Below are 115343 nucleotides of genomic sequence, written 5' to 3'. Positions count from 1 at the left end.
ACAAGGTACCTTGGCCCTCTATAGGATAGATTGGACTGCAGCCACTGCAATTCATGTAGGACCCCCCTTGCCAATTTAGATTCCATGTCCATTAATGTTCACTTGTATATACCCAAAGTTTGTAAATATTATATCATGGGTCTTAAAATTAATCTCTACTGTTTTGATGACTTCCTGTATGACGGTTCTTGGAACAAATATATTCAAATTTGCAGAAAAAAAGACCGACAGTCTGATGACTGTCGGTCTCCCTCAACTTATTAAACTTTAAGAAGCGGGAATCACGATTTTCTGTCCAACTTTCAGGTTATGCACATTTGAGATTTGGTTAGCTGTCGCAAGCTTGCGCCAGTCTACACCATATTTCAAACCTATGCGGTACAAGTTATCGCCTTTTTTCACCACATATACCACTTTGCCGCCCGCTGGTTTCTCAGGCTGTGGCTTGGTCGTTGGTTTGGTTGGAGTAGTCGGCTCCGTAGGTTTAGTTGGCTTTGTAGGCGTAGGAGCAGGCTCCGTACCTGGTTTCGGAGTTGTTGTTGCTTCTCCAGTTAATTTCATGCCGTATTCAGCAAAACCATCATCATTTGTACCAATGAAAGACATCGCCGGGTTTGCTTCAACCAGATCTTTTGCATCCGGGGAAGAAGCAAACACAACTTCAAGATCGTTCAGCGCTGCTGCGGTTAACCCAGCAGATGGCTTAATTGGTGCCAGGGACCAGTTGCCGTCCGCTGCCGGATTAATCGTTTTATTCTCACGGATGTAGTCGATGATCACTTGACGGTTCTCATCCGGTGCAGCCAGAACGATACGTTTACCGTCCGGGTTAGCCAGCTTGGACGAAGAAGCACGGTAGTTATTCGTCGCTACGATGAATTTTTGCGCTGGGTCAATCGGTTTACCGTTAAAACTCAGATCCTTGATCCGGCTTGCCGATGCATTTACAACGGTTGCTTTGCCGTCATACTTGGCTGGTTGTGTCACATCAATCTGATACGTTACACCATCGATAACATCGAAGTTGTACGTTGGGAAGTCATTGTTGATCAGTTGTTGTTGTCCACCTTTAGCCGGGTCGATCTGGTTGAACTGACCTGCAGACCATTCCAGCCATTCTTTCAGTTCTGCGCCGTTAACCATTACAGCATGTACCGTATTTGGATACACGTACAGGTCAGCAACGTTTTTGATGGCAATGGTGCCTTTAGGAATATTCGTGTAATACGAAGCGCCTGAACGTCCACCGGCTTTGAACGGTGCACCTGCGGACAATACAGGGATTTTCTCATATTCCGTACCTTGCATATGTTTTTCGACATACCATTTCTGTGCATTCGTTACGATCTGAATGGATGGATCATCCTGAACCAGAGCGAAGAAGCTGTTGATGGGTGCAGTCGTTTCGCCCACCGGACCACGAACATACTCCAATGTACCTTCATGCTCTTCATGAACCGCATCAATGATGTCCTGATCAGCCTCTACCAGTGGTTTTTTGTTGGCTGTGTCATAGATTGGGCGTGCTTCCGTTTTGGAATCGACCACTTTCCATTTGCCATCCACTTGTTCTAGATCCAGATCAATAATCCCCAGGTGATCCCCCCAGAATCCTGGCTCTACAGCAGGAACGCCGTTAATGGTGCCCTTCTCCAGGTCTACCCCTTTTTTGCCGGAAAAATCAGCACTTGGGAACACTTTGTGGGCATGTCCAAACAGAATAGCATTAATGCCTTCAACTTGGCTCAGATACAGAACGGAGTTCTCCATCAGATCCGTTTGAGGAATTTCCTCAAATCCGGAGTGAGGAATAGCTACAATAATGTCGGCACCTTTGGCTTTCATTTCAGGAATGAATTTTTTCGCAGTAGCAATAATGTCTTTGGCGATGACCTTACCTTCAAGATTAGCGCTGTCCCATTGCATGATTTGTGGCGGTACAAATCCGATCACACCTACTTTGATCGTATGTTCTTTGCCAGTCTCATCCGTTACTTTTTTATCCAAAATCTCATACGGTGTGAAATAGTTCTTGTCATTTGTCTCATCATCATCACCATCGTCTACATAAACATTGGCATTAATGTAAGGGAAGTTTGCTCCCTCCAGCGTCATGTCCAGGAAGTCCAGACCATAGTTGAACTCATGGTTACCGATGTTACCTGCATCATAATCGAGCAGATTCATCGCTTTATATACAGGGTGAGTCTCACCCTTTTTCAATGGATCAATTTTGGCAGTGTAGTCTCCCAGCGGATTCCCCTGAATTAGATCCCCGTTATCAAACAGCAGGCTGTTCTTCGCTTCGTCACGGGCTTTCTTAATCAATGTTGCTGTTTTAGCGAGTCCATATTGGTCTGTCTCTTTGTCGGAATAATAATCATAGTTAACCAGATTGGTATGAATGTCTGTGGTCTCCATGATCCGCAGTTTAACTTTGGCAGCATCCGCAGCCGACACAGGTACCGGAAATACCGCAAGCACGTTTAATGCAACCAAAGCGGCAGTCAGGCTTGATAATACTTTTTTTCTCATTTTCAAAATAACCCCTCCCGGTTATGTACATTGAATCATGCATTAATGGGCAAACGAAGAGCGCAGAAAAAAGATAGATTTCATGGGTTGTGCGTACTGAAGCTCTGATGACATGCATCGGAATTTCAGGTAAGTTTATCTCACATGAACATCTATTTATGTCTGTGCTTGTCGTTTACATTCCAAATCATAACGCAATGTTCAGTCATTGAAAAGCATTATTTTTTACATTACCCGCACATACCTAGGCGAGTTTACATTATCATGCGTGAATTCGACATTTTTTTCAACATTTTAGTAGGTATTTAGTGCTTATTATCTTTAAAATACGTATATTACATGTGCCTTACATGTATATCCAATTCAGCGTTATTCATCCATACCAAAAACCGTGAAACCTTAATGGCTTTCACGGTTGGATTAAACTCTGCGCGTATTTTCGCATAAGGACGCTACTTTGCAGAGGTTATGTTCATATTCGGATTATTGTTCCCACACATGATGTTCATGATCTTTCCCTGTATATTCGATACGAGCCGGGGTGATGTCCAGAATGACATAGTTCGGATCATTAGGTCCATCGAACCACGCCTTCAGTTCATCGTTCCACACTTGCTCACGCAATCCTTCGTTCTTCGTCACTTCACAGGTTCCTTCGATCTCAACTACTTCCTTGGAACCACCAGCTTCATAACCAAGTAGCAGGCTAACATTCGGATTATTCTCCAGTTCCTCTACTTTGTGTGTACGGCGGTTCGTTGCCAGATGAATGTTCAGTCCATCGTTGAAAAGCGCCATATAGCGGGATTTCGGTTTACCATTCTCCACAGTGGAGAAGCTGCAAAAAGGGTTGTTTTCCAATGCTTTTACAATGTTTTGTTCCAATTCAGTCTGGTTCATGGGAAGTGCTCCTTTCGGTTTGGGGGGATGTTGGAAGAACTCTTGTAGGCGGCCGTTGCGGGTACGGATCGTTCTTTGGATCGCTGTTATCCCCGGATTTTTTTGATTCCCTTTTCTCAAAGGGAAAATCCGGTGATAAAGGCGAACGCTTTGCTTCCTCAGAATCGATTCCGTCCCCTCCACTACGTCTACCGTTCTTCCAATTAAGGGTGAATAATAAAAAGTACAAGAGAAGTGTAGTTGTTACTACCTCTTTGTGTTTAATGACAGCTCATTATTCTCGTATTACTATAGACAGCTTAATGCAAATGCTTTTGTAATAAGCCTGTACTTATAGTGTACCCACCTCACCTATGGTGAATCCATGAACCGATACGCTAACGTGACAAAATTGGAAAAGTTCTTTATAAAAATGTTTACATAAAAGGGTTAGCACGATATTTCTTCATGGCTAATTTAATTCAGATCTCCAAGATAGATTGAAGAAGAGCCTGATTTAAGAAGCAATTCGCCAATTGTTTTTGGATATAAACGAATGTTGGACAGCTCTTCAAGTGCAATCCATTCCACGGCGACTTGGTGGTCATCTGGATTGGAGCCTTCAAAAACGGTTGCCTCCGGATCGATCAGGCTGCACGCAAAATAAAATTCAACCTGATGGATATCTGCATCCCACTCGGCGAATTCATGATTTTTACCGATATATTCCCGGATATGTAACAGCTCTCCCACGTTCACGGCCTGACCAATCTCCTCCAGACATTCGCGCGCGACCGCATCCTTGAGTTCTTCACCTTTCTCCTGTCCTCCACCTGGGAACACATAAGCGGTACCATATTGGTCTTCCAGCCGGATGACCAGCAATTGTCCATCCTGCACAATGACAGCCTTTGCCGAGTTGCGTATGGGTTTCATTCTGTTCATTCACTCCTTGTCATTCCAAAATTTCAAAGTTCAATCCGAACAACCTGATACTACTGTTGTTCTGCTGAACATGGTTATCATCCCGTGGTATGCGAAGATAATTTAATGCCTTCCGATTCCAGCACACGACGAATCTCTTGAGCAAATGCGAGAGCGTTCGAACCGTCACCGTGGATACAGACAGTCTCTGCCTTAATGGGAACCAACGTACCATCCGTGGATACAACGACTTCGTCTTTCACCATCCGAAGCACTTGAGCAATCGCTTGTCCCGATTCTTCAATGAGGGCTCCAGCTTGGCTGCGAGGAGTTAACTTTCCGTCCGTCCCATAGGTTCGATCCGCAAACACTTCGCTCACACTACGCAGACCGATGCGATCCGCGGCATGAATCAACTCACTGCCCGCCAGACCATACAAATACAGATCAGGCTGCACTTGATAGATCGCCTCGGTGATGGCTTCAGCAAGCTTCGCATCTTCTGCGGCCATATTGTATAAGGCACCATGTGGTTTTACGTGATGCATTCGCCCTCCGCTTGCCCGGACAAAGGCATCCAGCGCACCAATCTGATACACCACCATGTCATATGCTTCCCGTGGCGTAATGTCCATACGTCTTCTGCCAAACCCTTGCAAATCCGGCAACCCGGGGTGGGCTCCAATTGCCACCTGATGCTCCAATGCCCTCTCTACCGTCAGCCGCATTGTAGCCGGGTCTCCTGCATGAAACCCGCAGGCAATATTGGCTGATGTAATCAAGGGTAGAATGGACTCATCGGATAGCGTGCGATATATACCATAACTTTCGCCCAGATCACAATTGATATCCAAGGTTTTCGAGGTATTCATTAAGCGCCCCCCATTCCTGCCATTCTCCTGCGTATCAGTTTATCGATGAGCTGCATGTTGCGTTCCTGTTTCATATACAACTGTCCGGCTTGATCATGCGTAATCTTTTTAAAAGAAATTCGGGTTCCTGGCCTAGCCTGAGCCAGGATTGGCATATCCACCCGAGCTACCTGTGCAATGACAGGATAACCCCCTATCGTCTGATGGTCTGCCATCAAAATGATGGGCTGACCATCCGGTGGCACCTGTACCGTGCCATAGGTAACGGCTTCAGACAACCGATCCAGGGGCTGATCCAGCTCCAGTCTGGAGCCTTGCAAGCGATAGCCCATCCGATCGGATTGTGGAGAGATCACGTATTTTTCGGCATAGAATTGTGCAAAACTCTCTTCGCTGAACAGCGAACTATCCTTGCTCTCCATCACACGAATAACAGATCTCCCGTAATAGTCAGGCCTTTCACGTTCAGATAAAAGCCACGCAGGCCCCAATATTCGGTAGTCCCGCTCACTCTCCTTTACCTGCTGCTCCATACGCTGCATCCAACCTTGCGCTTCGACAGAAAGTTCACCATTGGATAACAAATCCCCCACGCGCAAGGCTCGCCCATCCATACCACCAAGACCTGTCTTGAGGTCTGTACTTCGACTGCCCATCACTTCAGGCACAGCTATTCCACCCGCAATCGCCAGATATCCACGCAACCCATGACGACATGGGCCAAATTTCAGTACACTTCCAGCCCGCACCAACACAGGACGCCACAAAGGTACAGGCAGATGATCCACCGTTGCCGTCAGATCGGCTCCACATAATGAGACTAGCTGGCTCTCCTGAAATCGAAGCTCCGGTCCCGTCATCGTCATCTCCAGCACTGCCGCATGTCGGGAGTTGCCCACAAGCATATTGGCTGCTCTGGCTGCAAAGGTGTCCATGACCCCGCCAGGATGAATACCATACCGGCGATAGCCGGTTCTGCCTTCATCCTGAACGGTAGATAACAGGCCAGGGCGAATCACTTCAATACTCATCGTTCGCCCTCCTTCCGCTTCAACGCCAGATAGTCCTGCATCGTAATCTGTTCGAATCGAACCCGATCACCTGCTGCCAGCAAACTCGGTATGTTCTCATCCGGCCGAAACAACCGGAGTGGCGTTCGTCCAATACATTGCCATCCCCCGGGTGTATCCACTGGATAGATTCCCGTCTGTTTGCCACCAATACCTACTGTGCCCGCCTCAACCCGAAGCCTTGGCGTTGCCCGTCTGGGCGTAGCAATCTGTTCAGACAACCCGCCGAGATACGGAAAACCCGGTGCAAACCCAATCATATGTACGAGATAATCCCCGGATGTATGAATCGCAATAACGTCCTCTGCGGTCAGTCCATGTTCACTGGCAACGTAGTCCAGATCAGGGCCCCACTCGCCACCATAACATACGGGAATCGTGACCGTTCTGGGTTTGTCTTGTACGGATTCCTTCATTTGATTCAACTGTTGAAGTAGAATCTTGCATAACTGAGGGTAAGAGGAGATGAACGGATCATAAAATACTGTAACGGACGTGTAAGAAGGCACCCATTCGATCATGGCTGGCAAAGTGCTTTTTTCCAGCAAAGCACATACAGACATCACTCTGCGCTGCACAGCGTCAGACAATTGATCTCCACACTGGATGATAACCGCTTCCTCACCCAGCGGAGATAAGATCTCCTCCGTCCATGAATACGGCTGTTTGGTCATGCGCCATCTCCCCCTTTGTCCACAAAGTTTGCTAGCGTTTTAACGTCAGAGCATCCATCTATTAGGACTCCCTGGACGAATCCAAATGCACGCTGCAATTGTACAGTTCGCATTGCCACACATTCTCATTCTTGGCGATCCGGGTAATGGATGTGTTGGACAGCTTCACACTGATATCCAGTTCAGGCACCAGACCTCGCAGTGTATTCCGCAGAACGGCTCCGTGACTGACAACGATCACTCTTCCATCGGGGTGCTGCTGTACAATATCTTCAAGCACCGCACTGCCTCGAACAGTCCCTGCATCTGCAAGCTCCCGTCCAAGATCCAGGGTACTCCAGTCCGCTCCCCACTTGGCTAACCGTTCCTCTTCCGTTGTTCCTTCGACCTGTCCTCCGCCCATCTCGCGAAGTCTAGGGTCCAGATGAATCTCCTGAATACCCAAGCGATCACCAATGATGCGAGCCGTCTCACTTGCACGTTCCAAGTCACTTGCATAGATGGCATCCCAGGATTCTTCGGCCAGTCTCGCGGCAAGTAATACCGCCTGTTCCCTTCCTTCCTGATCCAGCGGATTATCCGTCTGTCCCTGTGAACGTTTTTCCTTATTCCACGCTGTACTTCCATGGCGAATCAATGCAATTTGAGTCATTGTTGCTCCTCACCTTTTTCTATATGAAGTTCATCTTCTGTAAAATGTTTGCGTGCCTTCGGCTTGGCAAATTTGCCGCCGTTATATTGATCTGACCCGTTTCTCGGAATCGAGAGACTGTCCCAAGCTGTTTCTTTGAGCATTTTTGCGGCAAATACAATCTGCCCGACATGATACGGATAATGTGCTAATTGCCGAATAATGGCCTCCATCATGGTATGACCTTCATTCCGAATATATATGATATGAGACAATTGTTCCGGGGTAAACGAACGAATGGCTTCGAGTAGACAATTCCAGCCTTCCTCCCATTTGGCGAGCAACTCTTCCCGGGACGAAATATCATTCACGAACTCGGCGTCCCGTTCACGCCACGGTTTCTCACCATCTGTTGTCAATACATCCGTCCAGCGGGACAGCATATTGCCCCATAGATGTTTTACGATTACCGCAATGCTGTTCGCGTCTTCATTCCAGGATTGAAACAATTGCTCGGAATCCAGTTGTGCCATGGCTTTTTCCCCGAGCTGCTTGTAATACAAGAATTGCTTCTCGGCTGTCTCCAGAAAAACCTGATTCATATCCATCCGTTAACCACCCTTCGAAAAAGTATAATGTCCCCAGATCACGTCCAAATAGAAGCGTCACATGTTATTTATTCAGGAAATGAAAACGTACCGTCTGCATTCGGTTCAAATGGAATGACTTTGCGAACCGCATCCAGATTGAGCTCTCCATAGATATGTGGATATAGTTCATTTAATTCGTAGAGATCCTCATATACCAGTTCTGGCTCTAACGCCTTCTCATCAATACTAAGTAATAATAGATCCGTGCGGCCTGCATAATATTGCCCGGCTACCCATGGAATCTGTTCCTTGGTGGAACAATGAATGAATCCGTCCGTTTCCAGGCTATCTGGTGCATACACACTCCCCTTTGACACTTGCTCCCACAACGAACGGGAAATAATACTATAGATCATGGTTCTGCCTCCTTCAATTTCTGCGATGTACCCTATGAGTCATTGGAAGTATTATAGATCATCCCGGATACGGGAGTACAATTTTTGATCCGTAAATACACCTTTGATCTTCAACTGTTTGCGTAACAAACCTTCGTACGACATACCCAGCTTCTCCATTACGCGTGCAGAGCCTATGTTGCCTGCATTACATTTCCCCTCCAACCGATTGCAGTCCAGTTCCCGAAAGCAATAATCCACGATGGGTTGCATCGCTTCTGCTGCGAGCCCCTTACCCCATTGACTGCTGGCTATCGCGTACCCTAGTTCACCACTCTGCATGGGTTCGTTAAGATGAAAAATGCCACCCCTCCCGATCAGGGTCCCTGTTTCCTTCAAAACAAAAGCCCAGATATGTACCGTTTTCCGTTCATAATTATCCAGTACCCGCTGAATATATTGAATTGAATCCTCCACCGTCTCATGGTAGTTCCACAAGCTTTGCTGACTCACTCGCGGATCAGAGGCAAACGCATAATATTCATCAAGATCATCCATCGTAAGCCGCCTCAGCTTTAACCGCTGTGTTTCGAATTCGGGCAATTCGGCAAAAAGTTTTTCTACATTCATTCAGCACACCTCCATGATTCACTTGAGTTCATGATCCAGCCATCTTATTTCTCAGGAAATAACGATCTATCATAACCATGCACAGAATACCGACCGTATATCGAATCAGATCAATTACCAGAAACCCATGTCCCAGTATAAGCGCACCTAATACGGTAGAGCGTATCTCAATCAGCCAAGGCGTCTGGATCAACTGCGAGAACTCAATCATCCAGCTGAATACACAGCTCAAACACATCGCCCATACCAAGCTGCGATGAGGCCACACCATGCGTACTCCGAAATAAATCATGCCCGCCCAACATGCATCCCCGAAATGTTCATGCACCCAACCCGGCAATCGTTCACCGAAGTGTCTGGATGCGAGTCCTGCCGCCATGGTCATCATGACTGCGAAGAAATAGATCAGCCTGTCTCTGATAAGTACGCTTTTCAATCAATCACACGCCTTCATCAAGCACTTGTAAAATAAATTGCGTTTTGGCAGCGGTATACGATTCCCTATCTTCCTTGTTCTCATCAGCAAGCTTCGTTTTCAGGACGGCGTACGCTTCCACCAGATCTGGGCGTTTTCTCAGCACATCCCGAAACCGAATTTGACGATCCCAGCGTTCTTCTCCCGGGCGCATTAGATGAAGGTGTACAGCTCTCTTGCCATCCTTAACCCTGACCCAGAATCGTCTGTACTCCCGTCCATCCAGTTCAGGCGGAACGTAGTTCCAGCCCAACGGATTCAGCTGATCCGCAATCAGATCCATGTCGTCCCATGACTGTACCTCTGCCATCAGATCAATAATAGGTTTGGCGGGTAACCCTGGAATGGACGTGCTTCCGATATGTTCGAATTGATGGATATTAAACTGCTGTAGAAGACGTTTGAGTTGTCCGATTTCTTCCTGAGCCTGCGCATCCCAATTGGGGTTGGCCGGAGCAATCTCTACCGCCTCTGTCGCCCAGTCAGGCCAGTTTTCCGGTTGCAATGGATCTGTCATTCAGGTATCTCCTCTTCACCAAGACATTTTAAATGGTAACCTTCTCTGTATTTTTCATAGGTGCGTTGCTTCATGCGCTTAATCGTAGTACTCCGTTGAAATGTAAGTATGGAACTTAGGGATAAAAGAAGATATTTCAGGTAAGCCAGATCACTAGAGTTAGAGTCTGAGCTTATAATCGAAGCTTTCATATTCATCCCATCCAATCCCCTTATATAGTTGTTGAAGCAGAAGGCATTTCAGATACATATTTCTATATATCCAAAAAAGGAGCGTATGTCTACGCCCCTTGGTTGTCTGTTACCTTGATGATATTGATGATTTTAACGATGTCATGTACTGAAACCAATTTTTGGATCATGCAAGATGCTTTATTATATGAAGATTTATTTTACCGTAACGGGGATCGTCACTTTTTTGTTGCCCCACTTGGCCGTGATGGACGTTTTACCTTTGCCTACAGCCACGATCTTGCCATTTGTCACTGTCGCTACGCCCGGCTTTGTGCTGCTCCACACCGCGCTGTTCGTCACAACAGTGGTTTTACCCGTATCATACTGAGCCATCACACTCAGCGTTGTACTTCCCTGTGGGGACAAAACCAGTTTTTTCTGGCCTGTAATCAGCTTTTTGAGCAATGGTACAACGGTAACCTCTGCCTTTATTGTCTGATTTTGATAAGTTCCTGTCAAGGTGGCTTGTCCCTCGGTCAGCGTCTTAACGGTTCCATTTTTCACGATAGCTACATTTGTATTGGAAGAGGTCCATACGATTTGTTTTGAAAGGTTAATGGTTTTACCATTCGCGTAGGTGCCGATGACCTTCAACGCCTTGGACTTCTTGATGTTCAGCTGCATTGTGGCAGGAGTGACCTCAACTTTGGTAATCTCGTCCGTCACAGCAACGGGAACTTTCACAATCGTTGTTCCGTACTTGCCTTGTAGCAATACTCTGCCAGGTGTAACGCCTTTGATTTTACCGTTTTCCAGCACAGCCGAAGAAGTGGATACGGACCACACAATCTCAGACGTCACATCCTCTTCCTTTCCATTCGCACGGGTAATGCTTACTTTCGGAAGGGTGCTTTCACTGCCTTTAACAAAACTGTAGGATTTCGGTGAAGCTTTGATGCTTTTGATCTTCTCCTGCACTTGGACAACCAACTGGGCTTTAGACCCGTCTACTTCTGCAAAAATGGTTGCTTCACCTGCGGCCACAGCCTTGACTTTGCCTTTCACCATCGTCGCGACTGCTGCATTACTGGTGGACCAAGTCACGCCTTCGGTAACATCCTGCTTGTTATCAAAACCTTCTACCGTTGCCATCACCTGAAGCGCAGCTGTTTCGGAAACACTCATCTTCTGCGGGCTGCTATTGGTTATTTCAATCGATTTCACGTCACCAGTAGCCGCCAAGGCCAACGAAGGGACCAGTATTGTTAATGCCATAATTAGAGCAAGTGTGCCTCGAAGCGCCAGTTTGATTCTATTCATTTTTAATTTCCAACTCCCATAATCCAATATTTTACTTCTATTATATTATATCGGATACGAATTGCATAAAGTTGAATGTCGTAAGTGAGAGTCTTGGAACAATTCATGAGATCAGCGTGTAATCGTTATAAAAACCTTTGAATCTAGCCCAACATAGTAGGAAATTGGTTTATGTAAATACTATTTCAGTTGAAAAAGGGATGTCCATCGTCACATGCAACATGACGTGTGGAACATCCCCTTTTTGAATTACTAAAGCGTTACCTAACCTCTCTACTTCACTTCGTCCTGCTCTGGCAAAATCAAGCTCTCGGCCCCGCCCATATAGGGCCGCAGGGCTGCCGGAATGTGAATGCTTCCATCCTCCTGCTGATGATTCTCAAGCAAAGGAATCAGGATACGCGGCGATGCCACCGCCGTATTATTCAAGGTGTGACAGTAGACCAACTTGCCTTCGGCATCGAGGCAACGAATATTCGAACGGCGCGCCTGAAAATCATGCAGATTCGACGACGAATGCGTTTCTCCATATGCACCGCGGCTTGGCATCCAGGTCTCGATGTCATACTGTTTGTACGTTTTCTGCGACATATCTCCGGTACATACAGCGACAACACGATACGGCAGTTCCAGTAATTGCAGCAATTCTTCGGCGTGTCCTGTAATCTCTTGCAACATGCGCTCCGATTCTTCCGCATCAGGAGCACAGAGAATAACCTGCTCAACTTTGGCAAATTGGTGCACACGGTATAATCCGCGTACATCCCGTCCGCCGGAGCCAACTTCACTGCGGAAACACGTCGATACCGCAGCCAGCTTCACAGGCTCTTGAACATCAACAATCTCATCCGCATAATACGAGACCAGCGGCACTTCAGAAGTTCCCACCAGCCACTTGTTCTCCCCTTCGAGTTCATAGACCTGATCTCGACCGGTTGGGAAGAATCCGGTGTTCACCAGTGCATCCTCCCTGACCATCAGCGGAACCTCCATCGGTGTGAAGCCGTGCTTCAGAAGCAAATCAAGCGCAAGTTGCTGTACTGCTCGATGTAATAACAGGCCAGCGCCTTTTAATACATAGCTTCGCGTACCGCCAATCTTAACTCCACGGGGAATATCGATGAGATCATGCAACTCCCCAAGTTCCACGTGATCTTTGATGTTATACTCGAACGTTGGCACCTCTCCCACACGTCGCAGCTCTACATTGTCTGCGTCCGACGAGCCATTGGGGGTATCCGGGGATACGATATTGGGTACCAGCCATTGCAGCTTGGTTACTTCCTCCTGCACAGGGGCGAGCCTCGCTTCCACCTGTTCCAACTGTTCATTGATCTGTTTCACCTGAGCCCGCAAACCCTCGGCCTGTTCCCGATTCCCGGCTTGCATGAGTCTGCCAATATCAGCAGATAACGTATTGCGCAACCTGCGACCTTCTTCCGATTCCTGCAAAAGTGCCCTGCGTTCCTCATCCCGCTCTAACAATGTGCGAATGTTGATCTTGATTTTTTTCCCGTCTGCTGCGGCCTGAACCTCTTCTGCATGTGCACGAATCCACTTCATTTCTAACATGGTCACCGTCTCCTTTGGCTGTAAAAATACAAAGAGCGCCCTCATCCCTTGGGACGAGGAGCGCTCTGCTCGCGGTGCCACCCAACTTGCTGAATCAGGATATCCTGCTTCCAGCCTCTTGGTCCGCGATAACGGGCGGTTCCGGTTAACTTGGGGAAATATCGCTCCCCTGGCGAAAACGCCTCCGAGTTGGATGCTCTTCAACGGCATGGTCCGATCTGTAATTGTTGGTCTCAGTATATACGAACGCCGGACCAGATTGCAACCTTCTGTATCGATCAGGAATTCATGGCACAACTTAACATGTCCTGTTATGATAGACTTTGTCTTCAAGATTGCGCTTTATTGTGATCCTCAATTTATGTATATAAGTAGAAGGAGTTCTTTATGAAAAAATTACTTTGGATCGGATGTCTGTCTTATTTCCTGATTGGACTTGCCCACGTTGTGCTCGGTTCCATTCTACCGGTTGCACTTGAACATTACGGCAAAGATTATAGCCAAGGCGGAACGCTGATCTTTGCTCAATTTGCCGGATTCCTCGGTGGTGTATTGTTATCCCCTTGGCTGAACAGACGCTTTGGTAAACGGGGAGGCCTGTTAATCGCCACAGCACTACTCTGTATTGCAGAATTATCCTATATGCTGTTGCCACCATGGGGCTGGATGTTCGTCATTGCACCCGCTGCCGGCTTTGGATTCGGAATGGTTGAAGCTGTTATTGGCACCATTATCATCGCTGCAATCAAAAACAATACAGCCGTTGCCATGAGTCGACTGGAAGTGTTATTCGGGATCGGAGCGATGGTCATGCCGCTCATTGCCAGCGGTCTGATTGCTGCTGGATACTGGCGCCTGTCATTTCTCGTTGTTGCCATCTGCGCAGCGCTGACCTTTATATTCTGGGCGAAGGGATCATTCGGTGAACTCGATAAGTTTCTAGAGCGACAGAGTTCAAATAAAGGTTCAGTACATGCCCACAGTGCTGGGACATCGGATGAGATGCATCCCGCATCTGCAAGTACATCCAGTCCAACCTATCGTGGCCGTAACAGGACTCTTCTGGTATTATTCGTCCTGTTCTTCTTCCTCTATGTTGGCACAGAGATGAGTCTTGCGAACTTCATGCCGGCGATCCTGATTGAGAAAATGAACATGAAGGAAGCCGGAGCAGCCCTTAGTGTCACCTGTTTCTGGATTGCCATGTCCGTGGGACGGCTCTTCGCCGGTTATATCGCAGAGAAATTCCAATACCGCGTCTATGTCCTGTACAGTTGTCTTGCGTCTGTTCTCTTGTTAATGGTATTTCCATTTACAAACCAAATATGGTCTGCATTTCTCATCATCTTACTGCTTGGACTTGCGATGTCAGGGATATTCTCCATTGCCCTTGTCTTCGCCAGTAAACTGCTGCCCGGAACAGAAGAATCCACACCCAGCATTTTGATTGCCTCAGGTGGGGTTGGTGGTGCTATTCTGCCTTTGACTACGGGATGGAGTCTTGATCATCTCGCGGTTAATCAGTCTGCATGGATGCTTGCGATCTTTGCAGTTGGCCTGCTTGTCATTAGCGTAATCACGTATCAATGGCAGAACAAACATATAGTGAATTCTGCGACTTAACAGTTCTGTGTTGGTCTAGTCCTGAGGATTAGAAATACCTATTATAGAGATTGAGATGTCCACCGCCATGACCTGACGGTGGACATTTTGTTGTAGCGTTATTCTGTGCTAACGAACCTAGCACAGGTTATCCCCCTCCATTTCCGCATGCTTGAAATCTAACGAATCCTAGAGACGTTATTATAGATAATTAGCTTCAATTAAATGTCTCGTTGGAGGTTTTTTGCATAATAACACCGCTGAGATTCGTTAGGTTTTCATTCCCTTAGAAACTGGCCCAATAAGGTGTCCTCGATTCGTTAGCGCTGTAATATGGCGGCAGTGCCCTATCTTTGCCTCTCTCATCACCTTTCATTAAAGGTGAGAATAATATCTATTCATTTGCACAAGATTGCCCAGGAAATACTTATGGTCAACCAAATCACACACTTTTATTAACGACAGGCAATACAGGCCCGTTATCCTTGATGAATTTACCGAATACATATCGGACGAGTGGTCCCAGAACGATCAACTGATATGGAAGCGCAAGGCTGAAGTTACGAGCAATGGTATGGAGATACGTACGGAGTACGGATGACCCACTTAATTGATCAGCGAGATAAGCCGAGATCATTCCATACAAGGACATGATCAGAACCATGCCAATCACCATGAAAAATGACATGACGAGCACACCCAAAATCTTGTTGGACTTGTCAAAGGGCAAGGAGAATGCAATCTTTCTCGCCACAGGACCAACAATGAAAGACTCCACCAGAAACGCAATGACAAAACATAATATGAATTGAAGCAGTATCTCAAGCGGGGACACCTTGCCCAGTAACCCACTGTGCCAAAGATTGAAGAACATCATGACCAAGACCATTCCTATGCACATCATTAATCCGAAAATAATTTGTTCCTTCTTGCTTGTTGGCAATTCTCTCATCCTCTCTGTTTACCTTCGTAATTATAGAGATGAGGAAACCCTCCGCATAAGTGAACATTCTGTGAACAATTATGATTTTTCCAATTTAAAATTGGATTTGACAACCATGTAGTACAGCTCTATGATATCCCTTAAAATGGTAGAAATATTCACTACATAAGGAGGTTTTTGATTGTGAGTTTTCAAAAGCGCATTGACCACGTCGGCATTGCCGTTCGTGATCTGGAGACCACGCTGCGTTTCTACACGGAGATCGTTGGTCTTGAATTGAAAGACCGGGTGACCCATACCAACGGTATCATTCAGCTCGCCTTCCTTGGCTTCAATGGAAGTAATGAGACTGAGATTGAGTTAATTCAAGGATACAGCGACAAGCTGCCTTCCGAAGGTACGGTGCACCATTTTGCCATCCACGTGGATGACCTCGATTCTGAGTACAAACGCATCCAAGCCACCGAAGCCGAATTTATCGATGGAGAGATTATTACATTGCCTAACGGTTACCGCTATTTCTTCATCTATGGACCTGAAAAGGAATGGATTGAGTTCTTCCAGCGCTAAGAATTGGAGCTGATTTCATGAACATTTTAATTACCGGCGCAGCCGGAAAAATTGGACGTGACTTGTCCCAACACTTGTCAGAAGCATTTCACCTGCGACTTACGGATTTGAATATCGACAGACTGCATACGGATCAAGGGACAAGCCATGAGATCATGACACTGGATGTGACAGACCCCGAAGCCTGTCAGCATGCTTGCGAAGGCATGGATGTGGTTGTACATCTGGCGGGAGATCCTTCCCCGCATGCCGGATTTTATGAATCGTTGTTGGACATCAATATCAAAGGCACATTTAATGTATTCCGTGCAGCCAAGGACCAAGGTGTACGAAGAGTCATTCTGGCAAGCAGTGCACAGACGATCGAGGGGTATCCCATTGATGCTCAGGTCTATCCGGACATGCCGACACGCCCACGGAATTTGTACGGGGTTAGCAAATGTTTTGGAGAATCGCTCGCTTCCTATTTTGCGTATACCGAAGGTTTACAAAGTGTAGCAATACGTATAGGTGCATATGATGATTTTCAACCGGACGGACCCGTGCTGGAGGCAAGGGATATGAGCGCGTATATTAGTCCGGCTGACTTGTGTGATTTGATGTTCAAAGCAATTACAACTACCGATCTGGAACCCTTCACCATACTGCATGGGATCTCGAATAATCGGTTTAAACGATTAAATCTGGAAACCACTCAGAAACAGGTAGGTTATGACCCAAAATCCGATGCTTTTGCACTCAGTCAGATTGCCTTATATGATTCCCCACGATAATTATTGAAAATAACACATCCAAACAGGCTGTTATACATATGTATAACGGCCTGTTTATAACTTATACGTGTCCCTATCCAGTTCATGACTGGACAGGTCCTACCCTCTGGCCTATAATTACACCTAGTAATGCCCGTAACTTCATAGTTTCCCAGGGGAGTCGGAATTGGCCGGCTGAGAGTGTATCCCACCAAGATACTAACCCTTAGACCTGATCTGGATCATGCCAGCGTAGGAATCGGAGTATATCGAAATGGCACAGCCCTATGGCTGAACGCCACCTCTCTAACGCCTGCACGCGTCCCGGAATACGGGGCGCTTTTTTTGTTACTATCAGAAAGTATAAGACTGGAAGCATCACCTTCCTGATATTGCAAGAAAAACTGCCGCTAAACGCGGTCTGGCTTCCTTGAATGACATCGATGGACGTTTTACTTGTTCAAAAATAACGTCATCCGGATCTCAACTGGTATAAATCTGTCGATTTATGCAAGATGATTGGATATGAAGCCAAGGAGTACCCCGTGCCAATCGGCCGGACATACCGAAGGAGAGAACCACAGATGAAATGGCGTAAAACGATGGGACTGTTGCTCTTATGCGTGCTTATGGTGACTGTAGCCGCATGTGGTGGCAAAGAAGCTGCCCCAGCTGGGCAGAACGGCAACACAAATACGGAAAGCAGCAACGAAGGTGACACTACCGCCCTGAAAGATATTAAAGTGGTGCTCGACTGGACACCAAATACGAATCATACCGGCCTGTATGCAGCTGTAGACCAAGGTTTTTATAAGGCCGAAGGCTTGAACGTGGAGATTGTACAACCAGGTGCCGGTGGCGCAGATACGATGGTTGCATCGAATGAAGTGCCTTTTGGCGTAAGTTATCAGGAGAGTGTAACTCAAGCCCGCACACAGGGTGTTCCACTCGTCTCCATTGCAGCAGTTATTCAGCATAATACATCCGGGTTCGCTGCTCCGGCAGATCGGAATATCAAGTCACCGAAAGATTTTGAAGGTAAAACCTATGGCGGTTGGGGTTCCCCAGTCGAAGAAGCCGTGATGCAATCCATTATGGAAGGCGACGGAGCCGATGTATCGAAAGTAAAAAACATTAATATGGGTGATGCCGACTTTTTCACCGCAGTAAAACGGGATATTGATTTCGCGTGGATTTTCTACGCTTGGACAGGTATTGAAGCCGAACTGCGTGGTGAGCCCATCGACATGTTATATGTGAAGGATTATTCAGATGCATTGGATTACTACACGCCTGTCCTCGTAACAAACGAGCAGACGATCCAAAACGACCCTGAGTTGGTGAAAGCATTCCTGAAAGCCACCTCCGAAGGGTATCAATACGCAATTGATCATCCCGAAGACGCAGCGAACATTCTGATCAAGGCCGTACCGGACTTGGATAAAGACCTCGTACTGGCAAGCCAGAAATGGCTTAGTCCAAAGTACACAGATGACGCCCCGCGCTGGGGTGAGCAAAAACAGGAAGTGTGGCGGAATTACACCGACTGGATGTTTAGCAAAAAACTGCTTGATGAACAGATCGATGTGAGCAAGGCATATACGAACGAGTTTTTACCCCAATAAAATTTCTCATATAAAACGAACTTAATATTTACACGATGACGGAGAGGACAGAAATAACGTGAAAAAGCGAAGCGGTCGCCTTTATCACCGGATTTTCCCTTTAGAGAAAGGGAATCAAAAAAATCTGGGGATAACAGCGATTGGAAGGTTATTCTGTCATCGAAGTGGCAAGTGTAACAGTCATTAGTTCATTTTATTTATCACGAAAGGAGCCGTGATCTCTCATGGCAAGCACATTACTTAGCATTCAGGTTATTCCGAAAACGCCAAATGGCGAGAACTCTTATCCTTACGTTGATCGCGCCATTGAAGTTATTCAGCAATCCGGCCTGAAATATCAGGTGAACGCGCTCGACACCACAATGGAGGGGGAACTGGAGGAACTGCTGGAAGTTGTACGTAAAATGCACGAGGTACTTGTGGAGGCTGGCAGCCCAAGCATCATCTCCCAGATCAAAATCGCCCATAGCCCTACTGGCTTCAGCATGGATACCCTGACGGAGAAGTATCGCTAATGCCTGCCTATTTCAAAAGTGTATGGCCGCCCATTGTGGCGGTTATTCTCTTTATAGCGATATGGCAGGGAGCCGTCTCCCTCTTCCATATTGAGAAATGGATGCTGCCTGCACCGTCCGACATCGCCCGCGAAGCCGCAACCCAGGCCGAACGACTTGGCATGCATGCTTCCGCAACCATTCAGTTAACGCTGATTGGATTCGCCGCTGGAACAGCGGTTGGATTACTGATTGCGATGGTGCTGCATTTAGTCCCTTTTCTCAAGTCAGCCCTGTATCCTTTACTTATTCTTAGTCAAAATATTCCGACCATCGCGCTCGCGCCGCTCCTGTTAATCTGGTTCGGATTCGGGCTACTGCCCAAGCTGATTACAATCATTCTGGTCTGCTTCTTCCCCGTTGCAGTGGCGGCCATGGACGGCTTGACCCGTACTGACGCGGCGATGATGAACTATATGCGCATGGCTGGTGCAAAGCGTCATCAGATCTTCTGGAAGCTGGAGCTTCCCCATGCGCTGCCATCCGTGTTCTCCGGTGTCAAAATCGCCGCTACCTATAGCGTGATGGGCGCCATCATCGCCGAATGGATTGGTGCAGACAAGGGTATTGGTTATTATATGATGTTGCAAAAGTCGGCTTATCGTACGGACCGCCTATTCGTGGCGATCATGATTATTGTCGCGCTCAGCTTGCTGCTCTTCCTGTTCATTGCCCTGCTGGAGAAGCTGCTCGTGCGCTGGCGGCCACAAAGGCGGTAGTAAAGAAGTAATCTGTATATTAGGAAGTGATGACCATATGAATCGGCAACAGGATGAACAAGTCCAGCCTGGACGAGGAGCAAGTGTAATGGAGCCAACGCACGGTGAAAAGTTTAACTCGGCTACGTCTGATCGACCTGCCAACACGACTCCTGCTCCGGTTCCACCTGCACTGGACGTTGTTAATGTTCATGCATCATTCCGTGAACGGCGTAGCAAGCTACCGGTTCTGAACGGCCTGTCCCTGACTGTGGAGCAAGGCGAGTTTGTTGCTATCGTTGGACCTTCTGGCTGTGGCAAAAGCACCCTGTTCCATATCATCGGTGGTCTGCTGAAGCCACAGGAAGGCCAAGTGCTTATGAACGGTCAGAATGTAACGGGACAGCGTGGCAAGATTAGTTATATGCCGCAACAACCCGCTCTTTTCCCTTGGCGTACCATTGAAGACAATGTACTGCTTGCTGGTGAAGTAGCTTCAAGTGCTCCCCCTCGGGCCGAAGCACTTGCGGAAGCTCGTAAGTGGTTAAGCAGCGTGGGTCTTGCCGGATTCGAGCAGGCGTATCCTCATATGCTGTCGGGCGGAATGCAGCAGCGTGCTGCATTTCTGCGCGCCCTGCTCAGTCCGCAGGAACTCATGCTGCTGGACGAACCTTTCAGCGCGCTGGATGCACTGACACGTAGCGACATGCAGCGCTGGCTGCTCGATATCTGGGAACAGAACCGCCGCTCGGTGCTGTTCATCACCCACAATATCGAAGAAGCATTGCTACTTGCAGATCGGGTCTATGTATTATCCAACCGACCTGCAACGGTGTTGCACGAAATACATGTTCCTTTTGACCGCCCAAGACGAGAAGAAATTACGGAGGAATCCGCTTTCCTTGAGCGTAAACGGCAGATTGCACAGTGGATGCGAGAAGAACAGCAGAAAGCCCGCCTATCATAATAGCGCGGGTTTTTAAGTTATTATTTTCCTTTAATGGGTGATCCACCACAAGGAATTCTGCGTAACATAGTTAGAATATAAATGAACACAAGGAGGAATTCCCTCGTGCATTCTCAAGCTTTTGCACCATTAATTGATGCTCATATTCACTTCGATCAGTATACGCCTGACGAACAACGCGAGATGCTGCTATCTTTCCCGTCTCAGCAAGTCGAGGCGGTCATTGCCGTGTCCATGAATCTCGCTTCTGCCCAGGCCAATCTGGAGCTTGCCAAACAACATCCACGTAATATCTATCCGGCCTTCGGTTTCCATCCGGAACAGGAACTGCCGTCCATTGCAGAAATGGACCTGTTCTTCCAATGGATCGAGAAGCATATGGGACAAGCTACTGCCATCGGAGAGGTCGGTCTTCCCTATTACAATCGTCAGGAAGCGGAGCAGGCAGGGCAACGCTTCGATCGGAGCGGGTACATTGAACTACTTGAACGTTTCATCCAACTTGCCAAAAAGCATAACAAACCACTTGTCCTTCATGCGGTTTACGAAGATGCGGATATCGTCTGTGATCTACTGGAGCAATATCAGTTCCGACGTGCCCATTTCCACTGGTTCAAAGGATCTCGCGAAACCATAAGACGCATGGCGAACAACGGTTATTTCATCTCCTTCACACCGGATATTCGGTATGAAGAAGAGATTCGTGAACTCGCCCGGCAATATCCATCGGAACAAGTGATGGCCGAGACCGACGGACCGTGGCCCTTCGAAGGACCATTTCAGGGACGAATGACACACCCGGCCATGACCAGACAGGTCATCCAGGCATGGAGTGAGATCACTGGCATGGGAACCGAGCGGGCCGCCCGGCTCTTTTATCAGAACACAAAGCGTTTCTATGGCTTAACTTGAGTACAATCAGGTAACAGCAAGTACTATCGCTTGTCCTGCCAACACAGCACTTTACAACAAAGCACAAAGAAGTCAGTCGGTTTCGCTCCGACTGACTTCTAATTTACATATATAATTTATCGCTTCAAGAAGCCTTTGCCTTCCAGGAACGGTCTCACTTGCAACCTTGTCGGCTCAGTCAGGCGCTTCGCCATCAGTTCGGACCATGGAGTCGTTCGTTCACCGTTAGTTCGTGCTTTCATGTACGCCGTCGTTGTCTCATCATACTGCTCAACACCTTTGATGCTCTGCTCGGCATTATAACGATTACGATGCAGAACTGCATCCAGTGGCAGACGCGGGCGAATTCCCGTTTCCTGATCTGCAACACCAATACACATGCCATACACCGGAAATACCCCTTCCGGTAATCCCAATAACTCGGCTACTTCCTCAATCCGGGTACGAAGCCCGCCTATATATACAATTCCGAACCCTAGTGACTCCGCTGCAAGAGCGGCGTTCTGGGAAGCAAGTGCAGCATCAATCGTGGCTACCATGAAATTCTCGGTTGAATCGGCATACGATTCCTTTTCAGGAAGATGACGTTTCGCAGTATCACTCAGCCGATACAGATCAGCACACCATACGAGAAACACCGGACATTCATTGACATAGGCCTGGTTGCCTGCCAATTCAGCCAGCTTGGCTTTTTGCGCTAAGTCAGTCACAGCAATTACGGTATAGGCTTGCACACTACTTGAAGAGGAAGCCATCTGCCCTGCAGATACAATGGCTGCAAGCTGCTCATCACTTACCGGGTCTGGCTTGAATTTGCGTACAGAGCGGTGTTTCATCATCAATTCAATGGTTTCATTCATGGCTGTTCACTCCCAATCCTCGTAGTACGAACTCAATTGTCTGCTCAGCAAGCTCGTCTGTATTCATATCCTGATAATCAAAGCCAAATCGTGAATTCTTGGCCCGTTTGTGCGCCAAAGCCACACCCATAACCTGAAGCATCGCATAAGATACGGACTCGACCTGGAACAATCCCTGGTCTTTTCCTTCTTGCAGCAGGTCCCTCACTCGGGTCCATACAGGGTCTAGAAAACGAAATACGGTAGCTGTACGATGTGTCCGCAGTGTAATTTCAAGCTGCACAATATCGCTCATCTCCCGATCCGTCATCGTGAACTTCACAACTTCACCAATAATTCGTCGGATACCTTCCACAGGCGAGGACATGGACTCTTCAGCCAGCGCGTTCATCATATGCCCAGGGAAGAAATGCTCAAATAACGCTTCGAACACCTTTTCCTTGCCGCCAAAATGATAAGACACCAGCGACACATTGGCACCTGCCTCATCACATATTTGACGAACACTCGTCCCGTCATACCCCTGCTGTGCAAAAAGCTTCTTGGCTGCAAGCAATATCCTCGTTTTGATATCCAACTCCGGTTCAGTCATTCCGTCCCGCTCCCTCTTGTCCGTTCATCTCATTCGCTCCAGCTCAAGGACTGCAGCCAGCGAATCATCTGTCTATTATATTACACCAAGCACCCCGATGAAAATCATCGGGGTGCTTGCTTGTCCTATCCTAGGATGCAATGGTATACATCTGCTGTATTAGTTGTTTGCTTGAGCAGGGCTTGGAGCCATAGCTGGCATGCGTTGTTTTTTCAACAACGTCACGACCAGTGACAACGCAACGGCAACCAACAGTACAATCACGATAGAGCCCGCAGCAGACTGAACTCCTGGGCCTCCCAACTGCACGCTCAGAATACCCTGAACGGCGTATGTTGCAGGCAGGTACTGCCCAATGCCGCTATAGAAGCTGTTCAGCAATTCACGCGGTACCATAGCACCGGAGGATACCAGTTGCAAGGACAGTGAGATGATGTTGAACAGACTTCCCGCTGGTCCGAAGCAGATCAGGAAGAACTGGGAGAAGAACATGAACGTGCACAGGAAGAGCGCCTGGAACAACCAGAATGCAACAAATCCTTGTGCAATCTGTCCTCCCAGTGCCACGATCAGTGATGATCCCAGCAAGGAAACAACCAATGCGGAACCCACATTAATGACTACTCTCGCGCCAAACAAAGTCAATCGGGAATAAGTGGATGACAGCATACCCATGGCTGTCTGGAGGTTCATCCCCATGATCATGGCACCTACATAGGAAGCCAGTACCATCATCATCGGCACCATCTGATTATTCATCCCGTTAACCGGGTTGATGGACGTTGTTGTTCCTTCCACTCGGGTAGTCAGGTTTGTAGCGGCTTCAGCAGCCTGATCGGCAGGCGCACCTGAAGCGGTTAACACCGTCTGTACTCCTTGTGCTGTAGCTTGTTTGTTAATCGTGTTTGTCACACTTTGTGATACACCTTGCATCATGCTTTTGATCGTAACCGGGTTCGCTTCATTAATGGTGTATTTAATCTCGGCGGTTGAGCCAGCCGTCTGAAGCAATTCGTTAAACCCAGCCGGGATATCCAGCACCATGTGTACTTGGTGATGATTCAGCTGATCCAACGCTTCAGCCGCACTTAGATTGGATACGGTGTGGAAAGGCAGTGTTCCTGCGAGCGAATCCGCGATTCCTTTGGACATTTCTCCGTCCTCGTTCACAATCGCAACCGTCAATTCTTTCGCACGGTCATTTACTCCAGAATATGCGGTCATCCAGATCACGCTAAAGATCACTTGGAACATAAGTGCTGTTACGATCCCTACAATCACTGGCGGTTTTTTAAACAATGTACGTAAAGCCTGTAACATAAAAGGTGTCCTCCATTACTCAAATAGTTCTAATTTGATTTAAACAGTTGTTTGAATCAAACGATCGTTTAAATTTTATGTGAATATGCCCATATTGTCAACTCATTTTTTGAAAAATTCAGAAAACGCAAGCTTTATTCATGAATACAATTGATCCATTTTCACAAAAGTGCATTATGCTTTCCTTTCTCCGTAGAAAAGAACATCTAATACCAACGATTCAGGCTTACTTTCTAGCGACTCAACTGTATTTTTCTCAACAAAAAACGCGGTCCGCCGCAGCGAACCGCGTATTTATTCATCCTCACTTCATTGACAATGACGCGTTGATTATATCTCCAAACAAAGGTCGGTCAGTCATTTCTCTTCAGCTTCATGCGTTGCAGACGTAGGGAATTCAGGACAACCGACACGGAGCTGAACGCCATTGCCGCCCCTGCCAGCCATGGAGCCAAGAAGCCAACTGCCGCAATGGGAATACCAATCACGTTGTATCCGAGTGCCCAGAACAAGTTTTGTTTGATGTTCCCCATCGTGCGCCGGCTCATCTCAATGGCATCTGCAATACTGTTCAGATCACCACGCATCAACGTAATATCCGCCGCTTCCATCGCTACATCCGTTCCTGTTCCGATCGCCATCCCAATATCCGCTGTAGCGAGTGCCGGAGCATCATTAATGCCGTCACCTACCATCGCGACTTTCAGGCCACTCTCCTGAAGTTTCTTCACTTCCGCAGCTTTACCCTCCGGCAGAACCTCAGCCAGTACTTTACCGATCCCTGCCTGTTCAGCTACAGCGCGAGCTGTTCGCTCATTGTCTCCCGTAATCATGATGACATCGATCCCCATCGCCTGAAGACGACCGATGGCTTCACGAGAGGTATCCTTGATGGTGTCAGCCACAGCCACGATCCCTGCCCACTGACCATCTACCGCTACCAGCATCGCTGTACGCCCTTGTTCCTCCAGACGGTTCATCTGCTGAACGGTTTCCTCAGAGACATTCACCTGTGCATCTGCAAGCAAACGACGCGTGCCGACCAGGATCTCCTGCCCTTTTGCTGAAGCTCGCACGCCGTATCCCGGTATGTTCTCGAACTTCTCTGTTGGGGTTAGCTCCAGACCCTTGGCACGAATACCTGCAACAATCGCCTCTGCCAGCGGATGCTCGGAACTCTGTTCGGCCGCTCCCACTCGCTCAAGCAGATCAGATTCCGTCCAATTCGGAGCCGTGACAACATCGGTAAGGACCGGTTTACCTTGGGTTACTGTACCTGTTTTGTCGAGCACCACGGTCTGAATTTGTTGTGCCGACTCCAGATGTTCGCCGCCCTTGAACAGAATGCCATATTCAGCCGCACGTCCTGATCCAGCCATGACAGAAGTCGGCGTTGCCAGCCCTAGTGCACATGGACAAGCAATGACGAGCACGGCAATCGCTTTTTCAAGGGAACCGGCGAAGTCACCCGGACTTGCAAACAGATACCAGATCAGGAATGTCAGCGCAGCTATGCCGACAACAATCGGAACAAAAATGCCTGAAATGACATCTGCGATCCGCTGGATCGGTGCTTTGGAGCCCTGAGCTTGCTCAACTACTTTAATAATCTGGGACAAAGCCGTATCCGATCCCACTCGGGTCGCACGCAGTCGTAATACCCCGTTTTTGTTCAGCGTAGCACCTGTAACGGGATCTCCTGGCTTTTTATCCACGGGAAGGCTCTCTCCACTAAGCATGGATTCATCTACTGAGGATTGCCCTTCTTCAACAATACCATCCACCGGGATGCTATCACCCGGCTTCACCAGAACCAAGTCACCCACCGCGACATATGCGGCAGGAACCATCACTTCCTGTCCATCCCGGATGACACGGGCTTCACGTGGAGCCAGTTCAATCAGGCTTTTAATCGCCTGTGAAGAGCGACCTTTCGCCACAGCTTCGAACCATTTTCCAAGCAAAATTAACGTAATCAGAATTGCACTTGTCTCATAATAGAGTTCTACCGAAGGCATGGCGGCTGTGTTCGTTCCCATTGCCCCATGATCCATGGTTGTAGAAGGTAAGTACCCACTGGATAACGTCAGATAGAGACTGTAAAAAAACGCTGCACTGGTACCCAATGCGACGAGAACGTCCATATTGGCACTGCGGTTACGTAGGGCTTTGTACGCCCCCACATAGAATTGCCATCCAATCACGAACTGTACCGGCGTTGCCAGCAGTAGCTGGAACCAAGGGTTCATGAACAGCTCTGGGACATAGATTCCGGATGTGAACGAGAAATGCCCGACCATTGCCCACAGCAAAGGAATCGATAACAACGCAGATATCATCCATTTCCACTTTTTGCGTTGCAGCTCACGTTCACGAACCGATGTAGTCTCTTCTTGTGTCAATTGCAGTTCAGCACCGTAGCCCATCTGCTTGATCTTGGCGGTAATATCCGAAGGTTTCAATGCACCAGCGGCATATTCGATATGCCCTGTTTCCAGCGCCAGATTCACATTCGCCTGAGATACCCCCGGTAGTCGGGAAAGACCTTTTTCAATCCGGGCAGAACAAGCAGCACACGTCATACCTGTGATGTTCAGATCAACCGATTCTGACACCGTACCGTAGCCCAATGCTTCCACCTTATCTCGCAACGCATTCACGTTGGTTGTCTTCGGATCATAAGATACGGTCGCCTGTTCAATGGCAAGATTCACATTGGCCTGCTGCACGCCTTCCATGCGGGACAATCCCTTCTCCACTCGTGTCGAACATGCAGCACAGGTCATCCCCGTGATGTGCAGTGTTATCTTTAGTCCTGGTGCGTCTGCCATAGGTGGCATTGGGGTTGGTTCGGATGATCTATCCATTGGTTTATTCGTTGAGTTATCCATCATGTCAGCTCCTTTCATGTCGATTCAATTTTTGTATGTTGCATTCACTATACCCCTAAGGGGTATATATCAGACAGAAAATTAGGCTTAAACCTGACTCTTGGGAAAAGGTACTCTGACCTCTTTTTCGCCCATGAGCATGTTCGGTTTAAGCCTGTGATCCCGTTAGACTACATCGTATCCCTGATCTTCAATGGCAGCTTTGATCTGATCCACGTTCACCGTCTGCTCATCATATTCCACCGCTACTGTTCCCGCTGCCAGATCAACCTTACCACTCGCACCGGTATTCTTCACAGCCTCTTCAACCGACTTCAAACAGTGATTGCAAGACATTCCAGTAACGTTCAATGTAACATTAGACATTCTAAATTCCTCCTTGGGGTATATTAAAATGATAAATTAAATAGGTGAATTGATATAACTTACTTCATTAACTTCCGCATCGTAACCAGCAGTTCATCCACAACCTCATGTTCACCAGCCTGAATACGCTCAACGATACAGCTCTTCATATGACCTTCAAGTAAAAGTTTGCCTACTGAATTAAGAGCAGACTGAGCCGCCGCAATCTGCGTCAGCACATCATCACAGTACGTATCCTTCTCGATCAATCCCTTGATCCCGCGAATCTGACCTTCCACACGGTTCAAACGAGAAACCAGGTTACTCTTCATCTCCTGTGAATGGTGACTCTTGCGCACATGCTTCCCATCACTGCCCTCGGTATGACAGGATACCGCTTCTTGAACTGTAGCCAAAGCTTCCGTTGAATCTGACTTGGAGGATTGCAAAGGTTCCTCGGGATGGCTCTGATGATCCATCATGAACACCCCTTTTCTTTCGTTCTTTTCTAAGAGTAACATACCCCACGGGGGTATTCAAGAGTATTCTGATATTTTGATAAAAATGGATGAATCCTTCCTAATTAAATAGAGCGATGCATCTTACAAGGTATACTCCATCCTGCTGCTGCGGACGACCAGACCCATCTGTTCATAGAAAGTCTGTGCTCCAGAGTTAAACGTTGAAACGGACAATTCCACGCTATCTGCCTGAAGCTCTCTCCCTAGCTCGATGAATGCTTCTAGTAACTGTTTGCCTGTTCCTTGGCCCCGATGCTTGTTATCCACTACAAGTTCATGGATGTACAACATCTTGCGATCCACCATCAATGGGTTATCCTGAATTACACTTAACTGCACACTCCCGTAACCCAGAATCAAACCCGTTTCCGAAGACTCGGCAACATATAGGTAACGCTTGTCCGTTTCCAGCAGTTCGATGAACTCCTTTTTCTCCATTCTGGTCTCTAACGCTCTGTATAGATCCGGCCGCGCCTCGACATGCATCTGGTGCAGCTCATCCATCAACAATGACACGCCAGAGTAGTCCCTCATTTCTGCCTTTCGGATGTTAATCGTACCTGTACTCATCCCAATCACTCTTTCGTCTACTGAATTTTACATTATTATACAACCAAAAAGCAGATACCATAAGGGTACCTGCTTCGCTAAATTTATCTTCATTCCATCAAGCCCACATGATGCTCATGTTGTTTATTTTTTCGAAGAAGCATTTCCTTCATTAAAAGCAACAGGTGATGGCTTCGCTGCCCATTCGTCCGCCTGCGGCTCAATGTCTACTCCGCTCAAAATCTTCTTTTTCTCCATCAAGGAATCCCCGTCTTCATCCAACTTGTTGCGAATTTCCGCCTCGTCTTGAGGTTGATTGTTCTGTGTCATCATAGAGTCCTCCCTTTTTTCGTATTCATGTTGATGTTCCTTTATATAACGTGCCCACTTTCTGCATTATCATTCTCCGCTAGGGACAGGCCGTCCCCAAGTTAAGCTAAATCCATCTCTAAACCCTTGCTCGTACATTACTGACTCTGCTGTACCCTGAAGAAGGGTTATTACATTACAATAGTCCAAAAATAAAGCCATCCCCTCTGGCTTAACATATTCACATAGCTCCATAAACAAACGATCACTTTCTTGACTCAATCTTTTATATTCTTTTGAATTATAAATCACAAGATTTCCAATACTCTCCATACGAAGAGCTTTGAACTGGTTAAATATTTCTTCGAAGTCCTCCATGTTCCCCTCCAAAAAAGTGAAGTCACTATGAATATAAATAATAGAGTGACATCACTTAGATGTCAATATGATTGTATATTGAATTATTTTGTAATGATACAATATGAACATTACTTTTTGAGGAGATTTTATTTCATGGCTACAGATAAAAGAGTCTTTACACTTAGGCTGAGAGAAAAGAATTTTGAGAAAATTAAAGTGATTGCGGACAAAAACAAACGATCTATCGCAATGCAGATTGAGTATCTTATTGAACAACATATTGAAGAATTTGAGAAAGAACAAGGTGTTATTTCCCCAGATACACATAATGACGTATAGATTTTGCGCCCTTAGTACATGCGCATCATCCATACGTCATTTTTCATGATATATCCTGTTCCCCGTTAATCGAAATCAACCTGTTTATCCAAAATGATTTCCTCTACTCTGTATTCCATCTCTGGTATTGAGGGAATCAAGGAGAATCGAACGTTTTCAAGAGAAGAAGGAAGAGCAGGAACCACTCGGAAACTAATTTGCGTCTCCCCACCTCCTCCACGACTGCCATGTCTCATGGTGATATGTCTCTGTTCGCTGAATATTTCCAGAGCCAAATGTGGAACCATTTGTATACGCTCAGCTTCATTCCCCTTATATTGAATCTCCACATAAACGAGGCTTTCGCCTTCATATTGCATCGAATGCGTAATCATATACTCACACGAATCTTTAATCATTTTCTTCATAATCGGCACCACACTCGTCAATTGAAGAGGTTCACTTGGAAAGTAGTGTCTTTGCGGCATCGGTTGCACGCTACGGAGAACGTATCGGATATCTTCCTCCTTCATATCCAGTAAGCTCACCCATTCATCGATGGTATTTTGAGGGGGTTGGTATTGGACAGCTCCGGTTAAGTCCTTTCTGGCTGCAACCAGTTTCAAAAGTTGCTCATCAATTCGCTGTACCTCATCGCTGTATTCATTAGGAATTTCACGTAATTCACTCCAGCCCATATTTAATCACTCTCCTAATTTAATGAAATGCCATGCAAATACAATTCGCTACTGTACCTGCATCTCCCTCTTAAAAGGGAAAGAGACGCCCCTTAGGTCATATTCATGACCTTACGGGACGCCCTTTTTATATTGTCCCCCTCAAATGGACATCATCTACTGTTTTGCTTGTAACAATGAGCAAAAATGTATTGCCTTAACCAACCTATACCTGATCCTGGCGAGCAAGCGCGGCTAGCGCATGTAGCGCTGCATTAATCTCGCGCTCCACCGCTTGTCCCACCGCATCTGTATGCGGATCATACTCGGCTGCCAGGTCACTGTCCGCGAATCCATCGATCGCGACAATGGCTCCGGCGCGAGCGCCACGCAAGGTGCTGACGATGTAGAGTGCCGCAATTTCCATCTCAGCCGCAAGTGCTCCAGCCTGCTTGTACTTGCGGTGTGGAATCTCTTCCACGCCTGCAAAGAACGCATCCAGCGTTACGGTGATACCAACGCCCACTTTGCCTGCAAAGGTTGCAGCATCCGCGCTTTCTTGCTCATGAGCAGCTTCGATCAACGCTTGTGTCACCCCAATGTCCGCTACCGCTGGGAAACCACCCGGCACCAGTTGGCGAGTCAACCCGTCCGTACGAACAGCGGCTGTACTCACAATCACACTGCCTGCCGGATAATCAGCTGTATACGATCCCGCTGTACCTACACGAATCAGAGTTGTTACACCCGCGCGAATCAATTCCTCGAAACAGACAGCCGCTCCAGGTGAACCTACACCATGGCTGACCACAGCAATCTGTACCCCTTCATACAATCCAACAAATGTACGATACTCCCGACTGAACGCCAGTTCTCTCGCCTGCTCCAGCTTACGGGAAATCTTCTCCGCACGTGCCGGATCACCGCAGACGATGGCGTATGCCGGCATGTCTTCCGAATGAATCTGCAAAATAGGCATCAACATATCAATCAAACTCCTTCTTCGTCCACTCGTCTTCCGGAATCGGCAGATCTTCACCCGAGAAGCGTTGTTCCTTGAACGGATCGGCAAAATGGTGGAAGCCATTCACTTCCCAGAATCCGTTACGGTCTTCTGTCATAAACTCCAGACCACGTATCCACTTCGCACTCTTCCAGAAGTAAAGTTGTGGCACAACCATACGCAGTGGAAAACCATGTTTGGGTGTTAGTGGCTCACCGTTATATTTGAATGCAAGCAATACATCATCATGCATCAACTCTTCGAGCGGTACATTTGTCTCATAATCATGATCCGCATGAATCATGACGTATTTTGCCTCCGGCTTAACCCCAAGAAGCTTCACAAAATCGGAGAAGCGAATACCTTCCCACGGCGTATCGAATTTCGACCAACGGGTAACACAGTGAATATCACTCACCGTGTTTACCTGTGGCATCGCCTGCAACTCAGCTAAGGAGAACACCTTCTCCTCTTCTACTTCGCCGAATACCTTCAAGTCCCAGGTGGACAGGTCATATTCCGGCACTTCCCCTTCATGCAGAATCGGGAATTTCTCCGTCAGCATCTGTCCTGGCGGCAGCCGATCTCCGTGATCGTTACCTGTTTTGGGTGCCGGGGTTTTACTTTTTTTCAAACGTTCAGCCTTGTTATGCAAGTGGAATTCCTCCTTCTTTTACTGTCTCTAACATAGACATTCAGAATTAACGCGAGCTTCCGCCCGCTTTCAGTGCATCCTGTGCATAGGTACGGTCTTTGAAAAAGAACATCGCGACCAGCGTCACAATATACGGCAGCATCAATGTGAAATGCGTTGGCAGGGAGAAACCTTGCAGACGAATACTCAATGCTTCCATGAAGCCAAACAGCACACTGGAGCCCATGACGCCAAGCGGATTCGCTTGCCCTAACATCGTTGCCACCAGCGCGATAAAACCACGACCAGCAGTCATGCCTTCGGTAAACATCGTTACCTGACCGAGCGACAACTGTGCTCCAGCCAGAGCACACAACACACCGCACATCAGAACGGCACCATACTGGATGCCACGTACCTTGATCCCGATGCTCTGTGCTGCAATCGGGTTCTCACCTACGGAGCGCAAGCGGAAGCCGGATACACTTTTGAACAGATAAAATTGTAGTGCAATCACGAGCACAATACCGAGGTAAACCAGCGGACTATGTCCCGATATTACATCGCCCACCCACGGAATGTCCTTAATCAGCGGAATATCCCACTTGGGAAGTCCCACCATGTCTTTGTCGTAGTATGCACCTTTTACATCAAAAATCGCACGCAGTGCAAAGGTCGTCACCCCCGCAGCCAGGAAGTTAAGCGAGATCCCGACCACGATGGCGTTGGCTTTCAGATTAATGCTTATAAAGGCAAAGAGCGCCGAGAATAACATCACAATAATAATGGAAAAGAGTACAGCAAGCAGCACATTGCCAAATAGATAATTACCGACAATCGCGGAGAATGCACCGATCAGAACCAGTCCTTCAAGACCGACGTTGAACAGACCGACACGGGAACATAAAGCCCCACCGAGCGCTGCAAGCAGGATTGGAGTCATAATCCGCAAGGTTGAGCCAAACATGGCTGCATCAAACAGTTGTTGCATTGGACTTTTTCTCCTTTCTCCGCTTCAGGAATGAATAACCGATCTGAGCTGATACAAATAACGTCAATACAGCCTGGATGACACTGCCAACTTCCAGCGGCACATCCGTATTCCGTTCCATCCCCATGGCACCTGTCTGTAACGCAGCCAGCAAAATAGCTGCTACAGCTGTACCGAGTGGATGCGAGCGGGCAAGCAACGTGGCCATAATGCCGCTCCATGCGTAACTTGCCGATGACAATGAGCCATCAAGGAAACGGTACTGTGTACCGAGCACTTCCCCCGCACCCGCGAGTCCAGCAAGTCCACCACTGATGACCATGGACAGCATCATCATGCGAATGCGGCGAACACCACCGTAGGTTGCAAAGGACGGGTTGCTTCCGAGCATGCGGATCTCGTAACCGGTCACCGTTTTATGTGTGAACCAGTAGATCAGAATGGCCGCTACAATGGCAATAATGAAGCCAGCATGAAGTCCCATGCCTTGGAACAACTTCGGTAACCAGATACTTTGATCAATCATCGGAGTCTGTGCCATCGCTGCAGATCCTGTGCGGTCCTTAAATGGATAGGAGACCATGTAGCCCCCGAAATAAATGGCAATATAGTTAAGTAGTAAGGTTGTGATCAACAAGTTCATGCCGAAGCGTGCATCCAGCCAGCCTGCAAACAGGGACCAGATTCCCCCAGCAATAATACCTGCCACAATCGCAGCAATACACACAAACCAGCCTGGTCCTGGCAGATAAAGCGCCGTGAGCGCGGCACTAAGCCCGCCAAGAATCATCTGGCCTTCGGCTCCCATGTTGAAGAATCCGGCACGGAATGCCAATGCTACGCCAAGCCCCGCCAAGATGATTGGTGTGGAACGAGCCAACGTATTGGTGAAGAAGTAGAAGTTGCCGAAGGCCCCTTTCCACATCTCCGCATACGTATCCACCACATTACCGCCAACGATCAGAATCGCCACAGCCCCTGCAATCAGACCGATGAATACGGCAAGCAGCGGCTGGACGAGTCCGCGAAGTGTTTCTTTTACCCGATTCATATCCGCTCTTTCCCTCCTGCCATTAACAAGCTGATCTGTTCCTCAGTTGCTTCCTCTGCTCTCAGTTCTCCGGCAATTTCGCCTTCATACATGACAATAATCCGATCAGATAATTGCAAAATCTCCGACAACTCCGATGAAATGAGCAGAATACCCGCGCCCTCGCTACGTTTGCGCAGCAATTCAGCATGGATTGTCTCCATCGCTCCGATATCCACACCACGAGTCGGTTCGGCTGCAATCAGAAACGGTGTCTCCTGTGCAAATTCACGGGCAGCAATCAGCTTCTGCAAGTTTCCTCCAGACAAAAACTGTGCCTTGGTCTCCGCAGAACCTGTCTTGATGCTGAACTGTTGGATCCAGCTCTCTACCATTGTTCTTGCTGCTTTGGCTTTGATAATGCCGCGTGACTGCAAGCGATAATGATGTCCCATCAGCCCGTTCTCGCGAACGCTCGCATCCTTGGCCGCTCCCCACATGTAACGATCTTCCGGAATATGAGCAAGTCCATGCTCCCGGATGCGCCGTACAGGCCAATTGGTTGTATCCTGCCCGGAGAGCACAACGCGACCACTATCCGCCTTACGCAGTCCAGCAATGACCTGAATCAGTTCCGACTGGCCGTTACCCGAGATACCCGCTATGCCAACAACCTCACCTTTTCGAACCTCCATATGAATGTCCTTGAGCGCCGAACGATCCTTCGCTCCGGACAGATTGACCCCTTCCACCTGAAGCACCGCTTCCGCTGGAACCGATGGCTGCTTGTCCATACGCACAAGTTCACGACCAACCATCAGACGAGACAATTCCTCCACATGTGTATCTTTGGCTTCCAACGTACCTGTCACCTGACCATCCCTAAGCACCGTGATCCGGTCGGCTACATCCATGACTTCTTGCAACTTGTGCGTGATCAGTACAAAGGTTTTGCCCAGCTTGGCGAGCGATTTCATGTTCGCCAGCAGTTCTTTCACTTCCAGCGGTGTCAGTACCGCCGAAGGTTCATCCAATATAATGATGTCTGCGCCCTGATGCAGCACCTTGAGAATTTCAACTCGCTGCTGCATGCCAAGTGGGCACTCGGACACTTTTTTCCACGGGTCAACCGGCATGCCATATTGTCTGCCAAGCTCGTTCACCTGAGCCGCTGCTTTTTTGCGGTCAAATGCGCCTGCCTTAGCCGGTTCGCGTCCAATCACGATGTTCTCCGCCACCGTAAAGGAAGGGAACAGCATGAAATGCTGATGCACCATACCGATGCCACTTGCCATCGCCTGGGACGGGGTGGCAAAGCTCACCTCACGTCCGCGGACTTTGATTGTGCCTGACGTGGGCTGTTCCATACCGTACAGCATACGCATCAAGGTTGTTTTACCAGCCCCATTCTCACCTACCAGGGCATGAATCTCTCCCTCACGCAAATTAAAACGGATGTCCCGGTTAGCGGTGAAGCCGCCGTATTTCTTCGTAATCTGCTCCATCTCCAACAGCATATCTCGCGTTCGCTCCCCTCGGTCTCGGTCATTTAATAGCAGCAAAACCGGCTGCCTGATCGGGCAGCCGGCTGATCATTTCCATCACTCATTCATTGAAAAGAACATTCAAAACTATTGTTGCAATGGATCTTTGACTACGATTTTGCCGGATACGATATCATCCTTGATTGCTTTAACCTTGTCGATCACTTCTTGTCCGACAAAAGCATTCAATGGAGATTCGCTGTCACGTGTAACGTAAGTCAGGCCTACACCGTCTTCTTTCAAACCGTAGTTTACTGCACCTGCTTTGAAGTTGCCTTCTACGAAATCTTTCACGGTCTCATAAGCAACCGTATCGGTTGACTTCAATTGAGACAATACGATATGTTCCGGGTCTTCAACTGTACGATCCGTATCCTGACCGGAAGTGTAGAAGCCTTTTTCTTTCGCTGCTTCGAACACGCCGAGATCACCTACAGCGGATGCGCCAGCGATGAAGTCAGCGCCTTTGCCAAATTGTACCAGCGCCAATTCTTTTGCTTTGGCCGGGTCATTAAATCCACCTACATAGTTCACGAGGAATTCTGCACCCGGATTCACGGATTCCAATCCAGCTTTGAAACCTTCCGTATATTTCTTGATCAATGGTACATCCATTGCTGCGATCATGCCGACTTTGTCTGTTTTGGTGGACAATCCAGCAGCTGCACCGAGCAGGTACGCCCCTTCATATTCACGGAAACCAACACTACGAACGTTAGGAAGATCAACGGTTGTATCTACAATCGCAAAGGACTTGTCCGGATTCTCTGCAGCGACTTTCTTCAATGCATCTTCTGCCTGGAAAGTTGCTGTAATAATCAGATCATAATTCTCGGCAACCGCAGCACGCAGATTTTGTTCAAATGCTGCCGGGTCTGTCGATTCAATCGTCTTGGTATCTACTTTGAATTCTTCGCCTGCTTTTTTGAAACCTTCATCCATCTGTACAAAGAAAGGGTTAACCCCTATTTTTTCGGGAAGTACGAGGGCCATCCGAAGAGATTTCTCCGAATCACTGCCTTGGGCGGATTGTTCGTCTTTGGAAGCCGAATTCCCACAAGCTGCCAACAAAATAGCCAACATGATGATCGATAAGACGAACGATAAACCTCTTTTCATTTTGAAAATACCCCTTTTCAACATTCTTTTTTCTTATCCTAGCGGATACTGTCGATCCTTGTCAATAAATCTTTGAGCGTATACACTCAAATAGAATATAATTGACAATTCGCTTTCTACCAAGCTTTGGAAACCGTTCTGTATCAAGCTTTTTTTCGTTGACATCCAGCGCGTCTCCGTGCTAAAGTCAATCCAATTATTCTATTCTGATAGGAATTGTCAGAATTATAACCCAAAGCTAATTATTTTCCAACCCATTTTAAGGAGGCTATTCATTTGAAAAAAATCACCCAGATCACGTTGGCAGCCCTACTCGCCGCTCCGGTAACACTCGGCAGCCTTAGCTTGCCCGCTTCTGCTTCTGCAGCATCTGCAACTCCGGCTAAACCAACCACCTCACAAAGTGTCAAAGGACCGGTAGCTCAGGCGCCAGTTGCTTACACGGAAAGCGCAGCGGATTTTGCTCAATTCTTGCAAGCGAAATACAACATTCAATTGCCGCAACAGATTACCAAAGGTGATTTCATTCAAGCCATTGCAGCCATCACGGAAGCAACTCAAGCAAGTGACAGTGAAGCTAACGCTCCTGTCTTTACCGATCTGTCTTCTGGTGATTCTTCATATGATGCTGCCGTATCCTTATACAATAATGGGGTTCTTACGGGTACAGAAGTACGTGCCAAGGATCAACTGAGCACTTATGCCGCCGTCTTCATCGCGGTGAAAGCAGCCGGATTCAAGGAACTCGCTTATACATATCCCACAGAGAAAACGGCCAAAGCACTTGCCAAAGTTGGCATTAAACCAAACCGTGTTCAGGGACAAGCCGCACAGGAGCTGGCTGCTGCGATCGATACAGGCCTGATTCCTGAAAGCCTATACCCCGCTCTCCTTAAGGGTGGCGTAGCAAGTAAAGATTTCGCTGATACTTTGCTTGGACGCGTATTGGTCAGTCAAGGGAAATACAAACATGAGATTGGGCGTTCCGGCGATGCGGACATCTATTCCAAACTGTATGCTGCATATCGCACAGCGGATCTGATCGAATCACCTGAGCTGAGAAAGATTGTGGATCAGGCCCTGCGAGATGATCTCGTAACAGGTTATAATCTGAAGGATAGCCGCTTTGATTCCAACTTTATCGATGAACTGACACTTACTTACGGCCACGATAATATTCAACATGCTGTACAGTTGGTTGGTTTGTTGCGTAGCGAAGGTATTGATGCTGATGTGCAATTCCAACCCAAGACATCTGCCTTCATTTATTTGAAGGAATGGGGCGAGCCGAAGGAAACGCCTGATTATAAAGTGACACAGATCGAGAACGGTAACTATATCGCTTCTGCGAAGGAATATGATATCCAGTTCGAGTTCAACAATGTGGCAGACAAAGTTCGCTTCAACGACATTGTGCTGAAATATGCCAAAAAGAACAGTGACAGTACATCTCCACTGATTCTCAGCTCCTGGTGGCAACCGCTGTATTATTCACCAACCGCATTGGCGAACTACCCTGTCATTTCCAATAATAAGATCGCGCTTGGCAATTACTACGCTCAGTCCTTCTCTCTGAAAGAGAATGCCAAATCCATTCGGGAAGGTTTCCTGAAGCTGGCACCTGATGCGGACATTACGACGTATGACTTCTGGGTGGACCAGCCTTTCTTCAACTATCTGAACGGTGGATCTGAATAAAATAAATTCCGTCTTCAACCGAATTAAAGCTCGTATTTTGGCACCATAAGCAGCCGTCCTTACCGAATTTCACAGGGGTTTCGACCCCTAGATTCGTAAAGGCGGTTTTTTGTTCAGCATTTTGCAAATTTCTTCTACAAAATCATTTTTCTCATGCAGGAATTACCAATATAAGGTCGAATCCTTTATGTACACAAACACGCAATCATATTGCATATCTCCGCACGAACAGGAGTTACTCCATGGTATATGACGGTATTCTACTAGGCTTGATCGTTGGATTTTTTCGGGGCGGGTTGCGGCATGGGCTCAACCAGTTTGCAGCACTCAAGCTGCGAAGTGGCTGGATTTTCCCTGTATTGCTGCTAATCCAGTTCTTTATTTTCTATCTCCAGGAACGATTCGAATGGGTGGCATCCATTAATGGATATCTCTTTGCTGCCGTCTACATTACAGGGCTCGCTTTCCTGTGGCTCAACAGACACCATACCGGTTTCATGCTCATCTGGATTGGGGTATTTCTCAATTTTGCCGTTATGGCTGTAAACGGTGGGCGCATGCCTGTTTCTGTGGAAGCCTCCGCTGTACTGGGACCCTACTATGTAGACATGCTCCGGGAAGGCGGCGCCGTATCAAAGCATTTTATGATGGATGCATCTACAAATCTGCCTTTTCTCGGTGATATCATCCCACTCTCCAGCCCTTACCCACGGACTCAGGTCATCAGCATCGGTGATGTGGTCATGAATATTGGCATATTCCTTTTTATTCAATACATGATGGTGAATCGGGACAAAAAGGCTGTGCAACCTGCTAAAACTCATCAGGCTTGAAGAAAACAGGTAGACTCCAAGGAAGGGAGGTCTTCTCCATGAAAAAATTTGAAGGTGTGAAATATTCCCGCATTGTCATCAACGCAATCATCGTGGCTTCTGTCGTTGTAGCGTTAACTTCGGGATACAAGCTGGGCGGCTAGTATCCATACCACCCAACAAGACAAACAGGCTGCCAGCGGCCTGTTTTTTCTGTCTGGATTTTTGGCAGGCAACTTGGTATGTTATACATCTATATAGTATATCCCTATAGAAGAACACCAACTATATACACATCAAGATTAGACTAAACTCAAGCAGGAGATTTTTTATGAACTTTATTCGTAACCTTATCCATAAGGCAGATCGAAGCAGTATGTATGTTATTTTGCTTAGTTGTACCGGGATCGGTGTTTTTCTATACATGAACAAGTGGTCTTACCTTCATCTAACCACGGCGGATTGGGTTATGGTCTACACCATGCTGGGTGCGGCATTAATTCTGGATTATTTCACGTTCCAGATTCCACCCAAAGGCAATCAGCAATCCATGGATTCATCGGTATACCTTGCCTGTATATTCATGTTTGGCGGAGCTTTCAGTTTATCCGTACTGCTTCCTGTCTCCATCATCCTGTTAATCAAAGAGCGCAAGCTAACCTGGTGGAAACACATTGTTAATTTCAGCATCTACAGTCTCATGATTACGGGAGCAGCTGCCGTGTTTGAGTGGACTGGCGGGCAATCGGGAACTCTGGACGGCTATAACCTGATTCCTTATTTTGCAGCGCTCGCAGCCTACTTCATCATCAACACGATCACACTTGGCTTATTCTTTCATTTCTCAACAAAGGATGCATTACAGCAGATGAAGCGGGCATTCGTTACCGAATCCCTGCTGGTTTATCTGTGTACGCTGATTCTGGCGCTGGTCCTGACAATTCTGGTTGTGCACAATGGCGTACTTGGCCTGTTGTTGTATCTAAGTCTTAGCATTCTGCTCTCCCATGCATTCAGGCAGTTGTTCGTGATGTATCAGACGATTGAGGAAAAGGCCAACACGGATCAACGTACGGGTCTGTTCAACCATAGTTATTTCGAAAGCATGTTAGAAAGCGAACTGACTAACGCTCGAACGCAGGGAACCCCGCTCTGTCTGGGGCTTATTGATATCGATGATTTCAAAAAGTATAACGATCGGTTTGGCCACCTTCAAGGTGACAGTCTGCTAGCCCTGCTGGGGGATTTTCTAATGCGAAAGACGGAAGGCACACCTGTTACCGCCTTTCGTTATGGAGGAGAAGAGTTCACTTTGCTCATGCCAGGCATGGAGTTGGACGAATCCTACAGGTTCATGAACAAGCTGCGTAAACAACTGAACGACACGCCGTTTGAAGGCGTTGAAGTGTTTCCACACGGTTGTCTCTCCTTCTCTGCTGGCGTCGCACCCTATCAGGTGGATATGTATAACAAATCCCAGCTTGTGGATCAGGCGGATAAAGCACTATATTATGCGAAGAAACAGGGCAAAAACAACGTGCACCGCCACGGCAGCAATGATGGCATGGAACACGAGATTGATCTGGTACAGGACGTTCGTGACATCGAGCAGCAGCTCAATCTGTTCAGATACAAAGATATGGATACGTTTAAACATTCCAAACGGGTCTACAAATATGCACTGGATATCAGTGAATTGCTCGCACTGGACAATGCGGAGAAACGTCGCTTCGTGCTGGGAGCACTGATTCATGACATCGGAAAACTGGAGATTCCTTGGTCCATTCTGAACAAAAAGGACAAGCTCACCGCAGAAGAATGGGAAACGATCAAAGGACATGTCACCTGGGGCAAAAAAATGGTGATCACGAACGATCGCTTCGCCGATCTGATTCCGTATATTGAACTTCACCACGAGCGCTATGATGGCAAAGGCTATCCTTACGGCCTGAAGGGTAACGAGATTCCCCGGCTCTGCCGGATGCTGACCGTGATTGACTCCTTTGATGCCATGACGACAGAGCGGCCGTATCAGGAAACCAAGAACGTGGAAGAAGCCATTCGGGAGCTACGCTCATGTTCGGGTTCACAGTTCGATCCGGAGCTTGCCGAGTTGTTCATTCAATATATTGAGAAAAGAACCGCTCAGCAACAGTTGCAGTAAAATAAACAGAACTTCTTCTATAAGCCCAGAAAAAGTAAAAGCGCTATCCCCGGTCTGATCGGAGATAGCGCCATTTTCATTTTCATGGAATGAATCGTACACCAGACAACTTCATTCTCGTGCAGATTCTACATTAAGATTTGGTATTCAGCTCATGTGAGGTCTGATGCAGCTCTTTAATCATCTGCTGCAAAAACATGTTGTCTTGGCGACTGATACCGTGCTGATTGTCTTGAACAAGCATCTGATGAATGTTCTTTTTGAGCAATTCACTGCGACGTTCCAATACTTCTTGACTCATGTTGTTGCTTCACTCCTTAACATGTTTTGTAATGAATTCACGTTCTATATTAAGTATAGAGGACCTTCTCCGATAGGGAAAACGGACTCAGCCCCCCTCAGCTGGTCACACCAACCCTCACCTAGCGTGACAATATTTCACCCCTTGTCATTCTTAGATATCCTTCTAAATACTCCCTGATCCTCCCCAGCTTTCTCCAAAGACACAGACTAGGGTCTTGGACAAGCTTGCGTTATAATGGTCCCATCCCTGTATAAATAAAGTACCTAATTAAGCTAATCCTAGATCAAAGGAGTTCTGAATTCATGTCCTATAAACAAATCAAATGGATGATTCTGCTGATCCCCACATTCACGGTTGGCATCTGGGAATACATTCGCCATCAGTTTCTGATGCCATACCTTTCGATGGATGCAGGAAACTGGTTAACACCCCTCATCGTTTACCTCGTCAGCGTGACACTGCTCAGCCGCTTGTTCCACATGCTCGAAGGTGCCAGGGCTGCTCTGGAGCAGGAACGTGCAGCAAAAGCAGCGCTGGAAGCTCGTGACCAATTGGCGCGAGAACTTCACGACGGCATATCTCAGTCTCTTTTCCTGCTGTCAGTGAAGACCGATAAAGCAGGCCGCAGTCTGGCAGGCAGCGGACATGAGCATGAGATCCAGGAGATTCAAAAAACCGTGCATGAAGTCAATACATATGTAAGGCAAGCTATTGCCCAGTTGCGTTTTGTTCCTTCCTCTACGGTAACGTCAGAAATTATTTCACTACATGCGCAGGTTGAAGTGCTCGTCAAGGAAACGGTACCTGGTGCACAGATTCATTGGGACCTCAGGGGTGTAACGTTCTCTGCCAAGGAACAAGTGGAACTGCTCGCCTGTATCCGGGAGGGACTACTGAATGTACGCAAACATGCGCAGGCTACCCGCGTTCAGGTTCATGCGGAAGGTAACCCAATTGCCTGGTTCATTTATATTCAGGATAATGGGAATGGACTAAGTGGAGATCCTCTTCATCTGAAGGATCGGTACGGACTGCGAATTACGAAGGAGCGTGCTGCCGAGATGGGTTGGTCTTTCACCCTCGATTCAAGACCGGGGCATACACGAATGATGATAGGAAAGGAGCATGCTTAATATGGAACATGTACGTGTATTGGTTGTTGATGATCATGCGCATGCGCGTGAAGCGATCTGTAGCATTTTATCCGAGGACAGCCTGTTTGAAGTGATTGGTACAGCTTCGAATGGACAGGAAGCGCTGGAACTCACCGGGCAATGGATGCCCGACCTGATCCTGATGGACGTGCAGATGCCGGGCATGGATGGGCTGGAAGCCACCCGTCAGATCAAGCTGCGATTCCCTTATGTTATTGTTGTTATGGTCACGGTATCGGATGATGTGACGTTTCTGTTCGAAGCACTGAAACAAGGCGCTCAAGGCTATTTGCTCAAAAATCTAACGCCTTCCACCTGGCTTGAATACCTGCGCGCCATCGTCAGTGACGACGCACCGCTCAGTAAGGAACTGGCCTACCGGATTTTGCAGGAGTTCCCCGCACCACGCAGTGAAGATGTGCAAGATAACCCGCTAACGGCGCGGGAACTTGAGATTCTGCAATGGGTATCCGCGGGATATACCAATCGGGAAATTGCCGATCAACTCGGTATTTCAGACCAGACGGTGAAGAATCATCTCAAAAACATTTTGCAGAAGCTCCAGCTTGAAAACCGGGTACAACTCACCCGCTACGCACTAGAGAGCGGGCTTGCAGGACGTAAACTTCGCAAATAAACATTGTTAATTCGGAGTCAATGATGCTTCCGACATAGGTGAGAAATGACATAGCATTCATGCTTTTGTCACAATTATGTAGACCAAATCGTTTTTTTATAGCCCAATGTAGTCATACGCAGTCATTTTGGACAAAGTTATAATGGGTTAGATTGTGTTTAAAGGACCATGAATGACTACAAATCTATAACCTGAGGGTGATGATTTTTTGATTTTGACAAGCTTTACCCTGAAATGGGGCAAACGGCACTGGGCATTGGTCACCTGTCTGTTGCTCGTATGTTGCCTTGTTATGCCACAGTGGGCATCTGCCCATGCTTATATTGTTAAGGCTTCGCCAGGAGAAAATGAGATCCTCGTAGCTGCTCCGGAGCGGGTGACGCTGGAGTTCAACGAATCCTTGCAGACGGCCTTTTATGATATCAAAATTACCGGCCCTGACGGCAATCAGGCAGACGATGGAAATGTAAAGATTGATGTGGATCGCCCTCATATTCTGGAGACTGGCCTGCAAGCTGGACTCGGGAACGGGACTTATGCCGTTAACTGGAAAGCTGTATCTGCCGATGGACATCCAATTCAAGGGGCGTATGTTTTCCATATCGGTGAACCATCCGGTTCTCCTGCCGGACTGAGTGATCTTACATCCGGTTCCGGTTCAACAGGTGGGCCGCTGAAATGGATTGTATCCCTGACAGACTGGATTCAGTATCTCGGATTGTCTGTCATTCTGGGGACACTTGCATTCTTACTGCTGCGAATCGCACCGACATCCATGACAAGAGAACCTATGGACGTTCCGGGCAGCTACAGATTGTTATGGATCAGTTATGCTGCTGCTTCCTTTGCCGCTCTGGTCAGCCTGCCACTGAATACGTTATATGAATCTGGTGTGGCTCTGAACGAACTAAGCTGGGCACTGATCGGAAGTGCGCTCAAGCTGACATCCTTTGGTCAGATCTGGATGTTACAAATACTCATTGTAATGCTGCTGGCCGTCACGATTCTCTCCGGATATGATCGCGATCGATCCATCCGTGCTCGCATCTGGTCTTCCTATGGCTCACTTGTGCTCGTGCTTGGATGGCTGTTCACGCATGCCATGACGGGACATCCGGCTGCGGCGGATCAACGTGCTCTCGCGATTGCCATGGACTTCGTGCATCTGATCGGTGCCGCTTTCTGGATTGGCGCACTAACCGCCATGGCGATATGTTTGCCTCCACTGGCGGATAAGCTGCCATCGAAGGTGCGAGGAGAGGTCTACTGGGTTGCTATTCGCAGGTTTACCGCCTGGGGAATTGGCGCCGTAGCCGCTCTGGTTGCTACAGGGATATACAGCAGTCTGATTATTCTACCAGCACCTGTGCTGACTTCCTTGTTCACTACAGCTTATGGCCTTGTCCTGATCGGCAAGATCGTCCTGCTTATTGTAATGCTTGTCTTCGCCTGGCGTCATGCCAGATTGGCAAGAGCAGCAACGGGAAGCAGATTATCCGGCAGCCTGAAAGCCGAACTTGCCACCGGTGCTGTCATTCTCGCTCTTGCTGCCGTACTGACACACCTGTCTCCAGGACAACCCGCTGCGGTCGGACCGTATCAGGAGACAAAGACTACAGAAGACGGCTCGGCGATCACACTTCAGGTGAGTCCCAATATAACGGGAGAGAACCAATTCGAAGTTGATGTGAAACGGGCAGATGGAAGTATCGTTAACGATCTGGAACAGATCACACTGTCACTCACACATCTGGACATGGATATGGGGATCTATGAGATTACCATTCCGAAAAACGACACCGGTGTGTACAAGGCTGAAGATTACATCTCCATGCCTGGACGTTGGAATATCAAGGTACATCTCCTGACCAAGACGTTGGATGCACTGGATGCCGATTTTGAGATCGACACCGGCAAGCCATAGTTACACAAAGATCAAATTGAAAAGTGACCCAATCTAAAATTAGTGTTTCTACAAACTGCAAATGTAGTGAAGGGAACGAAATTGATTCTGGAGAAGCGAAGCTCAGCCTTTATTCCGGGATTTCATCTTACTAAATATAAATTGAACTAATGTTTGCACTGAAACGGAGAGGACAGAAAAAACCTGAAAAAGCGAAGCGTTCGCCTTTATCACCGGATTTTCCCTTTGAGAAAAGGGAATCAAAAAAATCTGGGGATAACAGCGATTGGAGGGTTATTCTGTCATCGGAGTGTATGTGTAAACCGAATTTAGTTGAATTTATAAAGTTGTATAAAAAATTCCTGAATAACGGGGTTCGAAAGAACCATTCGTAACCGAATGGTGCCTTTGCAGAATATAGACACTCATTTAAGAAAATGGACCGCATCATATATGATAAGAACTGAGAGGGGTTATTTATTTTGAAGAAAACATCATGGATTTCCAAACTAACATCCACTATCGCAACAGGTACCGCAGCATTCATGTTATTCGCCGGATTCGCGAGCGCTCACGTTACCGTTAGCCCATCCGTTGCACAGACAAGTGCATGGCAGACGTACACGATTAAGATTCCATCCGAGAAAGAACTGCCTACAACCAAAATCACCATGAAAGTTCCAGAAGGTGTTGCATTCAAGCAATATCAACCACTGGCAGGCTGGAAAATCACTACAGAGAAGAACGATTCCAATGAAGTAACATCGATTACGTGGGAAATTGACGGCGATAACGAAGGCATTCTGGCAGGACAATTCCAGCAGTTCAACTTCGTTGCACAGAACCCTAAGGCGGAAGCTGAAGTTGCTTGGGATGCCTTCCAATATTACAGTGATGGCAGCATCGTAGAATGGACAGGCCAACCAAGTGACGCCAACCCACACAGTATCACAACGATTAGCGAAGATCCGGCTGCTGCTGGTAATGCTGCGGCAGGTGGAGGTCATGCCAACGATGGACATGATAGTGCAGGTACAGAAGGCGCCACTGGAGATAATGCAGCTACCGACGATAGCAAAGCAAACGATGACACCACGCTGGGCGATGCACTCAATGACACCGTTACAGGTGAGCCAAACAACACGGATACAGACCCGGGTACGCTGAAGCTTCAACAAGCAACATTGATCGTATCCATTCTGGCCCTGATCCTGTCCTTCTTGGGGATTGCGTTGGCTACACGTCGCAAAAAACGTTAAGAACTAACTTACAGTTTTACGAAAACCTGAGAAAAATTTAGATAACAAAAAGCCTATGGCATACGGGATCAAACCCGATGTGCCGTAGGCTTTTTAGCTATCATCATTTTGATTGGCTACCCATGTTCTTTACAATCCGTGGTTAAGGCACTAATCATGCCGCTCCACGGTCACACCCTTATCCACGCTGATTGCCATCCGCAATATGGCATCAGCCTTACCATCCTTAGCGTTCCTGATCCGTCTGGATCATGATCTCAATGTATTGCAGCAAGCTTTTCTTCTGCTGTTCAATGGATTGAATACGTCTGGACAGGCCCGCAAAAAACTCTTCAATCTGCTGTCTTGTATGATCTGCGGACTGGCCTTTCCAATCGTTCAGGCGACTATATAGCGCCCGCGCTTCCTGTTCATCGGCTTGCAGACGGGCAAGCAGCTGTGTCAGTTCTTTTTCCGCAATCCGAAGATCATTCAATTCCACCAGCAATTGTCCACCCACTCGTGTTCCCCTCCCCTATGTACGTGATATCAACGCTAGCCACCCAGAAATCCTAATTAAAAATGAACCGGACTCTCGTCAGCCTGCCGGAAAGCATCCGCCTTCTCATCAATAAAGTTCAGGAACTGGCTGGTGTGTTTCATATGCCATGTGCCAAGCTCATGAATGGATGCGTCCAATTGGGTGACAATTGGCTCCAGTCTGCGACTGCGGCTCGTATGCAGATATTGGGCCATGCGGGTTCGCACCTGATTCAGCTCCGCATTGCACTGTTGTGCATTTTGCTTCCACCGTGAAGCGACACTTTTCAGTTCTTCCGGCGTTACCTGAATTAGTCCGGAAGCTCCCCCCACTGAGCCAACACCTGCAACCATCTTGTTAGTCTGCACACCAAAGCTACGCATAACATCCGCAAGCTCCGTCATGATATTGGAAGGTTCACGGGGAGTTTTATTGATTTTCTCACCAGTGGTAGGGTCGTATAGATCATTGGAAATATAACCATTCTCGAACTGATACTGCTTCAGGTCGTGGTATTCCTTCCCACCAAAGGTGTTACCCATCTTATCTCCCATGCTCATGTTGTCATTCATGTCCTTGTAATTAGAGTTGATGTAATACATGGAACCCACATGACGATCATAGCCACCAAAGAATCCACTGGCGACAAAGTCACCCGGGTGACCAAAGTTTACGATCTGATTATCGAATCCACCCTCTTCTGCCTTACGTTTCAGTGATGGAGTCAAGCTGGATATTACAGATGGCGCACTAAAGGTTACTGCCGTCATTCCCGTATGCGCTGCTGCATACTGAGCATTTCCGCCGCCTAATGAATGCCCTGTCAGAGAGAAGTCCAAATTCTTATATTTGTTCTGCATATCCTTCGCGTAGTCTTCTGCTTCGTACATTTGATTTGGAAAAGGATTCAGCTTTTTATCAATCTGTCTATCCAGCTCACCCACCGCATTATCCAAATGAGTCAGTCCGGTGACGTCTTTTACCTTTTGAATTCCACCTGATAACCAATCGGGTGTGAAATCGGTAGATTGTTCAATTTTTCTGCCCAGTTCGGGGATCGCAATCTGACCATCCGCCAGAAAATCAGGCCCTTTACGATCCCATCCGGCACTTCCTTCTGTTCCTCGGTAAGAAATGACCGCCTGCCCCGTTTCCGGATTGTAAAAAGTCACTGCGTCAAACCCGGAATAACCGTTGCCATGCGTATCCTCAAGCACTTGCCAGCCTGGTAGATTCGCATATTCGGTACCTGCTTTGGCATTTTCATAAGCCAGTTCCGACATCAGACGGTATGTTTCATCATCAATTCTTGGTGTATCCCCCATGTTATGTTCACCTCCATAAATTCAATACAATCTACTTGGCAAAAGGATCGTAGCCTTTCTCAATGATGGCTGCCTTGATGGCAGGGCTCATTCCAAAATTTTTGATTTTTTTATCACTATAGTCATAGGAAATAGTGAACTCCTGATCCTCCTGCTCTACCACATGCCCTTCCATTGCAATCGAGTCCAGTGCCATTTCGGGTAGCAACTCCTTGCTGGTAATAACAACGTTCATCTCATACTTGTCTTTGAAATATTTGACCGCTTTCGCTTCTGCTTCTTGAAAAAGTGCCTGTTTCTCACTTTCTTTCATGTTCTGACAGCCTCCCAAAATAAAGATAGATAGCACAATTAGTAAGAATACACATACCTTTTTTTGTATTGGCCTCATACCAATCACCTTCTTCTTATGATTTCAATGTATATGTGCACCCAATGAATCAGGATCATTCACCCATGCCTTCTGCTTCTGTTAACTGAATCATAGTACAAAATCAACATGACCACATCGGCTGAGAGCATCGTTTTTATGTATCTTTCTTCCTAATATGATTCATACGCGTGTTCGCGTGTATATTACCCGATTTCCTGAATTTTGCATCAGTTTAGCTTCTCGAATTTTCCATATATAACAAAAAAGCATTCTCTTCAACACATATTGTGTAGAAAAGAAAGCCTTTTGTCTTCCGTCAACATCATCCTCACTAGCCTCATCCATACTGTCTGGCCCCGGTTTCGTCCAGTTGTTCACACACGAGATCATTGTAGGATTTACACCGTCCAATCAATTCATCATGTGTTCCAGCATCCACGAGTACACCCTGATCCAGTACATATATGGTGTCCGCGCTTCGAATGGTACTGAGTCTGTGAGCAATGATAATCTGGGTGCATTTCAACATATTCAGATTATGGGCAATCGTCGCTTCTGTAACAGTATCCAAAGCACTAGTTGCCTCATCCAACAGAAGAACTTTGGGTCTGCTTACCAATGCTCGCGCGAGAGCGACACGTTGCTTCTGCCCTCCAGACAGATTCGAACCCGCTTCAGAGATCAGTGTGTTATACTTCATTGGCATCTTCTCAATATCGTCATGAATATCCGCCAGCTTCGCTGCGAACATTACATCCTCCAGCGTTGAACCCTCTGCATGTAGCCTGATGTTGTCATACACGGTGTTGTTAAACACAAAGTTATCCTGAAGCACGATACTGATCTGGCTACGAATATCCTGCTGCTCCAGTTCTTCTACAACCACGCCGTCAAAATAGATATTACCCTGTGTGGGCGTATACAGCCCTACCAGCAATTTCGCCAAGGTACTCTTTCCTGAGCCTGATTTGCCAACCAGAGCGACCCTTTGCCCTGCTTTAATCGTAATATTAATATTTTTCAGCACATCTTCCCCGTAGTCGGTATACCTGAAACTGACCTGATCAATTGTAATATCCCCATTCAGCTTTACATCTCGGAGGGTCGGTGTTTTCTTCTTGAATTTATTACTTTCCTCGGCTTGAATGACATCATAGATTCGATCCAGCAGCGCATCCGCCATCACGAACTCGTTCAGCATCAAAGCAAGCGAGTTCAGCGGCCCCAGAAACAGCGCGGCCAGGGACTGGAATGAAACGAGCATACCAAGTGTCATATTCCCCTGCATAATCTGATATAGTCCCACCAGCAGAATGAGCATCGGAGTCATAAAACTCAGCGTATTCGTCACGGTATTTACTCTTGTCTGAAAAATAGCTTTTTCCTTGACCGTTGCGAGCTGACGCATGAATAGTGCTCTCCATTTTTCCCCGGTACGCTCTTCAATCCCAAGTGATTTGATGGTCGAGATGCCTTCCAACACTTCCGTCATGAATGATCCAGCCAAACTTTGGGCAACAATTTGGGTCTGTGTCAGTTTCTTGAATCTGCTACGTGTGTATACAAAAACAAGAATTTGAACCAGTCCAACACCAAGCAGTGTAAAAGCGATCAAACGGGACTGGATTACAATATACGTGAAGGTCACAACAATTAAAAATAGATTGATCAGCGTAGAGATCATCTTCTGGGACAAAATCTCTCGAATGGTCGTATTGCTATTAATCCGTAGCATCAAATCCCCGCGCGAACGAATTTCAAAATATTGATAAGGCAGTTTGAGCATATGAGAGACAAAGTTTGTCGTCAGTTGGGAATCCAACAATTCCTGAAGCCGTACGATGCACATATCCTTCATATAACTGAAACCGATCTGAAATAGGGTTAACAGCACAATGCTGGTGATCAGGACAGGAAATAACGAGTAGCCCTCACCGCTAGTGGCCGCATCAATCGAAACCTGCATCAAGAACGGAAAGGCCACCGAAACCAATTGTAGCCCCAGAGCAAGTAGAACGGTCCAACCAAAATATTTTTTGTTACTGCGAATCAAATCCTTGAAGTACGCCACTTTACTAATCTTTTTCTCGGACAAGGGTACAAAGCCCTCATCCGGATATACGAGCAAAAAAATACCTGAATATTTCTCCGCAAACTCCTGCGTACTGATAACCAGCCTTCCCAAAGCCGGATCAACAATAATGAAGTGCCCACTCGTCTTGATCCGCTCAAGCACGACAAAATGATTGTCCTCCCAGAAACAAATGACTGGCAGAAAATCATTGTTAAGTGATTCAACAGGCGCTTTTTTGGCTATCCCTTTCAAGTGATAGGTCTGAGCAACCTCTTTCATTTTGAGCATGGAGCTACCATCCCTGCCGTTTCCCATCATTGCAAAACGTTCCCTCAGATCGGTGAAATCAGCTTCATAGCCATGATATGCGAGTAACATGTGCAAGCAACTGGGACCACAATCATATTGATTCATTTGCAGTTTGACAGGGATTTTGCGTTGTCTCTTCCGGCGCAGACGGAATACAGGCCGTTCAGGCATGATGCTGCCCCATATGGGATGACTGCTCCATAGTAGTCATCTGCTGCTGAGCGGACGCCGTTTCCATAGCGTATGTCTGAGCCATATCCCTTATCCCCTTGCCCTTTGGTCCTTCCATCATCAGTACTGAAGGCAGGTCACGATTGTACAGTCGGAGCAATTGATATCCAATTCCGGCAAGCCCTAGCATCAGTCCCGGGATTTGCTGACGACCCGGAATGCCGCATCTCCAATGATGGTTATCACGTCTCACCTGTGTCACAATGTAATTTGCCATCTGAACCGAGAACTCCTTCAACTCTTCATCCTGCAAGTAATCGGCTGCGAGAAGGAACAGCTCCAGATTGCCCATATCCCCATGGCAGAGCGAATAGCTAACTTCTGTAAACCCTTCTTCCATCGTCTTGGCTAACGCCCTGCGGATATCTGTCTCTATCGTATCCATAGCTCCCAATGACCTCAATTGCTGCGCTATCCCTACGCGGGCGATCCCTAGACCGGGTGCGCCATTACACCAGTACATAACATAGTGTTCTTCCGGCATGTTGCCATCGGTGAACCGCAGATCTTTCCAATTGTTTACTTCAGGGCTGTAGAGGGCTTCCTCATACTTCAGTCCTTCCATACAAGTTTCAAGATAGGCTTTGTTGCCTGTAGCACTGTATAGACGAGCCAGACTCAGACAGATACCTGCGTTGCCATGTGCAATACCGCTAAGTGGCGTTTTATTGATCGCTGACGTCACCCAAGCCATACCTTGATCCATCGGCTGGGCAAGATCCAGCAATCGGTCTGCGCATCGCACAGCCACATCCAGCGCTTTTTGCGATTGGAAGCTCGTATACATGTCCACACATGCCATCAATGTGCCCGCACAACCTGAGATCACATCCAATTGCTGATCACTATCAATCATATCGTCCAAGATATCGAGTAATTCCAGCGTATCTGGGTTGATCCCCGGCTCGGAACATACGTTAGCTTTATGCACCAGCAGATAGAGAAGCGACCCGTAGCCAGTGAACAATGAGATGTTTTTGTCGATGCTTTTGCGAATCATTTCCCAGGCAGTCTGAATGCACAGATTAACCATCTGCATATATTTGTGGTCACCTGTCTCCTGACTCAGATACAGATAGAAATAGGCAATACCGGTTACCCCGTTATATAACCCCAACTCGGAAGATTTGTAGATCAGCTTCTCGTCTGCATCCATACCCATACTGATCCATGACACCGAAAGACCTTCATCTCCCATAATAGCAATATCTTTTATGTACTCCCCAATCCTCACGGCTTCTTGCAAATATTCTTCTTTGGTCATGTGTATTTGATGTTCATTCAATATTTCCGGTCGGACGCTTTCCGTGCTTTTCTCCATAGCGAATGAGCGTTCCAGGACATATTTAGTCTGGATTGTACGCTCGGTAAACTCCCATTGCATATCCATGTCTTTGGGATTCATCGCCCGCACTTTATCCGCGGTCTGCGTTAAAATATCGGAGGAAAACACGCCGTCAATCGCTTGGTTGTCGTAGTGGTGGAACAACATTTGCTCACCGATAAACGTCTGGAACATGGGTACATCGCCGTGCAATAGATCATGGCACTCATATCTCACCAGTTTTTCACGATCACGATCCTGCCGCACAATCATCCACATCATGTCGAACAACAGATTCTTATCCAACCCGTCTCTGAGATATTTCGGATGGGAACTGGCTTCAATCAGCGTAAAATACGTAACGGTCGGACGAACAATGGTACGTACAGCACAACCATGGAAGTCATTGCGGACTGTTGAGATAAATGACTCCTTTTGCTCCATAATAGCACTGTATATGCGATAGAAACCCTCCTTCAAACTTTGGATATATCGCTCAGGTTTAATGGGTGTATGTTCATATGAAGGCAAATGACTAAATCGACTCACACTCACCTTGCTTCGTTGGATTCTCATGGTATCGGTGTTTTTATCATGAATCTCATACGTATTGAGTACCTGATCCACATCCCCTGCAAGTCCGCTCAGATCACTGTGATACAAAGCGTTGGAATCCAACGTTGGTAACATGCTCGTTTTTAACACGGAATCATTCAATATCGAAAGGGTCTTCTCCAGTGCTGTATAGTGTGCCTTCTCCTCCTCATATTTGAAAGGTTGATTATGCAACAGTGATTCCAGATCGACGAAGAAGGGATGCTCGCCCTGAGCAACAATGTTCTCCATATGCATGTCTGTTGCATTAACGGCATACAAAATAGCGAGATACTGCCCCTGCCGTTCAAAAAAGCGTTCCGCTCCCTCCAGACTGGTGACTTCCTCATAGGGAATGAATTGCTGCCAGCCATATTCGGCGCGATCCAGCGATTTGGCAATACGGAAGGGTAATCCTATTCGCTGATCGTTAAACCATTGCAACAGACTGGCAAAAGCGGTGTCGATGGCCATGTTCCTAGGTTTGTACATGACATTGACCCCTTCGGCAAATGCCAACCGCAATACACTAGCTCCACCGTTATGGGAATCCCCGAGAAATACGATATCCTCCAGCTTATCCAGCTTGAAATCAAAAAAAGATTCCAGTTCACGACGATCTCTTGTCAGCCGCTCCAGAACACGCATCATATTCAGACTGATCCGAAGAGTGTGCTCGACAAGTCCTCGTGCAAGAACAGGATATTCCAGTAGTAAGGAGAGAATCTGATCCCTGGACTGCATGTTCTGGTTCACAAAGTGCAGATACCGCTGCCGGGAATCCTCACCTCTCAATTCATCTTGCAATCTCGCTTTATTTAATTCATAGATTAGTGTCTTGGCAGACATGTGGAACACTTTATCCGAGACGGTCTTCAGAACAAGCCCAGTAACACGTCGTTTGTCCAGCCATTCATATCCATCATTCAAACCGTCCGTCATGATCTGAATGGATCGTTGCAGGAAGGGTCTAGAAAACTCAAAGAACGGGATTTCTTCCGTATTCCCCTCAATAAAATATTCGATCTCCAAATGCTCATTCTCCAGAAATGTGCTGCAGAGTTCCTGATGCCAAGGCATCTGCACAAAGTCGTACATGAAGCCTGTATCGTTAAACATAGCCTGCACCGTCTCCATATTCATGGATTCAGCCCGGAAGCGATTGGACAATAGCTCCTGGTCCTGAAAAAACTTTTCAAGCCATTTCTGCATCCTTTCCGACTCGGAAGTGTGCTCCACAGGCATGTCCCCATGCTGAACGTCAGCAGTTATATTTTTTTCATTTATATCAACAGCAATTTCCTCGCTAAATAAGAGATCATTGGGAACTTGGGCAGCATATCGCTGCACAAACTGCTTGTATTTCTCCGTTAAGTAGAGTGCATCACTCCACCGGGAGTCATGTAACCGCTCCTGTATGTTCATCGTTTTATCTCCCCTTCTATTGGATGGTTCGTGCCCAAAACCTCATATAACAAAATCAAGCACATAACTGAAATCAGCTATGTGCCCGAAGATAAGAGTAAAAATTAACAACAAGTCAGCCAAGAAGAAGGTGAAACCGAATTATAATGACATTCATGACTTACCGTACAGAATACACCGCCGCTTGCTTCAACATCAATTACAGATACCGCACCTGTAATGACCATCAGCTCATCATCACTGATGTCCTCAATTGCTCCCAATGCTTCGAGATTGAATTGTTTCATTGAAAAAACCTCCATTCAATTTTTTTATATGTATAGCTTAAAAAAAGCTAAACACCAAGGTTGAATTCAAGTCTTTGCAATCCCAAAATATTTAATTTATGTAATTATTTCCTATATTCATCCTAGCACAATTTGCTATTTTTTGTAAATCCGTTCTTTGGATTTTCGCGTCATTTTGACAAGAAACATTACTTTTACTATGACGATGACAAAATTGCGATAGTTCGTTGTTACATGTATAAAGTTTTAAACACCTGTCCAAGGCAGGTGTTTTTCTAAGTAGCAGGCAACTGCAATACAGCTCTAAACCCTTCCCCACTGTCACTCGTCAGAATAAGCCTTCCCCGATGAGCCTTTGCAATCCTTGATACCATTGGAAGCCCCAAGCCATGTCCCTGGCGGGAGGGCCGTACACGTCCTGCGGCATAAGGGAGTACCACCACATCGTCCAGATACTCTTTTGGAATTCCTATCCCATCATCAGATACCACAAACTCACAACATAAATCCTCCGCTGAACGGCTCGTTTCCAGCACAATTGCACATCCATCCGGGTTATGCCTGATACTGTTATGTATCAGGTTCGTTACTGCACGATACAGTAATCGCTCATCCCCCATAACCTGAAGACTTTCGTCCTGAACATGAAGCGAGATCGGATAACGTTCATCCAGGCCATTGTTCAAAAAATCTGACACGACCTGTCTTGCCAGAACAGAGAGTCGAATCGACTTCAACTGCAAGGGCTGCATCTCATACTCCAGCATGGACACCAAATTCAGATCACTGACCAGTGACCGCAGACGTTCACCCTGGCGACGAATAATGGATGCCTGCTGTTTTTGCTCAGCTGGCAAATCCACTTGCTCTTCCAACTCGCTCGCGTAACCCAGAATCATGGACAATGGCGTCCGTATATCGTGAGAAATGCCTGCGATCCAGTTGGATCGAGCTTCATCTCTCGCTTTAAGAGCATCATCCTTATCCTGAAGCATGCGAGATGTTGAATTGATGCTTTGAGACAGATCATTAAATATACCCTTGGTCTCGACATGAACAGGCTCTTCCTTTGCCAGCGCATGAATGCCATTGATCAACGGTCGAATACTACGGATTACCCGTGTTCCAATTAATACGGATACCAGAAGAGCAAGAGCCACATTACACACCAATAATAGGATGATCCGAACAGGTAATGACTTAAGCCACTCTGCCAAAAAGTCGAACTGGTATTTTCCGTACGTATTCTTGGGGTAGCCTACGACCAATAATCCGTCGTTACGCTCCCACACATACACTGGGTATTCCATAAGATAATATCGGGAGAACTTCGCAACATCCGTCACGTTATAAGAGCGCGGGATTTCAGCCGGAAGCTGTTCGCTCCACTGTACCTTGCCCTGGGGATCAAGCAGCATAGCCCAAGCCTGATATGTATCCAGCAATTGCATTCCATCGCTGTCCAGCGCATATTCCCCCTGCTCTCCCTTGCTCAGGCCACTAGCCATCTGCTTCACAACCGCACCAGGGGAAGGCCCTTCATGAATTTCCTTGAAGATCAGCGAACCTAGCAGAATCAGATTGAATAGTAATAGCACCACAGATACCAGAATGGTTGATCCGACGAACCTTCTTAGAATTCGAACAACGCCATCCATTACCTAGACTCCTGAACCATCAATTTATAACCAAGTCCCCGTACCGTCAGCAGAAATATCGGTTTGGATGGATCTTCCTCAATCTTCTCCCGGATTCGCCGAACATGCACCATCAGGGTATTCTCATACCCATAACTCTCGTCTCCCCAGACGGCTTGACACAGAGCATCACTGGTTACAATTCGGCCCTGATTCTCATACAACTTGATCAGTATGGCATGCTCCTTAGCTGTCAATGGAAGCTCCCTGTCTGTCCTCTGTACAACAGCGCTCTCCAGATCAATGGTTTGTCCACCCAAACGAAATACAGGCAATCTCTCCACTGTGTTGGAAGCATATACCCGCTTCAGAATAGCCATAAGCCGGAGAATCAACTCTCTTGGCAGAAAGGGCTTGACCATATAATCATCTGCTCCAAGCCCCAGACCGAGCAGTCGATCCTCATCTTCACCACGTGCAGACAGGAACAGAACAGGCATGTCCGAGAATGACCGGATCGAAGAGAGCAGAGAGAACCCATCTCCATCCGGAAGCATCACATCCAGAATAGCTGCATCCGGCTTTTCAAGTCTGCATACCGCCAAGGCATTCACGAAGTTACCAGCCGTATAGATCCGAAAAAAACCTTCTTTCCGTAAAAAACGTTCAATCATTTCCCGTATTTCGGGCTCATCATCTACGATCAATATTTTCTTATTCTTCAATAATTCCATTGATATCACCCTTTTTATTATACATCATAAAGGCATTCATCCGATATTTTCCATTTCCATTTAAGGTAATTGTAAGGTTATCTTCAGCTACGAGCAAGAAGCCTGATCTATATTTAGAGCAACAGAGACATTAGTGAAATGGAGTTGAGATCAATGATAAACAGTTCCCCCATCGTGGAAACGCATAACCTGTCCAAATCTTATGGCGGTACTAACCGCGTACATCAGGTCAATCTGGCAGTTGAGACGGGACAGATTTTTGGCTTCCTGGGTCCGAACGGAGCAGGCAAAACAACCACATTAAAAATGCTGTTGGGTTTGATCAAACCTACCGAAGGCACTGTAAAGGTGTTTGGCAAAGATCTGAATAAACATCGCCCTTCCATTCTGAATCAGACAGGTTCACTGATCGAATCTCCATCTTATTACGGCCACTTGACTGGACTTGAGAATATGAAAGTCATGCAGCGACTACGGAACGTACCGAATAAAAATATTGATGAAGCTCTCAAAATTGTTCGACTTGAAAATCAAAAACATAAACAGGCCGATCAGTATTCGCTGGGGATGAAACAAAGACTCGGTATTGCCATGGCCCTGCTTGCCTTCCCAAGCCTGCTTATTCTGGATGAACCTACGAACGGACTTGATCCGTCCGGGATCGGTGAGATCAGGGAATTGATCAAGTCCCTTCCTGGTCAATACGGCATAACAGTCCTGCTATCCAGCCACCTGTTATCAGAGATCGAACAGATTGCTACCTCAGTCGGCATTATCAGTGATGGCAAACTTCTGTTTCAGGGAAGCATGCAGAGTCTTCAGGCCAATAACAAGGCTACCATACGTTTTCAGACGACGGATACGGCAAGAGCAGAGAAAATCCTTTTGACTCAAGGCTACATGCCTACAGTCCAGGGCAAACAACTGGTGTTCGACTACCTTCGTGACGAAGAAGTCTCGCAGATGAATAAAGTGCTGGTACAACACGATATTCCTGTGATTCGTATCGAGGAATACAAGAAAAGTTTGGAAGGTATATTCCTGGATCTGACCGGAAAGGAGCGGAGCCTGTAATGAAAGCTCTATCCCTAGAGTATTTTAAAATCCGCCGCAAAAAGATCTGGGTCATGTTATCTCTTTTTCTAGCCGCTGAGATGATCTGGGCCTCCATGTCCATGAGTATCTCCATCTCCCGAAGTGCAACCAATGCGAGCTGGGAAGCCTTGATCTTCAGCATCGCTTCCATGAACGGTCTGTTTCTGCCCATTATATCGGCTATCGTTGTATCCCGCATCTGTGATATGGAGCATAAGGGGAACACCTGGAAGATGCTAATGACGACCAACACCGGACGTAATCATGTCTACACAGCCAAATACATATGTGCGAACAGCCTGATCCTTTATGGTATCCTTGCGCAAGCTGTGTTCATTGTCGGTTTCGGTTTATCCAAAAATATTTCCGGTCCGCTGCCACTTTCCCTGCTTGTGCAGTTCGCTATTGGCACAATGCTAACTACACTCGCCATCACCGCTCTTCAGCAATGGTTGTCTCTTACAGTACGCAATCAGGCTTTTGCGTTATGTCTGGGTATGCTGGGCGGATTCATCGGAACAACATCGGGGTTGTTTCCAGCAGGTGTACGTCACCTTTTCATCTGGTCTTACTACATGGATCTGAATCCAGTCACTTATATTTACAGCGCATCTTCGGGTACCTATGTATCGGGTATGCTGCCTGTCGGTCTTTTCTTAGCCGCCTTGTTGATGGCTGCCATCTTCTATTTTGCAGGGAATATTCATGCTTCAAGACAAGAGATTTGAGGAGGGGAACACATGCTGAGGAGCATTTCCGCAGAATGGCTTAAACTTCGGCATTCCCGGATCAGCCTGGTACTGGCCATTCTGCCTATTATCAGTCTGCTTATCGGATGCTTTAACTTTTATTTCAATCAAGCGGCTTTACAAAACGGGTGGTACAGCCTGTGGACACAGGTCAGTTTGTTTTACGGAGAATTCTTCCTGCCCATCCTGATCGCTATCTGTTGTGCCTTTGTATGCCGCCTGGAACACAGCAATCGCAACTGGAATATGATTCTGGCTTCTCCAGTGTCAGTCACCAGCCTATTTGTTGCCAAGTTGGTCATTGTTGGCATATTGATCTTCTCGGCTCAAGCCTTCTTCATGCTCATGTACTGGGCAGCAGGCAAACTGTTCGTCATTCCGGGTCCGTTCCCGATGGAGACCGTCGTATGGAGCCTGCGAGGATGGTTTGCCGCTATCTCTATTGCTGCACTGCAACTAGGGTTGTCGATCCGGATAAGAAGCTTTGCGACGCCAATTGGCATCAGCCTTTGTGCAGTCTTTCTGGGACTAGGCATGTATGTGCTGAAAATCGGCATGTTATTCCCCTACTCCTTGTTAACTATAGGCATGGGCGTTCTGAGTCAAAAGGGACTGACATCCTCGGAGAATATCGTCTTTCTTTTCATGAACAGTCTCTTTATCCTTCTGTTTGCTACCTGGTCGATCCGCCGCCTGAAATATAAAGACATCGCATCGTCCTAAATTTACCGAGATTAAAGGAGGACAAGAACATGAAAAAAGCATTCACTATTCTCGCATTGGTACTCGTTATTCTGACTTGCCTGTGGCTCTTCTTCATGGACCCTGCTAAATTGACTCCCGATAACCCTGCCGGCAAAACAACCTACTATACCACTGTGAATCAGACTACAGTCAACAAGGATGACAATGGCAGATATGCTTATGAACTGATCGGCTATACAGACGAAGGAAAACCCAAAACACTTAGCTTCTCCACCAGTAAGCTACTCAAAAATGGGGCCTATCTGAAACTATATGTATCCACGCTGCGTGGTGTTACACACTGGGAAGAGGTCACAGCGGACGATCTGCCGGGGCAAGCCAAGCAGTTAACCTCTAAATAGAAAAAAGATGCGTATCTATATCTCCATTGATATTTGCATAACAAAAAGAGCCTTGCCCCATTACTTCAAGGGTGGCTCTTTTAGGTTATGCCAATGCCATCTGTAGCGCAGTCAGCGCAATCCCGATAACAAATCCGGTAACGGCTCCGTTGATCCGAATCCATTGCAGGTCCTGTCCAACCTTATCCTCAATCATCGAAACCAAAGTGGCATTGTCCATTTTGTCCACATTTTCGCGTACCAGTTTACCGATTTTAGAATGATTTTTCTCCAGCAGTGTTGTGACGCCATTTACGATCTTGGCATTCATGCCTGTCATCAACTCGTCATCTGCCCGCAGATCAACCAATACCCGCTCAATGGCAGGCAGTGCATACGTATCTACATACTGTCCATCTTCCATCGCGGCGAGTGCCTTGTCTCTCAGGTCGGTGAGTTTGTTCAGCACCGTTTCCTCTGCGTTCCAGCCCTCCAACATATTGTTCTTCCAGCTGTTGATTCCATCTTGCATAGCCTCACTCATTGCCAAACGCACCGTCTGGGTACGTACCATATCAAGCACCTTGTATCTTAGAGCGCTGCCTTCACGTTTCATATCCTCTACCCGATCGAAGAGATATCCTTGTAAAATGCCACCCAGACGCTCCTCGTTCATATAACCCAGGAACGCATTCATCGCAAACTGCATCAATCCGTTCATCTGAATGCCGCTGATGGCTTTCATGCCGCTTTCACCTAAAAACATGATCGTCTCGGGTTTAACCAGCCACTCCTCGGCTTGCTTCAGTCCATAGTCCAGCGCTTTGGCGTCGTAGCCCCGCTCTGTCATCTGGTGGGCAGCCCGTTCCAGAATTGGACCCAGATCAAAGGCGCCCGCTTGTGACTTGATCTCACGTGCCACGAGCGGAGCAATCTGCTCTAACGGCAGACCAGCCAGAATTCGTTTGCAGAGCGTATCAATCATGATCTTGATCCCGTCACTGTGAAGCTCACGTGTCAACGTATCTAGCACCGTCTCTGCTGCTTTGAAATCTGCAATTTTCTCGGTAATGCTGTCTTTGTTGAGCAAGTTATTTTCTACCGCGGAGACCAGACCTTCCGTCATTTTATCGCGATTTTTCGGCAGCAATGCTGTGTGTGGAATGGGAATGCCGAGCGGGTGCCGGAATAATGCGGTAACGGCGAACCAGTCCGCAAGTCCACCCACGAGTCCCGCTTCAAATGATCCTACCAGCAACTTGCCCACAGGAACGCCCTGGAACGGCAAGGATGCAGCAAATCCCGCTCCCATGACCACGAGAGACCAGGCTGCTGCTTTTTTGGTTTGTTTAGGTTTAGCCATTGTATTCTTGCTCCTTTATCGTTAATCGTACGGTCTGGTCTATACCCGATTCCGTACTTCGTCTGTTCTTATGTAAACTCTCCAATTACAAAGTCTTGGCTTCCATATTTCGTATACTTCATCTTATCACCCACAAGCGTCAAAACCAAACCTCTGGTTGAAGAAAAAGGATAATAGCGGCGTTTACTTCGTAAAATGGATCACTCCCTTTTCCAAGACCAGGAAGATTTTAGTATAATCATTCAAGACGGCCCTTCGATATCGATTGGCTGCTGAACAGCAGGGTAATTACATATTGGAACAATGAATCAATAAGAGGAGGAATTTCGGACCATGAAACACGTGCAGGACACAACCACGCTCTATAACGGAGTCAAAATGCCATGGCTGGGTTTTGGGGTATTCAAAGTTAAAGACGGAGACGAAGTCGTTCATGCTGTCAAAACAGCCATTCAAGCTGGTTATCGCAGCATCGACACAGCCAAAGCGTATAACAACGAAACAGGTGTCGCTCAGGGTATTCGTGAATCTGGAGTAGCTCGTGAGGATCTGTTCATTACCACTAAAGTTTGGAATAGTGATCAGGGATATGAATCCACGCTGGCTGCCTTCGAAGCAAGCATGGAACGACTCGAACTGGAGTACCTGGATCTCTATCTTATCCACTGGCCGGTTAAGGGCAAGTACAAAGACACATGGCGAGCGCTGGAGAAACTCCATAAAGAAGGACGCATCCGCGCGATCGGTGTGAGCAACTTCCAGATTCACCATCTGGAAGACTTGATGATCGATGCCACGATCAAACCAGCAGTTAATCAGGTGGAGCTTCACCCACTATTGATTCAGTCAGAGCTTCGTGAGTACTGCAACAAACATCAGATTCAGATCGAAGCCTGGTCTCCGCTCGGACAAGGTCATCTGATGGATCATCCGTTGCTGAAGGATATCGCCGCCAAATACAGCAAGTCCCCCGCACAAGTAATTCTGCGCTGGGATCTGCAGAACGGCATCGTGACCATACCGAAATCCGTTACACCTGAGCGTATTCACGCGAATGCTGATCTCTATGATTTTGAGTTAACTTCGGAAGAAATAGAGCAGATTAACAGTCTGAACGAGAATAAACGATTTGGTTCTGATCCAGACAACTTTAACTTCTAATATAAGCAGATGAATTCGATTACACCCGCCTTCGATCTTAGAAGAGCGGGTGTTTTGGTATGTGATGTTATAGGCAAACTATTCGTTGTTAAGAATGGAGGCGAGGCTCGTTATCCTATTCAGGGCCGAAAGAAAAAAAATTCTTGACCGTTTAGAACTATTTCTTCTCCTCACCAGTCTAACGAGTGTCAAACGAACTCAAGCACTTATATAGGATCCAGGCCTGGAACGAGCGGTGACTTGAATATTTAGGTTGATCAGGGGGGATCAGGAGTGATTAGACTGAACCATAAAAAGACAAAAGAAGAACAGTTCAGCGAAAAAATATCAGAGATTCAAAATAAATTATATCGACTGGCATACTGCTATGTTAAAAATGAACAAGAAGCGCTGGATATCGTATCCGAAGCGGTCTATAAAGGGTACATCGCTTATGGGAAGATGGAGTCCATGACGTATTTTGATTCTTGGATGTCACGAATTGTGATTAACACAGCGATAGATCATATTCGACGCAACCAGCGAGTGACCTATATGGAGGATCATGTGCAGGAGTTTGTAGCTCCAGAGCGAGGGGCGTCGCTAGAAGAAAAAATGGATCTATATGACGCACTGGATAGACTCGTGCCCGAAGATAGAGCCTATATTATATTAAAGTTCTTTGGTAATATGCGTTTCCGGGAGATCGCTGAAGTGCTCTCCCTGTCGGAGAATACCGTTAAGTCAAAATTCTATCGGATTATCAACAAATTAAAAATGGATTTAATTGAAGGAGAGGTTGGAGATCTATGACAGGTAAAGAACGTTACGAAAACATTGAAATTCCAGCTCAACTTACTGATGTTATTCGTCAAGCCCAGCAAAAGGCTGCCGCTCGCAAAAGCTCCTCCCGCATCATTCGCTACGCTTCCATTCTGGCAGCGTGTGCCGCTTTTCTGTTCATAGTCAACATCCCTTCCGTAGCAAACGCCATGTCCAAAATACCTGTGGTCGGCTCTATTGTTCAGGTGTTGCAATTTGGCGATGGAGGCAAAGTTACAGATGGTGTAACTGTGGGATCGGAAGCAACCGAAAATACGCTTAAAATCAATTTTAGTACCGACGAGCAAGATCAGACTAATGATGCACCCCATTATAATGTGGTACACAAAGAAGCACCGAATCGCATCCTCTTCACTTTTAGCGGTGCACGTTACATGGATATAGAGAAAGTCAAAGCCGACTTCATGACCCAGCCTTTAGTGAAAGATGTTTATGGTTCCATGATTTTAGACGACTCTTCCGTCGGATTCGTAGTTGTTTTAAAAGAAGGGGTACAGTATGCCGTAACGGAATTCAAGAACCCTGGATACCTGGAAGTGAAACTGACTTCCGACGGCAAACCGGTCACACCTCGGAAGGTATACTCTCTCCGCACAGAATCAATGCCTTTTGGAGAATCGATGGGTATAATTAAAGAATCCTATCCGGATGAGGACATCTCTTTCCTCAAAACGTCCACTGGTGAGTTTACAGCAGTTATTGGAGAATATCTTACCGCTGAAGAAGCTGAACAGAAGCTCAAAGAACTCGCTCAGCAACCGGATTATCATGAGGAGTTTTATGTGGACAGCTGGATGAGTAACGAGAATCCGAAGTGATTAGTCATTGCCAAAAGTGATGCTTATTCAAAAGGGAATGATCTATCCCTGAACTAGGCATAGACCTCAGCATACTTTATACGCTCGATCCAAAAAAATCCCGATTCGGATGCACTGAGCATCTCGGATCGGGATTTTCACATATTAAAACCTATTCGCTTTTGGATACCAGCTTGAAATCATCAAAGTGGAAACCTGGCGCTACTACGCAAGTTACCAGTACAGGCTCATCGCCCAGCGGACGCGCTGTCTGCCATACGCCGGCAGGAACGAGCACCTGTGGTGATTGCCCCGCAGCAATATCCATCCCCAGAACAAGAACTTCCTCGTTCTCCGGGTTCTCCCCATTGCCACCCAGCTTCAGTTCAACTGGACTGCCGCTGTGCCACAGCCAAAGTTCATCGGACAGAACCGTATGCCACTCGGAGATTTCATGTGCGTGTAGCAGGAAATACGTGGAACTTGCCGAGAATCGTGGACCGGAGTATGTATCCGGCAGAACGGACTGTGGAATCTGATAAGACGCCTTCCATTCTTCCTTATACCAACCGCCTTCAACGTGAGGTTGCATATTGAGCGCAGCAACCAATGGCGATAATTCATGTGTCGTCATAACCTGTTTCCTTCCTTCCAAATCATATTGAAGGCACTCCTTAACCAGAGTTTCGCCTCTCTCCCCCTACTCTAAAACATCATTCAAGTTTTGTCACCTTGACAGCACATAAGTACCATGCCAAATTCATTCTCTCGGTATTTAACGATAGGATTAAAGAAATATTTCATTTCCAATGATAGCGTTTACAAAAAGATGGATGTTCCGTTATGATATGGATATCGTTGTTAATCCGTGAAGCAGAGGGGAGCTGTACCATGAGTCTCATAGAGGACCGGATTGGACCCAAATACCGAATCGGTGAACATTCATTTACCATTGAACATATGCGCAGACATGATGGGAATGGTATGCCACAACCTCACGCTCATCCATTCTACGAACTGTATTACTTACTTGAAGGTGAACGAGTGTATTCCATGAATGGTCAGATTCTGTCCGCCCGCAAGGGTGATTTTATTCTGATTAATCCACACGATGTACATACCACCTCCAAAGGAAGTATTCCCGGCTTCGAACGGATATTAATCGGTTTTTCTCCTGCTTTTGCAACGGGGATGGAACTTGGCATATGTGGTCTGCTGCCTTTTAATTGTTCAAGACTCCTTCGCCTGCCTGAAGCGGAACAGCCCGAGATGGAGCGTATATTGTGGCAGATGCTGCAAGAATGCAAAGAGCGACGCCCTCACTATGAGATCGCCGTAAGAAGTCTGCTTGCCCAACTTTTGATCCGTATCCATCGGGTAGAGGAGGACATCCGGCAGTCATGCCCCGGTCCCTTGCATCCGATGCAGGACAAAATCAGTGAAATTGTCACTTATGTGAATAAAAACTATACCGAACCACTTACATTGGAGGGTGCAGCCAATCGTTTTTATATCAGTCCATCCTATCTGAGCCGAATGTTCAGCCGGTTTACCGGGTTTCGATTTAGCGAATATTTGCGGGTTGTTCGTGTCCGGGAAGCACAACGAAGATTACTGTCCACACAAGAGCGTGTCCAGATGATCGCTGAGAAGGTAGGATTTGAACATACGGCTCATTTTAACAAAACATTCAAACAGGTTACCGGTACAACACCGCTGCGCTATCGTAAGGAACACCGGTAGATCTTCAGATAACTTCATATAAAAACCGAGTGGGTAGCCTTGCTCCAGAGATTACGTACCCCTTATATCAAAAGGCATCACGATTACTGGATCTATAGGCTGCACCACTACGGCTGAATTGGACCAACTTGTATAAACCTTATTACATAGCTTTTACCTGCGAATGATCACACCACTTCGTACCTCGGGACCCACAGATATCTGACGACCGTCTGTGTCAGCATCGCCTTCACGACATACAATGCCTGCGGACTCGTGTCCGGTCACCATCAGAAGTCGGCCATCTGCACCTTTGCCCTGAATGCTCTCTAATTCTGCCCCTTTGCACTGGTGCAAATGAACCAGCGGACCTTCAGTGATCTGCGCCTGCAATTCAGCGATATGCAGATGTTTTGCATGAGCACATTGGATACCACTGCGAGCTTGCACGTTGTAACGCTGGATGATCACCCCATCCAAAGGCTGTTCCGGCAATCCACTCACAAGCAACGCAGTGTCGGCACCGGCACAGACCACATCCGATATTCGAATATCTCGGAACACTGGCGTCTCTTCGCTAATCTCCTGAGATAGATCACTGCCCCGGGCAGACCCTTCCTGATTTGCATAGAAAAAGGAAAACGAGATCGCTTCCATAATGATATCTTTCATATATATGCGCTCAATCTGAATGTCCTCAACCACTCCGCCGCGCCCACGTGCGCTTTTGAAGCGAAGTCCAATGTCCGTTCCGATAAACGTACAATCCGACACACGCACATGCCGCACACCACCGGACATTTCACTGCCAATTACAAACCCGCCATGACCGTGATACACCGTGCAATCCCGAATGGTGATGAACTCCGATGGAAGACCCAGTTCACGGCCTTCGGCATCCTTGCCTGATTTCAGACAGATCGCATCATCACCGACATCGAATACACTATTCTCCACCACCACATGACGGCAGGATTCAACGTCCAGCCCATCTCCATTCTGAGAAAACCACGGATTCCGCACTCTCACGTTACGAATGGTGACATGCTCAGATGCCCAGGGGTGCAGATTCCATGCAGGCGAGTTCTGAAACGTTGGACCGTCCAGCAGTACCCGTTTGCATCTCCGTAAACTGACCATGTTGGGACGTAAAAAGTCTCTGACTTCTTCATAGGCAGCGACATCACGTACCTGCTCCTGATGCAATCGATTCGCGATGGTGCCGCCCTCAAGTGCAGCTGTGGTAGGCCACCAGATATCTTCATCTCCACCGGATTGCTCTACAACACCACCAGAAGCGACCAATTGGTTCCATTGTGAAGTGGTCATTTTAGAGCGTTTTACTGGACGCCATGCCTCCCCGCCCCCATCCCATATCCCCTCACCAGTAATCGCAATATCCTCCAGTTGATCACCATCGATCGGGGATTGGCAACGTACCACCTGCCAGCCTTCGAAGCTTGATGCAATTAATGGGTATTGATCAAAATCTCGGCTAAATGTAACCAGTGCCCCTGCTTCCACATGTAGTTCGATACGGCTGCGCATTACAATCGGGCCTGTGAGCCATACCCCGGCCGGAATTACGATTCTCCCACCTCCTGCTTCAGCACATGAAGCGATGGCAAGTCGGAACATCTCCGTATTATCTGTTACGCCGTCTCCAACAGCTCCATAATCTGTAAGCTGAAAATCCTGAGCAGGAATGACGGGCAAATTAGCTTCATAAGCTCGAACATCGGACTGGGCACTTGCTCCTGTCGACATTGGGGAGTGATATGTATTCATCGTGCAGAATCATCCTCTCTACATGTAATGGAATTGTTATGGGATCAATACATCGCTTTTACTCTCCTTACTTACGTTCAAACGGACGCTCTCTCGCTCCATCATATCAATGGCATGACGTGTAGGGTTGAGCTTTCTTGCCATGTACACGTGGAACTTGATGCTATTTGTTTTGTTAATCAGAGTCATAAATCAAACATCACTTTCAGTATACTCTATACAACTATTCCAAAGGTTGGAAAGCAACTAGGAGAATAGATTCATTTTTCTGTCAGGATTCGTCACAAGGAGTTTAATAACATGACAGATATATAACATATTTTCTGGCTATAGCCCTAGGGAACCCATTACTTATGTCATGTTTTATCACAAACCAATTGCCATAAGCAGGATGACTATGTATGATTAAATAACTAGTTTCAATTTATTCCTTATTATTCCTTTTACACACAGACGTTGCAGAAAGGATGGGGTGTACTCTTGATTGAATTTAGGGGTGTCCAGAAACATTTCGGTCATTTTCATGTCCTCAAGGATATCCATCTTCACATTGAAGAAGGAGAGGTTGTCGTCATTATCGGACCTTCCGGCTCCGGCAAAAGCACGTTACTCCGCTGTATTAACCGCCTGGAGACCATTACCGAAGGTGAACTTGTCGTCAGTGGGATTCCTCTACATCAGAAAAAGGTGGACATTAACCTCTTCCGCCGTGACATCGGCATGGTATTTCAACACTTCAATCTTTATCCTCACAAAAAAGTCATCGATAACATTACCCTTGCACCCATGAAGGTGCGCAAACAACCCAAAGAACAGGCAGCCGCAACAGCAATGAAGTATCTGACCCGGGTGGGCATTGCCGACAAAGCAGACAGTTATCCCTCCCAGTTGTCCGGTGGACAGCAACAACGGGTAGCCATCGCCAGAGGACTTGCCATGGAGCCCAAAATCATGCTTTTTGACGAACCTACCTCTGCTCTTGATCCCGAGATGATCGGGGAAGTCCTCGATGTTATGCGTTCCCTTGCCCATAATGGCATGACCATGGTCGTCGTTACCCATGAGATGGGATTCGCCCGCGAAGTTGCGGACCGGGTCATCTTCATGGACGAAGGCCGAATTGTTGAAGAGGCCAACGCTGCAGAATTTTTTGACAACCCCAGAGAAGAACGAGCACAGCAATTCCTGAGCCGTCTGATTCATCATTGAGAATAATCCACTATTCCATTTTGAAAGGGGTCTTTTATTCATGAAGAAATTATTGAAATGGCCATCATTTATGCTTGTCCTCATTCTCTCCCTTGTATTGTCAGGTTGTAGTACAGGTACAGATACACCTTCAGCGAGCGGTGGTGGTGACGCCGAGGCGAAAGGCACGATTGAGCGGATTAAGGAACGTGGCAAGCTCATCGCCGGTGTGAAATACGATACGAAGCTGTTTGGCTTGAAAGATCCTGCAAGTGGCAACGTTGAAGGATTCGATATTGATATCGCCAAAGCACTCGCCAAACAGATCCTTGGAGATGAGACCAAGGTCGAACTGAAAGAGGTCACTTCCAAGACGCGTATTCCCATGCTGCAAAATGGAGACATCGACATCATCATCGCCACGATGACAATTACGGATGAGCGTAAGGAACAAGTAGATTTCAGTGATGTTTATTTCGAGGCAGGCCAATCCCTGCTGGTGAAAAACGACAGTGCGATTACCGGCCTGGAAAGCCTCAGCGGGGTAAAAGTACTCGCGGTGAAAGGCTCCACATCCGCTCAGAATATTCGCGAGAAAGCCCCGGATGCTGAGGTGCTTGAATTCGATAACTATCAGGATGCATTCACTGCTCTCAAAGCAGGTAAAGGCGAAGCGCTGACCACAGATAACATCATCCTCATCGGTATGCAACAGACGGATAACAGCTTCCAATTGGTTGGTGGCAATTTCACAAGCGAACCTTATGGTATGGCCATTCGCAAAGGTGACACTGCCTTCGTGGAGGAAGTCAACGCGCTGCTCAAAAGCATGAAAGACAGTGGGGAATATGACACTTTACATGAGAAATGGCTGGGCGCGAAGCCCGAGTAACCCGAATTAAGATAGGTAAGCGGCGAATTCGTCTGCTGGATGCGAAGCATGAGCAGACGTAATCGCCGTTTCTACATCTGGAGAACGGAGGCTTCGCCTATATGGGCACATTGGATTTCAGCGTACTAATGCGACACTCGGATCGTTTTCTGGAAGGATTCCTGAATACGATTCAAGTGAGCATTATGGCTCTCATTGGCAGCTTTGTCCTTGGCGCGATCCTGGCTATCTTTCGGATATCCCCTGTGAAACCGCTGAACTGGATCGGCACGGCTTTTGTGGAATTTATCCGAAACATCCCATTGTTACTGGTTGTGTTTTTCTTCTATCTTGGACTGCCTGCACTAGGCATCTCGCTGGATGGATTTGTCTCCGGTACTCTGGGTTTGACCATCTACACCGCCGCTTTCATTGCCGAAGCAATCCGAGCGGGCATTCAGACCGTGCCGCGTGGACAACTGGAAGCAGCAAGGTCTTCAGGTTTGTCCTATGTACAGGCCATGAACCTGATCATTCTGCCCCAGGCCATCAAGATTGTACTGCCGTCCATCGGCAACCAGTTTATCAACCTGGTCAAAAACTCATCCATTCTTGCCGTTGTCGCCGGTATGGATCTTATGTATTTTGCCGACCTGGTTAACTCGGATACGTTCCAGCCGCTAAGTGTGTACACCATTGTTGCGCTGTTCTATCTGGTGCTGACGCTACCACTCAGCTTCCTGGTGCATTATATGGAGCGCAGGTTTGGACAGAGTGATGCAGAAGCGCGCAGTACCAAAGGCAAACCGAAGAAAAACAAACCGGCAGGTCAGGTTACCATGTAATAGATTGACTTGTACCTGCGCAGATTTTTAGGGAAATATATCGGCTTGTCCATGCCCCATCTATTGATCTTCGATATTTCATTCCTGCATACAGAAGGAGGCTAATAAAATATGGACTTTAGCGGGGCCTATGCGTGGCCCAACCTTCGTTTCCTGCTTCAAGGATTCCTGATTACCCTGCAGGTAGCAGGGCTATCCATTATATTCAGCTTTGTGCTCGGCACTGTGCTGGGTACGATCCGGTTTACCCGTATCCCTGTTCTGTCACAGATCGTGGCAGTGATCGTGGACACGATCCGAAATCTGCCGCTGCTGCTCATCATTTTCTTCATCCACATGGTGCTTCCACAGCTCGGGATTAAAATGTCCGTCTTCTGGTCCACAGTTGTTGGACTGAGTCTGTTTGAAGGCGCGATGATCGCCGAGATCGTCCGTAGCGGTCTGAAGTCTGTTGAGCGCGGTCAGGTGGAAGCTGCCCGCTCCTCGGGCTTGAGTTACATGCAGACTCTCGGTGGCATCATCATGCCACAGGCGCTACGCCGCATGTCCCCGCCGATGGTAAGCCAATTCATCTCACTCCTGAAGGATACTTCACTGGCGATCATCATCTCTCTGCCGGAGCTGATGCACAACGTGCAGATCCTTGGCGGTCAAAGTTTCGATTACATTATCCCGGCCCTGCTGCTCGCAGCCGTATTGTATTTTGTCATCAACTACGCGCTGTCCATTGTCGCAAGGCGACTTGAGGCACGGATGAATTGATAATCGGAGAGAATAAGGCATGAAGGAAAAAACCTAATAGATGAAAAGAATGAGAACGCCCCAAAAACTCTAAATTCACCTATGCTATGCAGTGGATTTGGAGTCTTTGGGGCTACAATTATGCTCATCAATTCACGAGCTTCCTACCAATTTCTAACGAACTGAGGGAAGCTTATTTAGCTATTTTGGGGATAGTTTCTAATCTAACGAATCGTAGACGCTCTATTCTTTCGATTCATCCCGCTTTTACCCCCTATTTAAGCGTTTGGAGTAAAATAGCTTCACTGAGATTCGTTACATTTTTCATTTCAGCTTATAGCCCGGAATTAGACGTCTCAGGTTCGTTAAAATTTACACCACCGCGAATTAAATAAACACCCACTCCCACTATTAATGATTCACCCGATTCACCCAATTCGTCCACAATCAGCTCATTCGCTAGATCGCCGCTCCGTTGTGACGTAATTCCGCCTGTAACAGCTCGATTGGCAGATCAACCGGGTCCAGCTTCATCTTCACTGTGAGTGCAGCAGCTGTTCCTGCGGCCTCCCCGGTAGCCATACAGCTTGGAGTCAACCTTGTCGTTGCATGCGCCTCATGTGTGGTGGAGATGCAGCGTCCTGCCGCCAGCAGATTGCGGATATTGCGAGAGATCAGACAGCGATACGGAATATCGTACGCCCCATCCCCCTCTATAAAGGCAGCCACAACACCTTGACCCGAAGGGTCATGAATATCAATCGGATAACCACTTCTGGCAATCACATCGTCAAATTTCCGTCCTGCAACTACATCCGCTTGTGTCAATGCATACTGCCCAATGATCCGTCTCGATTCACGAATACCAATCTGCGGCGCTACTGCCGAGATCGAAGCCCGTTCGAATCCAGGCACATCACGCTGCAAAAACTCAGCGATCATCAGCACCTGTTTCCGGCCTTCCTGCTCCGCAGAGGTCAGATCCTCGGCATCCGTCGCATCGAGCCCCTGCACCCGGGTACAATTAATCAGCACTTCATCCTCTGCCGGTCCGGTAAAAAACAACACCTGGTCGCGATTAATCGGCACATCTGCTTTTTTCCACTGGGAATAGAAACCACTCACCCCGGTTAACGGAATGCTGTCCAGTTCAGCAAAGGGAGTTTTCACATAGAAGTCCTCCGGGTGCTCCAGCATGTATTGTTTCACTCGTCCAAGATCGACACCACGCATGCGGAATTTCATGGTCATTGGCTGTGACTGATGGTCGCCGTCTCGTCCTTTTGCCACAGAAGCACCCGCAAGATAAGCCAGATCCGCATCACCGCTTGCATCCACAAATACATTCGCCTGGAACTCCTTTCTTCCAGATTTGTTGGTCACTCGCACCGCTTCCACCCGATCCTCTACAACGACCACCTCGTCCACAAAGCTGTGCAATAACAGCCGGACACCAGCCTCCTGCAACATCTCTGCTGCAACCACCTGAAAGATGGCTGGATGGTACGGCGTGACAGTATGCACAAATCCAACCGTATCGCGCAGATGCCCCGGGGAGCCGCCACATACCTGCAAACGATCCACAATCTCCTGCGCAATACCTTTAATAACCTGCTCACCGCGCTCCGTATGGAAAGTCATCCAGGGATAAACCATAGCGGCAGTTGACATCCCGCCAACGAATCCATATCGCTCCACCAGCACTGTTCGTATACCCTGTCGTCCAGCCGCAATGGCTGCCGCTATACCCGCAGGGCCCCCTCCCACAATAACGACATCTGCTTCTTCCTTTTTCATGCTCATCCGTTCACGCAAATGTTGTCCCTCCTTCCGTTCTATTGCACGTATTACACGGCTTATTCTTTCAGTCCCGTCATGGCAACCCCCTCAATAAAGCGCCGCTGTGCCAGGAAAAAAACAATTAACAGCGGCAAGGTTGCCATGACGGTGGCGCTCATCAGATATTGCCAGGCTGTACCCACTTCATCTGTAAACAGGGATAATCCAAGCGGAAGCGTCATTAGATCACTCGAGTTAATGAAGATCAACGGATCAAAAAACTCATTCCAGATCGTCACAAACGTGAAGATCGTCAGCGTAGCCATACCCGGCTTGGCAATGGGCAGCATAATTCGCGCATATATCCGGAATCGGTTGCAGCCGTCCATCATCGCCGCTTCCTCCAGCTCCGTTGGCACCGTAATGAAGAACTGCCGCATCACAAAGATGCCAAACACACCACCCGCGCCAAAGATCGGCAATAATATCAGCGGAAGGTGGGTATCAATCCACCCCAGCTGCCGCATGAACAGAAACATCGGAATCGCCGTCACCTCATGGGGAATCATCATCGCACTCAGCAGGATGAGAAATACCACATTACGTCCTTTAAACGGAATTTTGGCGAATGCGTAACCGGCGAGGGAAGCAAAAAATACTGTTCCTAGCACAACCAACGCAGAAATGTAGATACTGTTCCAATAAAAACGGTGAAACGGAATCAATCGAAAGACATCGATATAGTTCTGAAATCGGAAAGTATCCGGTATCCACTGCGGTGGATAGGTGAATATGCTCTGGGGTTCCTTGAATGATGTCGATATCATCCAAATAAATGGCACAATCATAATGAGGGAAATCAGAGTCAGCAACAAGTACGTCCCCAGAGTACTTCCTATCTTCCGCCCCGAAGGACTAGGCATCGCCTTCATTGAATACCCACCTCTTTCGGAGCTGCCATTGCAGCAGCGTCAGAATTAGCACGATAAAGAACAGTACATATGCGAGAGCAGAAGCATAACCAAACTGAAATAATTTGAATGCTTTTTCCCAGATATAATAAACCAATACCTTGGTGCTGTTGCTCGGCCCGCCCTGTGTCATCACATAGATCTGCCCGAATACTTTGAGTGAACCAATCACGGTCATGACTACGGTCAAAAACACGGTTGGCGTGATCATGGGCAGCGTGACGTGAAAGAAGGTTCCCCTTTTGCCCGCCCCGTCTAATGTTGCTGCTTCGTATAGTGAACGCGGTACCTGCTGTATCGCTGCAATGAACAGCACCATATTCAGACCGACATTTTTCAGCACACTTGTCACGATAATCGCTGGCATTGCCAGATCCTGATTGTAAAGCCAGGCCGGACCTTTGATGCCCAGCATCAACAGAAGCTGATTAATCAATCCAGACTCTGTCGCATACATCAGCTTCCACACGATGGCCCATACGATCAACGAGGTCATGACCGGAACAAAGATCGCTGTTCGGAAAATTCCGATACCCCGCAGATTTCTGGATAGCAGCAACGCGAGCAGTAGGGCGAGCACAATATTAAGCGGCACCAGCCCCGCTGTGAAATAAACCGTATTGGCGAGCACTTTCCAGAACATCGCGTCTGTCATGATATTCCGGTAATTATCCAATCCAATAAAATGATGATCCCCCAGCAGCGGCCAATCGGTTAGACTCATGTATAACGCGAGACCCATGGGAAATAACAGCAGCAGGGTAAACCCAAGCACCATCGGCGATACAAACAGCCAACCTGCGATCTGGGCCTCTCTGGCGAGCGGCCCCCCTCTTTTGCGCTTGCGTGAATGGGTCAATCAGGCCTCCCCCTTTTAATCAAATTTCCTCCGAAGCTGAACTCTGCGACGATTCTATATAAGGTGAACTATACATTTACACAAGAACGTAGAGGACAGAAAAAACCTGAAGAAGCGAAGTGGTCGCCTAAAAGCTTTCTGGAAGAAAGCTGCATCGGAAGCATATGCTTATCCCCGGATTTCCCCTTTATATATGGGATTCAAAAAAATCTGGGGATAACAGCGATCGGAAGGTTGTTCTGGTATCGGAGTGGCAAGTGTAAATATTCTTTAGTTCAACTTATATAGTCCGGACGGTTCAGACTGTCCACCGCATTGCGGAACCCGTTCACAGCCCTTCGTAGCTGTTCCTCTGTGTTGCCTGTCACGACCGCCCCAAGCATGATCGCCTTTACCCCGGTATCGCGCAGCACCCGAACATCCTCCCGCACCAGCTTTCGCTGGGAAGGAACCAATACCGGTACCTGGGCTTGCAAGACCAGACGGCGATACTTGAGTACATCCGCGAAGCTCAGCGGTGTACCATATTCTTTTCCAGGTACAATGGATGCCTCCAGAGCGGTGAAGCCGAAGTGCGCTGCCGATGTTACGAGGGAAGCATCATATTCCTCATTGATCGCAAACGTTGGGTCCAGCCCCAAGTCACTCAGCATGAAAGATGGCAAGTGATGTGCATAGATGGAATAGAAATCAAAACCCAGTCCGGAAAGCCTCTCCACATCCTCTCGCCTTGCTCCATCAATACTGCCAGAAGGTACCACTCCCAGTGGACCACCAAACTCACTGCGGATCGCCCGAAACACCTCGGCGTACATGTCCAATGGACCAAAATGATTCCCGCTGGCGCGATGACCAACATTATAATGTACCTTCAGTGCATCAGCGCCCTCTTCCATAGCTGCCCGTGCCAAAGCAATATCATTCTCAGGCAGGCTGACCACCAGCGACAGCGGTTTCCGTTCAAGTAATTCTTTGAAATTGCCCATTGTTCTCACCTCCGGTTTCGATCAAATGACTTAGGGTTGCAACACGCTTTGGATCTCTTCCTGCATTTGTTTCAGGTTATCCTCAGCTGTCACTGTCTTTGCAAATAGTCGGTCAAATCCCTGCAATACCGCATTGTCGATATCCTGCCAGCGGATATGACCGGGAATTAAGCGCGCTTTTGGCATTTCATCAATGACCGCCTGCACGATATGCTCTTTGCTCGGGTTATTCGGCTGGAGAATGAATGCATCTGAGTTCAGAACAGAGGTACGCGGAGGTACAAAGTAGGTGGCTGTCGCCTGAATCCCCTGCTCACTGGCAAAATACTTCAACAGTTTCTTCGTTTCCTCTGGATGTTTGCTGTCGTTGAACATGGCATATCCGGCCTGCCCCAGCATCGGCACACTGCCTTGAGAACCGGAAGGCATAGGAGCGATGCTCCATTCAAAATCCGTAATCTCCCTTGCTTTGGAAACATAGCTGTAATTATCAAAGAACATGCCCACATTACCGGCATCAAAGCTGACCTGTTCGCCCGCCTTCGGGTGTGATTCATCGGTGAACATCATGCGTTCCAGTAATTCAAAGGTCTGTACGCCATAGGCATCGTTCCAGGTGAACGTTGTCATGCCTTCGTCGAATGGTCCACTTCCATTGGACCAGGAGTAAGAGGAAAGCACCGCCCAGGTCTTCCAGTCGCGAAAAAAGTTGGCGCCATAGACTCGGTTGGTCGCATCCTTGCTGGTAATGGCTTTGGCAGACTCTTCGAACTGTTCCCATGTCCATTGTCCTTGGGTGGCAAGTGTGTTTGGATCAGTCAGGCCGGCTTGGTCGAACAGCGTTTTATTGTAAAACATGACCACCGGAGGTGTAGAAAAAGGTAATCCCAGCAGTTGATCGCCATCACGGAACAAATCCAATGTACTTGGAATATAATCATCCAGCTTAAACTGTGCATCATCTTTAAACTTAGATACATCGGCCAGAATGTTGTTGGACTTGAATTGCGGCACCATTCGCTCCGATACCCAGGCGAGATCGGGAAGAGAGCCTCCGGCGGCAAGCACCGAAATTTTTTGCTGGTATTCTGCGAAAGGTACGGATTCCATCGTTACTTTGATGCCTGGATTTTCCTTTGTGAAGTCATCGATCAACTTGTTGTATACATCCATATGCGCCTGATTGCCCCACATCATGAACTTCAGCTCGACCTCTCCATTCTCTCCGCTTGCACTCCCAGATTCACTGTTAGAATTGGAGCTTGCGCACGCGATTGAAGCCATCATCATGAATATAAAAACCAGTATCAGTCCTGCTTTTTTCATGTAAATCCCCCTTATGGACGTCGTGGTATACATGTGCAACCAAAGTATAACGAAAGCATCGTTCCCCCTTAAATCACGTCAACTACAGAAATGGTATGGTTTTTCAAGAGATACTGAATCGGTCTCGATATTCTCCCGCGGTCCATCCCACCTGCTGCTTGAACACCAACATGAAGTGTTTGGGGCTCTGATGCCCGGATAACCGTGCCACATCATAGATTTTGAGACCCGTGTTGATCAGCAACCACTTGGCCCGCTCCATACGTGCCTCTGTGATGTATTCGGAATAATTGATGCCTATTTCATTCTTGAACAATTGGCTTAAATAAGTAGGGTTCAAGTTAACAAGATCGGCTATCGTCTGAAGTCGCAGATCTCCATCGGGATGTTGCTTGATGTGCTCCTTCACATCTCGGATAATCTTCCGTGTATCTCCAGCAGCTTGTTCTGTTTTCCCAGATGGCTCAGGGATAGAAAGGGTTGAAATACCGTATCTGCGATCCAGTAGCAATTGAATCTTTTGTATGCATAATGCCAGTTCATAACGATCGATTGGCTTCAACAGGTAGTTCAACACCCCGAACTCCATCGCTCTGCGTGCATATTCAAACTCGCCGTAGCCGCTAATGATGAGCATTAGCAATTCAGGGTACATGTCTCTTGCTTTGCTTACCAAAGTTAGTCCGTCCATTTCACGCATGCGGATATCCGTGATTAACACATCCGGCACCTCACATCTCAGAAAATCCAGCGCCTCGGTACCGCTCGATGCTTCGCCCGTTACCTGAAACTGAGAAGACACTTGTACGATCAGTTCCCTCAGTCCCTGACGGATGACCGTCTCATCCTCTACAAGCAATACTTTATACATGCACTTCAATCCCCTTTCGGTAGAAGTTGAATCGATATCGTGACCACCAGTCCCTGCCCGGGACTTCCATCAATGCTTAGGCTGCCGCCTTCTCCATACATGATGCGAAGCCTTTGGGCGATATTGTTAAGCCCCAGACTGTCCCCGGCATGGCAACGTAATGCCTCATTGGAAGGTTGTTTTGATATGGACTCATTTAACTCGTCCATCTTTGCCTGAGTCATACCCTTACCGTTGTCTCGTACACTAATCAGCAGCTCCTGGTCGAATTTTAAGGCAGATACCCAGATTACTCCTCCATTTTCCTGCCCTTCAATGCCATGGTAGACTGCATTCTCCACCAGCGGTTGCAGTACCAGCTTGGGAATCAAATACTCGGTTATCCCTTCTTCGATGTCATAGATAATCTCTAACTTACCGTCGTAACGTACCTGCTGAATGCGTACATAGGATTGCACAAAAGCCAGTTCTTCCCCAAGTGGAACCATCCGGTCCACCTTATCAATCGTATAACGCAGCAGCTTGCCAAGCGCTGTCACCATGTCCGACACCTCTGCATGCTTCTGGCGAATGGCCATCATGTTAATGGACTCCAGCGTGTTGTATATAAAATGGGGATTCATCTGGCTTTGCAACGCTGACAACTCTGCCTCCCGCTCTTGAATGCCCAGCAGAAACACCTCATTGAACAGTCGATGAATCTCTTCCATCATGCGGTTAAAGCCCCGGCTTATCTGCCCGAATTCATCACTGCTGAAGTATGCTACACGCTGGCTAAAATCTCCCTGCTCCACCCGAATCATGTGGTGCTTCAGTCGAATCAGTGGCCGGGTGATGCGATAGGATAAAAGAACCGCCAGAATCGCTATACCCGCCATACACAACACTGCGAACCATATTGTGAAGGTGAGCATCTCACCCGACTCCTTTTGAATCACAGCAATAGGTGTAAGACTGATCACCGAAAGCCCAGAATAGCTGGAATGGTGTTGTACATAGAGATAGGGCTGCCCATCCAGAACAACTTTTTGGTTTCCTGCATAGCTTTGAAGCTGTCCCTGCATTAGCAACTGGTCGTACGCAGACATTCCTCCGATTGAGGTCCGTTCGAACAGCAGACGCTGCTTGCTGTCTACAATCATCAGGCTTGCATCTTGCTCATAATTCAGATTGGATAACAGTTCGCCGAAGGCCTCCAGACGGATGTCAATCAAAATGTAACCCAATCGCTGGAGCGTTCCCGGATCTCGAAGCACTCTGCCCACCGATATATACGATTCTTGCTGACCGCCCGTGTAATAGCCGGGTTCATGCGGAGGAAGCAGGCGCCATGTCCCTTCGGAGTCGTTAAGTTCTGTAAACCAGTCATCCTGCCTGCTGTCCCATACCGGCTTGACCGCCAGTGAATCGAGATTGGAGAACAAAATGCCGCTGTTGCTGATCAGGTGAATTCCCCGAATCTCGGGCCGGTCATAAGCTTGACCCGATGTGTAAAGCTTCATTTTCAGATAATCCTCCGACCTCGCCCATGTTCCCGACCCCATTGAAGCGTTGTATTTCCCTAGAATGCCAAGCACCATCTGATCGTAAAGCGGCAAGAGCGACAACCGCTCATAGTCCTTCAGCAGCCGATTCAGATTGGCGTTAATCTGGCGAACCAGTTCAATGGTGAACTGCTCGGTCTTGCGATCCATCGTCTGCGAGAAATGCTTGTAGTTCATCATTCCCTGCAAACTTAGCGGCAGCAACGTCAGCGCCAGGAACAACAGGAGCAACTTGGTGCGCAGGTTTACATTTTTTCCGAAAAAAATGCGTACCTTGTCCATCATTTCCGTTCATCCCTCCCTCTCCCGATCATTGTATGAGCCCCCTTCACAGATCAATCTGGATATAACTGGGGTCATCATATCCAGTTTTAATGATCATTCGCTATCCTGCCAATCCTGGAATTGGTACGGAATTTCAAGTTATCCGCATAGGTTTCAGGGTGAACGCCAAAAAGCCGACTGTATCGCTACAGTCGACTACGCTATTTCTATAGAACACTAATTAGACCAAAAAACCGACTGCATTATGCAATCGGTTGTCTGTTCCTGAGATGGCTTTTATATTTGAATCGATTATATTCATTAATAAGTTCGTCCAGTACCATGGACTGTCGGAGGACTTGGTTGTCCTGCATGCCATGATTCTCCGCCAAACGACTTAACTCATGCCTATTTCGTTCGATTTTATCTTTGATCTGCTTCGGTTCATTCATAGCATGCACCCCCTCTTTGTATAACATTTTAGGATACATTGCCAAAAAATTCATATTTTATTCCTTTGCAGAATAAAATGTTTATTTACAAAGGTTTTCAAAGAAATTCACCCTTTTTCATACTTATATGTTGAACTACAGATTAAATTGTAAATAAGAAAAAAAGTATTCGGAACCCGAATACTTTTCCTTATTTATTTCGTAATGAATTTGCTAAATACAACATTAACATCCCTAAAAATATCAATAATATTCCTTCAATTTTATACGACCAAATCTCTGAGTTTATAAAACTACCAAAGATATCAGAGGTATCAGACTTTACATTTTGGTATTCTGCAAGAACCAACATAGCTTTGTCCATACCCCAATCAGTACTTTGAGCAATAAACTGAAATCCAATAACAAATAATACAAATGAACAGATAAGGGCTACTAAGGAAATCATTTTACTTTTCAAATTTAAATTCTCCTTTGATAATACAATATTGGAAATGGGAACTTCAAAACTCAATTAAAGTTAAATATCATCTCAGTCTATTTCATGTTACGTATAATCTCAACAGATTCTATTTTCCACGTGATATTATTGCGAGTCATCCTAAAAATTAGAGCGCCCGATTTGATATCCGTGATTTGATTTATGTCGTCATAAATAATGATCTCGAAACTGGCAAGCACTTCCTTTGAATTTGAATTACTATTAATTGTTTTATAAGTGACACTAGGTCTTTGGAGATTATTAATAGTATGATAATTCAGGAAATGAATCACAGAATCAGGATAGGTGTAAGACGTGCTCTCATTCTTAAAAAAATGGGACAGATCATGTTCTATCACTCGCTCGGGTGATTTGAATACATATACTCCTCCAATCCCCCCGATTAAAATAGCAAGTAAAAGAGCCAATAGAATAATCGTTTTTTTTCTGACCATATGGCTGCCTCCTAAAGCATAAAATAAGTATATTTATTTGAAGGTGTGTGTTTTGATAAAAGATATATCTAATGTTAAATGTTTCATTATAAAGTGTTTAAAAAATCAAACCTATAATGGAAATAATTATGTTTAAAAAGCTTAACACAGATAACATTGTCTGTGTTAAGCTTTAAATTGTTTTGAGTATATTAATAAGACATTTTCCCTTTAGTCTTCCAATCATTTCTATAACCTTCGGATTTAAATATGTCTTTAGCAGGAGTAGAACGATTAGGTTCAACTCTATATTGATGTTGTGCAATCTCGATAATATCTTTATTACTATAGAAATAAGTTGAATAAACCCAATTTATAGGAAGGTAACCAAACGAGTCGGGAAGGTAGTAAGTTGTAGCCGCATTTTTAATGCTACCATTGCTATTGTATGTTACTGCTTCATGTTTCCAGTACCACTCTTGTTGGTAGGTTTCAAAATAACTTTTAAAAGAGCCGTTACGGTAAACCTGACCCGTTTTCTTTGCTAATCTAAAATAGCTAGTTGCATCACCACTACCCTCTAATCCTTTAAGCAAATCATTTTGTAATTCCCCTACAAAAAAACCAACAACATAATTAGAAATAAGTTTTCCTGATAACAGTGAAAAGTACTTTTGATAAGACTTAGCTGCTAAATTAGAGCGTAGATTTTTTTTAACCGAGTCAAATTTTGTTTGTTCGACTATGGGCTCAAAAGATGTGACAATTCGTACGTCTCCCTCATCATTTCTTTCTGCGAAAGGAGTGACAGTATCATTCCCAGATTTTTTTAAGTTTGCGATTTGTTTTTTCAAGAAATTTGCATCATTCGTATTTTTATAGCTGAGCTTGTAGTAATCATAGATATATTTGGTCCCATCAGAGCCAGTTTCTTCTTCTGTTTTGTATAAAGTCATTTCGTCAACAATATTCCCAAGATATTCAGTATTTATTTTTTCTGGAATATCAATATTGATTTTATTATAATTTTCTATTACTTGATCATCAGAAAGTTCACCGATAAATACACCTGGTTCGACTTCTTTGATCTTATTTTCATTTTCAGAAGCGGATACAGTTAGCGACGGAACCAAAAGAGCAAATATCAGTAGTGTGGAAATAAAGCCTTTAGTTATCTTCATTGTTCAACCTCCATATAGTTTGAGATTTTAATCCAAAATAGTAATTCTATACTCATTTCTAATTAAGATGTATGATACATAATCAACTACCCACGTAAGAATCTTGGCAGAAAGAACATTTTCAATTATAGAACTGTGATATTTTTGAACTTAGAATTTTTTTATAATCATTAATTAAAATATATCCCTATCCTAACGATATAATCACCTCCATTTTTCGGAAAAAGAGAAAGAAACATTAATCTTTTCATAAAAATTTAAATAGTAATATAATTGGCCCAAAAAAATCATATAATATTTTGCAAAAAATAGTAAAATACTCTTTTTGTGAATAAAATACCTCTAAAGAAATATCTTAGCTGAATCATGCTTATTAGAGGTTAATTCTCACCGTTCAGACTAGATAAGTAAATCATTTAGCATCGCAAAAAGAATCCATTGACTACGTTTGGACAACATACCATTTTACTTTCTCACATGAATTACTGAGATATATCGATTATATTCATTAATCAATTCATCCAATGCTTTGGACTGCTGAAGCACTTCAACATTGGGAATTCCATGTTTCTCCACCAAACGATACAATTCTCGCCGACCTTGCTCTATTTGGTCTCTTAAGATACTCAGTTCTCTCATGGCATGTACCCCTCTAGGATATTCTTAATTGCATCCAAAATCTGGTTGAGCTATTTAGTTTCTCTCCTGGATATAAGTACTTAAAGAACATAATCTCCTTTGCATAATTTTGTAAAAATTATTCTTTAGAAAACGTAATGTTCCATACCTGTTTTAAATTTCGAAACACAAAATAGCCTAACCTCAGATTCAGGTAGGCTGTTTGTTTTATTTAATATTTATCGTCTTAAATAATTGTGAATACGTCTCTTGCTGAGACAAACTAGCTTGCTGTCTGTAAGTTCCGTATAAATCAACGCATTTTACTGTCATGTGATCGTCTTGGTTCAATGTTGAAAGATATAAGTTATCAAGTACTATATCTATACCGTTTTGGTAATCTTGTCGATTGCATTTATACTTTGCAAGTTCATAATTATACAACATATATCTATGAGTCATTATCCGTGAATTGCACCCTTCATCTAAATAAAATCGTTTGATTTTGTTTTCATATTTTTCTAAATTAAACTCAATTTTAAGGGATTGTTCATTAGCAACTTCAAGAATATTAATAAAGGCAGTTAACGTTTCCTCAGAGTAAGCTTCCAGGTAATTAAGATACTCATTCATAAATTCTTGATTTCCAGACATTAAATTAATTGTTATACGATTTCCTTTAGCCCATCTCTTAAATTTGGCGATCATAACCCTTTCTTCTTCTGATGGATCAGGAATATCAACTACTCTCTCATAAATATCTGTATATTTTAAAGCCATTGCATATTCTTTACGTGCCTCAAACACACTTGCCTTTAGCAGACTCGCATAAGCTTTGTAAGTAATTAAAGGATAAACTGTAATACGTTTAGTCTTTACTCGCGACCTAAATCTTAATAGAGCATCCGATTTTCTTTCTATTTCTTCTGCCAATGAATAAACTTTTTCCCATATGTGCATTGTACTATATACATTAGCCAATTCCTTGATCGCATCCAACTGTACCTCTTCATTGAGCTTCTCTACATAAATCTCTAAACGAATGGCTGCATTAAGATTATCAAATTTTTTTAAGTTTATACTTATCAGAAATATACGATACTGGCACATAGCCAAGCGTTCAGAGTGCTGATATTTTTCGCATTCAGACACACATTCATACAAGATAAGTGCTACTTGCTTCATTCCTTTGTTATACAAATCTTCGGCTAATTCAAACAACTCATCTATATATGAATGATCATCTGTCACATGAGTAATGACTTGTTGAATAATATCCAGCTTACCGAGCTCAGCACAACGGTATATAAACGGTTCTAAGCGTCTCCAATGGGGTGCAGATTCAATAAAATATTCAACACCATACATATCATAAAAGCACCCCTGTTCCAAACCCATTGCAGAGGTAATCCGGTCTAGTTGGTTCATTGAAATAAGTCTGGTTCCTCTGATGATAGCACTTAATGTACCTACATTAATGTCAACAATTTCTGAAAACTGCTGTAGTTTATACCCATTGTCTTTCAAGTATTTATCAAAATAGGAACGTATATTGTGCATCTTCTTCATCGTCCCTTCCCAGATATTTCATTATCAAAAAGTCGGCAAACTTAACTTTTCTATTACATTTTTGTACTTTCTGATCTGTGTTGCATTGGCCTCGCTTCTATACTCCCCGTACAAATCTACACATTTAATACACATCAGGTCATCTTTACTTGAAGAAGAGAGATCTAAACACATAAGTAAGGCATCCATTCCAAGTGAATAATTACGTTGTTTCATTTGATAATTTGCCAATTCATAGTAAAAATCTTGATATACGTGGTTTAACATTTGATCGTTATAACTACCTTTAATATACATGTCAGTATTAAACAAATTGATCTGATCTTTAAATCTGTCTAAAGCATAGTCAATGTTAAAAGAATACTGGTTAGCTGCTTGCAAAATATTAATGAGTCCAGCTAATATTTCTGACGGGTTGTTTTCGATATAATCCAAATAAGAATTGATTACTTTTTCTTGACCAAGCATTAATTGGGAAGCATATTGATTTCCTTCTCCCCATATTAGAAACAAATCTATTATTTGTTGATCCTCTTGTGTAGGATTCTCAACCTCAACTATTTCCAAGTATTTTTCTATATACTTTAGGACATTTTCATATTCCTTACGAGCATCATAAACGCTTGATATTAACAAGTTTGCATAGGCTACATATGTAAAAAGAGGATAGGCTGTTAGCCTTCTTTTATTACTTTTTCGCCTACGAGATTGAATTTTTAATTGGAATTCTGCTTTCCGTTCCAGTTCCCTTGCCCATGCATCAACCTTGTCCCACAAATGTATCGTATTATATACGTTTGCCAAATCTTTAATTGCATCCAATTGCACTTCTTCATTTAATTTATCAATATAAGGTTCGAACTTTACTGCTGCATTGAGATTATCATATTTACTCAGTGTTTTCTGAAGCAGGAAAATGCGGTACTGGCAAAGAGCCAACCGCTCCGAGTGTTGATACTTCTCACTGTCGGCCACACATTCATATAAAATGAGTGCCGCTTCATTCATGCTTTTACTATAGAGACTCTCTGCCACATCAAATAACTCATCAATATAGGATTGATCATCTGTCACATGAGTAATGACTTGTTCGATAATATCCAGCTTGCCAAGCTCAGCGCAACGATATATAAACGGTTCTAAACGTCTCCAATGAGGTGCAGAATCAATAAAACATTCCACACCATACATATCATAAAAGTATCCCTGCTCTAAACCCATTGCTGATGTGATTAGGTCTAGTTGATTCATTGACATAAGTCTGGTTCCTTTGATGATCGCACTTAATGTACCAACATTAATGTCAGCCATTTCTGAAAATTGCTGTAGCTTATATCCCTTATTTTTCAAGTGACTTTCAATATAGGAACGTATATTGGACATTGTCTTCATCGTCCTTCCCCAGATGTTTTACTATCGAAAAGTCAGTACACTTAACTTATCTATTAGTTTTGTATACTGCTCTTCCTGAGTCTTACTGGCGCGATCTCTATATTTTCCGTATAAATCAATGCATTTGATACACATCATGTCATCATTACTTGAGACAGATCGTTCGAAACTAGTAATTAAATGTTCGATCCCCTGTCCAATCTGGTTTTGGTTTAATCTATATTTTGCAAGTTCGTAGAATAATCGAGTATAGCTAAAATTCAAATCATGCAAATTGTTCGTCCTTAGTACATAGTTATCTAGCCTGTTCTTATCAAGATAATTATGGAATCTATCCAATGCGTAATTAATATTGTATGAATACTGATTAGCACATTTCACAATATATACGAATGCTGTTAGAATTTCTTTAGGATTGGCATCCAGATAATCTAAATAAACATCTAGAACTTCGAAATCACCTAAAAATAATGTATATAAATATCGATTACCCTTCGCCCACCCCTTTAATAGCTTTATTAAATCTTGTTCTTCTTTAGATGGATCTTTAATTTCATCCACAATATTCTCATATATATCTATGTGCTTTAACGCCTGTACATATTGTTTACGCTCTTCAGACACATTAGCCTGTAGCAGATTAGCATAAGCTTTATAAACAAATAGAGGATAAAAGGATTTCCTACGTTTAATCTTATGCTTTTTATTTTGAAATTTAATCTGAAAGTTAACTCTCCGTTCCAGTTCTTGAGCCAATTCCGAAACCTTATCCCATAAACTAATTGAAGCATATATATTAGCTAAATCTTTAATCGCATCCAGTTGTACTTCCTCATTCAATTTATCGATATACGGTTCAATCTTTACTGCTGCATTGAGATTACCAAATTTATTCAGCGTTTTATGAAGCAAAAAAATGCGATACTGACATAAGGCCAATCGCTCCGAGTGTTGATATTTCTCACTGTCTGCCACACATTCATACAAAATAAGAGCTGCTTCTTTTAGTCCTTTAGCAAAAAAGTCTTCAGCCACTTCGAATAACTGTTCTATATAGGATCGATCGTCCGTCACATGAGTGATAACTTGTTGTATACAATCCAATTTACCAAGTTCAGCACACTCGTATAGGTATGGTTCCAAACGTCTCCAGTGGGGCGCGGATTCAATGAAGGATTCCACCCCATAACTCTCATAAAAATATCCTTTTTCTAATCTCATTGCAGAAGTGATCTGATTCAGTTGGTTCATAGATATTGGTCTGCTGCCTTTAAGAATGGCACTTAATGTCCCGACATTAATCCCTGTAATATCGGAAAAAAGTTGCAACTTGAGATTTTGTTCTCTCATGTATTTCTCAATATATACTCTTACTTTACGTACCGATTCCACTGTCTCACCTCCGTCACTCGAATCACTTATAATTCAATTACATATAATAAATGTTATTTTAATCCTGTATTTTACATCGGTCAATCTATGAAAACACAAAAAGGCTTACTTCCGCATTCGGAAATAAACCAATAAAGTATCCATAGATAGTTCCTTATACCTTATCTTACAATACTCCAGCACCATGTCCTGATGGTGTGTATATCTGATTTTGCACATCAGACTGATTCATAGGGTAATTACTAATAATCACAACACTAAACAAGAGTATAGCCATGATTTTTTTTATTTTCATAATAGCCGTAAACCTCCTCCATTAGATTGCGATATTTATTTCCCTCTTCTTTAGATGCAAAAGACCTATACCTCTCAAAGAGAGCAACACATTGTATTATGTCATTAGAATTATTAATCCTAATAGCTGAACTCAGACAAGTGATAAGCTTTTTCATTCCTTCTGCATATCGCTCTCTGTTAAAAAGATACATTGCCAGTTCAAATAAAAGTTTAGAGTATTGATCATTCTTTATTTGCTCATTGTACCCTTCAGTTAAGGTTTTATCACTCAGAATTAAATTAAAGGAATGTTCAAATTTCAGTAAAATATAATCTATATCCATTGCAAATTTATTTGCTGCTTCAATAATTTTAACAAGAGCAGTAAGAGTTTCTCCTTCATTTTGTTCAACCCAAGCTAGATATACCGGGAGAACCTCTTTCTTCCCCATCATCAGATTATATAAGTAGGTGTTGGCCTCAGTCCATCTATTAAACATATCGATATAAACTTTATCTTCGTCACTAGAATTTAACACACTAGCTAAATCAGCATTTTTTCTTGTATATAACAGTGCCTCAGTGTACTCACCTTTCCACTCGCACGCAGTGGCTTTAAGTAAGTTTGAATATGCCTGGTACACAAATAAAGGGTAGGCTGTAACCCTATTCTCTTTGCTTATTTTTTTCTTAGTATACGATTGGATAATTTCCGCTTTCCGCCCCAGATCATCAGCAAGCAAAAATGATTTGTCCCAATACCTTAAAGCCAGATACGTATTCGCCAAATCCTTAATCGCATCCAGTTGCCGTTCCTCATCCAGCCGATTAATATATGGCTCAAAGTGCACAGCGGCCCGCAGGTTATCATGTTGATTCTGACCGAGAGATAACGTGAAGATGCGATACTGGCACAGAGCCAGACGTTCCGAGTGTTGATATTTCTCACACTCCGCCACACATTCGTACAACATCCGTGCAGCCTTCGTCTGTCCACGTTCAAGCATGCCTTCCGCCATCTCGAACAACTCCGAGATATACGAGCGATCATCCGTCACTTCCTGGATAACCTTATGAATACATTCGAGCTTGTCCAATTCAGCACAGCGTTGCAGGAAAGGTTCCAGTCTCCTCCAATGTGGTGCCGATTCCACGAAACATTCAGCCCCATAAATCTCGTAGAAATACCCCTCTTCCAGCTTCATGCCTTGGGTAATCAGATCCAGTTGCGCCATAGCGATGGGCCGAGTCCCCTTAATAATTGCGCTAAGCGTTCCAGCGTTAACTCCCGATATATCGGCAAAATACTGCAGGGTGTACCCCTGTTTCCTGATGTAGTCCTCAATATATGAGCGTATCGTAGTTGTAGGTTCCATGTATCCCACCTCCACAATGAAAATCCATAATTTTGAATTTATATGATAAGCACAATTTTAATCCTAAATTTTACAGCGGTCAATAAAAATCGTGGCAATTTCCTTCACATTTATGCAAGGAGGTCTCGCTGTTCCCGCTTATAGAAAAAATCCATTAGAAGAATCCGTGAGAACGTGATACATTTAATTCAACTTACATATCCTACTATTTCAATAGGATTATACGACACAGATACTATCAATTCAGTTCGAGGAGAAGGTCAGATGAAATTTGCCTTGTTTAGTCTCATGATGAATCTGCCTAATGCCGTAACCAGGGAAGCTCTGACAACTCAGCAGAAATTCCATAATATATTAGAGCAAGCAAAGCTGGCTGAACGACTGGGTTTCGATGCCTATGGAATCGGTGAACGACACGGTGCGCCGTTTCTATCTTCCTCGCCACCTGTCGTATTAACGGCAATAGCCGCAGCAACCACACGCATTCGGTTACTAACCACCGTTACTGTTCTTAGTATACTTGATCCGGTCCGGGTTGCCGAGGATTATGCCACGTTGGATCAATTATCGGGCGGACGGCTGGAGATGATCATCGGGAAAGGCAATGACCCTCGGCACTATCCGCTGTTTGGCATAAGCGAAGAGGAACAATGGGACTCACTCGATGAACGCTACCATCTGCTAAAACGACTGTGGTCTGAAGAGAATGTAACCTGGCAGGGAACGTATCGCCCTCCGCTTGATGGAGTGACCACGTGGCCCAGGCCGCTTCAGCAATCCATCCCAATCTGGCATGGTAGCGCGTCCAGCACGGTCTCGACGGAACTCGCTGCTAAATATGGCGAGCCGCTCTTTACGTCGAATTCTTTTCACCCGCAAGCCAAATACAAAGCGTTAATTGATCATTATCGGGAACGCCTCGATTTTTATGGTCATGATCCGCAGCAAGCAGTGATTGGCTCTGGTGCCGGCAGCCTCTATCTTGCGGATACGGGCGAAGAAGCCATTCGCCGCTATAAGCCATATTATGAAGCGTTCCATGCCACTGCCGCCGCACAGCATAACCAGTCCCCCTTCACCGATCTGGAGGATAACATTGCACGAGGTCCTGCGTTAATCGGCAGTTCGGAGCAGATCATTGAGAAAATTCTGGACTATCATGCCGCTTACGGACATCAGGTGCTGAGTATCAGCGTAGATGGACTGACGCATAGCGAGCAGCTGGAGCAAGTAGAGCGTTTTGCCAAGGAAGTTGCCCCTGTATTACGCCGCGAACTGCCCAGTTCGGTATGGAATGAACCCCCGGTGTTAACCCAGCACTCATCCTTCCTTTCCTCTAATGTTACAGATTCGTGGCCCACAGCCATCTCACCTATATTCCAGGTCTAACAATCTCCCACGTACAATATACATGTGCTCCTTCCAGGGTGATTCCTACGAATCGCCCTCTTCCCTCTTCCTCCCACTTGTATCGTGACTATCCCTATATCTACTTGGACTGAATGCCTTCCAACAATGAACGAAGCATCACATCTACAAACGCATCATCCATCGCTTCCCCCGTCACTAACATACGATAGAACACAGGCCCATAGATCAGATCAATGTATAATCCAATGTCCGTCCCACTCTTTAATTCGCCGCGCTCCACACCCTTCTCCAGAATTCCCCGAGCTTCACGTCGACGTGGTTGGATGTATCTTGTACGGTATTCTTCGGCAAGCCCTGCATCCGACTGCCCTTCCCCTATAATCTGTGTAATCACCTTACCTTCACGACTGGTCAAAAAACGAACCAGATTACTCGCATGTATGCGTATATCCTCCAATACCGAGCCTGTATCCGGCACTGGCAATCTTGCCGTTGCAGCAGACATATATCCGTCCATGATGACAGCGCCTTTATTCGGCCACCATTTGTAGATAGTGGCTTTGCTCACCTGTGCACGTTCAGCAATCTTCTCGATTGTAACTGCCCCGAATCCGTGCTCCAACAACAACTCATACGATGCTGTAAGAATGGCATTCTGGGTTTCCATGTTACGTGGACGTCCTCTTTTGGCAGTCATCTTGAGCCCTCCTGGATGTATAAAATATATTTAATCATCAGTATTTTTCATGAAAACGATACGTTCATTATACTAAACTGCCATGAGTACACACAATTCCATCCTACGCTCACCTTTTCATCCTCATTAACTTTCTCATTAAAATATGTAGAGCCTATTTACAATACTATACGTTTAGTTTATTATATATTTGTAATTAGTGAACACACCGTTTAGTAATTAACGTTTTTAAATATCACCTGTTTATTGGGAATACCAATTTAGAACTGTGGAGGATGATTATGATGGATATGAGACAACAAGTGAAGAAGGCACCTGTACCCACCTGGATTATTTTTTTGCTGGCATCCGCTTGTGGATTGATCGTGGCAAATCTGTATTATGCTCAGACCGTTATCGGTCCGATCAGCATGACAACGGGTCTGTCTTCTGCCGCTGCCGGATTGATCGTAACGTTGACTCAGATTGGTTATGTCATTGGTTTGCTGTTTATCGTGCCGCTCAGTGACATTACCGAGAATCGACGCCTGGTCGTTCTTTTCCTTATCGTACTGGTTGTTGCCCTGATTGCTGCGGCTTTCTCGCCCACTGCTGTTGTATTTCTGACTGCCTCTCTGTTCATTGGGATAGGTTCTGTGGTCGCTCAAATTCTGGTGCCCTATGCGACATATCTTACTTCCGAGGAACAGCGCGGACGGGTTGTTGGCAATGTAATGAGTGGTCTGTTGCTGGGCATCATGCTGGCTCGTCCTGTCGCAAGCTTTATCACCAGCCTCTTCGGATGGCAGACGATTTTTGTATTCTCCGCCATTGTCATAACACTTCTCATGTTGCTCCTATCACGTGCTCTTCCTGCTCACCAGCCTGAACCCACCTTGAAATACGGGCAATTAATCGTGTCCTTGGGCACACTGTTCAGAACGATGCCGCTGCTGCGCCGCCGGGCGTTCTATCAGGCCAGCCTGTTTGGTGCTTTCAGCTTGTTCTGGACTACGGTTCCGCTCAGGCTCGCTAACGATTTTGACATGTCACAGCAAGGCATTGCCTGGTTCGCACTGGCTGGTGTCGGAGGTGCTATTGCCGCTCCTATTGCCGGGAGACTGGCTGATCGCGGACTAACACGTATTCTGACGGGTGCTGCCATGGTGATCGCTGCTGCTTCGTTTGGTCTTGCTTATGCGTTCCAGAGTCACTCCACGTTAGCACTGATACTGCTTGTGATCGTCGCGATCACACTGGATATGGCTGTCTCGGGAAATCTGGTGCTGGGTCAACGCATTATCTACTCCTTAGGAAGTGAAGCGAGAGGACGTGTGAATGGCATATTCATGTCGATCTTTTTTGTCGGCGGTGCGATTGGTTCATCCCTTGGAAGCTGGTCTTATGCTAACGGAGGCTGGAGTCTCACAACGCTAATTGGCCTGATTATGCCGCTGCTCGCTTTGGTGTATTACTTTACGGAAAAGAAAGCTGCCGTTGTCAGCAAACATCTATAAGTGCGATGCCTTCAGGCATCCTTCCTAATCAAAATCGGACTTTTGAACAACCTCTATAACAATTCTTTCATATATAAAGAAGGGCAGAGTGATCTCTAAAGATCCGCTTCTGCCCTTTTCCCTTATTTCATGACACTGAATTTTTTGGTCGCTGCCCTAACTTGATCATCCTCGCCCCATACAATGACACCTACCACTTTGGTAGCTTCCAATTCCATCGAAGCAATCTCAACTGCATATTGTTCAAAGGCATTGTTGAGCGACTGACCTGTCTGTGAAAAAACAACATGGCTCAGTCCCCCGCTGTCATCTGAGCAGAGTTTGGCCAGATTGATCAGTTGATTCTCCCCGGCCTTCAGAATGACAGTGCTATATCGGATGCCCGCATGCTGAACGCCGCTATGATCCAGCACAGGTTGATCAGAATATAACCCCGGCTCATTCAGGGCTGCTTGTCCCATTAACAGGGCAGCCACATTGGCGGCGGCGCCAGGTTCCAGATTTTTATCCAGTATAATAGCAATTCTTTTCATATGACTGTATTCACCCTCTGTGTATTTTGTGTAAAACATACCCATGGCATATTGATTCCCTCACGCAATACTTTGTAGGTCACAAGCCCGTAATGATCAGCGCATAGCTGATTCGTGAGCGCAATGGACTTCTCCATGTTGTGCATGACCTTCCTGCAAGCTTCAGGGTTGGACGATACGGTGCTGTTCTCTCTATAGGTTGTATCAAGTTCAGATAACAAGTATGTGGTTGCTGGATGATGATAGATAATATCGATCTGATCGGGACATACCGCATGGAAGCCGGATAGAACCAGCGCAGGAATTTTCTCCACAAAGCTCTCAGACACCGCTAGTTCAGAATCCATGATAAAGCTGTTGAGCTTGGGATACGCCCCGGGGACCAGCAAGCAGGATATGATCCCTGATCTCAAGTCTTCCGCAGCCGCTTCAAATTCAGGGTATGGCTTGATACGTTCCGAGTTGCCTAGCTTTTTCGCGATATGCATGCTGCAAGTCAGGAATCCTTCATCGTCTCCCAGCGTTCCCAGTATGGCATATTTCTCTTTAACGATCTCCATTTATTTCTATTTCCTCCTTTTTATTTCTAATCCGCTAAAGATCGTATACCAAAAATTTCCTATTGTCAATTAACACTTTAACGCATCATAAATATGTATTTTGGTTCATATTTTTAACCAAAAGGTGTATTCAAAATGGAAAATATTGAGCTATAATGTTATGAAATGAATTTTTACTATTTTTAGTATTTTGTTGAAAGGGGATATACGAGAACGTATGAAAACCATTGTATACATATCTGATTTCAGGCTTCCAACTGGATTAAACTTCGTTAAACCTTTGCAGAAATTGGCGGATCACAAGAAAATTCTGATTATTGAACGGCATAATTTGCATCATGATGAGGTCCTCAGGGACTTCTTTGACGAAATTAGATATGTCGATCATCTGGAGTCCGTAGATGCCATCCGGGAGCATATGATGCAGATCCGAGAATCCCATTCCATCTCTGCTCTGTTAACGCCGGGTGAGAATGCGATTGAGATCGGTGGTCAGCTCCGTTCCGAGTTCGGGATCCCCGGTATGCAGCGCAATCAGGCTGAGGCTGTTCGCAACAAATGGATCATGAAACAAATGCTGCATCAACGCGGAATTCGGACATCCGAAATTGCAATTGCTCTACATGAACAGGACTATATTCGTTTCACTGCTGTACACGGGTTTCCGATTATTGTGAAGCCACTCAGCGGATATGGAAGTATCAATACGTTCAAATTATCCAGCATGGATGAACTGGTACATTATCTACACCATACAAGACAAGCACAGCAAAGGGATTTGCTGGAGGAATTCATCCACGGTACGGAGTTTCATTGTGATTCCATTGTGTCCAAGGGCAAGGTTGTATTTGCATCTGTTTCCCAATACCTCTATAACTGCCTGGATATTGCGACGAAGCAGAAACCTCCAGCCAGTATTACGTTCCCTGAAGGCACGGAAGCTGATTTTATCCATCACATCAAAGAACTCAATGAACAGGTCATTGCTGCCTTGGGTATCAATCAATCCGTAACACATGCCGAACTTTTTCTGACTCCGGAAGGAGAAGTGGTGTTTGGAGAAATTGGTGCAAGAATCGGGGGATCACATGTTATGCCTCCTTGTATCAAGAACACCCATGGCGTTGATTTCTTCGAAGCCGTCACTGATCTGGAAGTTGGAATATATGAATTTAAGCAACAGGAGACGCGCCATAAATTCACAGGCATGATCTGCTTCCCTTCACGTGCAGGGGTAATTCAACACATATCCGGAATAGAGGATTATGCCGATATCCCTGGCATCATTGAGTTCAATGTATCCTATCAAGTGGGGCAGCGGGCCGGGGACGTAAACGATACCATGACCCGCTCAGGCTATGCTATCGTGGAGGGTGATTCGTTCGAGGAATTGCGTCAAACCCTGCTGGATATGTACGATCGTTTCAAGATTGAAGTGACGGTTGCTGAAACTGAAACTGTATAAGATGTACAGATGATCCTCACCGTTTTTGGTCTGGAGTGACGGTTATCTTGGGGAGGGCTGGAATTATTGTCTTTATTCAAAACCTACGCGGGTCTGAGCCGCGATATCTATTATCTCTGTTTAGCCAGAACGATTAACAGCACGGGAGATTTTGTATTCTCCTTGATTACCTTGGTGCTTACGTTACAGATGGGCATGAATGTGGTCAGTGCAGGGATCTTTGTGTCCATGGCAGCCCTGATTAGCGGACCCGGTGTACTTCTCGGCGGCTATTTAAGCGATCTTATGGGCAAAAAAACGATTATTGTCATCGGACAACTGTTGTCTGCCATCCTGATTATAAGCTGCTCTTTTTGGTCAGGCACCATTACCGTTGGTTATCTTCTGATTGCAGTCATGTTTTTCATCAGTATTACCCGGCCTGCTTATAATGCACTGATTATTCAACTGTGTACGGAGGAGAAAGAGCGAAAGTCCGCCTTTTCCCTCATGTATCTGGGGGCCAATCTGGGTATAGCCATCGGACCACTGATCGCTGGTTTTTTTATCAAGGATCATGTCAACATTGTCTTTATAAGTATCGGCACCGTGTTTCTGATATCTACCTTTATCATCATCAACCAGGTTAAGATCGGCACGCGCAAGGAATTGGCATCAACAAACAGCGAACATGCTGGACAACAAGAACAACAACGATTGAGCCAACCGCCTTCGCCATTATTCAGACTACTGCTGAAAAACCCACTCGTTGCCTTCTTCATCGTTGTGTCATTTCTTAACTATTTTATCTATATGCAATACTCATTTAGCCTCCCACTTCAGATGAATCATTCATTTGGCGAGAACGGGGCAGCATATTACGGCTCTGTCATGACCATCAATGCCATTAGCGTCATTATTCTTACCACCGTGATCCTGTCCGCTACACGCAAATTAACTGCCCTAAACTCCATAGCTACAGGCGCACTCTTCTATGGAATCGGATTTGGAGCCTTGAACCTGCTCGGAACCTTCCCCCACTTTTCCATCGTCGCCTTATCCACGGTGCTGTGGACCATTGGAGAGATTCTCGTGCAGACCAACATCAATCTGTATATTGCTTCGCGTGTACCCGACACACATCAGGGACGGTTTAATGGCTTGCTGTTATTCGTAGGTTGCCTGGGTTATACACTTAGCCCATATTTGACAGGCATTTTCATCAAAAGCATGGACATGGAAAGTGTATGGATCATTATTCTCGCTGTCAGTCTGCTCTATGCGTTGTCTATGATTATTCTCTGGTATATCGAAAAAAGCTCAACAAGAAGAAACGAAATGAAACCACTGGATCACTCAAAAAGTATCTGAACCTCAGGGCAGCCTACTCTGCCCTTTTTTTCACTTTATTTTCACACCAAAACAGGCAAATGTGCATTCGCATCATACTCAATCAATTGCTGACCCGTATGCAGTCTCTGTACCAGATCTGGATTGGCGATAAACGGTCTGCCGAACGCAACCAGATCTATGCTTCCCTTACCAATCGCGTGCTCTGCGGTCTGAACATCCAAATTCCCCACACCAATAATGATTCCATCCCACCGACTTCGAATCCGCTCGTGAAAGGACTGCTCCTCTTCCCACGCTTTTGTATATTGATCTGTTGAGGGATGCAAGATTGTAATTCCCGTCTCACGGAACAAATTAAGATATGCATCGATCATTCCAGCTTGATCTGCCCATGCATAGGATGCATCATCATCCTTTTTCTCGGAAAATCGTACCGATATGCGATCTACACTGATCTCTTTTTTCACAGCCACAATAATATCCCGCAAGAACCGCAATCTGCCTGCTGTGTCTCCTCCATATTCATCTGTTCTTTGGTTGGTCTTCTCATTGATAAACTGGTCGATCAGATACCCATGCGCAGCATGCAGCTCGATCCCGTCGAACCCTGCCAGAACTGCATTGCGGGCGGCCGTCTGAAAATGCTGAATGGTATCCGCTATATCCTGTGCACTCATCGTTTGAGGAACCTGATACGGTTTATGCAGCTTATGCACTCTTCCTGTTGCCGCAAGGCTTGAAGGTGCCACTGGAGTGGTTCCGATCAGATCGGAGTGGGACAACCTGCCAACATGCCACAGTTGAGCAATAATGGTGCCGCCATGTTTGTGGACAGCATCCGTTACCCTTTTCCAAGAAGTCGTCTGTTCATCTGTATATAAACCGGGGATGCCGTAAGTGCCTTTGCCTGCCAGATTGGGGTTAATGCCCTCGGTAATGATCAGTCCCACGCCATCTCGCGCACGCTGCTCATAATACGCCACCATCTCATCCGTCACGGTCCCCTCCTGATCATCAGCAAATCCCCGGGTCAACGGTGCCATCACAATTCGGTTCCTTAATTGCCACTGATGAATCGTTACCGGGCTTAATAGTGTTGAATGTGTATTCATGTTATCCATGTCATATCCCTACTCTCTTTGTCATTAAGGATATTGTACGGCGGCTCCGATATATCGTAAAATGATTGAAATATATAGTTGTATCTCTCAGAGAGATACCTAACATCACCATCTGCCGAATTAATTGGTGTTAATCCACGTTCAGGAGGATACAGCATGGAACTTTCCGATATCGATATTGTTCTCGCGGTGGCACGTTCAGGTAAAATCTCACATGCCGCCAAAGAACTGAATTACGCGCAATCCAATGTCACTACACGCATCAAAAAACTGGAGCAGGAATATCAAATCCAGTTGTTCAACCGATTTCCCAAAGGTGTTGTACTGACCTCCAAAGGAGAACAGTTCGTCCAGTACGCCACACAGATTCACAACCTTTTACATGATCTGAAGCAGGATATGACCGATCCCGGGGAGCCTTCCGGCACACTGAAAATCGGCATTGTAGAAACGGCGGCATCCAGTCGTTTTATGGAGATTCTGAATGAATATCAAATAACCTACCCGAAGGTGTCCATCTCACTCGTCAACGCCACTTCACCCAAAGTACTACGCAAGAAAATACAGGACGATGAGATTGATGGTGCTTTTATCAGCGGGGCTTGTGTGAAGGAGGGTCTGAAGGTGGAATATGAGATGCAGGACACGGTTCATATTATCTCCAAGAAGATGGATACACCACCTGAAAGTCTGTGCCAAGTATCATGGGTTGTTTTCCCCGAGGGCTGTCCGTATCGTGAAATGACCGAAGAATTTTTGCAGGAAGAAGGGTTGTCCGCACGTAATATCATCGAAGTGAGTACGATGGAAAACCTGCTTAGCTGTGTAGAGTCAGGAATCGCATTTACCATTATGCCGTGCAGCGTTATTCACAAGAAACCGGATAATTTCTCCGTATTTGATCTGGAAGATCGTTTTACCCATACCACGACAACCTTTGTCCGCGGTGAGGATCGGTATGTCAGCAGTGCGCTGGATCAATTCATGAAGCTGCTGAACCAGAAGTGCATTACATTTTGATATAGAGAACTCAGTACCCCTCTTTCAACCGCTGATCTTCTTGATTACTAAATGGACTAGAGCACATTGATCGAGACCATAAAAAACAAAGCAAAAGGCACTCATACAGAGTGCCTTTTGTCTTCCCTTTATACCTATTCAATTAACACCTTACTCCACCTTGAATCGCGCAGCCGATTCGGCCAGCTTTTGCGTCAATTGATCGATCGTATCAACCATGTTGGCCAATTGCCGTACTGTTGAAGATTGCTCCATCATGGTTGCTGTTACCTCTTCAACCGAAGCGGATACCTGCTCTCCTGAAGCCGACAAACTATGGGCAGACTCCAGTACGTCATCCTTGTTCTGTAACATCTCCTGCATCTGTCCTGCCATCGTAGCGATCTGTTGATTAATGACCGTTACCTTCTCCAAAATCAAATCAAATGCCTGACGAGTCTGCAAGACAAGCTCATCCTGTCTGGACGAGATGGTGTGAATTTCGGCAACACTTTGGTTGTTCTCGGCGACATCGGCCAGATTCTGCTCGATAATGCTGGAGATTTCCTTGGATTGGCGGGAGCTCAACTCTGCCAGGTTGCGGATCTCCTCGGCTACAACTGCAAATCCTCTGCCATGCTCACCTGCCCGTGATGCTTCAATGGAAGCATTCAATGCAAGCAGATTGGTCTGCTTCGCAATCTGGCTGATGGCTTCCGTGATCTGACTAATACTGCCCGAACTGGTTTGAAGTTTGACGGTAATCTCCGAGATTTTCTCCACTTCCCGTTCGTTCACCTCGTTGATACGCATCAGTTCATTCACGACTTCATTCCCATTGTGGAATACCGTTTCGATCTCATCTGCTCTTGCCTTCACATCCTGTGCACTGCTGTTCATGGCAGCCACTTTATCGCCAAAGCTGTTGAATTTGCCTACAATCTGCTCGGTATCTTCCGATTGGGCCTCCATGGCTTTGGCAATCCCCATGGACGTTGCCGATGTCTCATCAATGGATCTTGCCGTCTGTCTGGATGTCTCCTCCAACTCCTGAGTGCTGGCCTGAAGGACATGAATCGAACTATTCATATCGGTAATAAGGTTCCTGTTCTGCTCCACCATACCATTGAAGCTCTCCGCCAGATCCTTGAATTCGCTGTTATACTTGCCATTGGCCTTAACGGTCAGATTGCCTTGAGCAAGCTGTTGGAACAGACCGCTCAGACGTATGATAGGTCTTGTAATACTGCGAGAAATCAGCAATCCCACACCAATAGCCAGAGCAATCCCGATCAATATCACGATAACCATCTGGCGCTGCATATCCTCTATCGGACGCTTGATATCGTCATAATCGTCAATAATGAGCACAGAGAGATCTGCACCCGGAATCTGATTAATACGATAGTAGGTATCTTCTCGATCCATCGAAGTGATTTTCACTTTGTCGGTGGCTCTAGCCTCGATAATTCCCATCGCGTCCTTATCTTCTTCCAGCGTTTGTCCCACAACGGAAGGGTCCAGTGAATCATACATAATGATGCCGCTCCGACTCAGTACTTCAACTCTGCCTTGACCATTGATTTTAATGTCTCCGAGTTGCCCCAGGAAGAAGCTACTGTCCACCGACATAGCAAGCACACCCAGGTTATTCCCCTCTTCATCGGTGATAGGCTCCGAGAATACAATAATGAGCTTCTTGCCAGTCTTAGAGACGACCGCGTCACTGATGAAGGATTTCCCCTGTATAGATTCCTTAAAATATTCCCGATCTCCCCGTGACTGACCAATGACTTCTGGCATGGTTCCTGCCACCATGATTCCTTCCTTATCAAAAACGAACAGATCTGGCTTACTTCCTTCCGTTTCCGATATACTGTCGGTCAAGATCGTATTGGCCTTATTGAAATACGGGTTCTCATCCGATAAAAATTCTTCATCCGTCATGTCAGTTGTATCACGCAACTTTAAGAGTTCTTTAAAAGTACTATGTACGGATATCGCATGACTCAATTGTTGTTGAAGCTGCATCGCTGTCCAAAGCCCTTCCCCAAGGCGGTCAGCCATCACATTCATTTCATCCTTGCTTTTCTTGACCACAACATCAGATGAAATCATATAACTTGTGGTCGTTGCACCAAGCAGAACCAACACAACCAATACACTGATCATGAAAGGCAGCTTGATCTTAAGTGACATATTTTTGATCTTATACCCTATCCCTTGCTTTTCCCCCGTTTTTCCCATTCCCACTTCTCCCCACTTCCCTGAACCATCTGCATCTGAACGATGTACATACATTATCGGAAAAATCCATAGTAAAATTGATCAATTAGGGAGATATTGCCACTGTTTTTCTTTTTTTGAAATTCTGATAGCAACATAAAAAATGGCCTGTCAGATCGACTATCCATCTTGGGAATGGATGTTGCCGTTATCTAACAGACCGTTTTAAGTTTTTTTATGAATCTATTAAGTTTACTTGCGCAATCTCCGGGAACTCAATGAGTGATGACCATTCTGCAAGAATGTACTGCGCGTATTCTTCATCTGTTCAATCCGTCGCTCAGCCAGACGATCTGCGGCAACATAGGTTGCGATGCCCTCGGTACGTGAGCTTTCGAATATTTTCTCCAGAGTGGAATAGATCTCTCCGATCTTGCTCCACGCCCGATCCGCGTTATAACCGTTCAACTCATCCGCAATGTTAATTACGCCACCTGCATTGATAACATAGTCAGGCGCATATACGATGCCCATATCATACAGCTGATCCCCATGACGGGTCTCCAACAGCTGATTATTGGCACAGCCCGCTACAACCTTTGCCTTGAGCGTTTTGAGCGTATCGTCATTAATCGTGCCGCCCAGTGCACATGGTGCATAGATATCACATTCCACACTCGTGATGTCTGCGGGATCAACTGCTGTTGCGCCGAAGCGGTCCACAGCCTGTTTCACCGAGTCCTTATGGATATCCGTAACGATCAGATGTGCACCTTCCTCATACAGATATTTGCACAGATGCATCGCCACATTGCCGACACCTTGGACCGCTATCGTTTTACCCTCCAGCAGATCGGTACCAAATGCTTCTTTGGCCGCTGCCTTGATCCCCCGATATACACCCCAAGCCGTTGCAGGCGATGGGTTACCGGATGAACCATAACTCGCGGAGATGCCTGTCACATAATCGGTTTCCTGATAGATCAGGTTCATGTCCTCTTCCGTTGTTCCCACATCTTCGGCAGTGATATAACGTCCGTTCAATCCTTGAATATATCGTCCAAACGCCCGAAACATCGCTTCGTTTTTGTCGCGCCGCGGATCTCCGATGATAACGGTTTTGCCACCGCCCAGATTCAGGCCAGATACCGCATTCTTATATGTCATACCACGGGCAAGGCGCAGGGCATCTTCAATGGCTGCTTCTTCTGAAGCGTAAGTCCACATCCGCGTGCCTCCCAGCGCAGGGCCGAGTGTTGTGTCGTGTATGGCGATAATTGCTTTTAACCCTGAATTTCGATCCTGGCACAGAACCAGTTCCTCATAATCGTGATGCTCCATTGCTTCAAACCAACTCATGTGCTAACCGTCTCCTCCAACCATTTTTGCGATCCAATCGCATTGTTCTCTATTCATTGACCATCCTCTATTGTACCCATGAATACCCAGTTTGTGCAAAATCACATCGCAATGTCAGAGAAGCATCGATCGATGTTTCTCATATGGCGGGAGCAAAGCTGTCGAATTTCAGATTATAATTTTATCGTCTATCCATAGAAAAACCTCTCTCCCTTACAGGAGAAAGGTACAATTCTCTCAACTACATCAACCTATTCGCCCCGAGTAGACCAATTAATCGTTCACATTTAAGGGAGCGTCTCAACCACATTGATTGGATGCAAATCGCCATCTACAGCAAATGAAGCCTGTCCTGTCTCCTCGGAGACAACTAATACAACCGCATCCGTCAATTCACTGAGTCCCAGTGCTGCCCGATGACGAGTGCCTATTTTTCGTTCATGCACTTCCGCTTGCGACAACGGCAGCACATTACCAGCGGATACAATCTGATTGCCACGAATCAACACAGCCCCGTCATGTAATGGCGCACCAGGAATGAATAGCGATTCCAACAACGCATGCGTCACTCTTGCATCCACAGTCACGCCTGAGTGAATGATCGACTCCAACGGAATCTCCCGTTCAATCACAATCAACGCCCCATATCTCCGGTCAGATAGATGCTGCACGCTCGATGTTAATTCGGCAAACTTCTCGGTAAAAGGTGACAGATAACAATCCAGATAAAACGAAGAGGCGAGCACCTCGATCTGCTTGATTTCCGCTCGAATCTCTGCAAATTGCCCCAGCAGGCAGGCACTGTCATTGTCAAATCGGGATAACGTCAGATTCATACGCTCTGCTACACGATGGAGGTCTTCCTTAAGCTTCTGCCTCATCGAGGAACTGTCACAGTCTGCTTGCTGAGTCATCATTCGCCGCCTCCTTGGTTGGGTTGGGCTTCACGCCGCATCATTAGTACCCATACCTTCCCCTCTGGAGCACATATTTATGCAATGGCAGGGCTGTAGGAGCTAATCACGATCTTCATTGTAACTGATATAACAAGCAAAAAAAGAGCCTGTCCGCAAAACTCCACGGTCAGACCCTATTCGCATAATAATTTGATGTTTGTCTACTTTACTTATTGCGCTTTGCCGTATGAACCTGTCTTAAATGTAGTCGGATCATACCATTTGTACCCTGCCGCTGGTGCAGCCCATGGCTCAAGTTGCGGCTCGGTTGATGCGGCCGGAGCTTCGATAGGAAGCAGGCTTGTTGCCGTATCCAATGTCAATCCTGGCACTTGTGCCAGACTGGTGTAGCTCTCTTTGACCGCGAGCCATTTCACAGTATTCACAAGGAACGTTGCATCATCCACTTCTTTGAATCCATCATAGGTCTTCTTGGTAGCACCGGTCTCTTCACGCAAATATTTCGGAGTCACGTCTTCTACAGGTGAAGAGTCACCGATAAATGCGGCTTTGCCTGCACCAACCTTTGCAATGGCAGCATAGGCTCCTTCAGCTCGTCCACCACCATTATATACGCCCTGGTCCACGGCATTGCCCCACTTGGATACACCACTTGGTACATACACCAAGCCTTTGGCTTTGTTCGGGTCTATAATCGCAATGGTCGATCCCGCATGCATGGCTACAGAATTAACACCAGTCGTAATGCCGAAGGATTGTGCAGGTGCAACGATATCCGATGCATTTACATCTCCAAGGGCATTGTAGCGGAAACGGACACCAAAGTTCGTCGCGAGCCAGTCTGAACTCGTCACACTCTGCATCGCTGGTGATTCGGCTTCAGCCGAGGACATGCCTTTGGCCGGATTCAGGAAGGCACCGCGGCGATAGCCGTTAAATACTTCGGAAGAATCCCAGCGGTTTTTGTTGCGGTCTGCATTATAGTGGTCGGAGATGAAGAAGATACTTCCTCCGTTCTGCACGTACTGCACCAGCGCAGCCTGCTCAGTCGCTTTGAACGGCACGTTGGCTTCGCCGATGACGAAGACGTGGTAATCTTTCAATTTATTATAGGTGATGGCTTGCTCACCGAATGTATACGGGATGCTGCGTTCCAGCTGATCCACGGCAAAGCCTGCGTTTCGCAAACCATTGGCAAAATCCGAAAATGCCCCGTCAATAATCCAGTCGGCAGCACCTGCTGTCTGGGCGTGGGTATTATCAAACAATACTTTCTTGCCGGTACCGTCCGGCAGTGTTGTGCCCGGGTTTGGTTCTGGATCAGGATTGGTTGTTCCGGAGGAAAGTGTGATGGACGTTGGGTTTTTGACTCCTGCATAGCTGTTGTAGGCACCTAAGGTTCCGGTTACGATGATCTTTTTGCCTACAAGACTGGGGTTGGACGCCAATCCATATTGCGAACGGAAAGATGAGGGAATCTGTACATCCAATAATCTGGCGTTGGTCCGCTCTGACGCTGAATCCGCAATCAGAACATTAAAATCATTGGCATACGGAGATGTAAACTTCGCGGTAAGCGACCCGGTAGCATGTCCAACAATGATTCCTTCAACCGTTGCTGTTCCTCCACCGCTCTGGGCAGCGATGGCCTGAGATACCGTTAGTGGTGCTGCAGCTTGTACCGGACTTTGCGAACCCGGCCCCAGCAGTGCGGTTGCCATCATGATAAAGACCAGGAATGCCCCGATCCAGTGCTGCCATAACGCCTTCTTCATATTCCCTTTCTCCTCCTCCAAATTACCTGATAATGGGTTATCCTCCTTATAATTTAATTGTTCATATGCTGAATTCCTCTTTCTTTTTGTAAAGTTTATGAAAAAGTTTAGAAGTTGAGTCTATTGGCCCATACTGATTATCATTAGAATTCCATTTACCGAAGGAGTAAAACGATGATGAAGTTAATATTTTTGTTGCTCTTGTTGATTGTTCCGCTGATTATGGCTTATGTTGCTCTTCGTTCCCGCATGGTTACCCGAGTATTCCATATTCTTGCGCTACTCTGTTTCTACAGTGCGGCAACCGTCATCGCTGGTGATGTGTATGCGACGAATGCTCATATGACCACATTCACCACCGAGATTCACCATTTCCTGTTGAATGGCTGGTTCCTGTATCCATCTGCATATCTCGGTGTATACATTCCCTATGTGCTGTGGATGAGCCTATTTTCAGAAAAAAGTTAAATTCGATGCGGACTTGGGATTGCATTTTGCCAGCGTTCATTGCATAATGAATATATAAACATGATAATGATTATCATTCTTGAACTTGTCTCTTTGTAACTTTCTACTGCATATGATTTTACGATTATATAGATAAAGGGGAACGAACATCGAATGAATACAACTCTGCAAAAGGCTGATCTGCAGCTTGACGATTATTTGGATCTTCTGAACCTGGCAACCAATCTAGGTGATACGAGATGGCAAAAGGAAATTATCCGTAAGCTGGCTTATACTTATCCCGCAGTTCAATGTAAACAACCACAATAGCATTCCACATACATCATAGATCTACATTATGGCTCATGACCGATTCATTCGTTGAATCTGTTGTGGGCTATTTTTGTTGTACAATGTACAGTAAAGTTACTCAAACGTGAAGGAGTGAACAACGATGCAACTGGAGACTGACAGACTGATCATCCGGGAGATTCGGGAGACCGATTGGAAAAGTATACATAGCTACACATCCATGCCGGAAGTTACACAGCATACGGCATGGGGACCGAATACGGAAGAAGATACACGAGCATACGTGCAGTTTGTGTTGGACACACAGCAGGCACATCCAAGAGAGGGCTTTGAACTTGCAATATGTTTGAAAAGTGATGGAACTCTCCTTGGCGGAGTCGGTATTCACGTGATGGAGAAAACCAATGCAGAGATCGGTTACGTCCTTAATCCCACCTATCAAGGGAAAGGTTACGCCGCCGAAGCAGCCAGTGCTCTACTAGGCTTCGGTTTCAACGAACTGGACGTTCACCGGATTTACGCCAAGTGTCGTCCGCATAACACTGCTTCGGAGAATGTCATGAAGAAGATTGGCATGCAGTGTGAAGGTCTGTTGCGGGAGCACTGGTTTTACAAAGGTTCCTTTCATGACTCTGTGATCTATTCGATTCTCTCCAGTGAATATGCACATGAACAATTTCAAAGAAACACAAAAAGCTGACTCCCATATATGGGACGCCAGCTTTTCTTTTACTCCGTAACGACCCCAATCGCCAATGGAGGAGAAGCCTCTGAACAAACTAATTTACAACCGGCACAGCTCTACCGGGCAGCTTGGGAATGTCGGACATCCACACATACAGCGCAGGGCTGCCAGGTCACGAATCATCAGTTTGCCGTCCATCATATCCAGCGTACCTTGTTCCTTCCATGCCCCCAGCATCCGCGTTACGCTCTCCCGGGTAGCTCCAATCATCTCGGCAAGATCGGTATGGTTCAGCTTCATGTCCAGCACAATACCATCCGGTGTAACCCTGCCATACGAATTGCTGGCACGGATCAGTGTCGAAGCGAGCGCACCCGCCTTGCCATAGAGCAGCAAATCCCGGAATCTCGACTGGGTAATCCGTTGCGACAGTGCCATCCATTGCAAGAATTTCAAGGCAAGGTCGCCATGTTTGCTGAGTATACTTTCCAGATCGCTAAGCGAGATAATGGCCAGTTCCCCTTTTTCCGCCATCTCTGCACTGTAGCTATGATTCAATCCGCCGATGCCGCCGAATTCACCGATGAGATCGCCGCTTTGCTGAATGGATAAAATAATTTCCTTGCCATCCTCCGTCGACTTGGTCATTTTCACTCGTCCCGAACGAATGTAGTACAGATATCCGGCTTCATCGCCTTCGAGAAAGAGACTATACCCCGACTTCACCCGTTTGGGCTGCATTTTTGCTTCAATCAGGCCCCATTGCTCAGATGTAACGAACGAAAGGATTCCGCCTGTTTCTCGTGTCATTTTGTCCGCCTCCGTTTGTTTCTGCTCTGCTCTTTGGGTTGTTCTTTCTACAAATACTGTACCCATAACCTTCGTCCCCCTCGGTGATTCCTTATGTATCCATCATACCGCGAAAGTAGCGCGAGGGTTATCGGGGGATTACCTGATCATTAACGAGAAACTCCCTGAATTTGCTGTGAGAAAAGTCACATTTCACCGATATGCCTCATCCTTCGCATTTCTTCAATCCCTTGGTGCACCTGACTCAGGAGCCCTCCACTGCCCAAGTTCAGTAGATTACAGAACGGAAATAGGGGTTTTCCCTGAATTACAACGTATGAGAAAGGGTCTACAATAGAATTAACATTGTAATACCCTTACTTTAAGATGATCCTAAAAGGTTAATGATAATGATTCCAGTTTACGTACGTTATAATTTCGAAAAAGGAAGTGTCCTCTCATGCATGATGAACTGCCATCCGGCATTCAGGAGATGATCGACGGCCTGCGCCTGAACACATCCAGCGACTTCTGTGGACTTGCCTGTCTGAACGGGACGATGCTACGCTGGAAGTATACCTCCGGGGCTAGTAATGAACGGGTGAAACGCATGGAAATGCGCCCCGGACAAGATCTGGTGGGCACTGCCCTTCGGACTGGACGCACAGCCCGATCTGATTCACAATCCACCGGGGAGCATACACCCGGTCGTTGCCCGTTAATGCTTGCTGAGCGGTTGGTAAGTGCCATAGCGGTACCTGTGTTCCAGGAAGGAAGCGTGCCTGGCGCCGTGCTGCTCGTTGGCAGCAGACTGCCTTGCACCTTCTCATCGGACATTATCCGGCAGACGGAGCAAATCGCGCTACATCTTCAGCCAAAGGTGTTTGGATAACAACATCTGTCTTTAATATGGAAGAAGTCTTGTTATTTCCTTCGGGGAGTATCAAGGCTTTTTTTATTATAGTTATTCACAGCGGAGCAAGCCTTAGTCTGTTCACCTGTCTTCGCTCATCTGTATACATCGACGTCACTCACACAGATTGATATAATCGAGTCCATACATTCATATAACTCATAGATAGTATATACAGCTAAGGAGGCTACAGATATGTTTGTACTGACAACTGCCAGTGTTATTCCATGGGAATCCACACAGCACAACAGTACTATTTCCATAAAAACGCCTTCATTGGTTACCTGCACAGCGACAGTGGACTATAGATATGGTAATGAGCACGGTGTTTTACATAAAGGACAGTTACTTTTTCTACATCCCCAATGCTCCCTGGAGCTGATACATATCCCACCTTCTGCCTTCACCCTGTATCATATCGGTTTTCAGGATTATGTATTAACGGAAGAGAGTCCTGACAAACGTGTTTATGAGCTAACAACAGTGAACTTGCCCTCACATGGTTCGAAGACCGGAGCAAGTCCACAGGCTCTGCGAATGCTGGCAATCATCCAGGATCTTTCCGAAAAAAGGACAGGAAGTGTCCAGACCGAAGAAGCCAGGTCCCATTATCTGCTGAGTGAATTGCTTGAATTATTCAAGCTGGCGATTAAACCTTCTACAGAAATGGTAGACAGTATAATTCGTGAAGCACTTCGCTACATGAATCATCACTATGACAGTCATCTCACCCGTGAAGAACTCGCCAGGTTAACCGGGTTTAATGCGAGCTACTTCTCCAGGTTCTTTCAAAAACAGGTTGGACGAAGCTTTCAAGCTCACTTGACCCGAGTTCGTATGGACAAGACAAAGCAATACCTGTTGTCCACGCATGCCACCTTAAATGAAATTGCGCTGCTTGTGGGATACTCCGACGGTTTATACTTAAGTCGAAAATTTAAGCAGTTTACTGGGATTAGTCCAAGTGAATACCGACTACAGCCCCGCGCAAGACGAATTGCTACCGTACAGTACACAGGAGATCTGTTAGCCTTAGGCGTTCAACCCATTGCCGCCTCATTCCTACCCTGGGCTATGTCACCGCTGATCCAAGACGAGTTGCATGATGTACTGGATTTGGATCAATATGGTGTGGAAGAAATCCTCCGAACTGAACCACCTGATCTGATCATCGCGCCAGATTATCTATACTATTTGCCCCATAAGCTCGAACAACTGGAACAGATTGCTCCAGTTATGGTCCTGCCATGGGACAAGTTAAATCGATTGGAGACCGTTCAACTTATCGGACGAATCATAGGTCGAGAGCAGGCTGCCGAAGACTGGATAGAGCATTACACCGCGCTGGTCAGCAGTGAAGCTGAACGACTTGGGGCTGCAGTCCAGCCTGATGAAACCGTTGGGTTATATGAACTCTGGGAAGATGGCACGATCTGTATCTGGAATGTAACCGCCAGAGCGGCATACAACGTCTATTATGGACTCAATCTTACACCTCCTCCCAGTATTCTGCGTGACGTTCTGGAACCTAATAATCATCAGTTCATCCAGGAAGATCAATTGACGGAATATGCAGCAAACCATATGTTTCTCGTGCTCTCCTCACATGAAGGCGGTCTCTATCATGATGCACAAGTCAAACTCAGGGAACGACCACACTGGAACAAGGTTATGAATAACGGAAAGAGCCGGATATATCCTCTCAAGCTGGAACAATTCTGGTGTAATGATGCGCTGGCTCTGGAAAAGCAACTTCAGCTTATGGTAGATATCCTGATTCGGGAGAATGGTGAAAAGAACAGGTAACCATTGTCCATGCTCAAGAGGTCACATTTTGAGATGGACGACACTTGTATCCAAAAGTTACGATACTAAGGAGGTTTTATTGAGAAAGATAATCATTATTGATTGGGGAGAAGCAGAATGACAGGGGTTAAATCAAAATGGTGGACTGGGCTTATGTTCCTGGTACTGGTGATTGGAATTATTGGCTGCTCAAGCCAAGTGGAAAAAACGACAGAAAATAAACCTTCCTCAACTACAGCTACAGAAGAGCAACCGGCAAACAGCGCCGTAGAAACGCAGGTCATATCCACCGTTAATGGAGACGTTGAAATCCCGGCGAACCCGCAGCGGATTGTGACGCAGGGCTACCTCGCTGATTTTCTCGCACTTGGTATCAAACCAGTAGGCGCACCGGATTATGAGCTGGAAAGCCCTTATGTGCTTGATCTGGTTGAAGGCGTAGCAGACATTGGTCGTATTGACGGTGGTTCAGTGGAAAAAATTCTTTCACTTGAGCCCGACCTGATCGTCACTGTAGGTGGAGATGAGAAGCTGAATGAGCAATATCGCAAAATCGCACCAACCCTCATCATCCCTTATGGTACATACGACAATGTGCATGAGGAAATCACTGCTTTTGGAGAAATCTTAAACAAACAAAAGGAAGCCGCAGACTGGTTGTCCCAATTCGAAGTAAAAGTGAAGTCAGCCAAGGACTCCATTCAAGGGTTGGTTCAGGAAGGTACGACTTTCTCCAACTTCAGTCTTTTTGGTAAGGATTGGTATATCAACGGAGATGGTGTCAACCGCGGTGGGCAAGCCATCTACCAACAGCTCGGACTGAAAGCACCAGACATTGTACAAAAGGAACTGATTGATCAGGATAAAGATACTGTAACTGTATCCGAGGAGAAACTGGCGGATTATGCCGGTGATTATATTTTCCTGGATTTATCCAATGGTGGTTCGCTGGATGAAACATCACCCGTCTGGTCATCGTTGGACGCCGTGAAGAACAATCGAGTGTTCAAGCTGGATGGGGAACGGTTCTGGCCATATGATCCTCTTGCCGTGGAGGCACAGGTCCAGGAAATTGCCAATATGATTCAGGAACGTTTCGGCCAAACAGAACATTAAGGTTTAATGTTTCTATCCCACACGTTGAGTAAGAGAAGCTATTCGGAGATTAAAGCTCTGAATGGCTTCTTTTTTTGTTATGATATAGATAGAACTAAGGAAGCGGACAGGGGGAAATCATGTGATTCAACTATTAGTTGTAGACGACCATGTTGTCGTGCGTTCCGGGCTGATCGCCTTACTTGAAGGAAAGAATGATATACATATCGTTGGAGATGCCGCAGATGGCGATGAAGCCATTGCCAAGGCTCAAGAGTTGAAACCAGATGTGGTCCTTATGGATTTCAGCATGCCACCAGGCAAAGACGGTCTGACTGCTACCGCTGAATTAAAGAAATTGATGCCAGATGTCTCCATTTTGATACTAACCATGCATGACGATGAAGAATATCTGTTCCGCGCCATCCATGCGGGAGCATCCGGGTATATCCTCAAAAGTGCGCCGCATGAAGAATTACTTGCTGCAATTCGTTCCGTAGCAGAGGGTAGCGCCTATCTGTACCCAAGTGCGACCAAGCGGCTGATGAGTGAATACCTGGACAAAGCCAAACAGGAAAACGCCGGACCGTATGACACGTTATCCGAGCGGGAGAAAGAGATTTTGTCTTGGATTGCCAAGGGTTACGCCAACAAGGAAATCGCCGAACATCTGATCATCAGTGTCAAAACGGTCGAATCCCACAAAAGCAATCTGATGGAGAAACTTGGCCTGCGTACACGACCGGAACTGGTGAAGTTTGCCATGAAAAAGGGGTTGCTGAACTTTGAGTAGTGCACGCAAGAACAGATTAAGTGGACTCGCAGACCAGCCCGTACGCCTCCTGCTGAACGAAATCGATAATCACATTACGGATAATGAATTTCGCAGCAGGTTGAAGGGTTCCCTGCATCAACTGAGTGATCTGAAATTTGCCTTGGATGAATCCTCCATTGTAGCCCTGACAGACCGCAAGGGTAAAATCCAGTATGTGAATGATAAATTCTGTGAAATCTCGCAGTATGAGCGCGAGGAACTGATCGGTAAGGATCATCGAATCATTAATTCCGGATACCATGGCAAAAGCTTTATGAAAAACCTGTGGGACACGATATCCTCAGGTAAGGTATGGAACGGGGAAATTCTCAATCGTGCGAGAGATGGCAGTCATTATTGGGTCAACACCACCATCGTGCCTTTCCTTGATAACGACGGGGAGCCCTATCAATACCTGGCTGTACGCAGCGAGGTCACCAAGCTGAAATCCGTCGAAGCAGAATTGCAAAAGATGATGTCCCAAGTGATGAACATTCAGGAAGAGGAACGACGCCGGATCTCGCGTGAACTGCATGACGGGATTGGACAGAGTCTCTTCTCTCTGGTGATTCAGATGGATCGCCTGCTGGCAGACCAGCCTCACCCCGGGGTTGAAGCACTTCGTAAACAGGTCACGGGTATCATGGAAGATGTACGCGGTATGGCATGGGAGCTGAGACCATCCGTTCTGGATGACCTGGGTGTTGTTCCGGCGATTCGTACGTATATCGAGAATTACACCCGTCACTACGGGATCGAAGTTGATCTGGAATGTAATTTGCGCAAACGACTGGAGATGAACCGGGAGATAGCTATCTACCGGATTATTCAGGAAGCCTTAACCAATGTCGCGAAGTATGCCGATGTTGCCGAGGCACGTGTTACTATAGAAGACGCTGAGAACATGACGATGGTTATTATTGAAGACCAAGGTGCTGGATTCAGCGAAGCAACCGCAGGCAATGGCGTTGGATTGTTCAGTATGGAAGAGCGTGCCCGTGGTGCAGGAGGAACGTTAAGAGTGTCTTCCGAGCCTGGCGAAGGGACCACCGTTACCCTTTTACTGCCCAAGACAGTACAGGGATAACCAGACATGCTTCGTATCACACTTTGCGCTTTACTCCAGCTTATCTATTATTTAACGGCTGCTCGCTATTGGACTGTGCGAGTGGTCTTTTTATTTTCCGATTGGTCGAAATGACAAAATGAAGGCTCAAAATCGGTTAAATTCAATAATCATGATAAATAGATTGACTCCAGTTACGATTCGTCATTAAACTATGAATGCCACATACACATTGTATGATTAGTAAAATTTCATTGTTCATTTCATATAGCGAGAGAAAAGGATGGTCAACATGTCAGAGAAACGCTCCTCCAAAGGAGGAGAAATTCCACAAATGTACAATCTGGACGAGATGGATCGCAAAATCATCGCCGCGCTTCACCACAACAGCCGAATATCCTATACGGATCTGGGTACACAGATCGGGTTGTCACGTGTAGCTGTTCAGGCCCGCATTAATGCGTTATCCGAAAAAGGAATCATCGAACGCTTCACCGTTGTAATCAACCCTGGCAAAGTTGGGCTTCAGGTCTCGGCCTTTTTTAATGTCGATGTTGAACCGCCCTTCCTGGATGAAGTCGCTGAGAAACTGGATGAAGAGCCAGCCGTCACCAGCCTTTATCATATGACAGGCCCGAGTACACTGCACATGCACGGCATTTTTGCGGATATGGAAGAGATGGAGCAGTTTTTGCTGGAGAAGCTCTATAAGATGCCGGGTATCGTCAAAGTGGAATCACAGCTATTGTTGAAACGTTATAAAAGCCGGATGGGCATGAGACTCTAGGAGGAAATCAGCATGGGTTGGAAAGATTACAACGGTCTCGTCATCGGAATGGTACGAACCGGAATTCTCGGATATGGCGGCGGCCCTTCGGTGATCCCATTAATCCGTTACGAAGCCGTTACGCGTTACAAATGGGTCAGTGATGAGGAGTTCGGCGAGATTTTGGCTATCGCCAACGCCTTGCCGGGTCCCATCGCGACCAAAATGGCCGCATATCTCGGTTATAAAACCAAAGGTGTGCTGGGCGCGATCGTGTCTGTACTCGCTCATATTTTGCCGACAAGTATTGCCATTATTGCTCTGCTCGGTTCCATGTACGCGCTACGCGAGTCGAAAGTGGTAGCAGGCATGGTAGCCGCCGTAAGGCCGGTCATTTTTGTCATGCTGGGCATGATGGCTTATGAATTTGCCATGAAAGCCTGGAAGGGACTTGGTAAAGTTTTTGCCGCCCTATTCGGCGTAATTGCCTTTGTACTATTGCAGCTGTTGGATATCCATCCGGGGATTGTGATCGCGGTTTTCCTGGGATATGGTGTCTTCCATCTGGATCTGGTTCAGCGCTTCAAGTCCAAAGGCGAGTCCGATAAGGGGGTGTCCTAAGGATGCTCCAAACCTGGTGGGAATTATTTTGGGGATTTTTCGTAGCAAACATCTTGGGATATGGGGGCGGTCCGGCTTCCATTCCGCTTATGCAGGAAGAGATTGTGAACCACTACCAATGGATGACCACCGAGCAATTCGGTGATGTACTGGCGATTGGTAACGCCCTTCCCGGCCCGATTGCAACCAAAATTGCTGCATTTGTCGGGTACCACGTAGCAGGCTGGTTTGGGGCATTTATCGCAAGTTTTGCCACAATCGTGCCTTCCGCAACCGCACTAATTATATTACTTCGTCTGTTGAACAAACATCGCACGTCACCAAAAGTCAAAGGCATGACACTGCTTGTGCAGCCTGTTATCGCCGTACTCATGATTCTGCTCACATGGGAATTTGGACAGCTGTCCACTAATTCCATCGGCATCTGGCAGACGTTGATCATTGCAGGCATCTCGCTCTGGGTCATGACCAAA

Annotated in this window: 113 protein-coding genes and 1 riboswitch (2 of these 114 cut by a window edge); of the genes, 44 read left to right on the top strand and 69 right to left on the bottom strand. The window is 46.3% G+C overall.

Annotation, left to right across the window (positions count from 1 at the left end; all coding sequences use genetic code 11):
• The 15 genes from MHI48_RS02470 to serS all read right to left on the bottom strand — a co-directional run.
• On the bottom strand, nucleotides 1-55 hold the beginning of the coding sequence (locus MHI48_RS02470; protein ID WP_076253863.1) for an EAL domain-containing protein. The gene continues 1004 nt to the left of window position 1, outside the view; the window shows 55 of its 1059 coding nt (coding positions 1-55); the start codon lies at nucleotides 53-55; its stop codon lies off the left edge, out of view.
• A 212-nt stretch (nucleotides 56-267) separates the two neighbouring features.
• Entirely contained in the window at nucleotides 268-2541 is a 2274-nt protein-coding gene (locus MHI48_RS02465) for a bifunctional 2',3'-cyclic-nucleotide 2'-phosphodiesterase/3'-nucleotidase (protein ID WP_127547838.1), read from the bottom strand.
• Between the two features lie 477 nt (nucleotides 2542-3018).
• Nucleotides 3019-3435, bottom strand: a complete 417-nt coding sequence (locus MHI48_RS02460; RefSeq protein ID WP_017690978.1) for a pyridoxamine 5'-phosphate oxidase family protein — start codon at nucleotides 3433-3435, stop codon at nucleotides 3019-3021.
• Nucleotides 3436-3891: 456 nt separating this feature from the next.
• Entirely contained in the window at nucleotides 3892-4350 is a 459-nt protein-coding gene (locus tag MHI48_RS02455) for an NUDIX domain-containing protein (RefSeq protein WP_405142884.1), read from the bottom strand.
• Between the two features lie 86 nt (nucleotides 4351-4436).
• Nucleotides 4437-5210 carry a LamB/YcsF family protein gene (locus MHI48_RS02450; RefSeq protein ID WP_405142882.1) on the bottom strand — a complete coding sequence of 258 codons (774 nt, stop codon included), beginning with the start codon at nucleotides 5208-5210 and terminating at the stop codon, nucleotides 4437-4439.
• Complete coding sequence (locus tag MHI48_RS02445) at nucleotides 5210-6241, bottom strand: biotin-dependent carboxyltransferase family protein (protein WP_340027783.1); 1032 nt, start codon at nucleotides 6239-6241, stop codon at nucleotides 5210-5212. Before MHI48_RS02445 ends, MHI48_RS02450 begins: the two co-directional genes overlap by 1 nt.
• Nucleotides 6238-6954 (bottom strand): 5-oxoprolinase subunit PxpB, encoded by a 717-nt coding sequence (gene pxpB, locus MHI48_RS02440; RefSeq protein ID WP_405142880.1) that lies wholly within the window; start codon nucleotides 6952-6954, stop codon nucleotides 6238-6240. The genes MHI48_RS02445 and pxpB overlap by 4 nt, the downstream gene beginning before the upstream one ends.
• A 61-nt stretch (nucleotides 6955-7015) precedes the next feature.
• Nucleotides 7016-7606: a histidine phosphatase family protein gene (locus tag MHI48_RS02435; RefSeq protein WP_405142878.1), complete on the bottom strand. Its 591-nt coding sequence runs from the start codon at nucleotides 7604-7606 to the stop codon at nucleotides 7016-7018.
• Nucleotides 7603-8193 (bottom strand): DUF1572 family protein, encoded by a 591-nt coding sequence (locus MHI48_RS02430; RefSeq protein ID WP_405142876.1) that lies wholly within the window; start codon nucleotides 8191-8193, stop codon nucleotides 7603-7605. Before MHI48_RS02430 ends, MHI48_RS02435 begins: the two co-directional genes overlap by 4 nt.
• Before the next feature lie 68 nt (nucleotides 8194-8261).
• Complete coding sequence (locus tag MHI48_RS02425; RefSeq protein ID WP_036616752.1) at nucleotides 8262-8591, bottom strand: DUF952 domain-containing protein; 330 nt, start codon at nucleotides 8589-8591, stop codon at nucleotides 8262-8264.
• A 51-nt stretch (nucleotides 8592-8642) separates the two neighbouring features.
• On the bottom strand, nucleotides 8643-9200 hold the full coding sequence (locus tag MHI48_RS02420; protein ID WP_340027788.1) for a GNAT family N-acetyltransferase: 558 nt from the start codon (nucleotides 9198-9200) through the stop codon (nucleotides 8643-8645).
• A gap of 28 nt (nucleotides 9201-9228) precedes the next feature.
• Nucleotides 9229-9636, bottom strand: coding sequence for a DUF2809 domain-containing protein (locus MHI48_RS02415; protein WP_211085635.1), 408 nt, complete (start codon nucleotides 9634-9636; stop codon nucleotides 9229-9231).
• A gap of 4 nt (nucleotides 9637-9640) precedes the next feature.
• A complete protein-coding gene (locus tag MHI48_RS02410; protein ID WP_036616743.1) occupies nucleotides 9641-10192 on the bottom strand; it encodes a GrpB family protein in 552 nt (183 codons plus the stop codon).
• A gap of 386 nt (nucleotides 10193-10578) precedes the next feature.
• Complete coding sequence (locus MHI48_RS02405) at nucleotides 10579-11685, bottom strand: Ig-like domain-containing protein (protein ID WP_036616739.1); 1107 nt, start codon at nucleotides 11683-11685, stop codon at nucleotides 10579-10581.
• A 273-nt stretch (nucleotides 11686-11958) separates the two neighbouring features.
• A complete protein-coding gene (gene serS / locus MHI48_RS02400) occupies nucleotides 11959-13257 on the bottom strand; it encodes a serine--tRNA ligase (RefSeq protein ID WP_036673175.1) in 1299 nt (432 codons plus the stop codon).
• A gap of 387 nt (nucleotides 13258-13644) precedes the next feature.
• Here serS and MHI48_RS02395 point away from each other — a divergent pair, with 387 nt between their 5' ends.
• Complete coding sequence (locus tag MHI48_RS02395; protein ID WP_036616734.1) at nucleotides 13645-14880, top strand: sugar MFS transporter; 1236 nt, start codon at nucleotides 13645-13647, stop codon at nucleotides 14878-14880.
• 421 nt (nucleotides 14881-15301) lie between these two features.
• Here the strand turns inward: MHI48_RS02395 and MHI48_RS02390 are convergent, their stop codons facing one another.
• Nucleotides 15302-15811, bottom strand: a complete 510-nt coding sequence (locus tag MHI48_RS02390; RefSeq protein ID WP_342744304.1) for a hypothetical protein — start codon at nucleotides 15809-15811, stop codon at nucleotides 15302-15304.
• Nucleotides 15812-15985: 174 nt separating this feature from the next.
• On the opposite strand from MHI48_RS02390, the gene MHI48_RS02385 reads away from it, so the two are divergent.
• From MHI48_RS02385 to MHI48_RS02355, 7 genes are all read left to right on the top strand, one after another.
• Complete coding sequence (locus tag MHI48_RS02385; RefSeq protein WP_076329743.1) at nucleotides 15986-16372, top strand: VOC family protein; 387 nt, start codon at nucleotides 15986-15988, stop codon at nucleotides 16370-16372.
• Nucleotides 16373-16389: 17 nt separating this feature from the next.
• On the top strand, nucleotides 16390-17145 hold the full coding sequence (locus MHI48_RS02380) for an NAD-dependent epimerase/dehydratase family protein (protein ID WP_405142871.1): 756 nt from the start codon (nucleotides 16390-16392) through the stop codon (nucleotides 17143-17145).
• Between the two features lie 143 nt (nucleotides 17146-17288).
• Nucleotides 17289-17401, top strand: a riboswitch (TPP riboswitch).
• 307 nt (nucleotides 17402-17708) lie between these two features.
• Nucleotides 17709-18749 (top strand): ABC transporter substrate-binding protein, encoded by a 1041-nt coding sequence (locus tag MHI48_RS02375; protein ID WP_076329741.1) that lies wholly within the window; start codon nucleotides 17709-17711, stop codon nucleotides 18747-18749.
• A 224-nt stretch (nucleotides 18750-18973) separates the two neighbouring features.
• Nucleotides 18974-19264: a thiamine-binding protein gene (locus tag MHI48_RS02370; RefSeq protein WP_017690996.1), complete on the top strand. Its 291-nt coding sequence runs from the start codon at nucleotides 18974-18976 to the stop codon at nucleotides 19262-19264.
• A complete protein-coding gene (locus MHI48_RS02365; protein ID WP_076319532.1) occupies nucleotides 19264-20022 on the top strand; it encodes an ABC transporter permease in 759 nt (252 codons plus the stop codon). The genes MHI48_RS02370 and MHI48_RS02365 overlap by 1 nt, the downstream gene beginning before the upstream one ends.
• A gap of 37 nt (nucleotides 20023-20059) precedes the next feature.
• Entirely contained in the window at nucleotides 20060-20968 is a 909-nt protein-coding gene (locus tag MHI48_RS02360; protein ID WP_076329740.1) for an ABC transporter ATP-binding protein, read from the top strand.
• Nucleotides 20969-21049: 81 nt separating this feature from the next.
• Complete coding sequence (locus MHI48_RS02355) at nucleotides 21050-21880, top strand: TatD family hydrolase (protein ID WP_076329739.1); 831 nt, start codon at nucleotides 21050-21052, stop codon at nucleotides 21878-21880.
• Nucleotides 21881-21996: 116 nt separating this feature from the next.
• On the opposite strand, the gene nfsA is transcribed toward MHI48_RS02355, so the two are convergent.
• The 9 genes from nfsA to MHI48_RS02310 form a co-directional block, all read right to left on the bottom strand.
• Nucleotides 21997-22740, bottom strand: a complete 744-nt coding sequence (gene nfsA, locus MHI48_RS02350; RefSeq protein WP_076329738.1) for an oxygen-insensitive NADPH nitroreductase — start codon at nucleotides 22738-22740, stop codon at nucleotides 21997-21999.
• Complete coding sequence (locus tag MHI48_RS02345; RefSeq protein ID WP_076319536.1) at nucleotides 22733-23332, bottom strand: TetR family transcriptional regulator; 600 nt, start codon at nucleotides 23330-23332, stop codon at nucleotides 22733-22735. The genes nfsA and MHI48_RS02345 overlap by 8 nt, the downstream gene beginning before the upstream one ends.
• Before the next feature lie 159 nt (nucleotides 23333-23491).
• Nucleotides 23492-24652, bottom strand: coding sequence for a YhgE/Pip domain-containing protein (locus MHI48_RS02340; RefSeq protein WP_036673157.1), 1161 nt, complete (start codon nucleotides 24650-24652; stop codon nucleotides 23492-23494).
• 353 nt (nucleotides 24653-25005) lie between these two features.
• On the bottom strand, nucleotides 25006-27492 hold the full coding sequence (locus MHI48_RS02335; RefSeq protein WP_405144569.1) for a heavy metal translocating P-type ATPase: 2487 nt from the start codon (nucleotides 27490-27492) through the stop codon (nucleotides 25006-25008).
• A 216-nt stretch (nucleotides 27493-27708) separates the two neighbouring features.
• Complete coding sequence (locus tag MHI48_RS02330; RefSeq protein ID WP_076329737.1) at nucleotides 27709-27909, bottom strand: copper ion binding protein; 201 nt, start codon at nucleotides 27907-27909, stop codon at nucleotides 27709-27711.
• Between the two features lie 59 nt (nucleotides 27910-27968).
• Nucleotides 27969-28367: a metal-sensitive transcriptional regulator gene (locus tag MHI48_RS02325; RefSeq protein ID WP_235200851.1), complete on the bottom strand. Its 399-nt coding sequence runs from the start codon at nucleotides 28365-28367 to the stop codon at nucleotides 27969-27971.
• A gap of 123 nt (nucleotides 28368-28490) precedes the next feature.
• Nucleotides 28491-28979: a GNAT family N-acetyltransferase gene (locus tag MHI48_RS02320; RefSeq protein WP_076329736.1), complete on the bottom strand. Its 489-nt coding sequence runs from the start codon at nucleotides 28977-28979 to the stop codon at nucleotides 28491-28493.
• A gap of 123 nt (nucleotides 28980-29102) precedes the next feature.
• The gene (locus MHI48_RS02315; protein WP_017691007.1) at nucleotides 29103-29288 is read right to left on the bottom strand and encodes a hypothetical protein; all 186 of its coding nucleotides are present in this window, start codon (nucleotides 29286-29288) and stop codon (nucleotides 29103-29105) included.
• A gap of 69 nt (nucleotides 29289-29357) precedes the next feature.
• Nucleotides 29358-29645 carry a hypothetical protein gene (locus tag MHI48_RS02310; protein ID WP_076329735.1) on the bottom strand — a complete coding sequence of 96 codons (288 nt, stop codon included), beginning with the start codon at nucleotides 29643-29645 and terminating at the stop codon, nucleotides 29358-29360.
• A 135-nt stretch (nucleotides 29646-29780) separates the two neighbouring features.
• On the opposite strand from MHI48_RS02310, the gene MHI48_RS02305 reads away from it, so the two are divergent.
• Nucleotides 29781-29966 carry a hypothetical protein gene (locus MHI48_RS02305; protein ID WP_076329734.1) on the top strand — a complete coding sequence of 62 codons (186 nt, stop codon included), beginning with the start codon at nucleotides 29781-29783 and terminating at the stop codon, nucleotides 29964-29966.
• 65 nt (nucleotides 29967-30031) lie between these two features.
• Here the strand turns inward: MHI48_RS02305 and MHI48_RS02300 are convergent, their stop codons facing one another.
• From MHI48_RS02300 to MHI48_RS02270, 7 genes are all read right to left on the bottom strand, one after another.
• Complete coding sequence (locus MHI48_RS02300) at nucleotides 30032-30643, bottom strand: hypothetical protein (RefSeq protein ID WP_076329733.1); 612 nt, start codon at nucleotides 30641-30643, stop codon at nucleotides 30032-30034.
• Nucleotides 30644-30848: 205 nt separating this feature from the next.
• Nucleotides 30849-31607 carry a nucleoside phosphorylase gene (locus MHI48_RS02295; protein WP_076329732.1) on the bottom strand — a complete coding sequence of 253 codons (759 nt, stop codon included), beginning with the start codon at nucleotides 31605-31607 and terminating at the stop codon, nucleotides 30849-30851.
• Nucleotide 31608: 1 nt separating this feature from the next.
• Nucleotides 31609-32280, bottom strand: a complete 672-nt coding sequence (locus MHI48_RS02290; RefSeq protein WP_017691010.1) for a sulfite oxidase-like oxidoreductase — start codon at nucleotides 32278-32280, stop codon at nucleotides 31609-31611.
• A gap of 46 nt (nucleotides 32281-32326) precedes the next feature.
• Nucleotides 32327-33250 (bottom strand): ABC transporter permease, encoded by a 924-nt coding sequence (locus MHI48_RS02285; protein WP_017691011.1) that lies wholly within the window; start codon nucleotides 33248-33250, stop codon nucleotides 32327-32329.
• Nucleotides 33234-34301, bottom strand: a complete 1068-nt coding sequence (locus tag MHI48_RS02280) for an ABC transporter permease (protein ID WP_036616697.1) — start codon at nucleotides 34299-34301, stop codon at nucleotides 33234-33236. Before MHI48_RS02280 ends, MHI48_RS02285 begins: the two co-directional genes overlap by 17 nt.
• Complete coding sequence (locus MHI48_RS02275; protein WP_076329731.1) at nucleotides 34298-35797, bottom strand: ABC transporter ATP-binding protein; 1500 nt, start codon at nucleotides 35795-35797, stop codon at nucleotides 34298-34300. Before MHI48_RS02275 ends, MHI48_RS02280 begins: the two co-directional genes overlap by 4 nt.
• Before the next feature lie 114 nt (nucleotides 35798-35911).
• The gene (locus MHI48_RS02270) at nucleotides 35912-36943 is read right to left on the bottom strand and encodes a BMP family protein (protein WP_036616691.1); all 1032 of its coding nucleotides are present in this window, start codon (nucleotides 36941-36943) and stop codon (nucleotides 35912-35914) included.
• Nucleotides 36944-37219: 276 nt separating this feature from the next.
• Here MHI48_RS02270 and MHI48_RS02265 point away from each other — a divergent pair, with 276 nt between their 5' ends.
• From MHI48_RS02265 to MHI48_RS02255, 3 genes are all read left to right on the top strand, one after another.
• Nucleotides 37220-38641 carry a hypothetical protein gene (locus tag MHI48_RS02265; RefSeq protein WP_083677590.1) on the top strand — a complete coding sequence of 474 codons (1422 nt, stop codon included), beginning with the start codon at nucleotides 37220-37222 and terminating at the stop codon, nucleotides 38639-38641.
• 242 nt (nucleotides 38642-38883) lie between these two features.
• Nucleotides 38884-39474: a DUF5317 domain-containing protein gene (locus MHI48_RS02260; RefSeq protein ID WP_036616686.1), complete on the top strand. Its 591-nt coding sequence runs from the start codon at nucleotides 38884-38886 to the stop codon at nucleotides 39472-39474.
• A gap of 310 nt (nucleotides 39475-39784) precedes the next feature.
• Nucleotides 39785-41617, top strand: a complete 1833-nt coding sequence (locus tag MHI48_RS02255) for a diguanylate cyclase (protein ID WP_051449905.1) — start codon at nucleotides 39785-39787, stop codon at nucleotides 41615-41617.
• 133 nt (nucleotides 41618-41750) lie between these two features.
• Here the strand turns inward: MHI48_RS02255 and MHI48_RS02250 are convergent, their stop codons facing one another.
• The gene (locus MHI48_RS02250) at nucleotides 41751-41918 is read right to left on the bottom strand and encodes a hypothetical protein (protein ID WP_017691019.1); all 168 of its coding nucleotides are present in this window, start codon (nucleotides 41916-41918) and stop codon (nucleotides 41751-41753) included.
• Nucleotides 41919-42223: 305 nt separating this feature from the next.
• Here MHI48_RS02250 and MHI48_RS02245 point away from each other — a divergent pair, with 305 nt between their 5' ends.
• From MHI48_RS02245 to MHI48_RS02230, 4 genes are all read left to right on the top strand, one after another.
• Entirely contained in the window at nucleotides 42224-43054 is an 831-nt protein-coding gene (locus tag MHI48_RS02245; protein WP_076319546.1) for a sensor histidine kinase, read from the top strand.
• Nucleotide 43055: 1 nt separating this feature from the next.
• Nucleotides 43056-43712, top strand: coding sequence for a response regulator transcription factor (locus MHI48_RS02240; RefSeq protein ID WP_036616682.1), 657 nt, complete (start codon nucleotides 43056-43058; stop codon nucleotides 43710-43712).
• Between the two features lie 208 nt (nucleotides 43713-43920).
• Nucleotides 43921-45636: a copper resistance protein CopC gene (locus MHI48_RS02235; RefSeq protein ID WP_083677589.1), complete on the top strand. Its 1716-nt coding sequence runs from the start codon at nucleotides 43921-43923 to the stop codon at nucleotides 45634-45636.
• Nucleotides 45637-46097: 461 nt separating this feature from the next.
• Nucleotides 46098-46874, top strand: a complete 777-nt coding sequence (locus MHI48_RS02230; protein WP_076329729.1) for a YcnI family protein — start codon at nucleotides 46098-46100, stop codon at nucleotides 46872-46874.
• A 226-nt stretch (nucleotides 46875-47100) separates the two neighbouring features.
• Here MHI48_RS02230 and MHI48_RS02225 read toward each other — a convergent pair whose 3' ends face one another.
• From MHI48_RS02225 to MHI48_RS02190, 8 genes are all read right to left on the bottom strand, one after another.
• Entirely contained in the window at nucleotides 47101-47373 is a 273-nt protein-coding gene (locus tag MHI48_RS02225) for a hypothetical protein (protein WP_017691024.1), read from the bottom strand.
• 56 nt (nucleotides 47374-47429) lie between these two features.
• Nucleotides 47430-48719 carry a lipase family protein gene (locus tag MHI48_RS02220; protein ID WP_036616678.1) on the bottom strand — a complete coding sequence of 430 codons (1290 nt, stop codon included), beginning with the start codon at nucleotides 48717-48719 and terminating at the stop codon, nucleotides 47430-47432.
• A 31-nt stretch (nucleotides 48720-48750) separates the two neighbouring features.
• The gene (locus MHI48_RS02215; protein WP_036616676.1) at nucleotides 48751-49032 is read right to left on the bottom strand and encodes a hypothetical protein; all 282 of its coding nucleotides are present in this window, start codon (nucleotides 49030-49032) and stop codon (nucleotides 48751-48753) included.
• Nucleotides 49033-49429: 397 nt separating this feature from the next.
• Complete coding sequence (locus MHI48_RS02210) at nucleotides 49430-51646, bottom strand: peptidase domain-containing ABC transporter (protein WP_076319548.1); 2217 nt, start codon at nucleotides 51644-51646, stop codon at nucleotides 49430-49432.
• A complete protein-coding gene (locus MHI48_RS02205) occupies nucleotides 51639-55049 on the bottom strand; it encodes a type 2 lanthipeptide synthetase LanM family protein (protein WP_076329728.1) in 3411 nt (1136 codons plus the stop codon). Before MHI48_RS02205 ends, MHI48_RS02210 begins: the two co-directional genes overlap by 8 nt.
• A gap of 104 nt (nucleotides 55050-55153) precedes the next feature.
• Nucleotides 55154-55336 carry a type A2 lanthipeptide gene (locus MHI48_RS02200; RefSeq protein ID WP_036616672.1) on the bottom strand — a complete coding sequence of 61 codons (183 nt, stop codon included), beginning with the start codon at nucleotides 55334-55336 and terminating at the stop codon, nucleotides 55154-55156.
• A gap of 275 nt (nucleotides 55337-55611) precedes the next feature.
• Complete coding sequence (locus MHI48_RS02195) at nucleotides 55612-56994, bottom strand: sensor histidine kinase KdpD (protein ID WP_076329727.1); 1383 nt, start codon at nucleotides 56992-56994, stop codon at nucleotides 55612-55614.
• Nucleotides 56994-57707: a response regulator transcription factor gene (locus tag MHI48_RS02190; RefSeq protein ID WP_036616668.1), complete on the bottom strand. Its 714-nt coding sequence runs from the start codon at nucleotides 57705-57707 to the stop codon at nucleotides 56994-56996. Before MHI48_RS02190 ends, MHI48_RS02195 begins: the two co-directional genes overlap by 1 nt.
• 153 nt (nucleotides 57708-57860) lie before the next feature.
• On the opposite strand from MHI48_RS02190, the gene MHI48_RS02185 reads away from it, so the two are divergent.
• From MHI48_RS02185 to MHI48_RS02170, 4 genes are read left to right on the top strand one after another with little or no spacing between them, the layout of a single operon-like run.
• Entirely contained in the window at nucleotides 57861-58781 is a 921-nt protein-coding gene (locus tag MHI48_RS02185) for an ABC transporter ATP-binding protein (protein ID WP_370511453.1), read from the top strand.
• A complete protein-coding gene (locus MHI48_RS02180) occupies nucleotides 58781-59530 on the top strand; it encodes an ABC transporter permease (protein ID WP_036673138.1) in 750 nt (249 codons plus the stop codon). The genes MHI48_RS02185 and MHI48_RS02180 overlap by 1 nt, the downstream gene beginning before the upstream one ends.
• Nucleotides 59531-59542: 12 nt before the next feature.
• Entirely contained in the window at nucleotides 59543-60274 is a 732-nt protein-coding gene (locus tag MHI48_RS02175; RefSeq protein ID WP_036616664.1) for an ABC transporter permease, read from the top strand.
• A gap of 29 nt (nucleotides 60275-60303) precedes the next feature.
• Nucleotides 60304-60657, top strand: a complete 354-nt coding sequence (locus MHI48_RS02170) for a YxeA family protein (RefSeq protein ID WP_076329726.1) — start codon at nucleotides 60304-60306, stop codon at nucleotides 60655-60657.
• Between the two features lie 85 nt (nucleotides 60658-60742).
• Here MHI48_RS02170 and MHI48_RS02165 read toward each other — a convergent pair whose 3' ends face one another.
• Nucleotides 60743-61999 (bottom strand): DUF445 domain-containing protein, encoded by a 1257-nt coding sequence (locus MHI48_RS02165; protein WP_076253896.1) that lies wholly within the window; start codon nucleotides 61997-61999, stop codon nucleotides 60743-60745.
• Between the two features lie 333 nt (nucleotides 62000-62332).
• Here MHI48_RS02165 and MHI48_RS02160 point away from each other — a divergent pair, with 333 nt between their 5' ends.
• From MHI48_RS02160 to MHI48_RS02150, 3 genes are all read left to right on the top strand, one after another.
• The gene (locus tag MHI48_RS02160; protein WP_036616658.1) at nucleotides 62333-63160 is read left to right on the top strand and encodes an aldo/keto reductase; all 828 of its coding nucleotides are present in this window, start codon (nucleotides 62333-62335) and stop codon (nucleotides 63158-63160) included.
• Nucleotides 63161-63433: 273 nt separating this feature from the next.
• Nucleotides 63434-63952, top strand: a complete 519-nt coding sequence (locus MHI48_RS02155; RefSeq protein ID WP_076329725.1) for a sigma-70 family RNA polymerase sigma factor — start codon at nucleotides 63434-63436, stop codon at nucleotides 63950-63952.
• The gene (locus tag MHI48_RS02150; RefSeq protein ID WP_076329724.1) at nucleotides 63949-64800 is read left to right on the top strand and encodes a DUF4179 domain-containing protein; all 852 of its coding nucleotides are present in this window, start codon (nucleotides 63949-63951) and stop codon (nucleotides 64798-64800) included. The genes MHI48_RS02155 and MHI48_RS02150 overlap by 4 nt, the downstream gene beginning before the upstream one ends.
• A 151-nt stretch (nucleotides 64801-64951) precedes the next feature.
• On the opposite strand, the gene MHI48_RS02145 is transcribed toward MHI48_RS02150, so the two are convergent.
• The gene (locus MHI48_RS02145) at nucleotides 64952-65413 is read right to left on the bottom strand and encodes a cupin domain-containing protein (protein WP_017691032.1); all 462 of its coding nucleotides are present in this window, start codon (nucleotides 65411-65413) and stop codon (nucleotides 64952-64954) included.
• A 257-nt stretch (nucleotides 65414-65670) separates the two neighbouring features.
• Here MHI48_RS02145 and MHI48_RS02140 point away from each other — a divergent pair, with 257 nt between their 5' ends.
• Nucleotides 65671-66522 (top strand): AraC family transcriptional regulator, encoded by an 852-nt coding sequence (locus MHI48_RS02140; protein WP_036616653.1) that lies wholly within the window; start codon nucleotides 65671-65673, stop codon nucleotides 66520-66522.
• 153 nt (nucleotides 66523-66675) lie between these two features.
• Here the strand turns inward: MHI48_RS02140 and MHI48_RS02135 are convergent, their stop codons facing one another.
• The gene (locus MHI48_RS02135) at nucleotides 66676-68289 is read right to left on the bottom strand and encodes a glycoside hydrolase family 28 protein (protein WP_083677588.1); all 1614 of its coding nucleotides are present in this window, start codon (nucleotides 68287-68289) and stop codon (nucleotides 66676-66678) included.
• A 480-nt stretch (nucleotides 68290-68769) separates the two neighbouring features.
• Here MHI48_RS02135 and MHI48_RS02130 point away from each other — a divergent pair, with 480 nt between their 5' ends.
• The 4 genes from MHI48_RS02130 (at nucleotide 68770) to MHI48_RS02115 (ending at nucleotide 71955) form a co-directional block, all read left to right on the top strand.
• Nucleotides 68770-69498 (top strand): amino acid ABC transporter ATP-binding protein, encoded by a 729-nt coding sequence (locus tag MHI48_RS02130; RefSeq protein ID WP_051449904.1) that lies wholly within the window; start codon nucleotides 68770-68772, stop codon nucleotides 69496-69498.
• Nucleotides 69499-69538: 40 nt separating this feature from the next.
• Nucleotides 69539-70369 carry a transporter substrate-binding domain-containing protein gene (locus MHI48_RS02125; RefSeq protein ID WP_036673119.1) on the top strand — a complete coding sequence of 277 codons (831 nt, stop codon included), beginning with the start codon at nucleotides 69539-69541 and terminating at the stop codon, nucleotides 70367-70369.
• A gap of 101 nt (nucleotides 70370-70470) precedes the next feature.
• On the top strand, nucleotides 70471-71193 hold the full coding sequence (locus tag MHI48_RS02120) for an amino acid ABC transporter permease (protein ID WP_076329722.1): 723 nt from the start codon (nucleotides 70471-70473) through the stop codon (nucleotides 71191-71193).
• A gap of 111 nt (nucleotides 71194-71304) precedes the next feature.
• Complete coding sequence (locus tag MHI48_RS02115) at nucleotides 71305-71955, top strand: amino acid ABC transporter permease (protein WP_017691038.1); 651 nt, start codon at nucleotides 71305-71307, stop codon at nucleotides 71953-71955.
• A gap of 438 nt (nucleotides 71956-72393) precedes the next feature.
• Here MHI48_RS02115 and MHI48_RS02110 read toward each other — a convergent pair whose 3' ends face one another.
• The 16 genes from MHI48_RS02110 to MHI48_RS02035 all read right to left on the bottom strand — a co-directional run bounded on the left by MHI48_RS02110 (nucleotide 72394) and on the right by MHI48_RS02035 (nucleotide 89705).
• Entirely contained in the window at nucleotides 72394-73731 is a 1338-nt protein-coding gene (locus MHI48_RS02110; protein ID WP_143781517.1) for an FAD-dependent oxidoreductase, read from the bottom strand.
• A 59-nt stretch (nucleotides 73732-73790) separates the two neighbouring features.
• Entirely contained in the window at nucleotides 73791-74645 is an 855-nt protein-coding gene (locus tag MHI48_RS02105; RefSeq protein ID WP_405142855.1) for a carbohydrate ABC transporter permease, read from the bottom strand.
• Entirely contained in the window at nucleotides 74629-75543 is a 915-nt protein-coding gene (locus MHI48_RS02100; RefSeq protein ID WP_076329720.1) for a carbohydrate ABC transporter permease, read from the bottom strand. Before MHI48_RS02100 ends, MHI48_RS02105 begins: the two co-directional genes overlap by 17 nt.
• Before the next feature lie 275 nt (nucleotides 75544-75818).
• Complete coding sequence (locus MHI48_RS02095) at nucleotides 75819-76529, bottom strand: hypothetical protein (protein ID WP_076329719.1); 711 nt, start codon at nucleotides 76527-76529, stop codon at nucleotides 75819-75821.
• 30 nt (nucleotides 76530-76559) lie between these two features.
• Nucleotides 76560-77855: a sugar ABC transporter substrate-binding protein gene (locus MHI48_RS02090; protein ID WP_076329718.1), complete on the bottom strand. Its 1296-nt coding sequence runs from the start codon at nucleotides 77853-77855 to the stop codon at nucleotides 76560-76562.
• A gap of 103 nt (nucleotides 77856-77958) precedes the next feature.
• On the bottom strand, nucleotides 77959-78726 hold the full coding sequence (locus MHI48_RS02085; RefSeq protein ID WP_047840401.1) for a response regulator: 768 nt from the start codon (nucleotides 78724-78726) through the stop codon (nucleotides 77959-77961).
• 5 nt (nucleotides 78727-78731) lie between these two features.
• A complete protein-coding gene (locus tag MHI48_RS02080; RefSeq protein WP_076329717.1) occupies nucleotides 78732-80555 on the bottom strand; it encodes a sensor histidine kinase in 1824 nt (607 codons plus the stop codon).
• A 242-nt stretch (nucleotides 80556-80797) separates the two neighbouring features.
• Nucleotides 80798-80986 (bottom strand): aspartyl-phosphate phosphatase Spo0E family protein, encoded by a 189-nt coding sequence (locus tag MHI48_RS02075; RefSeq protein ID WP_076319563.1) that lies wholly within the window; start codon nucleotides 80984-80986, stop codon nucleotides 80798-80800.
• 190 nt (nucleotides 80987-81176) lie between these two features.
• Entirely contained in the window at nucleotides 81177-81446 is a 270-nt protein-coding gene (locus tag MHI48_RS02070; protein ID WP_076319564.1) for a hypothetical protein, read from the bottom strand.
• A 77-nt stretch (nucleotides 81447-81523) separates the two neighbouring features.
• Nucleotides 81524-81922 carry a hypothetical protein gene (locus MHI48_RS02065; RefSeq protein ID WP_076319565.1) on the bottom strand — a complete coding sequence of 133 codons (399 nt, stop codon included), beginning with the start codon at nucleotides 81920-81922 and terminating at the stop codon, nucleotides 81524-81526.
• 191 nt (nucleotides 81923-82113) lie between these two features.
• Nucleotides 82114-83082 carry a hypothetical protein gene (locus MHI48_RS02060; protein ID WP_076319566.1) on the bottom strand — a complete coding sequence of 323 codons (969 nt, stop codon included), beginning with the start codon at nucleotides 83080-83082 and terminating at the stop codon, nucleotides 82114-82116.
• A 465-nt stretch (nucleotides 83083-83547) separates the two neighbouring features.
• The gene (locus MHI48_RS02055; protein WP_076319567.1) at nucleotides 83548-83721 is read right to left on the bottom strand and encodes an aspartyl-phosphate phosphatase Spo0E family protein; all 174 of its coding nucleotides are present in this window, start codon (nucleotides 83719-83721) and stop codon (nucleotides 83548-83550) included.
• Between the two features lie 207 nt (nucleotides 83722-83928).
• The gene (locus MHI48_RS02050) at nucleotides 83929-85269 is read right to left on the bottom strand and encodes a helix-turn-helix transcriptional regulator (RefSeq protein WP_076319568.1); all 1341 of its coding nucleotides are present in this window, start codon (nucleotides 85267-85269) and stop codon (nucleotides 83929-83931) included.
• Nucleotides 85270-85293: 24 nt separating this feature from the next.
• Nucleotides 85294-86652, bottom strand: a complete 1359-nt coding sequence (locus MHI48_RS02045; protein WP_143781122.1) for a helix-turn-helix transcriptional regulator — start codon at nucleotides 86650-86652, stop codon at nucleotides 85294-85296.
• A 30-nt stretch (nucleotides 86653-86682) separates the two neighbouring features.
• The gene (locus MHI48_RS02040) at nucleotides 86683-88053 is read right to left on the bottom strand and encodes a hypothetical protein (protein WP_083677612.1); all 1371 of its coding nucleotides are present in this window, start codon (nucleotides 88051-88053) and stop codon (nucleotides 86683-86685) included.
• A gap of 257 nt (nucleotides 88054-88310) precedes the next feature.
• Complete coding sequence (locus tag MHI48_RS02035; protein WP_076319571.1) at nucleotides 88311-89705, bottom strand: hypothetical protein; 1395 nt, start codon at nucleotides 89703-89705, stop codon at nucleotides 88311-88313.
• 264 nt (nucleotides 89706-89969) lie between these two features.
• On the opposite strand from MHI48_RS02035, the gene MHI48_RS02030 reads away from it, so the two are divergent.
• Nucleotides 89970-91094, top strand: coding sequence for an LLM class flavin-dependent oxidoreductase (locus MHI48_RS02030; RefSeq protein WP_405142851.1), 1125 nt, complete (start codon nucleotides 89970-89972; stop codon nucleotides 91092-91094).
• Nucleotides 91095-91194: 100 nt separating this feature from the next.
• Here the strand turns inward: MHI48_RS02030 and MHI48_RS02025 are convergent, their stop codons facing one another.
• On the bottom strand, nucleotides 91195-91773 hold the full coding sequence (locus MHI48_RS02025) for a TetR/AcrR family transcriptional regulator (RefSeq protein WP_036616598.1): 579 nt from the start codon (nucleotides 91771-91773) through the stop codon (nucleotides 91195-91197).
• 281 nt (nucleotides 91774-92054) lie between these two features.
• Here MHI48_RS02025 and MHI48_RS02020 point away from each other — a divergent pair, with 281 nt between their 5' ends.
• Complete coding sequence (locus tag MHI48_RS02020; protein ID WP_405142849.1) at nucleotides 92055-93269, top strand: MFS transporter; 1215 nt, start codon at nucleotides 92055-92057, stop codon at nucleotides 93267-93269.
• Between the two features lie 122 nt (nucleotides 93270-93391).
• Here the strand turns inward: MHI48_RS02020 and MHI48_RS02015 are convergent, their stop codons facing one another.
• Together MHI48_RS02015 and MHI48_RS02010 are read right to left on the bottom strand one after the other, a co-directional pair.
• Nucleotides 93392-93802 carry a DUF2000 family protein gene (locus tag MHI48_RS02015; protein ID WP_047840412.1) on the bottom strand — a complete coding sequence of 137 codons (411 nt, stop codon included), beginning with the start codon at nucleotides 93800-93802 and terminating at the stop codon, nucleotides 93392-93394.
• Nucleotides 93799-94362 carry a hypothetical protein gene (locus MHI48_RS02010; RefSeq protein WP_076329903.1) on the bottom strand — a complete coding sequence of 188 codons (564 nt, stop codon included), beginning with the start codon at nucleotides 94360-94362 and terminating at the stop codon, nucleotides 93799-93801. The genes MHI48_RS02015 and MHI48_RS02010 overlap by 4 nt, the downstream gene beginning before the upstream one ends.
• Nucleotides 94363-94579: 217 nt before the next feature.
• Between MHI48_RS02010 and MHI48_RS02005 the strand changes: the two genes are divergently transcribed.
• Together MHI48_RS02005 and MHI48_RS02000 are read left to right on the top strand one after the other, a co-directional pair.
• A complete protein-coding gene (locus MHI48_RS02005; RefSeq protein ID WP_047840413.1) occupies nucleotides 94580-95827 on the top strand; it encodes an ATP-grasp domain-containing protein in 1248 nt (415 codons plus the stop codon).
• A gap of 66 nt (nucleotides 95828-95893) precedes the next feature.
• Nucleotides 95894-97177 carry an MFS transporter gene (locus MHI48_RS02000; RefSeq protein WP_405142846.1) on the top strand — a complete coding sequence of 428 codons (1284 nt, stop codon included), beginning with the start codon at nucleotides 95894-95896 and terminating at the stop codon, nucleotides 97175-97177.
• Nucleotides 97178-97218: 41 nt separating this feature from the next.
• On the opposite strand, the gene MHI48_RS01995 is transcribed toward MHI48_RS02000, so the two are convergent.
• Nucleotides 97219-98271 (bottom strand): alkene reductase, encoded by a 1053-nt coding sequence (locus tag MHI48_RS01995; protein WP_245838472.1) that lies wholly within the window; start codon nucleotides 98269-98271, stop codon nucleotides 97219-97221.
• A gap of 165 nt (nucleotides 98272-98436) precedes the next feature.
• On the opposite strand from MHI48_RS01995, the gene MHI48_RS01990 reads away from it, so the two are divergent.
• Nucleotides 98437-99300 (top strand): LysR family transcriptional regulator, encoded by an 864-nt coding sequence (locus MHI48_RS01990; RefSeq protein WP_076329900.1) that lies wholly within the window; start codon nucleotides 98437-98439, stop codon nucleotides 99298-99300.
• A gap of 150 nt (nucleotides 99301-99450) precedes the next feature.
• On the opposite strand, the gene MHI48_RS01985 is transcribed toward MHI48_RS01990, so the two are convergent.
• From MHI48_RS01985 to MHI48_RS01970, 4 genes are all read right to left on the bottom strand, one after another.
• Nucleotides 99451-101526 carry a methyl-accepting chemotaxis protein gene (locus MHI48_RS01985; RefSeq protein WP_076329899.1) on the bottom strand — a complete coding sequence of 692 codons (2076 nt, stop codon included), beginning with the start codon at nucleotides 101524-101526 and terminating at the stop codon, nucleotides 99451-99453.
• 231 nt (nucleotides 101527-101757) lie between these two features.
• Nucleotides 101758-102864 (bottom strand): Glu/Leu/Phe/Val dehydrogenase, encoded by a 1107-nt coding sequence (locus MHI48_RS01980; protein WP_076329898.1) that lies wholly within the window; start codon nucleotides 102862-102864, stop codon nucleotides 101758-101760.
• Between the two features lie 287 nt (nucleotides 102865-103151).
• A complete protein-coding gene (gene cdaS, locus MHI48_RS01975) occupies nucleotides 103152-103781 on the bottom strand; it encodes a sporulation-specific diadenylate cyclase CdaS (RefSeq protein ID WP_076329897.1) in 630 nt (209 codons plus the stop codon).
• A gap of 209 nt (nucleotides 103782-103990) precedes the next feature.
• Nucleotides 103991-105505 carry a DUF6359 domain-containing protein gene (locus MHI48_RS01970; RefSeq protein ID WP_245838473.1) on the bottom strand — a complete coding sequence of 505 codons (1515 nt, stop codon included), beginning with the start codon at nucleotides 105503-105505 and terminating at the stop codon, nucleotides 103991-103993.
• 225 nt (nucleotides 105506-105730) lie between these two features.
• On the opposite strand from MHI48_RS01970, the gene MHI48_RS01965 reads away from it, so the two are divergent.
• The 3 genes from MHI48_RS01965 (at nucleotide 105731) to MHI48_RS01955 (ending at nucleotide 107015) form a co-directional block, all read left to right on the top strand.
• The gene (locus tag MHI48_RS01965; protein WP_076329895.1) at nucleotides 105731-106024 is read left to right on the top strand and encodes a hypothetical protein; all 294 of its coding nucleotides are present in this window, start codon (nucleotides 105731-105733) and stop codon (nucleotides 106022-106024) included.
• 153 nt (nucleotides 106025-106177) lie between these two features.
• Nucleotides 106178-106333: a hypothetical protein gene (locus MHI48_RS01960; protein WP_017691064.1), complete on the top strand. Its 156-nt coding sequence runs from the start codon at nucleotides 106178-106180 to the stop codon at nucleotides 106331-106333.
• A 124-nt stretch (nucleotides 106334-106457) separates the two neighbouring features.
• Nucleotides 106458-107015 (top strand): GNAT family N-acetyltransferase, encoded by a 558-nt coding sequence (locus tag MHI48_RS01955; protein ID WP_076329894.1) that lies wholly within the window; start codon nucleotides 106458-106460, stop codon nucleotides 107013-107015.
• Between the two features lie 84 nt (nucleotides 107016-107099).
• Here the strand turns inward: MHI48_RS01955 and MHI48_RS01950 are convergent, their stop codons facing one another.
• Nucleotides 107100-107876: a Crp/Fnr family transcriptional regulator gene (locus tag MHI48_RS01950; protein WP_083677610.1), complete on the bottom strand. Its 777-nt coding sequence runs from the start codon at nucleotides 107874-107876 to the stop codon at nucleotides 107100-107102.
• A 373-nt stretch (nucleotides 107877-108249) separates the two neighbouring features.
• Here MHI48_RS01950 and MHI48_RS01945 point away from each other — a divergent pair, with 373 nt between their 5' ends.
• The 8 genes from MHI48_RS01945 to MHI48_RS01910 all read left to right on the top strand — a co-directional run.
• Nucleotides 108250-108681, top strand: a complete 432-nt coding sequence (locus MHI48_RS01945) for a GAF domain-containing protein (RefSeq protein ID WP_076329893.1) — start codon at nucleotides 108250-108252, stop codon at nucleotides 108679-108681.
• A 216-nt stretch (nucleotides 108682-108897) separates the two neighbouring features.
• Complete coding sequence (locus MHI48_RS01940) at nucleotides 108898-110508, top strand: AraC family transcriptional regulator (RefSeq protein WP_076329892.1); 1611 nt, start codon at nucleotides 108898-108900, stop codon at nucleotides 110506-110508.
• A gap of 117 nt (nucleotides 110509-110625) precedes the next feature.
• A complete protein-coding gene (locus MHI48_RS01935) occupies nucleotides 110626-111624 on the top strand; it encodes an ABC transporter substrate-binding protein (RefSeq protein WP_076329891.1) in 999 nt (332 codons plus the stop codon).
• 121 nt (nucleotides 111625-111745) lie between these two features.
• On the top strand, nucleotides 111746-112396 hold the full coding sequence (locus tag MHI48_RS01930; RefSeq protein WP_017691068.1) for a response regulator transcription factor: 651 nt from the start codon (nucleotides 111746-111748) through the stop codon (nucleotides 112394-112396).
• On the top strand, nucleotides 112389-113504 hold the full coding sequence (locus MHI48_RS01925) for a PAS domain-containing protein (RefSeq protein ID WP_076319585.1): 1116 nt from the start codon (nucleotides 112389-112391) through the stop codon (nucleotides 113502-113504). The genes MHI48_RS01930 and MHI48_RS01925 overlap by 8 nt, the downstream gene beginning before the upstream one ends.
• 271 nt (nucleotides 113505-113775) lie before the next feature.
• The gene (locus MHI48_RS01920; RefSeq protein ID WP_036616550.1) at nucleotides 113776-114270 is read left to right on the top strand and encodes an Lrp/AsnC family transcriptional regulator; all 495 of its coding nucleotides are present in this window, start codon (nucleotides 113776-113778) and stop codon (nucleotides 114268-114270) included.
• Between the two features lie 12 nt (nucleotides 114271-114282).
• Nucleotides 114283-114870 (top strand): chromate transporter, encoded by a 588-nt coding sequence (locus MHI48_RS01915; protein WP_017691071.1) that lies wholly within the window; start codon nucleotides 114283-114285, stop codon nucleotides 114868-114870.
• 2 nt (nucleotides 114871-114872) lie between these two features.
• Nucleotides 114873-115343, top strand: partial view of a chromate transporter gene (locus MHI48_RS01910; RefSeq protein WP_076329890.1) — the 5' portion only. It continues 75 nt past the right edge of the window; only the first 471 of its 546 coding nucleotides appear in the window; the start codon lies at nucleotides 114873-114875; its stop codon lies off the right edge, out of view.

Origin of the sequence: Paenibacillus sp. FSL H7-0942 (assembly GCF_045040715.1) — a bacterium.
In the GTDB taxonomy this organism is placed as follows: Bacteria; Bacillota; Bacilli; order Paenibacillales; family Paenibacillaceae; genus Paenibacillus; species Paenibacillus amylolyticus.
This window is presented reverse-complemented; position numbering and strand designations above follow the sequence as displayed.

Bases quoted from the DNA above. Each gene is read 5' to 3' on its own strand.
- MHI48_RS02460 (WP_017690978.1), bottom strand. From the start codon at position 3,435: ATGAACCAGACTGAATTGGAACAAAACATTGTAAAAGCATTGGAAAAC.
- MHI48_RS02455 (WP_405142884.1), bottom strand. From the start codon at position 4,350: ATGAAACCCATACGCAACTCGGCAAAGGCTGTCATTGTGCAGGATGGA.
- MHI48_RS02450 (WP_405142882.1), bottom strand. From the start codon at position 5,210: ATGAATACCTCGAAAACCTTGGATATCAATTGTGATCTGGGCGAAAGT.
- MHI48_RS02445 (WP_340027783.1), bottom strand. From the start codon at position 6,241: ATGAGTATTGAAGTGATTCGCCCTGGCCTGTTATCTACCGTTCAGGAT.
- pxpB (WP_405142880.1), bottom strand. From the start codon at position 6,954: ATGACCAAACAGCCGTATTCATGGACGGAGGAGATCTTATCTCCGCTG.
- MHI48_RS02435 (WP_405142878.1), bottom strand. From the start codon at position 7,606: ATGACTCAAATTGCATTGATTCGCCATGGAAGTACAGCGTGGAATAAG.
- MHI48_RS02430 (WP_405142876.1), bottom strand. From the start codon at position 8,193: ATGGATATGAATCAGGTTTTTCTGGAGACAGCCGAGAAGCAATTCTTG.
- MHI48_RS02425 (WP_036616752.1), bottom strand. From the start codon at position 8,591: ATGATCTATAGTATTATTTCCCGTTCGTTGTGGGAGCAAGTGTCAAAG.
- MHI48_RS02420 (WP_340027788.1), bottom strand. From the start codon at position 9,200: ATGAATGTAGAAAAACTTTTTGCCGAATTGCCCGAATTCGAAACACAG.
- MHI48_RS02410 (WP_036616743.1), bottom strand. From the start codon at position 10,192: ATGACAGATCCATTGCAACCGGAAAACTGGCCTGACTGGGCGACAGAG.
- MHI48_RS02405 (WP_036616739.1), bottom strand. From the start codon at position 11,685: ATGAATAGAATCAAACTGGCGCTTCGAGGCACACTTGCTCTAATTATG.
- serS (WP_036673175.1), bottom strand. From the start codon at position 13,257: ATGTTAGAAATGAAGTGGATTCGTGCACATGCAGAAGAGGTTCAGGCC.
- MHI48_RS02395 (WP_036616734.1), top strand. From the start codon at position 13,645: ATGAAAAAATTACTTTGGATCGGATGTCTGTCTTATTTCCTGATTGGA.
- MHI48_RS02390 (WP_342744304.1), bottom strand. From the start codon at position 15,811: ATGAGAGAATTGCCAACAAGCAAGAAGGAACAAATTATTTTCGGATTA.
- MHI48_RS02380 (WP_405142871.1), top strand. From the start codon at position 16,390: ATGAACATTTTAATTACCGGCGCAGCCGGAAAAATTGGACGTGACTTG.
- MHI48_RS02375 (WP_076329741.1), top strand. From the start codon at position 17,709: ATGAAATGGCGTAAAACGATGGGACTGTTGCTCTTATGCGTGCTTATG.
- MHI48_RS02370 (WP_017690996.1), top strand. From the start codon at position 18,974: ATGGCAAGCACATTACTTAGCATTCAGGTTATTCCGAAAACGCCAAAT.
- MHI48_RS02365 (WP_076319532.1), top strand. From the start codon at position 19,264: ATGCCTGCCTATTTCAAAAGTGTATGGCCGCCCATTGTGGCGGTTATT.
- MHI48_RS02360 (WP_076329740.1), top strand. From the start codon at position 20,060: ATGAATCGGCAACAGGATGAACAAGTCCAGCCTGGACGAGGAGCAAGT.
- MHI48_RS02355 (WP_076329739.1), top strand. From the start codon at position 21,050: ATGAACACAAGGAGGAATTCCCTCGTGCATTCTCAAGCTTTTGCACCA.
- nfsA (WP_076329738.1), bottom strand. From the start codon at position 22,740: ATGAATGAAACCATTGAATTGATGATGAAACACCGCTCTGTACGCAAA.
- MHI48_RS02345 (WP_076319536.1), bottom strand. From the start codon at position 23,332: ATGACTGAACCGGAGTTGGATATCAAAACGAGGATATTGCTTGCAGCC.
- MHI48_RS02340 (WP_036673157.1), bottom strand. From the start codon at position 24,652: ATGTTACAGGCTTTACGTACATTGTTTAAAAAACCGCCAGTGATTGTA.
- MHI48_RS02335 (WP_405144569.1), bottom strand. From the start codon at position 27,492: ATGCCACCTATGGCAGACGCACCAGGACTAAAGATAACACTGCACATC.
- MHI48_RS02330 (WP_076329737.1), bottom strand. From the start codon at position 27,909: ATGTCTAATGTTACATTGAACGTTACTGGAATGTCTTGCAATCACTGT.
- MHI48_RS02325 (WP_235200851.1), bottom strand. From the start codon at position 28,367: ATGGATCATCAGAGCCATCCCGAGGAACCTTTGCAATCCTCCAAGTCA.
- MHI48_RS02320 (WP_076329736.1), bottom strand. From the start codon at position 28,979: ATGAGTACAGGTACGATTAACATCCGAAAGGCAGAAATGAGGGACTAC.
- MHI48_RS02315 (WP_017691007.1), bottom strand. From the start codon at position 29,288: ATGACACAGAACAATCAACCTCAAGACGAGGCGGAAATTCGCAACAAG.
- MHI48_RS02310 (WP_076329735.1), bottom strand. From the start codon at position 29,645: ATGGAGGACTTCGAAGAAATATTTAACCAGTTCAAAGCTCTTCGTATG.
- MHI48_RS02305 (WP_076329734.1), top strand. From the start codon at position 29,781: ATGGCTACAGATAAAAGAGTCTTTACACTTAGGCTGAGAGAAAAGAAT.
- MHI48_RS02300 (WP_076329733.1), bottom strand. From the start codon at position 30,643: ATGGGCTGGAGTGAATTACGTGAAATTCCTAATGAATACAGCGATGAG.
- MHI48_RS02295 (WP_076329732.1), bottom strand. From the start codon at position 31,607: ATGTTGATGCCTATTTTGCAGATTCATTCGGAAGACATGCCGGCATAC.
- MHI48_RS02285 (WP_017691011.1), bottom strand. From the start codon at position 33,250: ATGCAACAACTGTTTGATGCAGCCATGTTTGGCTCAACCTTGCGGATT.
- MHI48_RS02280 (WP_036616697.1), bottom strand. From the start codon at position 34,301: ATGAATCGGGTAAAAGAAACACTTCGCGGACTCGTCCAGCCGCTGCTT.
- MHI48_RS02275 (WP_076329731.1), bottom strand. From the start codon at position 35,797: ATGCTGTTGGAGATGGAGCAGATTACGAAGAAATACGGCGGCTTCACC.
- MHI48_RS02270 (WP_036616691.1), bottom strand. From the start codon at position 36,943: ATGAAAAGAGGTTTATCGTTCGTCTTATCGATCATCATGTTGGCTATT.
- MHI48_RS02260 (WP_036616686.1), top strand. From the start codon at position 38,884: ATGGTATATGACGGTATTCTACTAGGCTTGATCGTTGGATTTTTTCGG.
- MHI48_RS02255 (WP_051449905.1), top strand. From the start codon at position 39,785: ATGAACTTTATTCGTAACCTTATCCATAAGGCAGATCGAAGCAGTATG.
- MHI48_RS02250 (WP_017691019.1), bottom strand. From the start codon at position 41,918: ATGAGTCAAGAAGTATTGGAACGTCGCAGTGAATTGCTCAAAAAGAAC.
- MHI48_RS02245 (WP_076319546.1), top strand. From the start codon at position 42,224: ATGTCCTATAAACAAATCAAATGGATGATTCTGCTGATCCCCACATTC.
- MHI48_RS02240 (WP_036616682.1), top strand. From the start codon at position 43,056: ATGGAACATGTACGTGTATTGGTTGTTGATGATCATGCGCATGCGCGT.
- MHI48_RS02220 (WP_036616678.1), bottom strand. From the start codon at position 48,719: ATGGGGGATACACCAAGAATTGATGATGAAACATACCGTCTGATGTCG.
- MHI48_RS02215 (WP_036616676.1), bottom strand. From the start codon at position 49,032: ATGAAAGAAAGTGAGAAACAGGCACTTTTTCAAGAAGCAGAAGCGAAA.
- MHI48_RS02210 (WP_076319548.1), bottom strand. From the start codon at position 51,646: ATGCCTGAACGGCCTGTATTCCGTCTGCGCCGGAAGAGACAACGCAAA.
- MHI48_RS02205 (WP_076329728.1), bottom strand. From the start codon at position 55,049: ATGAACATACAGGAGCGGTTACATGACTCCCGGTGGAGTGATGCACTC.
- MHI48_RS02200 (WP_036616672.1), bottom strand. From the start codon at position 55,336: ATGAAACAATTCAATCTCGAAGCATTGGGAGCAATTGAGGACATCAGT.
- MHI48_RS02195 (WP_076329727.1), bottom strand. From the start codon at position 56,994: ATGGATGGCGTTGTTCGAATTCTAAGAAGGTTCGTCGGATCAACCATT.
- MHI48_RS02190 (WP_036616668.1), bottom strand. From the start codon at position 57,707: ATGGAATTATTGAAGAATAAGAAAATATTGATCGTAGATGATGAGCCC.
- MHI48_RS02185 (WP_370511453.1), top strand. From the start codon at position 57,861: ATGATAAACAGTTCCCCCATCGTGGAAACGCATAACCTGTCCAAATCT.
- MHI48_RS02180 (WP_036673138.1), top strand. From the start codon at position 58,781: ATGAAAGCTCTATCCCTAGAGTATTTTAAAATCCGCCGCAAAAAGATC.
- MHI48_RS02175 (WP_036616664.1), top strand. From the start codon at position 59,543: ATGCTGAGGAGCATTTCCGCAGAATGGCTTAAACTTCGGCATTCCCGG.
- MHI48_RS02170 (WP_076329726.1), top strand. From the start codon at position 60,304: ATGAAAAAAGCATTCACTATTCTCGCATTGGTACTCGTTATTCTGACT.
- MHI48_RS02165 (WP_076253896.1), bottom strand. From the start codon at position 61,999: ATGGCTAAACCTAAACAAACCAAAAAAGCAGCAGCCTGGTCTCTCGTG.
- MHI48_RS02160 (WP_036616658.1), top strand. From the start codon at position 62,333: ATGAAACACGTGCAGGACACAACCACGCTCTATAACGGAGTCAAAATG.
- MHI48_RS02150 (WP_076329724.1), top strand. From the start codon at position 63,949: ATGACAGGTAAAGAACGTTACGAAAACATTGAAATTCCAGCTCAACTT.
- MHI48_RS02145 (WP_017691032.1), bottom strand. From the start codon at position 65,413: ATGACGACACATGAATTATCGCCATTGGTTGCTGCGCTCAATATGCAA.
- MHI48_RS02140 (WP_036616653.1), top strand. From the start codon at position 65,671: ATGAGTCTCATAGAGGACCGGATTGGACCCAAATACCGAATCGGTGAA.
- MHI48_RS02135 (WP_083677588.1), bottom strand. From the start codon at position 68,289: ATGAATACATATCACTCCCCAATGTCGACAGGAGCAAGTGCCCAGTCC.
- MHI48_RS02125 (WP_036673119.1), top strand. From the start codon at position 69,539: ATGAAGAAATTATTGAAATGGCCATCATTTATGCTTGTCCTCATTCTC.
- MHI48_RS02120 (WP_076329722.1), top strand. From the start codon at position 70,471: ATGGGCACATTGGATTTCAGCGTACTAATGCGACACTCGGATCGTTTT.
- MHI48_RS02115 (WP_017691038.1), top strand. From the start codon at position 71,305: ATGGACTTTAGCGGGGCCTATGCGTGGCCCAACCTTCGTTTCCTGCTT.
- MHI48_RS02110 (WP_143781517.1), bottom strand. From the start codon at position 73,731: ATGAAAAAGGAAGAAGCAGATGTCGTTATTGTGGGAGGGGGCCCTGCG.
- MHI48_RS02105 (WP_405142855.1), bottom strand. From the start codon at position 74,645: ATGAAGGCGATGCCTAGTCCTTCGGGGCGGAAGATAGGAAGTACTCTG.
- MHI48_RS02095 (WP_076329719.1), bottom strand. From the start codon at position 76,529: ATGGGCAATTTCAAAGAATTACTTGAACGGAAACCGCTGTCGCTGGTG.
- MHI48_RS02090 (WP_076329718.1), bottom strand. From the start codon at position 77,855: ATGAAAAAAGCAGGACTGATACTGGTTTTTATATTCATGATGATGGCT.
- MHI48_RS02085 (WP_047840401.1), bottom strand. From the start codon at position 78,726: ATGTATAAAGTATTGCTTGTAGAGGATGAGACGGTCATCCGTCAGGGA.
- MHI48_RS02080 (WP_076329717.1), bottom strand. From the start codon at position 80,555: ATGATGGACAAGGTACGCATTTTTTTCGGAAAAAATGTAAACCTGCGC.
- MHI48_RS02075 (WP_076319563.1), bottom strand. From the start codon at position 80,986: ATGAATGAACCGAAGCAGATCAAAGATAAAATCGAACGAAATAGGCAT.
- MHI48_RS02065 (WP_076319565.1), bottom strand. From the start codon at position 81,922: ATGGTCAGAAAAAAAACGATTATTCTATTGGCTCTTTTACTTGCTATT.
- MHI48_RS02060 (WP_076319566.1), bottom strand. From the start codon at position 83,082: ATGAAGATAACTAAAGGCTTTATTTCCACACTACTGATATTTGCTCTT.
- MHI48_RS02055 (WP_076319567.1), bottom strand. From the start codon at position 83,721: ATGAGAGAACTGAGTATCTTAAGAGACCAAATAGAGCAAGGTCGGCGA.
- MHI48_RS02050 (WP_076319568.1), bottom strand. From the start codon at position 85,269: ATGAAGAAGATGCACAATATACGTTCCTATTTTGATAAATACTTGAAA.
- MHI48_RS02045 (WP_143781122.1), bottom strand. From the start codon at position 86,652: ATGTCCAATATACGTTCCTATATTGAAAGTCACTTGAAAAATAAGGGA.
- MHI48_RS02035 (WP_076319571.1), bottom strand. From the start codon at position 89,705: ATGGAACCTACAACTACGATACGCTCATATATTGAGGACTACATCAGG.
- MHI48_RS02030 (WP_405142851.1), top strand. From the start codon at position 89,970: ATGAAATTTGCCTTGTTTAGTCTCATGATGAATCTGCCTAATGCCGTA.
- MHI48_RS02025 (WP_036616598.1), bottom strand. From the start codon at position 91,773: ATGACTGCCAAAAGAGGACGTCCACGTAACATGGAAACCCAGAATGCC.
- MHI48_RS02020 (WP_405142849.1), top strand. From the start codon at position 92,055: ATGATGGATATGAGACAACAAGTGAAGAAGGCACCTGTACCCACCTGG.
- MHI48_RS02015 (WP_047840412.1), bottom strand. From the start codon at position 93,802: ATGAAAAGAATTGCTATTATACTGGATAAAAATCTGGAACCTGGCGCC.
- MHI48_RS02010 (WP_076329903.1), bottom strand. From the start codon at position 94,362: ATGGAGATCGTTAAAGAGAAATATGCCATACTGGGAACGCTGGGAGAC.
- MHI48_RS02005 (WP_047840413.1), top strand. From the start codon at position 94,580: ATGAAAACCATTGTATACATATCTGATTTCAGGCTTCCAACTGGATTA.
- MHI48_RS01995 (WP_245838472.1), bottom strand. From the start codon at position 98,271: ATGAATACACATTCAACACTATTAAGCCCGGTAACGATTCATCAGTGG.
- MHI48_RS01990 (WP_076329900.1), top strand. From the start codon at position 98,437: ATGGAACTTTCCGATATCGATATTGTTCTCGCGGTGGCACGTTCAGGT.
- MHI48_RS01985 (WP_076329899.1), bottom strand. From the start codon at position 101,526: ATGGGAAAAACGGGGGAAAAGCAAGGGATAGGGTATAAGATCAAAAAT.
- MHI48_RS01980 (WP_076329898.1), bottom strand. From the start codon at position 102,864: ATGAGTTGGTTTGAAGCAATGGAGCATCACGATTATGAGGAACTGGTT.
- cdaS (WP_076329897.1), bottom strand. From the start codon at position 103,781: ATGATGACTCAGCAAGCAGACTGTGACAGTTCCTCGATGAGGCAGAAG.
- MHI48_RS01970 (WP_245838473.1), bottom strand. From the start codon at position 105,505: ATGATGGCAACCGCACTGCTGGGGCCGGGTTCGCAAAGTCCGGTACAA.
- MHI48_RS01965 (WP_076329895.1), top strand. From the start codon at position 105,731: ATGATGAAGTTAATATTTTTGTTGCTCTTGTTGATTGTTCCGCTGATT.
- MHI48_RS01960 (WP_017691064.1), top strand. From the start codon at position 106,178: ATGAATACAACTCTGCAAAAGGCTGATCTGCAGCTTGACGATTATTTG.
- MHI48_RS01955 (WP_076329894.1), top strand. From the start codon at position 106,458: ATGCAACTGGAGACTGACAGACTGATCATCCGGGAGATTCGGGAGACC.
- MHI48_RS01950 (WP_083677610.1), bottom strand. From the start codon at position 107,876: ATGGGTACAGTATTTGTAGAAAGAACAACCCAAAGAGCAGAGCAGAAA.
- MHI48_RS01945 (WP_076329893.1), top strand. From the start codon at position 108,250: ATGCATGATGAACTGCCATCCGGCATTCAGGAGATGATCGACGGCCTG.
- MHI48_RS01940 (WP_076329892.1), top strand. From the start codon at position 108,898: ATGTTTGTACTGACAACTGCCAGTGTTATTCCATGGGAATCCACACAG.
- MHI48_RS01935 (WP_076329891.1), top strand. From the start codon at position 110,626: ATGACAGGGGTTAAATCAAAATGGTGGACTGGGCTTATGTTCCTGGTA.
- MHI48_RS01920 (WP_036616550.1), top strand. From the start codon at position 113,776: ATGTCAGAGAAACGCTCCTCCAAAGGAGGAGAAATTCCACAAATGTAC.
- MHI48_RS01915 (WP_017691071.1), top strand. From the start codon at position 114,283: ATGGGTTGGAAAGATTACAACGGTCTCGTCATCGGAATGGTACGAACC.